General features: G+C 27.2%; 82 protein-coding genes, 3 pseudogenes and 1 riboswitch (2 of these 86 cut by a window edge). Of the genes and pseudogenes, 32 read left to right on the plus strand and 53 right to left on the minus strand.

The features are described from left to right. The 5 genes from rnmV to OMES3154_RS06460 form a co-directional block, all read right to left on the minus strand. Nucleotides 1-984, minus strand: partial view of a ribonuclease M5 gene (gene rnmV, locus OMES3154_RS05565; RefSeq protein ID WP_156683799.1) — the 5' portion only. Its footprint begins 90 nt before the window's first position; 984 of the gene's 1,074 nt are visible here — the first part of the coding sequence; its start codon is at nucleotides 982-984; its stop codon lies beyond the left edge, outside the window. After that, nucleotides 977-2,446, minus strand: a complete 1,470-nt coding sequence (gene pepD / locus OMES3154_RS05570; RefSeq protein ID WP_156683800.1) for a beta-Ala-His dipeptidase — start codon at nucleotides 2,444-2,446, stop codon at nucleotides 977-979. Before pepD (OMES3154_RS05570) ends, rnmV begins: the two co-directional genes overlap by 8 nt. Nucleotides 2,447-2,496: 50 nt before the next feature. Then, nucleotides 2,497-3,813, minus strand: a complete 1,317-nt coding sequence (locus OMES3154_RS05575) for an ATP-binding protein (RefSeq protein WP_197271513.1) — start codon at nucleotides 3,811-3,813, stop codon at nucleotides 2,497-2,499. Nucleotides 3,814-3,900: 87 nt separating this feature from the next. Then, entirely contained in the window at nucleotides 3,901-5,352 is a 1,452-nt protein-coding gene (pepD, locus tag OMES3154_RS05580) for a beta-Ala-His dipeptidase (RefSeq protein WP_156683801.1), read from the minus strand. Between the two features lie 9 nt (nucleotides 5,353-5,361). Then, nucleotides 5,362-5,511, minus strand: coding sequence for a hypothetical protein (locus OMES3154_RS06460; protein ID WP_197271514.1), 150 nt, complete (start codon nucleotides 5,509-5,511; stop codon nucleotides 5,362-5,364). Between the two features lie 181 nt (nucleotides 5,512-5,692). On the opposite strand from OMES3154_RS06460, the gene OMES3154_RS05585 reads away from it, so the two are divergent. Continuing rightward, the gene (locus tag OMES3154_RS05585) at nucleotides 5,693-6,259 is read left to right on the plus strand and encodes an NADPH-dependent FMN reductase (protein ID WP_156683802.1); all 567 of its coding nucleotides are present in this window, start codon (nucleotides 5,693-5,695) and stop codon (nucleotides 6,257-6,259) included. 22 nt (nucleotides 6,260-6,281) lie between these two features. Here OMES3154_RS05585 and spoVG read toward each other — a convergent pair whose 3' ends face one another. The 4 genes from spoVG to OMES3154_RS05605 all read right to left on the minus strand — a co-directional run bounded on the left by spoVG (nucleotide 6,282) and on the right by OMES3154_RS05605 (nucleotide 7,770). Next, a complete protein-coding gene (gene spoVG / locus OMES3154_RS05590) occupies nucleotides 6,282-6,563 on the minus strand; it encodes a septation regulator SpoVG (RefSeq protein ID WP_156683803.1) in 282 nt (93 codons plus the stop codon). Between the two features lie 605 nt (nucleotides 6,564-7,168). After that, entirely contained in the window at nucleotides 7,169-7,324 is a 156-nt protein-coding gene (locus tag OMES3154_RS05595) for a hypothetical protein (RefSeq protein ID WP_156683804.1), read from the minus strand. Between the two features lie 48 nt (nucleotides 7,325-7,372). After that, nucleotides 7,373-7,597 carry a hypothetical protein gene (locus OMES3154_RS05600; protein WP_156683805.1) on the minus strand — a complete coding sequence of 75 codons (225 nt, stop codon included), beginning with the start codon at nucleotides 7,595-7,597 and terminating at the stop codon, nucleotides 7,373-7,375. A gap of 5 nt (nucleotides 7,598-7,602) precedes the next feature. After that, nucleotides 7,603-7,770, minus strand: a complete 168-nt coding sequence (locus tag OMES3154_RS05605; protein ID WP_156683806.1) for a helix-turn-helix domain-containing protein — start codon at nucleotides 7,768-7,770, stop codon at nucleotides 7,603-7,605. Nucleotides 7,771-7,836: 66 nt separating this feature from the next. Here OMES3154_RS05605 and OMES3154_RS06465 point away from each other — a divergent pair, with 66 nt between their 5' ends. From OMES3154_RS06465 to OMES3154_RS05625, 4 genes and pseudogenes are all read left to right on the plus strand, one after another. Beyond that, nucleotides 7,837-8,100 (plus strand): hypothetical protein, encoded by a 264-nt coding sequence (locus OMES3154_RS06465; RefSeq protein WP_197271516.1) that lies wholly within the window; start codon nucleotides 7,837-7,839, stop codon nucleotides 8,098-8,100. Further along, a pseudogene (gene istB / locus OMES3154_RS06660) lies at nucleotides 8,087-8,834 on the plus strand (IS21-like element helper ATPase IstB). The gene OMES3154_RS06465 and the pseudogene istB (OMES3154_RS06660) overlap by 14 nt, the downstream one beginning before the upstream one ends. 284 nt (nucleotides 8,835-9,118) lie before the next feature. Beyond that, nucleotides 9,119-9,673 carry an Abi family protein gene (locus OMES3154_RS05620; RefSeq protein ID WP_197271517.1) on the plus strand — a complete coding sequence of 185 codons (555 nt, stop codon included), beginning with the start codon at nucleotides 9,119-9,121 and terminating at the stop codon, nucleotides 9,671-9,673. A 438-nt stretch (nucleotides 9,674-10,111) separates the two neighbouring features. Next, nucleotides 10,112-11,149: a site-specific integrase gene (locus OMES3154_RS05625; protein ID WP_156683809.1), complete on the plus strand. Its 1,038-nt coding sequence runs from the start codon at nucleotides 10,112-10,114 to the stop codon at nucleotides 11,147-11,149. 93 nt (nucleotides 11,150-11,242) lie between these two features. On the opposite strand, the gene OMES3154_RS05630 is transcribed toward OMES3154_RS05625, so the two are convergent. The 3 genes from OMES3154_RS05630 to tyrS are packed head-to-tail and all read right to left on the minus strand — an operon-like array spanning nucleotide 11,243 to nucleotide 14,127. After that, the gene (locus tag OMES3154_RS05630; RefSeq protein WP_156683810.1) at nucleotides 11,243-11,965 is read right to left on the minus strand and encodes a YebC/PmpR family DNA-binding transcriptional regulator; all 723 of its coding nucleotides are present in this window, start codon (nucleotides 11,963-11,965) and stop codon (nucleotides 11,243-11,245) included. A gap of 9 nt (nucleotides 11,966-11,974) precedes the next feature. Further along, entirely contained in the window at nucleotides 11,975-12,904 is a 930-nt protein-coding gene (locus OMES3154_RS05635; RefSeq protein ID WP_156683811.1) for an FAD-dependent oxidoreductase, read from the minus strand. An 11-nt stretch (nucleotides 12,905-12,915) separates the two neighbouring features. Beyond that, a complete protein-coding gene (gene tyrS / locus OMES3154_RS05640) occupies nucleotides 12,916-14,127 on the minus strand; it encodes a tyrosine--tRNA ligase (protein ID WP_156683812.1) in 1,212 nt (403 codons plus the stop codon). A 260-nt stretch (nucleotides 14,128-14,387) separates the two neighbouring features. Here tyrS and OMES3154_RS05645 point away from each other — a divergent pair, with 260 nt between their 5' ends. Genes OMES3154_RS05645 through OMES3154_RS05655 form a run of 3 tightly spaced genes read left to right on the plus strand, consistent with a single transcriptional unit; the run spans nucleotide 14,388 to nucleotide 16,657 of the window. Next, nucleotides 14,388-15,575, plus strand: coding sequence for an AAA family ATPase (locus tag OMES3154_RS05645; RefSeq protein ID WP_156683813.1), 1,188 nt, complete (start codon nucleotides 14,388-14,390; stop codon nucleotides 15,573-15,575). Next, on the plus strand, nucleotides 15,575-16,108 hold the full coding sequence (locus tag OMES3154_RS05650) for a hypothetical protein (protein WP_156683814.1): 534 nt from the start codon (nucleotides 15,575-15,577) through the stop codon (nucleotides 16,106-16,108). Before OMES3154_RS05645 ends, OMES3154_RS05650 begins: the two co-directional genes overlap by 1 nt. Nucleotides 16,109-16,129: 21 nt before the next feature. Further along, nucleotides 16,130-16,657, plus strand: a complete 528-nt coding sequence (locus OMES3154_RS05655; protein WP_156683815.1) for a hypothetical protein — start codon at nucleotides 16,130-16,132, stop codon at nucleotides 16,655-16,657. A gap of 19 nt (nucleotides 16,658-16,676) precedes the next feature. Here the strand turns inward: OMES3154_RS05655 and rsgA are convergent, their stop codons facing one another. The 11 genes from rsgA to OMES3154_RS05715 are packed head-to-tail and all read right to left on the minus strand — an operon-like array spanning nucleotide 16,677 to nucleotide 26,225. Beyond that, complete coding sequence (gene rsgA, locus OMES3154_RS05660) at nucleotides 16,677-17,552, minus strand: ribosome small subunit-dependent GTPase A (RefSeq protein ID WP_156683816.1); 876 nt, start codon at nucleotides 17,550-17,552, stop codon at nucleotides 16,677-16,679. Further along, nucleotides 17,545-18,381, minus strand: coding sequence for a PASTA domain-containing protein (locus OMES3154_RS05665; protein ID WP_156683817.1), 837 nt, complete (start codon nucleotides 18,379-18,381; stop codon nucleotides 17,545-17,547). Before OMES3154_RS05665 ends, rsgA begins: the two co-directional genes overlap by 8 nt. Beyond that, a complete protein-coding gene (prfB, locus tag OMES3154_RS05670) occupies nucleotides 18,381-19,472 on the minus strand; it encodes a peptide chain release factor 2 (protein WP_156683818.1) in 1,092 nt (363 codons plus the stop codon). The genes OMES3154_RS05665 and prfB overlap by 1 nt, the downstream gene beginning before the upstream one ends. Further along, complete coding sequence (locus OMES3154_RS05675) at nucleotides 19,459-19,788, minus strand: AzlD domain-containing protein (protein WP_156683819.1); 330 nt, start codon at nucleotides 19,786-19,788, stop codon at nucleotides 19,459-19,461. The genes prfB and OMES3154_RS05675 overlap by 14 nt, the downstream gene beginning before the upstream one ends. Further along, on the minus strand, nucleotides 19,778-20,713 hold the full coding sequence (locus tag OMES3154_RS05680; RefSeq protein ID WP_156683820.1) for an alpha/beta hydrolase fold domain-containing protein: 936 nt from the start codon (nucleotides 20,711-20,713) through the stop codon (nucleotides 19,778-19,780). Before OMES3154_RS05680 ends, OMES3154_RS05675 begins: the two co-directional genes overlap by 11 nt. Nucleotides 20,714-20,722: 9 nt before the next feature. Next, nucleotides 20,723-21,787 carry a M24 family metallopeptidase gene (locus OMES3154_RS05685; RefSeq protein WP_156683821.1) on the minus strand — a complete coding sequence of 355 codons (1,065 nt, stop codon included), beginning with the start codon at nucleotides 21,785-21,787 and terminating at the stop codon, nucleotides 20,723-20,725. A gap of 41 nt (nucleotides 21,788-21,828) precedes the next feature. Further along, nucleotides 21,829-22,536: a hypothetical protein gene (locus OMES3154_RS05690; RefSeq protein WP_156683822.1), complete on the minus strand. Its 708-nt coding sequence runs from the start codon at nucleotides 22,534-22,536 to the stop codon at nucleotides 21,829-21,831. A gap of 60 nt (nucleotides 22,537-22,596) precedes the next feature. Beyond that, nucleotides 22,597-23,529 (minus strand): L-lactate dehydrogenase, encoded by a 933-nt coding sequence (locus OMES3154_RS05695; RefSeq protein ID WP_156683823.1) that lies wholly within the window; start codon nucleotides 23,527-23,529, stop codon nucleotides 22,597-22,599. Nucleotides 23,530-23,579: 50 nt separating this feature from the next. Further along, the gene (locus OMES3154_RS06470; protein ID WP_197271518.1) at nucleotides 23,580-24,731 is read right to left on the minus strand and encodes a Maf family nucleotide pyrophosphatase; all 1,152 of its coding nucleotides are present in this window, start codon (nucleotides 24,729-24,731) and stop codon (nucleotides 23,580-23,582) included. Next, complete coding sequence (locus OMES3154_RS05710) at nucleotides 24,731-25,321, minus strand: DUF4125 family protein (RefSeq protein WP_156683824.1); 591 nt, start codon at nucleotides 25,319-25,321, stop codon at nucleotides 24,731-24,733. Before OMES3154_RS05710 ends, OMES3154_RS06470 begins: the two co-directional genes overlap by 1 nt. 1 nt (nucleotide 25,322) lies before the next feature. Continuing rightward, on the minus strand, nucleotides 25,323-26,225 hold the full coding sequence (locus OMES3154_RS05715; RefSeq protein WP_156683825.1) for a DUF4037 domain-containing protein: 903 nt from the start codon (nucleotides 26,223-26,225) through the stop codon (nucleotides 25,323-25,325). Nucleotides 26,226-26,341: 116 nt separating this feature from the next. Between OMES3154_RS05715 and OMES3154_RS06475 the strand changes: the two genes are divergently transcribed. The 7 genes from OMES3154_RS06475 to OMES3154_RS05745 all read left to right on the plus strand — a co-directional run bounded on the left by OMES3154_RS06475 (nucleotide 26,342) and on the right by OMES3154_RS05745 (nucleotide 31,235). Next, complete coding sequence (locus tag OMES3154_RS06475; protein WP_197271519.1) at nucleotides 26,342-26,596, plus strand: hypothetical protein; 255 nt, start codon at nucleotides 26,342-26,344, stop codon at nucleotides 26,594-26,596. 13 nt (nucleotides 26,597-26,609) lie between these two features. Beyond that, a complete protein-coding gene (locus OMES3154_RS06480) occupies nucleotides 26,610-26,921 on the plus strand; it encodes a putative DNA binding domain-containing protein (protein WP_197271520.1) in 312 nt (103 codons plus the stop codon). Nucleotides 26,922-27,111: 190 nt separating this feature from the next. Continuing rightward, nucleotides 27,112-27,327 (plus strand): heavy-metal-associated domain-containing protein, encoded by a 216-nt coding sequence (locus tag OMES3154_RS05725; RefSeq protein WP_197271521.1) that lies wholly within the window; start codon nucleotides 27,112-27,114, stop codon nucleotides 27,325-27,327. A gap of 1 nt (nucleotide 27,328) precedes the next feature. Further along, nucleotides 27,329-27,919: an RNase H1/viroplasmin domain-containing protein gene (locus OMES3154_RS05730; RefSeq protein ID WP_156683827.1), complete on the plus strand. Its 591-nt coding sequence runs from the start codon at nucleotides 27,329-27,331 to the stop codon at nucleotides 27,917-27,919. A gap of 7 nt (nucleotides 27,920-27,926) precedes the next feature. Further along, complete coding sequence (gene rho / locus OMES3154_RS05735) at nucleotides 27,927-29,159, plus strand: transcription termination factor Rho (RefSeq protein ID WP_156683828.1); 1,233 nt, start codon at nucleotides 27,927-27,929, stop codon at nucleotides 29,157-29,159. Nucleotides 29,160-29,173: 14 nt separating this feature from the next. Further along, the gene (locus OMES3154_RS05740; RefSeq protein ID WP_156683829.1) at nucleotides 29,174-30,337 is read left to right on the plus strand and encodes an MFS transporter; all 1,164 of its coding nucleotides are present in this window, start codon (nucleotides 29,174-29,176) and stop codon (nucleotides 30,335-30,337) included. 1 nt (nucleotide 30,338) lies between these two features. Then, nucleotides 30,339-31,235, plus strand: a complete 897-nt coding sequence (locus OMES3154_RS05745) for a DMT family transporter (protein WP_156683830.1) — start codon at nucleotides 30,339-30,341, stop codon at nucleotides 31,233-31,235. 35 nt (nucleotides 31,236-31,270) lie between these two features. On the opposite strand, the gene OMES3154_RS05750 is transcribed toward OMES3154_RS05745, so the two are convergent. Continuing rightward, a complete protein-coding gene (locus OMES3154_RS05750; RefSeq protein ID WP_156683831.1) occupies nucleotides 31,271-32,911 on the minus strand; it encodes a YhgE/Pip domain-containing protein in 1,641 nt (546 codons plus the stop codon). Beyond that, complete coding sequence (locus OMES3154_RS05755; protein WP_156683832.1) at nucleotides 32,901-33,782, minus strand: Fic family protein; 882 nt, start codon at nucleotides 33,780-33,782, stop codon at nucleotides 32,901-32,903. The genes OMES3154_RS05750 and OMES3154_RS05755 overlap by 11 nt, the downstream gene beginning before the upstream one ends. Nucleotides 33,783-33,928: 146 nt before the next feature. Here OMES3154_RS05755 and OMES3154_RS05760 point away from each other — a divergent pair, with 146 nt between their 5' ends. Next, complete coding sequence (locus OMES3154_RS05760) at nucleotides 33,929-34,639, plus strand: nitroreductase family protein (RefSeq protein WP_156683833.1); 711 nt, start codon at nucleotides 33,929-33,931, stop codon at nucleotides 34,637-34,639. A 68-nt stretch (nucleotides 34,640-34,707) separates the two neighbouring features. On the opposite strand, the gene OMES3154_RS05765 is transcribed toward OMES3154_RS05760, so the two are convergent. The 8 genes from OMES3154_RS05765 to vapD all read right to left on the minus strand — a co-directional run bounded on the left by OMES3154_RS05765 (nucleotide 34,708) and on the right by vapD (nucleotide 61,357). Further along, a complete protein-coding gene (locus tag OMES3154_RS05765) occupies nucleotides 34,708-51,903 on the minus strand; it encodes a YadA-like family protein (RefSeq protein ID WP_156683834.1) in 17,196 nt (5,731 codons plus the stop codon). 332 nt (nucleotides 51,904-52,235) lie between these two features. Then, entirely contained in the window at nucleotides 52,236-54,998 is a 2,763-nt protein-coding gene (gene pulA, locus OMES3154_RS05770) for a type I pullulanase (protein WP_156683835.1), read from the minus strand. A 96-nt stretch (nucleotides 54,999-55,094) separates the two neighbouring features. Further along, nucleotides 55,095-55,838, minus strand: coding sequence for a TRM11 family SAM-dependent methyltransferase (locus tag OMES3154_RS05775; RefSeq protein ID WP_156683836.1), 744 nt, complete (start codon nucleotides 55,836-55,838; stop codon nucleotides 55,095-55,097). Beyond that, a complete protein-coding gene (locus OMES3154_RS05780) occupies nucleotides 55,838-56,698 on the minus strand; it encodes a type II restriction endonuclease (RefSeq protein ID WP_156683837.1) in 861 nt (286 codons plus the stop codon). The genes OMES3154_RS05775 and OMES3154_RS05780 overlap by 1 nt, the downstream gene beginning before the upstream one ends. Nucleotides 56,699-56,707: 9 nt before the next feature. Further along, entirely contained in the window at nucleotides 56,708-57,613 is a 906-nt protein-coding gene (locus tag OMES3154_RS05785; RefSeq protein ID WP_156683838.1) for a DNA adenine methylase, read from the minus strand. 113 nt (nucleotides 57,614-57,726) lie between these two features. Beyond that, a complete protein-coding gene (locus tag OMES3154_RS05790; protein ID WP_197271522.1) occupies nucleotides 57,727-59,061 on the minus strand; it encodes an NCS2 family permease in 1,335 nt (444 codons plus the stop codon). Between the two features lie 63 nt (nucleotides 59,062-59,124). Next, entirely contained in the window at nucleotides 59,125-60,462 is a 1,338-nt protein-coding gene (locus OMES3154_RS05795; RefSeq protein ID WP_197271523.1) for an NCS2 family permease, read from the minus strand. A gap of 53 nt (nucleotides 60,463-60,515) precedes the next feature. Further along, a riboswitch (purine riboswitch) is annotated at nucleotides 60,516-60,617 on the minus strand. A gap of 455 nt (nucleotides 60,618-61,072) precedes the next feature. Next, complete coding sequence (gene vapD / locus OMES3154_RS05800) at nucleotides 61,073-61,357, minus strand: endoribonuclease VapD (RefSeq protein WP_156683841.1); 285 nt, start codon at nucleotides 61,355-61,357, stop codon at nucleotides 61,073-61,075. A 287-nt stretch (nucleotides 61,358-61,644) separates the two neighbouring features. Here vapD and OMES3154_RS05805 point away from each other — a divergent pair, with 287 nt between their 5' ends. The 7 genes and pseudogenes from OMES3154_RS05805 (at nucleotide 61,645) to OMES3154_RS05835 (ending at nucleotide 71,044) form a co-directional block, all read left to right on the plus strand. Then, entirely contained in the window at nucleotides 61,645-62,310 is a 666-nt protein-coding gene (locus OMES3154_RS05805; protein WP_156683842.1) for a glycosyltransferase, read from the plus strand. After that, nucleotides 62,310-65,702: pseudogene (gene smc, locus OMES3154_RS05810) on the plus strand (chromosome segregation protein SMC); the annotation flags it as partial. The gene OMES3154_RS05805 and the pseudogene smc, both read left to right, overlap by 1 nt. Before the next feature lie 50 nt (nucleotides 65,703-65,752). Beyond that, nucleotides 65,753-66,901, plus strand: a complete 1,149-nt coding sequence (locus OMES3154_RS05815) for a L,D-transpeptidase family protein (protein ID WP_156683844.1) — start codon at nucleotides 65,753-65,755, stop codon at nucleotides 66,899-66,901. A 48-nt stretch (nucleotides 66,902-66,949) separates the two neighbouring features. Next, on the plus strand, nucleotides 66,950-68,677 hold the full coding sequence (locus OMES3154_RS05820; protein WP_156683845.1) for a phospho-sugar mutase: 1,728 nt from the start codon (nucleotides 66,950-66,952) through the stop codon (nucleotides 68,675-68,677). A gap of 9 nt (nucleotides 68,678-68,686) precedes the next feature. Next, entirely contained in the window at nucleotides 68,687-69,400 is a 714-nt protein-coding gene (locus OMES3154_RS05825) for an META domain-containing protein (RefSeq protein ID WP_197271525.1), read from the plus strand. 1 nt (nucleotide 69,401) lies between these two features. After that, on the plus strand, nucleotides 69,402-69,671 hold the full coding sequence (locus OMES3154_RS05830) for an ACT domain-containing protein (protein WP_156683847.1): 270 nt from the start codon (nucleotides 69,402-69,404) through the stop codon (nucleotides 69,669-69,671). Nucleotides 69,672-69,679: 8 nt separating this feature from the next. Then, nucleotides 69,680-71,044: a PFL family protein gene (locus OMES3154_RS05835; protein ID WP_156683848.1), complete on the plus strand. Its 1,365-nt coding sequence runs from the start codon at nucleotides 69,680-69,682 to the stop codon at nucleotides 71,042-71,044. 30 nt (nucleotides 71,045-71,074) lie between these two features. Here the strand turns inward: OMES3154_RS05835 and OMES3154_RS05840 are convergent, their stop codons facing one another. The 16 genes from OMES3154_RS05840 to OMES3154_RS05910 form a co-directional block, all read right to left on the minus strand. Next, nucleotides 71,075-75,148 carry a hypothetical protein gene (locus OMES3154_RS05840; protein ID WP_156683849.1) on the minus strand — a complete coding sequence of 1,358 codons (4,074 nt, stop codon included), beginning with the start codon at nucleotides 75,146-75,148 and terminating at the stop codon, nucleotides 71,075-71,077. Beyond that, complete coding sequence (locus tag OMES3154_RS05845; protein WP_156683850.1) at nucleotides 75,132-75,587, minus strand: MarR family transcriptional regulator; 456 nt, start codon at nucleotides 75,585-75,587, stop codon at nucleotides 75,132-75,134. Before OMES3154_RS05845 ends, OMES3154_RS05840 begins: the two co-directional genes overlap by 17 nt. Nucleotides 75,588-75,685: 98 nt before the next feature. Then, nucleotides 75,686-76,567 (minus strand): hypothetical protein, encoded by an 882-nt coding sequence (locus OMES3154_RS05850; protein WP_156683851.1) that lies wholly within the window; start codon nucleotides 76,565-76,567, stop codon nucleotides 75,686-75,688. Further along, the gene (locus OMES3154_RS05855) at nucleotides 76,560-77,111 is read right to left on the minus strand and encodes a hypothetical protein (protein WP_156683852.1); all 552 of its coding nucleotides are present in this window, start codon (nucleotides 77,109-77,111) and stop codon (nucleotides 76,560-76,562) included. Before OMES3154_RS05855 ends, OMES3154_RS05850 begins: the two co-directional genes overlap by 8 nt. Next, nucleotides 77,104-79,086, minus strand: a complete 1,983-nt coding sequence (locus tag OMES3154_RS05860; protein WP_197271526.1) for a S16 family serine protease — start codon at nucleotides 79,084-79,086, stop codon at nucleotides 77,104-77,106. Before OMES3154_RS05860 ends, OMES3154_RS05855 begins: the two co-directional genes overlap by 8 nt. A 177-nt stretch (nucleotides 79,087-79,263) precedes the next feature. Then, nucleotides 79,264-95,256, minus strand: coding sequence for an OmpA family protein (locus OMES3154_RS05865; RefSeq protein ID WP_156683854.1), 15,993 nt, complete (start codon nucleotides 95,254-95,256; stop codon nucleotides 79,264-79,266). Beyond that, nucleotides 95,249-95,791: a hypothetical protein gene (locus tag OMES3154_RS05870; protein ID WP_156683855.1), complete on the minus strand. Its 543-nt coding sequence runs from the start codon at nucleotides 95,789-95,791 to the stop codon at nucleotides 95,249-95,251. Before OMES3154_RS05870 ends, OMES3154_RS05865 begins: the two co-directional genes overlap by 8 nt. A gap of 2 nt (nucleotides 95,792-95,793) precedes the next feature. Beyond that, nucleotides 95,794-97,239, minus strand: a complete 1,446-nt coding sequence (locus tag OMES3154_RS05875) for a class I SAM-dependent methyltransferase (RefSeq protein WP_156683856.1) — start codon at nucleotides 97,237-97,239, stop codon at nucleotides 95,794-95,796. Nucleotides 97,240-97,242: 3 nt separating this feature from the next. Continuing rightward, complete coding sequence (locus OMES3154_RS05880) at nucleotides 97,243-97,518, minus strand: helix-turn-helix domain-containing protein (RefSeq protein WP_156683857.1); 276 nt, start codon at nucleotides 97,516-97,518, stop codon at nucleotides 97,243-97,245. Between the two features lie 283 nt (nucleotides 97,519-97,801). Then, the gene (locus OMES3154_RS06485; protein WP_197271527.1) at nucleotides 97,802-97,978 is read right to left on the minus strand and encodes a YbaK/EbsC family protein; all 177 of its coding nucleotides are present in this window, start codon (nucleotides 97,976-97,978) and stop codon (nucleotides 97,802-97,804) included. Beyond that, on the minus strand, nucleotides 97,965-98,177 hold the full coding sequence (locus OMES3154_RS06490; RefSeq protein ID WP_197271528.1) for a YbaK/EbsC family protein: 213 nt from the start codon (nucleotides 98,175-98,177) through the stop codon (nucleotides 97,965-97,967). The genes OMES3154_RS06485 and OMES3154_RS06490 overlap by 14 nt, the downstream gene beginning before the upstream one ends. A gap of 71 nt (nucleotides 98,178-98,248) precedes the next feature. Further along, nucleotides 98,249-99,268, minus strand: coding sequence for an Abi family protein (locus tag OMES3154_RS05890; protein WP_156683858.1), 1,020 nt, complete (start codon nucleotides 99,266-99,268; stop codon nucleotides 98,249-98,251). Between the two features lie 261 nt (nucleotides 99,269-99,529). After that, on the minus strand, nucleotides 99,530-100,006 hold the full coding sequence (locus tag OMES3154_RS05895) for a YbaK/EbsC family protein (RefSeq protein WP_156683859.1): 477 nt from the start codon (nucleotides 100,004-100,006) through the stop codon (nucleotides 99,530-99,532). Nucleotides 100,007-100,014: 8 nt separating this feature from the next. Next, nucleotides 100,015-100,605 (minus strand): ABC transporter ATP-binding protein, encoded by a 591-nt coding sequence (locus OMES3154_RS05900; RefSeq protein ID WP_156683860.1) that lies wholly within the window; start codon nucleotides 100,603-100,605, stop codon nucleotides 100,015-100,017. After that, entirely contained in the window at nucleotides 100,595-102,118 is a 1,524-nt protein-coding gene (locus OMES3154_RS05905; RefSeq protein WP_156683861.1) for an ABC transporter permease, read from the minus strand. The genes OMES3154_RS05900 and OMES3154_RS05905 overlap by 11 nt, the downstream gene beginning before the upstream one ends. Then, a complete protein-coding gene (locus OMES3154_RS05910; protein ID WP_156683862.1) occupies nucleotides 102,109-103,122 on the minus strand; it encodes an extracellular solute-binding protein in 1,014 nt (337 codons plus the stop codon). Before OMES3154_RS05910 ends, OMES3154_RS05905 begins: the two co-directional genes overlap by 10 nt. A gap of 157 nt (nucleotides 103,123-103,279) precedes the next feature. On the opposite strand from OMES3154_RS05910, the gene OMES3154_RS05915 reads away from it, so the two are divergent. Next, nucleotides 103,280-104,938, plus strand: coding sequence for an AAA family ATPase (locus tag OMES3154_RS05915; protein WP_156683863.1), 1,659 nt, complete (start codon nucleotides 103,280-103,282; stop codon nucleotides 104,936-104,938). Nucleotides 104,939-105,147: 209 nt separating this feature from the next. Here OMES3154_RS05915 and OMES3154_RS05920 read toward each other — a convergent pair whose 3' ends face one another. Then, nucleotides 105,148-106,875 carry an IS1634 family transposase gene (locus tag OMES3154_RS05920; RefSeq protein ID WP_156682836.1) on the minus strand — a complete coding sequence of 576 codons (1,728 nt, stop codon included), beginning with the start codon at nucleotides 106,873-106,875 and terminating at the stop codon, nucleotides 105,148-105,150. A gap of 141 nt (nucleotides 106,876-107,016) precedes the next feature. On the opposite strand from OMES3154_RS05920, the gene OMES3154_RS05925 reads away from it, so the two are divergent. Next, complete coding sequence (locus OMES3154_RS05925) at nucleotides 107,017-107,220, plus strand: hypothetical protein (protein ID WP_156683864.1); 204 nt, start codon at nucleotides 107,017-107,019, stop codon at nucleotides 107,218-107,220. A gap of 151 nt (nucleotides 107,221-107,371) precedes the next feature. Here the strand turns inward: OMES3154_RS05925 and istB (OMES3154_RS05930) are convergent, their stop codons facing one another. Genes istB (OMES3154_RS05930) through OMES3154_RS05940 form a run of 3 tightly spaced genes read right to left on the minus strand, consistent with a single transcriptional unit; the run spans nucleotide 107,372 to nucleotide 109,346 of the window. Beyond that, nucleotides 107,372-108,133, minus strand: coding sequence for an IS21-like element helper ATPase IstB (gene istB, locus OMES3154_RS05930; protein WP_269432402.1), 762 nt, complete (start codon nucleotides 108,131-108,133; stop codon nucleotides 107,372-107,374). Next, nucleotides 108,121-109,125 carry a DDE-type integrase/transposase/recombinase gene (locus OMES3154_RS05935; RefSeq protein WP_156683865.1) on the minus strand — a complete coding sequence of 335 codons (1,005 nt, stop codon included), beginning with the start codon at nucleotides 109,123-109,125 and terminating at the stop codon, nucleotides 108,121-108,123. The genes istB (OMES3154_RS05930) and OMES3154_RS05935 overlap by 13 nt, the downstream gene beginning before the upstream one ends. Before the next feature lie 47 nt (nucleotides 109,126-109,172). Continuing rightward, the gene (locus OMES3154_RS05940; RefSeq protein ID WP_156683866.1) at nucleotides 109,173-109,346 is read right to left on the minus strand and encodes a hypothetical protein; all 174 of its coding nucleotides are present in this window, start codon (nucleotides 109,344-109,346) and stop codon (nucleotides 109,173-109,175) included. Between the two features lie 310 nt (nucleotides 109,347-109,656). On the opposite strand from OMES3154_RS05940, the gene OMES3154_RS05945 reads away from it, so the two are divergent. The 7 genes and pseudogenes from OMES3154_RS05945 to OMES3154_RS05975 form a co-directional block, all read left to right on the plus strand. Then, nucleotides 109,657-109,836 (plus strand): transposon-encoded TnpW family protein, encoded by a 180-nt coding sequence (locus OMES3154_RS05945; protein ID WP_006001240.1) that lies wholly within the window; start codon nucleotides 109,657-109,659, stop codon nucleotides 109,834-109,836. Between the two features lie 28 nt (nucleotides 109,837-109,864). Then, nucleotides 109,865-110,200, plus strand: a pseudogene (locus OMES3154_RS05950) (DNA topoisomerase); the annotation flags it as partial. Between the two features lie 83 nt (nucleotides 110,201-110,283). Continuing rightward, complete coding sequence (locus OMES3154_RS05955) at nucleotides 110,284-111,087, plus strand: KilA-N domain-containing protein (protein ID WP_156683867.1); 804 nt, start codon at nucleotides 110,284-110,286, stop codon at nucleotides 111,085-111,087. Between the two features lie 97 nt (nucleotides 111,088-111,184). Continuing rightward, a complete protein-coding gene (istA, locus tag OMES3154_RS05960; RefSeq protein WP_156683045.1) occupies nucleotides 111,185-112,456 on the plus strand; it encodes an IS21 family transposase in 1,272 nt (423 codons plus the stop codon). Next, nucleotides 112,443-113,204 (plus strand): IS21-like element helper ATPase IstB, encoded by a 762-nt coding sequence (gene istB / locus OMES3154_RS05965; RefSeq protein ID WP_156683868.1) that lies wholly within the window; start codon nucleotides 112,443-112,445, stop codon nucleotides 113,202-113,204. The genes istA and istB (OMES3154_RS05965) overlap by 14 nt, the downstream gene beginning before the upstream one ends. A 155-nt stretch (nucleotides 113,205-113,359) precedes the next feature. Continuing rightward, entirely contained in the window at nucleotides 113,360-114,364 is a 1,005-nt protein-coding gene (locus tag OMES3154_RS05970; protein WP_407938970.1) for a 2,3-butanediol dehydrogenase, read from the plus strand. A gap of 145 nt (nucleotides 114,365-114,509) precedes the next feature. After that, a protein-coding gene (locus OMES3154_RS05975; protein WP_156683870.1) for an elongation factor G crosses the window boundary here: on the plus strand, nucleotides 114,510-115,343 show its start. It continues 1,137 nt past the right edge of the window; 834 of the gene's 1,971 nt are visible here — the first part of the coding sequence; it begins with the start codon at nucleotides 114,510-114,512; the stop codon falls past the right edge of the window.

Consider the following 115,343-nt stretch of genomic DNA (forward strand, 5'->3'; position numbering starts at 1 on the left):
CTCTAATCTATCTAAATCAAAGCTTTTAGCCTCTAAATTAAGATATGTTTTATAGTTTTTAATATCAGCTATCTCATTTGTAAATACATAATCTACTTTTATATCATACTTATCTAGGTACATATTGACTCTTTTAGCCCAATCAAACCAACCATTTGGATATGGCTTTATACCATCTTCATTTATTTCATAAACAAAGATATTCTTATACCCTCTTAGCTCTTCTTTAACACAATTTATTCTATCTTTTATACTCATTTTTTTTCTTAAACTAGATTCCATAAAAAGCTTTTCATCTCTAGTAGTTTCAGAACAAACAAAAACATATAGATTTTTGCAATATTTACTCGCATTTTTAATAAAGTTTACGTGTCCTTTGTGTACTGGATAAAATTTACCAAAAATACAAGCATTTTTTTCCTTTACATCTAAATACTTTTCTACATATTCTAAGGCTTTATTAAAATCATTTTTTGTAATATTTATCGCATTTAATTTTTTTAGTAGTGTCTTTGCATTTGAGTAAGATATATTTAGCTTATCTCCTAGTATTTCTCTTCTTAATTTAGAGTCAGGTGAGGAAACTAAATTATTATCTATTAAATCTTTTAAGCTAAATACATCTTTTATATCATTTTTCTCTTTATTTTCTCTAATATTTTTAAAAATTTCAATAAGATCAGAATCACTCATATTTTCAATTCCAACATTATTATTTCTTGTTGCTTTTTTTCTACTAGCATATAGATTTATTACATTTTCTATTTTACTATTTATCTTATTTCTAATTTTCACTCCAGCTGCATCAGGATCTGTTAATAAATATATCTTAGTATTTTGACTTAATTTTTTTAAATAATCTATTTTCTTGTTATTAGCCCCAGTCATACCGTGCAATACAAAAATATTTGCTTTTACTACACGGTTTAGAGCTACCATATCATCTTTACCTTCAACAACTAAAATTCCATCTAAATTAATCAATTTTGTATCCTTCTAATATTTTAATTAAATATTCCCATGTATTTTTTACTGCTTCTAAACTCATTTTTTCATCTGGTGTATGTGGATTTTTAATATCAGGCCCTATTGAGATAATATCTAAATCTGCGTTCTTTTCTGCGAATATTCCACATTCTAGACCAGCATGTATTGCTAGTATTCTAGGTTCATATCCATTTTGTTCAAAGAAAACTTTTTTAAAGTATTCTCTTACTTTAGATTCTTCTTTGTATTCCCAAGGAGCAGCAAAATCTAATATTTCACCTTTAGCCTTATTATTTTTTGCATAGTCTAATAAGTAATCTACAACATATCTTTGTTCTTCAGTTTTAGAACTTCTTACTAAACTGTTAAAATAGAATTCTTTTTTGTCTTCTAGTTCACGAGTTTCAAGTATTCCTAAATTTGTTGAAGTTTGTATAAGTCCTTCTATTTCATTTGATTTTCTAATAACTCCTGTTGGATGATTTACTATATATGCTAATAAATCTTTTGTATCTTTTGTAGATAAATATGAATAATTTTCATTTTTAATTTCTCTAACTTCTAATTTAATATTTTCTAATTTTTCACTTTCAACATATCTAAATGCAATGCTATCTTTAAATAAGTCTAAGGCCTTTTTAATTTCAGAAAAACTAGCTTCTGATACAAATTTAGCACTTGCTTCACGAGGTATAGTGTTGTTTTTGCTACCTCCGTTTATACTAATTAATTTTAGTTCTTTCATATATGATAATTTAAATAAAAGGTTAGCTAAGAAATTATTAGCATTTGCTGTATTTTCATGTATATCAGCACCACTATGTCCTCCTAATAAACCAGTTAATTCTACTTCATATATATTTGATATATCTGATTTATTAGAAGTTATAACATACGAACTAGAAACAGCACTACAACCAGCGCTACTTACATAAATGCTTCCGTATTCTTCGCTATCTATATTTACTAATATTTTAGATTCTAATTTGTTAACATCAAAGTTTTCAGCACCAGACATTGATACTTCTTCATCTGTTGTTAAAAGTATTTCTAATGCTGGATGTTTTATTGTATCACTTTCTAAAATTGATAAACATATTGCAACTGATATACCATTATCAGCTCCTAATGTAGTACCACGTGCTTTAATATATCCATCTTCTACATATATATTAATTGGACTATTACAAAAATCAAACTCTACATCTTTATTCTTGTCACAAACCATGTCCATATGACCTTGTAAGCAAATTGACTCATATTTTTCATATCCTTCACTTGCTTTTTTTCTTATTAATATATTATTGCTTTCATCTTGATATACAAATAGATTGTGCTTTTTAGCAAAATCTACTAAGTAATCACTAATTGCTTTTTCATTTCCTGAACATCTTGGTATTTTTGATATTTCAGTAAAATAATGAAAGACTCTTTCTGGATAATAGTTTTCTAAATTCATAATATTTCCCCCTTATATTCCCTTAAATTTATCTACTAATTTTTGTATTTTTATTCTCTTAATGCTGTTATTGGAATTACATATACACCATCATCTCTTAAATATGCTGCACTTGTTAAACCACAAATAACACATAAAATTGCAGGTGCTTTTTTTCCTTCTTTTTCCATAATTGAACTAAACTTAATTAAATCACTTGCTGCTTTATCTATCTTATCAGTCCCTAGTTTAATTTCAAATGCTCCAAATCTACCATCTGGAAGTTCTATAATAGCGTCTATTTCGTTTCCTTTTTCATCCCTATAGTGAAATAGGTTAGCATTATTATAGTTTGCGTATATTTTTAAGTCATGAGAACAAAGTGATTCAAATAAAAAGCCAAATGTATTTAAATCATTAAATAACATTTCTTTAGTAGCTCCTAGTGCTGCAACTGCTAATGATGGATCTACAAAATGTCTTTTTGGTGATTTTAAAATTCTTCTAGTTAATCTTAATTTTGTATTAAAAGATGGTTGATCGTCTAGAATAAAAAGCCTATTGAAAATATTCAAATAATCACTAATTGTGCTAGGATCTATTAATTCGTCATCTATATTTTCTATATCTTTTCTTAAAGTGGTATTACTGACAATAGTGCTCTCGTTTCTTCCTAATGAATGTAATAAGGCCCATACTTTTTTCACATCCCTTTTTACACCATCCACAGCAAACATATCATCATCAACTACTGTTTTTAGATATTCTCTAGCTGTATTACCCCACATTTTTTTATTTAGATTAGCATCATCAGGCCAGCCGCCTCTAACAACAAATGAAATTAAATCATCAAGCTTAACTTCACCAGTTAAACAAGGTTTAAATTTACCTGAAAATAGCTCATTTAAAGATACATGTCCAGAAGAATCCCCAATTTCAAATAAAGACATAGTACTCATTCTTATCTTACCAATACGACCTGTTCCACTGTGCATAATTCCTTTATGATTAGGAGTAGATGACACCGTTAGAATAAACTTTCCCTTGCCTTGATTTTTATCAACTTCAAAACGAACAGCATCCCAAAGTTCTGGTACTTCTTGCCATTCATCTATTAAATGTGGTCTTTCTCCCTCTAAAACAAAACTAGGGTCTATTTTGGCTAATGTTCTATTTTGAAAATTATTCTTTGGATCTCCCATAAAAATAACACTATTAGATCTACTAAGCCCTGTCCATGTTTTTCCACAAAACTTTGGACCTTCAATACTCACTGCACCAAATGACTCTATATATTCATCTAGTTGCTTCTCAACAAGCCTTTTTCTATATCCAACCGGTTTTTTAATACTATCACCTCTACTTTCTTTAAACACTAGTCTAAACATATTGATTTTATTGACTTTATTTTTCTATTCCGTGTTTTTCACCATTTTCATTCCGTGTTTTTCATTTTCGCCTACCGCGCCTAACACTTACTTAACTATATTATAGTTTTCTAATGCACTTACTAAATAAACATAAGTTTGTTCAACTGCTTCTATACTCATTTTTTCACTTGGTGTATGTGGATTTTTAATATCTGGCCCTATTGATATTATATCTAACTTATCATTTTTTTCTGCAAATAGTCCTGTTTCAAGTCCTGCATGCATTTTTAATATTCTTGGCTTATATCCTACTTGATTTTCAAATATTTGAGAGAAGTAATCCCTTATTTCTGATTTTTCCTTATATTCCCAAGGATTATATGATTTTTTAACAATTGCATCAAACCCAAATGATTTGGCATATTCTTTTATACATTCTGCTACGTAGTCCTGATACTCTATTTTTAAACTTCTTATTGCATTATGTGTATTAATTAGCTTTTTACCGTTAATTTCTTCTGTATAAACTATACCCATATTAGATGAGCTTTCTACCAAGTCTTTAGAGTTATCACTCATTTTTAAAACTCCATTAGGCATATTCATTAAATAGTTTAAAAGATTTTTACTATCTTCTTTATTTAACATTAATGTATATTCTATATCTTTTAGTTTAGAAATACTCATTAATATATTTTTTTCTGCCTTTATATATCTATATCTTAAACTATCTAAAAATACATTTAGTAATTTTTCTAATTCCTTATACTCCATATCTGTGCTAAATACTATTTTTGCACTTCTTGGTATTGTATTATCTTTTGTACCACCATTAAAATCAAGTATATTTACTTCTGCTACATTTGCTAATTTCAACATTAATTCTGCTAAAAGCATACTTGCATTAGCTGTATTTAGATGAATATCTACACCACTGTGCCCTCCAAATAGTCCATCAATTTTAACTTCATATACATCTTTTTCTATTTTTTGTGCATTGAAAGTTTTACTACTTTTAACCATGCTAGATCCTGCACTACTTACATAAATACAACCATATTCTTCACTATCAATATTTACTAGTATATTTGATTCTAAGTTAGTTATATCAAATCCTTTTGCTCCTACCATTCCTACTTCTTCATCTGTAGTAAGCAGTATTTCAAGATCTGGATGCTTTATTTTATCACTTTCTAAAATAGCCATACAAATTGCAACTGATATTCCATTATCAGCTCCTAGTGTAGTACCATTTGCAGTTAAATACCCGTCTTGTATGATAATTTCAATAGGGTCTTTTTTAAAATCAAAAACCTTATTTTCGTCTTTTTCACATACCATATCCATATGACCTTGTAAGCATATACTTTTATACTTTTCATATCCTTTAGTTGCTTTTTTTCTTATTAAAACATTGTAGTACTCATCTTGTATTACTTCTAATCCATGCACTTTTGCAAAATTTACTAAATAATTACTTATTCCTTTTTCATTACCAGATCCTCTTGGTATTTTTGATATTTCATAAAAATGGTGAAAAACTCTACTTGTATCCATGTTACACTCCTATAATATATTTTCTAATAATTCTTCTAATTCTCTTCTCTCGTCTTGTGTTAAATCTATATTTTTCTTTAATTTTTTCAGTAAATGTGAATCACTTCCAACAAGACTTCTATCTAATATTTTTATTACTAATGATTTATAAAATTCCATAAAACTCCTTTTTTTCTTTATATTATTTTACAACAAATACTCTTTTTAGTCCACTATTTAAAACAAAGTTAGTCTATTTTAAAAATTAAATACATTTTATCTCGAATTAGATACATTTTGATTGATATATTTTAGTTTAAAGTGGTATAATGGGTTATAACAAAAAGAAAGAAGTGATATTATGAAAAAGAAAGTAAGCGTAATAGTAGGAAGCTTAAGAAATAAGTCAGTTGCTCGTAAAATAGCAAAAAATATATTAAAAATGTTCCCTGAAAACTATGATGTTAATATAGTTGAAATTAGAGATTTACCTCTATATGACTGTGATTATGATGATCCAAATGAAACTGAAAAAGTTTTACCAGCTATATATACTTCATTTAGAAATGAAATTAAGAGTTCTGATGCTGTTTTCTTCGTAACTGCTGAAAACAACAGATTAGTTCCTGCATCAATTAAAAATGCAATAGATATTTGTTCTAAACCAAATAATGATGTTGCATTCAAAGGTAAACCAGTAGGAATTGTAAGTCATTCAATAGGTAAATTAGGTGGATTTAGTGCAAATAAATCATTACAATTAGCATTATCATACTTCAATCCTCAATATGTTGGACAACCTGAAGCATTTATTGGAAACTCTCACTCTTTATTTGATGGAGATAGTGAAGAAATAAATAACGAAGGAACAAAAGCATTCTTACAAGATTATGTAAATAGATTTGTTGAATTAGTAAATAAACAATAAAAAAAGCCAGATGGCTTTTTTTTTATTCTTCTACTACATTACTTTTTTCAGCTTCATATTTTTCTAAAATATGTTTAGTTATTTCTTCTCTAAATTCTGGTTTTATTGGGTGTACAATGTCTTTAAATTCATTGTTAGCTATTCTTTTTGAAGGCATTGCAATGAATAATCCATTTTGCCCTTCTATTATTTTCAATCCATGAATAACAAAACATTCATCAAATGTTATATCCACATAAGCTCTTAATTTAAAATCTCCCTCTTTTTGACTAATTAGTTTAATTCTAGTATCAGTAATTACCATCAGTGTTCCCCTTTTCTATAGTTATGTTAATATAGTGTACCCCATTATCTAAAAAAAGCAAATTTAATTGTGAAAATTTGTACTTTAAAGTTTGATATGCAACACTTTGGGATTTTCTAATTGTTATTTTTTATTATTTGGTTTATAATTATTTAGAGGTTGTATTTAATGGTAATAAAACAACTTCATCACAATTATATGCCCTTAATGATAGTTTTGATAGTAAAGTTTCACTATAAGTTTCAATAAACATCTCATTAGGGGTTTTATTATTGTATGCTTTTTTCTTTAAGCTAAACTTACACCTTTTTTATATACTTTTCTTAATAATCTATGAATATTCTCTATAAATGGTTTTTGTGTTGGTGTTCCTGCATCGCAGTAAAATATTTTCGTTCTATTTTTAAGAGTTTTCTTGCTAATTTCTATTTCATTAAATTTTAAAAACTCAGATCCCCTATTACTCCAAATAGCTTTTTAAACATATAATACCCTATCTTATTTTCAATATCATATAATACCCTTATTATTTCATATGGTGTTAAAAACTGGATTCTTGGAATAAATATCCATTACTCCCTAAAGGTCCACATACTAAATCCATTTCAACTATATTTAAGTTCTTGCCTTAAAAACTCTAATCTTTTCTTATATTCTATTTTATCTTTACTTAAATTAGTTGCTCTAGTCTTTATTTTCTTTTTAGTATATTTAACAATACCTTTACTTATCCAGTCATATATTGTTTGAATAGATACCATGTCATCTTTATATATTTCTTTTAATGATATATGTATGTGTGAGATAGGTTATCCTAAATTTAACAGTTTTTGTATATCTTTTTTTAACTCTATTTGTACTACTTCATTTTTAATTTTAGAATTACTTTCTGATTTTAACTTAAGATAACTATTATCTGCTTGTTCTACATTGTATATTACATAGTGATAGTAGCAATGATTATTTATATATCTAGGACATCCATTGCAGACATTTGGGCTTTTAGTTAGCAATTCACATGGATGTTTCCTCATTATCTCTATAATTTAATTCTATTCTTTTTAATTTCCCTTGATACTGTTGAAGGATTAACATTTAATAATCTTGCTATTTCTCTAATACCAGTATTTTCTCTTAATCTAATTTCTATTTCTATTCTATCTTTTAATTTCACTTTTACCCTTTCTTGAATACCAAAGTGTTGCATATCAACTTTAAAAAAGGGTGTTGCATATCAACTTTAATAATATCAAATTTTTATTGTTTAGAACACTTGAATTTATTAAGTTCTAGCGAATTATCAAAAAAAATAGGTTTAAAATTTTTATCAAAATCTCTAAACCTATTGATTTTACTGATGTTTGTCATGTTTTTTATGTGTTGCATATCAAACTTTAACATGCACGAAATTTCAACAAAAGTATTAAATATTAAAGATTCACACGATTTAAAATATGATAAAAATTTGTCACCTAAAACAGAAGACAATAGTATAATTCTTGAAGAAATGGAGAATATTAAATATGATAACGATTAATGATGTTTTAGAAAAATTAAAATACTTAAAATTAAATTCAGCATACAACCATTTAAAAGAATTAAATCTAGCAAGCGAAATAAGCCAAGAAGAGCTTAATGGGATAAATAAGGTGATAAGTAATGAAGTTGAAGCTAAAGAGCAAAATAATAGGTTATACAACGTGAAAGTAGCAGCATTTCCTTTTGTAAAAACAATAGAGGATTATGACTTTAGATTTCAGCCCTCAATAAAGGAAGAAAATATAAAGAATATAATTAATTCTGGATTCTATGAAGAAGCTAGCAATATACTCTTCATAGGCAATCCAGGAACAGGGAAAACACATTTATCTATAGCTATAGGGTATGAGGTAGCAATTAAAAGAAATAGTGTATATTTCATTAATTAATCTATTACTAAAAGCATATCAAGAAGGATTATTAGAAAAGAAAATAAGGCACTATTTTAAATATAAATTACTAATAATAGATGAGATTGGTTTTAACGAAATATCACCATTAGAAGCAAAATTATTCTTTCAATTAATAGATTTAAGATATGAAAAAAGATCAACTATTATTACAAGTAATATTAGTTTTGAAAAATGGGCAGAAATATTAGGGAAAGACGAAATGATAACTAAAGCAATATTAGATAGATTATTGCACCATTCATATTTATTTAATATTACAGGACCATCATATAGAATAAAAGATAAATTGAAAATTAAACATAAAAGTGGGGAATTTTAAATTGACATTTATAATATTACATAAATTAAGTAATAAATAAGTGAGACAAAACAGAAAAATATAGGTACACAGGGATACATTTATATATTTTTTAGGTGTTTTTATATACATTCAAAACAAGAATATTTGACAATTTTACAAAAATGGGGTAATATATTGTTGATATCAAACCCCTTGCAGTGTCTTAAATGATACAAGACTAAGGTCTACGCAAGGCTTTTTTTATACTCAGGAGGTAGTTTATGGAGAATTTTCCATTTAAAACATTTTAAGAACAAATAGACTTGTTAGAATCAAGAGGATTAATTATAGACGATAGAGAAAAAGCTATTAGAACATTAAGTTTTATAAATTATTATAAAATAAAGGAATGCTCTTTCATATATTTTAACACATCAACCCAAAAATATAGTTCTAACACAACATTTAATGATATATTACAAAGATTTTATGAAAATAAAAATTTAAGAATAGATTTATTAAGATTAACTGAAAAAGTTGAACTTTCATTAAAAACTAAAGTTTCATATATATTAGGAAGAAAATATGGGGCTACTGGCTATCTAAACTTTAAAAATTGGGCAAATAAAAATGAATACGATAAACACTATATTGAATGTAAAGAAAATGATTTTAAAAATAGAATTGTCAAAAATTTCAACAAAAGTAAAAATCAATTAATTAAAACTTTTAAAAATTATAATGATGTCCCAATTTGGCTAATAGTTGATATACTAACATTTGGAGAAATTTTAGATATTTTTAAATTAATGTTAGAATCAGAACAAAATGAAATATCAAAAGATTTTTCCTTAAAAACTAAAGAATTTATTTCGTAGTTAGAAGCTATAAATTTAATTAGAAATTTATCGGCTCACAATTCAAATATAATAGACATAAAACTGAATACACGACCTAAAATATTAGATGAGTTTAAAGATAAACTTTACTATATAAAAAATAAACCTAGTGATAGAATAGCTAGAGATATACTCATATTAGAATATTTAACATATACTATTAATTAATCCTAAATTCCCAGGTGGAGCCATAAAGAAAAGATTAAAAAAATTCTGCCCAAATAAAAGCGATCAAGAAGCTCAATTATACGGATTTAAAAATTATAAAATAATTGAAAATTTAAAAATATAAAAAAAAAAATAAATAACTAAAAAAGCAGTCAATCGGCAATTCTGTACTGCTTTTAAAATCCAAATTATAAACTGCTATAAGCAGCAGTTTTTTGATACCAAAATTATAGCACGAAAGGAGAAAAAATGCCAATATATAAGTATAAAAATTCTAAAGGAGATACCTTATATCGTGTAGTATATTTAGTTAATACACCTAAAGGAAGTAAATGGACTTCTAAAATGGATTTAAGAACTTTAAAAGAAGCTAAATTATTTGAAGCAAATGAAATAGCAAAAAAAGATTATACTGCAGATATGTTTCTATCTGATATAATAGTTGAGTTTTTAAAAGATAGAAAAATTAGAGTCCAGGAATCTACATATAGAAGATATACTCACTATTGTAATTCAATTTTAAAAATATTTGGTGATAAAAAATTAAAAGATTATTCCTATCAGTATTTTCATAAGTTACTAACAAACATAGGTAAAGAATCACATAAAAGAGTAAATTCAAATATAAAAGTATTAAAACAAATAAATAAATTTGCTTATAGATGCTTTGAAATACAAAATAAGAATATCACAAGATTAGAGTATTTTAAAAATGTTAGAGTAGATAAAGAATACAATATTTGGACTCTTGAAGAGTTTAACACCTTTGTTGATGTAATTCCTGATAAATTTATTAATTACAAAATATACTTTAGCATTTTATTTTACGGAGGTTTAAGAAGAGGTGAAGCACTAGCACTTCAAGTAAAAGATATATCAAGATATAAAATAAATGTAGATAAGAATTTAGGACAAAGAGACCATTTAATTTCAACCCCTAAAACCAGAAATAGTATAAGAGTTATAACTATGCCTAAAGATTTAATAAATACTATATTAGCATTTATAGATAAACAACAACTAACTGAAAATAATTTTTTGTTTTCATTTTCATATAGTAATGTCGTAAACTGTTTAAGAAAATATACTAAAATGTGTAATCTACCAAAAATAACTCCACATGATTTAAGACATTCTCATGCTTCAATATTGTTTGAAAATAATATGCCAACAGCAGCAATAAGTAAAAGATTAGGGCATAGCAATATATCAATAACTTTAGATGTCTATACTCACCTAACTAAAAAAAGTAATGATAAGTTAAATTCATTTATTTTAGAGTTATAACTTATCATTAAAAAAATTATATTTTTGTTAGATTTTTATTAGGTTATTTTAAAGTAAAAATCAACACCCATCAAAGTGTTGATTTTATTATATCTATTCAAAACTTCCAACATAGTTATGGTGTACTTTTTGTACATCATCATCGTCTTCTAATTTATCTATTAGTTTCATTAATTTTTCTTTATCTTCATCTGCTAAAGTTTCTACTTCTATTGAAGGTACATATTCTATATCAGCTTCAATAAACTCATAAGATTTTGCTTTTAATGCATCTTTTACTGAATCAAAAGCATCTAATGGAGTTGTAATATAGAAACTATCATCGTAAGTTACCATGTCTTCCATACCAGCTTCTAATGCTATATCCATTATTTCATCTTCATTAGTTTTATCTGTTTTTTCAATTTCTATAACACCTTTTCTATCAAACATGTATGAAACTGAACCAGAAACTCCTAAGTTTCCACCTAATTTATCAAAAGCATTTTTAACATTAGCAACTGATCTATTTTTATTATCTGTTAATGTTTCAACTATTATAGCTACTCCACCTGGTCCATATCCTTCATAGTTTATGCTTGTAAATGCATCAGCTTCACCATTTCCAGCACCTTTTTGTATAGCTCTTTTAATATTGTCGTTAGGCATATTTACTGCTTTTGCTTTTTCTAATGCGTGTTTTAAGTTAACATTATATTCAGGATCTGCTCCATCTCTTGCTGCAACTGTAATTAATCTTACAACCTTAGTAAAAGCTGCTGCTCTTCTTTTATCTTGTGCATCTTTACGACCTGCAATAGTTCCGTGTCTTCCCATTATTTCCCCCTATTTATCCTCAAAATTTAATACATAATTAAAAGCACTTAGTGCTGCTTTTGCTGCATCTCCTATAGATATTACAATTTGCTTAAATGCTGCATCTGTAACATCTCCTGCTGCGAATATTCCGTCTACATTAGTTCTTGAATATTTATCAATTTTTATTTCACCTATATTATTAGTTTCAACTAAATCTTTAAATGAATCTGTATTAGGTACTACTCCTATTTCTATAAATACAGCATCTGTATTTAAAGTTTTTAGAGTATTTGTTTTTACATCTTTGTATTCTATACTTGTAACAAACTGCTCACCTTTTACCTCATTTAAAGCAGCATTAGTTATTACCTTTATTTTATCTATATTAGCAATTTTTTCTTGTAATATATTATCAGCTTTTAAGCTATCTGATATTTCAAGTAAAGTTATACTTTTTACTATATTAGATAAATCAATAGCAGCTTCTACTCCAGAGTTTCCTCCACCAACTACTACAACATCTAAATTTCTATAAAATGGTCCATCACAAGTAGCGCAATAGTGTACACCTTTATTAGCATATTCTCCTTCACCTTTTACACCTAATTTTTTATGTCTAGCTCCTGATGTTATTATTACTGATTTTGCTCTAAATTCCTTATCATCAGTCTTTATTATCTTGTATTTTCCATCTAATTCTATTTTATTAACCATATGACCAAAATACTTATCCACATCATATTCTGATAAATGTTTTTCTAAACTTAATGTAAAATCATATCCTGTTGTTTTAGGTATCCCTATTATATTTTCTATGTCTTTTGTTGTAGTAACCTGACCACCAACTATGTCAGCTATCATTAAAACAGATAAACCTTTTCTTACTGTATAAATAGCTGAGCTAACTCCTGCTGGACCTGCTCCTATTATTACAACATCGTATATTTTGTTTTCCATTTTTTCCCTCTTTATTTTTTTATTCTTACTATATTTTTCTTTCCAGCTTTTATAACTAAACCGTCTTCTAGTTTTAATACATGGCTTATATCTTTTATAGCTTCATCATTTACTTTAAATCCACCTTGTGTTATTACTCTTCTAGCTTCGCTTGTTGATTTATAGAAGTTTAAGTGAGTTACTAATAAGTCAATTATTGAAACTTCATCAAGTGAAATACTTACTTCTGGTAATTCTACATCAAGATTTTTTTTAGAAAATACGTTCTCAAAATATTCTCTAGCTTCTAATGCTTCTTTTTCACTGTAGTAAATCTTTATTAATTCCATTGCAAGTTTTTTCTTAGCTTCCATTGGGTGCATATTTTTCTTTATTTCTTCTATTTCATCTATTGGTATATCTGTTATTTGTTCATAGTATACAAACATTAAATCATCTGATATAGACATAATCTTACCAAACATATCATTTGGAGTATCTTTAACTCCTATATAGTTTCCAAGTGATTTACTCATTTTTTCTACACCATCTAATCCAACTAATATAGGCATTAACATACATATTTGAGGTTCTTTATCAAAGTCTTTTAATAAGTCACGCCCTCTTAATATGTTAAATTTTTGTTCTGTTGCTCCTAATTCCACATCAGCATTTAACTCAACAGAATCATAACCTTGTAATATAGGGTACATGAATTCAATTAAAGATACAGGTTTTCCTGCTTCTAATCTTTTTGAAAAATCTTCACGAGCTACCATTTGAGATACAGTAAATTTAGATAAAAGATTAAGTACATCAGTTAAGTTTAATGATTCTAACCATTCATGATTATATCTAACTGTTAATTTATCGATGTCTAATATTAATTTTAATTGATCTAAGTATGTTTTTATATTTTTCTCTATTACATCCATTCCAAGCATTTTTCTTGTTTCAGATTTTCCTGTTGGATCACCTATTCTTGCAGTAAATGTTCCAATTAAAAATATTGGTTCATGTCCTAAATCTTGAAATTGTTTTAATTTTCTTAATGGAACTGCATGCCCTATATGTAAATCCGATCCTGTTGGATCTATTCCAAATTTAACTTTTAATGGAGTATTAGTTTTAATACTTTTTCTTAATTTTTCTTTAAATTCAGCTTCATTTATTATTTCTTCACAGCCTCTTTTTAGTATATTATATTGTCTTAATACTTCTTTTTCTAATTCTTTTTCTTCCATTTTTAACTCCTAACATAGTATTTTATTTTACTATATATATTAAATTTTTTCAATATTTTCACTTATATGCTATTTTAACACATTTTTTTAATTTTTTCCATTGTATTGTACTTTAAAGTTTGATAAAGAGCATATAATAAGATTAAGAATCTAAACATTTTTGCTTTCTAAGCTAACTACACAAAATACGTAAATAAACATTGAAATATGTGTATTTATGTGGTAAAATTGTGTTGAAATACAAAAAAGGAGGAGTTTATATGAAAATATTAAAAATCACAGCAAATAACCTACCTTTATTTAACAGAGAAATTAATATTGATTTTATAACAGAATCTAGGGTTAGTTCTGATGAAAAACATGAACTAATTAATATTTTTAAAAATTTTTATTTAAATAAAGTTATAGCTTTTACTGGACTTAATGCTTCTGGTAAAACTAAAATGCTAAATATCATAAACTTCATAATAAATATGGTAAATGCTAAATATATAAATAGAGATAACATTTCTAATATCGAATCAAATATACTAAATTTAAAATTAGGCGAAGAAACTAACTTTAAAACTTACTTATTTGTAGATAACTATAATAATGAAGAGGTAATAGTAGAACTAAACACAACTATATCTACAAGAGAAGATGTCACTGGATTTAGAACTGAATACTTTATAAAAGATGAAACTTTAAAAATTAAAAAAGCAAAGAGTGTTACATCAAAAAATGATCTATTTGATTTTTCTAATAAAGTAATAGAAACTATAGAAAGAACAGCCGAATCAATAGATACCGTGAGCATAATACATCTACTATACCAAAGAAAAAATGTAAAAAAGATTTTTTGGGCAAATACATTACTTCACACTAACTTTAATTTTATGAATACAAGTGCAGTAATTCCAGCAGAGCTAATAAAATTATTAGACCCTAGCATAGAAAATGTCGAAGTATCTAAAAATACTACAAAGGTAAAATTCATCAATCAAGAAACCGAAATAACTACTGATGACTATTTTGAATTACAAAACATTTTATCTTCTGGAACTATAAAAGGTATAAATATTTTTATGAGAGCAATTCAAGCTATTTCTAATGGAGGAATTTTAATAATTGATGAACTAGAAAACCACTTTAATAGACAAATAATACTTTACTTCATAAATTTATTTAAAGATAGAACTATTAATACAAAGGGAGCAATTTTAGTTTACTCTACACATTACGTAGAATTATTAGATTATATAGATAGAAATGATGCTATTTATATTCTTAACAAGAATAAAAATATTAATCTATTTAAATTATCTAACGAATTAAAAAGAAAAGATATAAAAAAAAGCGAACAAATTATAAAAGGAATGATTTCTAATACTTCATTAGAGTATTCTATAGCAAATGAATTAAAGCAAAAAATAAAGCACATAATAAAAGAAGGTATAAATAATTAATGGACTATAATGCAATAATATGTGAAGGTGCAGCTGAAGAAGCAATAATTGAAATATTATTAGAGCATAGTGCTTTAATAATAAAAAATGATGATTATTTAATAAATAGATCGCCTATCAGATGTAGAAGTGCAAATAACTTTCTTGAAAATTACTTAAATTTTAAATTCAATTCAAAAGTAAAAATATATAGAATCCTTGATTCAAAAAATGAAAATTTTAATATCAGTAATAGAAACAAGAAAATTTATGGCTCTAGAATTGAGGTTAAAAATATAATTACTTCTCCTGAAATAGAAATGCTAATTATACTTTCTGAAAATAAATTTGATGATTATAATAAACATCATCTAAAACCAAGCGAATATTGTAAGCAGATATTAAAAATAAGTTCTGTGAAGGATTATGATTTTGTAAAAGAATATTTTAATGACGTAAATAAATTATTAAATGCAATAAAATTATATAAACAAAAGAAAAATGTAAAATACCAAACTCTATTTGATTTATTAGAAGATGAATATAAAATATAAGTTTAATAAAAGGAGTGTTTTATGAAAAAAGAAATGTTTATTTCAACTATATTACTTGCAATTAGCATAGTATTAGCAATTTTAGGCTATATTCTATTTGCCACAACAAGTTTTTTTACTACTATTTTAGTTATTTTTATTTTACTATTACCTACAATATTTGATTTCATATTAGAGATAGAATATCATAGATTAAAAATTAAATTTAACTACATTATATTAAATTACAATTATTTATACACAACCGTAATTTTGTATCTCTTATCACTAATTTTATACATATTAAATTTTATAGAAATAAATATTATATTTTTTAGTATAGCTTCTATTAGTTTTATAGTTGCAAACAGTATTAAATCTTATTACAAATTAAAATACACTAAGGAAATTTTAATATATAAGTCAAATACAATACTTAAAAATGAAGTGAAAAAGTCTAATATAGACAAAGATAATTTAACTTTAACTATAGATTTAAAGGATAAAAGTTTAGATATTAAATTTAAAAATTTTGAAGATTTAAAAAAAATTTATTTTATACTTAACTAAAAAGGGGCTTAGTTTTTAGCTAAATCCCTTTATTTTCCACAAGTGTTTTATAGAATTCATATCTATCTTTATCAATTTCACCTTCACTAACTTTAAATTTTATAATGCAAGATGGTTCTTTTATATGAAGACAATCTCTAAATTTACATAATGATAAATAGTTTTTAAATTCAGGAAACCAAGTCATAATTTCTTTTTTATCAGTGTAATCTGGAATAGCAACAGCACTGTACCCTGGTGTATCGTATATCTTTATCTTATTTTTTTCTAAATATCTTGTATTTATTGTCGTATTTTTACCTTTTTTAGTTTTTTTACTAATTTCTCCAACTTCCAGTTCCTCAATATCTAGTAACTTATTAACTAAAATTGATTTACCGACTCCTGATACCCCTGATAGTACAATGTTTTTATTTTCTATATACTCTTTTAATTTATCTATTCCTATATTTTTCTTAATACTAATAGCTATAACTTTTATATGTTTTAATTTTTGTGATAGCAGTTTTAGGATATCTTCTAATTCTTTATCATCTACTAAATCAATTTTATTTAATATTAAAATTGTATTTATATTCTCCCTGTCTACCCATAAAAGATTTTTGTATAGGTTTATAATATCAAAATCAGGATCTTTTATTGAACATACAAAAGCAACATAATCAACATTGGAAATTAAAGGTCTTAGTAGAAGATTATTTCTTTTTTCTATACCTATTATTACATTATCCTCTACATCTATTTGTACAATATCTCCTATCACACAATTTAGTTTGTCATTAGTCTTTTTTAATGTTCCTCTTAATTTCACTGTAAATTTGTTATTATTATCATCAACAGCTTCATAAAATCCTTGTATCTTTTCTATTATTTTAGCTTTTACTATATTACTCATTATTTTCTAAGGCCCTTTTTATTAAATTATCTATACTCTCGTCTGATTTTTCACTTTTTTTTAAAGACTCTTCTAATTCTTTATCTTTTTTGCTTATACTTATATATATTTTAAGTCTACTATTTCTGTCTATTTCTCTATTTGGCATAGGATCTGTTCTTATTACCATATTTTCGGGGTAATTTTTATCATAAAGCCCTATAATATCAATATTCCCTATATTATATTTCTTTATTATATCTTTTGCTTTTGATATATCATAACCTATGATATTAGGCATATTATTTAGTTTTTTTAGTTGTCTTGATGAAACTAGAATAGAAATACTTTCTCCATATTTTATTAGATCCCCATATTTAGGATATGTTGATAACACGGTATTTTCTTCTATTTCAGAAGCTTTATAGTCTATTCTTTTAATATTTATTTTCTTTTCGTCTAATATACTTCTTGCTTCATCCAAATTAAGTCCGTAAATATTAGGAATTTTATCACCTTTTTCATTATTTATATACACTTTTATTGCTCTATTTATTTTGACTTTTGTATTTGCTTGAGGAAATTGCTTATATATTATGTCATACGGTACTTCATTTGATCTTGACGATATTATATTATACCCAAGATGACTTTCTTCTAATATTTTTTTAGCCTGACTTTCGTTTAAACTAACTATATTAGGAACATAAACTAATTTTTCATTAAAAAAATAGAATCTAAAAATTAAAAACGAATAGTATATTACAGCTAAAAATAGTATTAGGTTTAATAAACTTAATAATATATTTTTCTTATTATTTTTTTTCTTACTTTTCTTTTTCGTCTTCATTATTCTCCTAAACTTTTAAACTTTAAAAACGCGTTAATAAAGTCATCTATATATCCATCTAAAACTTTTTCTACATTTGCAGCTTCATACTTTGTTCTATGATCTTTTACTAGTTTATATGGTTGCATAACATATGATCTGATTTGTGATCCCCACTCATTTTTAAGCTCTTCACCTTTAATTTCACTTATCTCATTCTCTTTTTTCTCTAGTTCTAATTCAAATAGCTTTGCCTTTAAAACCTTCATTGCAGACTCTTTATTTTTCAGTTGTGATCTTTCATTTTGACAAGTAACAACAATATTAGTTGGTATATGTGTAATTCTTACAGCTGAATCTGTTGTATTTACATGTTGCCCTCCAGCTCCACTTGCTCTATATGTATCTATTTTTAAATCTGACATCACTAAATTTATTTCAACATCATCAGAAATTTCTGGTATTACATTAACTGCTGCAAACGAAGTATGACGTCTTTTATTAGAATCGAAAGGTGAAATTCTAACTAATCTATGTACTCCTTTTTCACAAGATAAAAGTCCATAAGCATATTCTCCACTAATATTTAAAGTAATGGATTTAATTCCTGCTTCTTCGCCCTCTAATATATCTAAAACTTCTAACTTAAACTTATTTTTAGCTGAATATCTTTCATACATTCTATACAACATATTAGCCCAATCACAAGCTTCTGTTCCACCAGCTCCACTATTTATTGTAACTATTGCATTATTTTTATCATATGCTCCATTTAATAGAACCTTATTACTAAATTCATTTGTAATTTCTACAAATTCCTCATATGTATTTTCTAAATCTTTTATTGAATCAGTATCTCCAGATGCTATAAATTCTAATAAGACTTCAATATTATTATACATTAAGTTAATATTTTCTACATCAGAAATATATTTTTTTAAAGTATTTAATTCATCTATTATTTTTAAATTATCATCTCTTTTAAAAAAATCTGCATCGAGCATTAATTTTTCAATTTGTTTTATTTTTTCTATTTTATCATCTACGCAAAATTTATCTTTTAAATTTTCATAAATATTAGTAACTTCTTTTTTTATCTCAAAAGATTCCAAAATACATCCCCCTTAAAATTAAGATTAAAATAACTGAACCTATTGCAATGTGCGCTAGACTTAATTTTTTTATTGTCATAATTATTACTACAAACATTGCAAAAATACTAAGTCCTATATCAAATAAACTAGTTCCCATTGCTGTAAATATTTCAGGAAATACTAGTACACTTATTATTGAAATTGGAAGTATTTCAAAAAAAGTTTCTACATACTCATTTTCATCATTAACTTTTATATATACAGGTAGTATTCTAAATAGCATTGTAATAATGCCTACAACTACTATTAATATATATACATCTTTATTCGCCAATTTTATCCCTACTTATTTTTATATTTTCTATTGTTAGATCTAGTGCCTTTTTAACTTCTTCTACATATCCTAAAAGTTCCATAAATCCATGTGGCATACCTTCAAATACATAAGATTTTACACCAAATTTTTCTATAAACTCATCAATTTCTAAATTACAATAATCATACTGTGCTTTTATTATCATCATACTAGGCAGTTTTGAAAAATCTTTTTCTGTCATTAAATTAAAGTTATACTCTTTTGTATTTTTATTTGTACCTTTTTTTACATAGAATTTTTCTATAAATGGAAAAAGAGATCTTAAAAACTTTATATTTATCTTAGCATAATGACTATCTTCATCTAAATTATACTTTGAAATACTCCAATTTTCCAGTTTAGATAATGACATACATGGATAATACATAGTTAAAAAACTTATTAGTTTTTTATCTAATACATCTTCTTGTACCACGTTCATAGATATATGTGCTCCTGCACTATCTCCTGCTATACTAAATATATTATTTTCATATTTTTTTGCATATTGTTTTATAACTGAATAAACTAATCTAGATGTATCTGGAAACTTCATTTCTGGTGCTAATGGATATTCCATATTAATTACTCTAATATTTGCATATTTTGCAATATATTTACAAATATATTCGTAAACTATAGCACTTCCACCATAAAATCCACCGCCATGAAGGTAGAATAAGGTATAATTTGAATCAGTATTATCATTATATATATATGATTTAAATCCATCAACATAATCAATTTTAATATCAACATCACTTGCTAAATCAAGTCCTCTATACCCTATCATAGATCTCATTTTACCTAGATTTACACCATCTATTATTAACTCTTCGCCTAAATTAAATTCATCATCTTTTCTATTTCTTAATGCATTTATGACTTCTTTTTTTATATCCATTTTTTCCCTTTATTTTTCTGTTTTAGTTAGAACCATATATCCATCTTTAGTAACTACTATATCATCTTCTATACGAACTCCAGCAATTCCTGGCTTATATATCCCTGGTTCTATTGTAAATACCATATTTTCTTCTAATAAATCAGATGTAGCACTTGATACATCTGGATATTCATGTACTTCTAAACCTAAACCATGTCCTAGTCTATGGTTAAAATACTCACCGTAACCTTCTTTTTCTATAATATCTCTAGCTATTTTATCTAAATAACTAAAACTAACTCCTGGTTTTACATGTTTTATTGCTTCTTCATTAGCTCTTTTTACAATTTCATATATTTTTTCAGCTTCTTTTTCAGGTGTTCCAAAAAATATTGTTCTAGTTTCATCACTTGCATAACCTTCATACCAAACACCTAAGTCAAATAAGGCAAGATCCCCTTTTCTTAGCTTAGTTTCTCCACTTTCTCCATGCGGATTTGCTGCGTTTTTACCAAATAAGACAATGGTATCAAATGACATATTAACAGCATATCTTTTTTTCATTTCAAATTCAATTATACTTTTTAATTCAATTTCTGTAATACCTTCTTTTAAATTTTCACGAGCTATTAAAATAGCTTCATCTGCTAGATTTGCTGCCTTTTTTAATTTTTCTATTTCATCATTTGATTTATATTTTCTCATATCTATTATATGTGAACTAATACTTTCTACATGAGAAACATTAAATTCAAAGCTAATTCTCTCTAACCAATCAACTGTCATATAGTCTTTTTCTATTGCTATTTTTTCTAAATTACCAGTTTTATTTTGTAATTTTCTAAATCCATTTTCAGTATCTAAATATGATACTAATTCAAGCTCTACTTTTAACTTTGCCTTTGCACTTTCGTATTCCATTGCAGGCACTAACATTGCTAGACTGTCTTTTTTTATTACTAAAGCTAATAATCTTTCATGTGGATCACAGTTAAAATTAGTTAAATAGTATATGTTTGTAGGCTTTGTTATGATAGCTGAATCTAAATTATTTTTTACTAAGTATTCTCTTATCTTATTTATCTTATCCATAATACTCCTTTTATTTAAAAAGGGGCAAAGCCCCTTATTTTTTATTTTCCTAATATATATCCAAAGTTAACACTTATTGGCATTATATGTTGTCCTCTTAATTTTTTACCTTCTAATTCTTTACTTATATTTCCTTCCCATAGCTGTTTATTTTCATATCCTATTCTTGCACCTATTTTAATCCTATTACTTACCTTAGTTCCTAAAGTAAGTCCTACTCCTGATTCTACTCCTTTTGATAGTACTTTAGTAGTAGCTTCGCTAGAATTATCATATTTCAACGATTTTAAATAAGCTATTCCTTTAACTATACCATCAATTCCTATATATATTACTTCTGAATTTGGTATTCTAAAGTTTAAATCCATTTCTACTCCAGCACCACCTTCAAGACCATATACACCAGTTGCCCCAGATGCTGAATTATAATTATCCACATTTAATTGTGCTCCTAAATTTATACTAGGTCCCATTGTTACTGAAAATACATTACTAACTGGTACTGTCCATTCAGGTCTATATGCAACTGAAATAGCACTGTATTCATTCCAATGCACTACCTTATTATCATTTGAATCTACTTTTTCACCCTCAAAAGACTTTATTTGATTTTTTTTATCAAATCTCATACCCATAATTGTAACTGAACCTTCTAATCTATGTCTAGGTCCTACTGTATCTAATGCGAATGTATTCATACTAGCTAAAATAAAACCTACAACAGTTCCTATTATTAACTTTTTTTTCATATTTTTTCTCCTTTTTTAATTAACTAAGTAAATTATACTATTTTTAACAGTATATTGCAACTACTTAAAATCTATTTTACTAATAACATCTTTTAAGACTTTTTTAGACTTAGCTAGTTGTTCTACTTCAAGTTCATTAAATTCTGGACAAACTTTCATAATTTGTCCTGTTCTACCTACTATATTAGGTACAGAATAGTAAATATCTTCTATTGGATTATATGTAGATATAGTTAGTATAGTTTTTTCATCTCTTAGTATTGCTTCAACTATTCTTCTAACAGCTAAACCTATTGCATAGTTTGTGTATCCTTTTTTTCTTATAATTTCATAAGCTGAATGTTTTACTGCTTCTGTTACTGTTTTTTTAAGTTCATCTAACTCAACATTTTCTCTTTTTGCATATTCATCTATTGATAAAGGCCCTATGCTAAGTGCACTCCATACTGGAAATTCACTATCACCATGTTCTCCTATTATATATCCATGAATAGATCTTGCATCTATATCAAATATTCTAGCCAGATTATATTGCAGCCTACTTGTATCTAAAACTGTTCCACTTCCTATTACTCTATTTGCAGGGAAGCCACTTAACTTATATGTTATATATGTTAATATATCTACCGGATTTGATACTACTAAAAGTATTGCATTAGGAGAGTATCTAACTATTTGAGGTATCATAGTTTTGAATATAGATAGGTTTTTATTTATTAAATCCAATCTAGTTTCACCATCTTTTTGACCTACTCCTGCTGTAATTATTACTATATCAGAATCTTTTGTATCTTTATAGTCTCCTGCTGTTATTTCAGTAGCTTTTAAAAATGCAGCACCATGAGCTATATCTAATGCTTCTCCTTGTGCTTTTTCTTTGTTTATGTCCACTAATACAATATTTGAAGCTAATCCACTTTCAGAAACTGCTAATGTTGTAGCAGATCCTACAAATCCTGCTCCTATTATTGAAACTTTATTCGCTCTTTTCATTATTCTATACTCCATTTCCTTAATTGATTATAGATTTTACACCAAAATTTTTATTTTATCAATCTGAAAATGCTTGTTGATATTTCTTTTACTATATCCAAATCATGAGATATGAATATAAAGGTAGTGGCATATTCTTTATTAAAGTAAAGTATTAAATCAAGTATTTTTTGCTGTGTCGTAAGATCTAATGCTGATGTAGGCTCATCTGCTATTATCAGTTTTGGTCTTAATATCATAGCCTCTCCTACTACTACTCTTTGCCTTTGCCCTCCTGATAAATCTTTTGGATATTTATACTTATATTCACTTAATTCTAGTATATCTAGCATTTCATTTACTTTTTTTTCTATATCTTTTTCTTTATTTACAATTAAAGGCTCACTTAATAGCTCATATATGTTCATAGTTTCATCTAGTGAACTATATGGATCTTGAAATATCATTTGAATATCTCTTATTTTTCTTTCTTTTAAGTCTTTTTTATCGAATAGAATTTCACCTTCATCATATTTAGTAATTCCTATTATTATTTTACCAATAGTAGATTTTCCTATCCCAGATTTACCTATAACTGAAAATATTTCACCTTTTGATACTTTAAAACTTATATTCTCAAATATTACTTCCTTATCATATACTTTTTTTAAATTTTTAACTTCTAAAATTGTATAGTCTAGTTTATCTAATTCTTCTTTTAACTTTTCAATAGGTAATCCTACTACATTGTAATATGAACCATCATATGATTTAACAAAATTGCTATCTTGTATTCCATAAGAACCTGCTTTATCTAATGGATTCATATTTTCCACATAATCTACTATTTCGTTTTCGCTTAAATCTCTAAACTCTATATCGGTTCTATCATAAAATGTTTTTATAGTTTTCCCTTTTTTTATACTAACTCCTGTTAATACATAATGCTTTTTCCCAGATAACATCTTTAAAGTATTTATAGCCTCCAACTTATCTTTTGGCTTACCTAGTATCTTATTATCAAATACAACCACAGTATCTGCTGCTATACATGTGTCATCTATATCTACTGCTAATACCTTCATTTTAGATAGTTTTTTTACAAATTTAACTGGATTTTCCTCATCTATATTCTCATCTATATCAGGGACTACAATTTTAAAATCCTTTATTATTTTTTTTAAAAGTTCTTCTCTTCTTTTAGAGGCTGACATCAGTATCATTATAGACTTCCTTCTAGCGTATCTAAATCTTTTAAGCCTTTTTTAGCTATAATATCTGAGTATATTTTTTCTACCAAGTTAAAATCTAAAGTTTTAATGTATTCTAAATATATCAAGTTGGTTGTATATGAATACGACTTGTGTTCTCCAATTAGGTATGCTCTAGCTGGTGCTACATCATCTATGTCAATTTGTCTTACAAATTTACTAATTTTTGGATATTTACTATGAAACTCTTTCTCCCAATTCATAACAATTTCTTCAATTTTAGATATTACTTTATTCTTTCTTTCATCTTCTTCTGGTAGATACATCTTGATTTTATCAAACTCATCTTTATGAGTATATTCCATCATATATGCATACTTTTCAAATAAAGGGTTTGTATTTGAAATTCTAGCATTATGCAAATCTTTTAAATAGCTATAGCAAACATTTCTACTTAAATTTTCCCATTGGCTTGATCTTGTTATTAAAAATTCATTTTTATTATCCTGACAATTTGCTCTTCCTCCAACATTATTTAGGTTTGTAAATAGCTCCCATTCAATATCTAAAATTTCTTTTATTATTCTATCTTTATCATCCATTTTAATCCCTCCAACAGCCAAGACTTTTTATACTTTCATCTTTTATTCTACTTTGAATAACATCACCATAATATCCAATAAAATCTGCTATTCTTATTACCACATCTTCTTCTTCTAATTTATCTATAATATCACTTGATATTTTATCCATAGTATTAATCTTATCGTTTGTAGATAAGCTATTATCAACTAAGCTATTTATTAAATCATACGCTTTTTTATCAATCTCTAATAGCATTTTATGATGCCATTTATAGTATGGTGCATATCTTTTATGAATTAAAAAATACATTTCTATTGAGTTTTGAATAAATATTGATAAGGCTTCATAAGCTGCAACATTTTCATGTCTTTTAACCATTCTTTCATAGTTAACATATGAACTATTTATCTGCATACATCTTGTTGCCATCATATTAAATCTAATATCTCTTGGATAAAATTTAACTTTTTCTCTTAATTTAGTAAGGCTACCATCGGTATCATAAAAAACTTCACCATTTGTAAAAGAAGATAATAAGTACTGTGGAATATTTCTATACTCTATATCAGAATTAGGACCACTTTCACTTCCTAAAAAACTAAATACATATTCAGAAATATCAAGTACACCTCTTCTATTTTTTCCCCATACAGTTTCATCTAATAACTTATACCCCATAAAAGTCTTATCTAAATTATTTATTATTTCATTAAATTTTTCTTTATATTTAACATAGTTTTCATGAGATAAAAGAATAACTGGCATAGCACTAAAATCATGATCTTGTGATATATTATCATCATAACCATAACATTCTGAACCATAACCAAATAGACCACAAGCATATGGTATATTTAATTCATCAAACTTGCTTTTTAATACCTCGTTATAGAATTTACGAGATAACTCCATTCCTTTCATTTTTCCTCCAAATTTATTTTCTTACTTTCCAATACCCACTACGATTTGAACCTATTCTTTCTATAATATTTTTCTTTTATTTACAATGTTTTTATACAATTATTATACCATATTTAGTGATATATATAAATAAATTTGGAATTATTTGTACTTTAAAGATGGTTTCATATACAATAAGAGAAGATAGTAAAATAGAACACAAAATTATATACAACTATCCACTTACAGCATTTGAAGAACTTGCAACCAATGCTATTTTACATAAAGAATATGATACACCTGAATACGTGGGTATTTATGTATACAAGGATAGAATATCCTTTGTAAACCATAACAGACCACTTCCACCAATTACAATAGAATCATTATAAAGAACTCAAGGATATGTTTTTTTCACTTAATTTAATAGAATCTTATGGTTCAGGAATAAGACGTGCAAAAGATGCTTTGATTAAAAATGGTTCTCCTAATCTTAAATTCTACCCAGACAATGAAAAAGATAATTATACAAATGCTGTTATGAGTATCAATGCTGAATTTCTAAAAGAATTTAATGGTAGCACTGCCCAAGAAACTACTCAAAAGATGAAAACAGAAAATTATATAGAGGATATAATTATAAATATGATGATAATTAACCCAAATATTTCAGCAAGAGAGAAAGAGAAGGTTCTAAAAAATATGGTAAATGGATAGTGATAAACTAAAATACATAATTTAAAGGTGTTAAGAGTAAAATCTAAACACCTTTATTGGTATTTAAAATTTATTGTGTGAATCACACAATAAAAATTTACTTTTTAAACATCATTTATGCCACAAGCAACTAGAAATTTTAGGTTTTCTATGCTACTATTAGGTATGTATTGTGAAGGAGGAAATAAAAGTGAAATCAAAAATATTAACTATACCTGCTATTAAATGTAATAGCTGTGTTGAAAAAATTACAAATGTCTTATACTCGTTTCCTGAAGTAGAGGAAATTTCAGTAGATTTAGATGAAAAAACAGTAGAAGTTATTTTATCAACTGATATTTCAGATAATGAATTAAAAGGGATTATAAAATCTGCTGGTTCTTACGAAGTTACGGAAATTAAATAATATGGTTTATGCTCTATATTTAATCGATGAGAATAAAAAATATATATTTGATAATTGGTTGGAATGCAGTAATAATATTAAGGGTAAAAAGGCTAGGTACAAAAAATTTAAAAATGAAATGGAAGCTAAAAAATGGTTAGATGAAGGTGCAAATTATGAAACTTATACTAAGCTTGATTCTGATGCTATTTATTTTGATGCAGGTACTGGACGTGGTATAGGGGTTGAAGTAAGAGTAACTAATCATTTAGGTGCTTCTATTTTAAATGAAATAATGCCAAAAGAAAAAATAAATGAATTTGGCAACTACTTACTAGCACCTAATAGAACAAATAACTTTGGGGAATTGTGTGGCCTTTTTATTGCACTAAAGTATGCAAAAAAATATAAGGTAAAAAAAATATATGGTGACAGTGAATTAGTTATTAAATACTGGTCAAAAAGAATATATAACGAGAAAAATTTAGAAAAAGATACAATTAAGCTAATCATTCAAGTTAGCGATATGTATAGTGAATTTATACAAAATGGTGGAGAGCTAAAAAAAATATCAGGAGATATTAATCCTAGTGATTTAGGTTTTCACAAATAGGAGAGAAATGGAAGAATTATTAAAGCTAAGCTCTACAAAATTAAAAGAATTAGCTAAAGAATACGAAATAGATGGTTATAAGCAGATGGTAAAATCTGATTTAATAAATAATATATGTGTTAAAATGGCACAAGACGAAGGTAAAATATATACCTTTGGTAGACTTGATATACTGCCAAATGGTTATGGTTTTATTCGTGATAGTGATATAGGGTCTGATGTATATGTATCAGCATCTCAAGTTAAAAAACTAGGTTTAAGACAAGATGATATCATATGTGGAGAAGTAAGAGTCCCTATTGGTACAGAGAAAAATTATGGTTTAATTAAAATTGAGTTTATAAACTCAGATAGTATTTTAAAAGCTTTAAATAGACCTGTATTTGATGACTTAATACCTACTTACCCAAATAAAAGATTAAATTTAGGTGAAGGTAGCATAAGCTCTAGAATAATAGATTTAATATCTCCTATAGGTTTAGGTCAAAGAGCATTAATTGTAGCACCACCTAAAGCTGGTAAAACAACTTTATTAATCTCTTTAGCTAACGATATTATTAAATACAATAAAGAAATTGAACTTTGGATACTACTAATAGATGAAAGACCGGAAGAAGTTACAGATATTAAAGATAATGTAAAAGAAGCTGAAGTTTATTCGGCTACTTTTGATGAAGATCCTACAGTACATATTAATGTAACTGAAAAAGTTTTAGAGCAAGCAAAAAGAGAAGTTGAAAAAGGTAAAAATATAGTAATACTTATGGATTCTATAACAAGACTAGCTAGATCATATAACGTGGTACTTCCTAGTAGTGGTAAGATAATATCAGGTGGTATAGATCCAAAAGCACTATACATGCCAAAAAAATTCTTTGGTTCTGCTAGAAATATTAAAAATGGTGGAAGTCTTACCATAATATCAACTGCTTTAATAGAAACTGGAAGCAAAATGGACGAGGTAATATTTGAAGAATTTAAAGGTACCGGTAATATGGAAATAATATTAGATAGAAGCTTACAACAGCTAAGACTATTTCCTGCTATAGACGTTAATAGAAGTGGTACTAGAAAAGAAGAACTATTATACACTAAAAAAGAACTAGAAGATATTTGGAAATTAAGAAGAAAATTAGCAAAATGTAATGATGCTGAAGCAATTAAATACTTACTTGATTTAATTAAACAATTTGAATCAAACGAGGAATTAATAGAAAATATTAAATATGAGCTAATATAGGGAGTGATACATAAGTGCCAAAAACTTTTAATTTTTTATTATTGCAAGCAGCATATTTTTCACTGTTTTGCACTTCTTACGTTTTTTTAAACCCAGCACTTGCTGAGAGAAATTTTACTATATCTGAGATTGGATTTATACTTACTTTCTCAGCTTTTTTATCGATAATTTTTCAACCAATGGTTGCAAAATTAATAAACTATTTTAAAATTGTTACAAATAAAAAAGTTCTAATATCTTTTATGCTAATTTCTATAATAGCAACTATAGTATCTAGTTTATCAACTAGTTTGTACACTGTCACTGTAATGACTATTATATTAATAAGTTCACTATTAACTGCACAAACCTTTGTTTATACCTTCATATTTGAATATATAAATAGTGGGGTAGATATTAACTTTGGATTAACTCGTGGAGGAGGATCAGTTGCTTTTGCAATAACTTCTTTACTAGTTGGAATTATAGCTAAAAATTATGGCTTTTCTTTTATATCCATAGTAAATATATTCTTAGAATTATTAGTTCTGTTTATACTATTATCATTTAAAGAGCTTAAGGTACAAAATATACAAAAAGATGAAAAAGTAAAAAACACAAATTTTAATGAATTTAGAAAAAAATATAGAAAGTTTTTATTCTTTTTAGTTGGTGTATTTTTAATACTTGCAACACATAACGCTTTTTCAGCGTTTTTAATAAATATCGCCAAAGAGGTTAATAGAACTTCGTCATTTGTTGGATTTTCATTTTTCTTAGCAGCAATGCTAGAACTTCCAGTAATGTCGTATTTTAACTATTTTAGAAAAAAATATACTAACTATGTTTTAATATACATAGCAGTTATTAGTTTTACTGTAAAAGCTATTACTCTTTTAATAGGTCTTGTTTTAAAAGATTCTAATATTATTCTTTTATCTCAATTTATGCAAATGTTTGGATTTGCAGTTTATCTTCCTGCATCTGTATTTTATGTAAATAGAATAATGGATGATAAAGATAAAATAATAGGGCAAGCATATTTAGGAGTTGCAGGAACATTAGGTTCTATATTTTCAGGCTATGTAGGAGCTAAATTAATAGAATCCTTTGGAACTACATACATGGTTTTATCTTTTACTCTAATATCACTAATCGGGACAATAATTATTATTATGAATTTAGAAAAGGAGCACTAAAATGAGTAAAAACTTATTTTTAAAAGGTATTATACTATGTGTAATTAGTGCAATTTTTTGGGCTGTCGGGGGTAATTTTACTCAATATATATTTATTCATTCTAATTTTAATTTTATATCTCTAACATCAATTAGAATGCTAGTATCTGGATTAGCACTAACAATAATAGCAATTTTATCAAATGGATTAAGTCCATTAAAAGAAATGATGAAAAATAAGAAGATAATAGTTTCGCTTTTAATTTATGCAATATTTGCACAAGTTGGACTTCAAGTTCCATTTTTTGCAACAATAAAGTATAGTAGTGCTGCATTTGCAACACTAATCGGAACATTTGCACCTGTTGTAGTAATATTTTACTATGCTATCACAAATAGAAAATTGCCTAGAAAATTAGAAATGTTTTTAATTCTAGTTATGCTACTTGGAATCTTTTTTGTAATAACTAGTGGTAATATTCGTGCAATAGTAGTTGATATTAGAGCTGTCATTTGGGGATTTATATCTTGCTTTGCTTACTCATTTTATTTAATTTATGCTAAAGTATTTGAAAAATACCCTAGCTCATTTATAGTAGGAATTACTATGATACTAGGCGGACTATTTTTAACTCCCTTTACAGACTTTAATATGATAGCAGAAAATATATTGAAAAAAGATATCCTAGTATTTTTCATATTATTGATTATAATTGGAACTATAATTCCATTTAACTCTTTTTTAGAAGCAACAAAACATATAGGAGCAAAAATAGCTTCAATACTAAGTGTATTAGAACCTATTAGCTCGCTATTTATTACAATATTTATCTTCAATGAAAAATTTACAATAATACAACTAATAGGTGCAATACTTGTAATTATTGCAGTTATTATCTTAAGTTCTATTGAGGATTAAAAAAGACTGTTACAAATTGTACAGCCTTTTTTATTTTATACTTTATTTTTATTCTTTAATTTAGCAACTACAAATATTAATATAGAAAATAATATGAATAGCTCAGAAAGAGTTGCAAAATTAGGTATGAAAAATTGTGCATCAAAACCTGCAAAAGCTTCTTTAAATAGACTTACTGAATATTTCATAGGTATAAAAGGGAAAATATCTATAAAAAGTTTTGGAGCAGTTTCTATAGGGAATGTTCCAGCGCTTGCTGATATTTGTATAATTAATAAAATTATAGTTAAAAATTTTCCTATGTCATCAAATGAAATGATGAAAAAGTATACCATACTAAAGAATGCTAAATCGCTAATTATCATACTAGCTAATAATATAGGAAAACTTAAGTTTGAAAAATTAAAATTTACAGTTACAAGTGCTGATAAAATAAATGATTGAATTAATACTAAGCCTAAATAAAGACCATATTGTTTTATCTTATTTTTGTAATTTCTATCAAATATACCAAATCTATCTTTTGCATCGTAATACATGACTACTATTATAACTAAAGAACCTACCCATAAAGATATAGACATAAAGTAGGCAGCAAAAACTGTACCATAATTATCAACATTATCTATATCAACTATTTTAAGAGAAACAGAATTTTCAACAAAATCATTTAAGTTTTTAAGTTCTTTTAGTTTTTTATTAGCTTCCTTACTAGAGTGATTTACAGCTAAATGAGCTTCTCTAATACCATTATCTAATTTTTTAGAATAGTCTTTAAATTGTGTTAGAGCATTTTTTATAAGGGCTGATGACGAACTTAGTTTTTCACTTCCTGAGTTTAGTTTATCTATACCTTCTTTTAGTTTGATTCCACCTTCATTTATTTGATTTTTAACATTATCTGTTTTAACTTTTTTAGCACCATTATATAGTTTTTTGAAATTAGAACTTATTTTAAGTAAAGGGAAACGATCTCCAAGACTCACTACACCTTCAGATATTTTATCTAAACCATCTACAGCTTTATCTACTCCATTTCTATATTTATCATATCCCGTATCTAAAGTTTTAAGACCATTATCTAACGAATTTACTCCCTTGTCAAATTCTTCATACTTTCCACTTAAAGTTTTAATACCTTCATGTATTTTACTTGACCCATCATTTATTTTACCAAGTCCTACATTTAACTTTGATACTTTATTAGCTGAGTCCTCTATACCTTCATTTAATTTTTTTACTACTTTAGCCCCAACTTTTTCTTTTATACTATGCTGTATTTCTATAGCAACTTTTTCATATATTTGAGAAGCTATAAAATTATACTTTTTATTTGAATGGTAAACTATTTCAGTCTTATTCAAATGTTCTAAATCATAAGTAAAGTTTTCAGGTATGCTTATACTTGCATAATATTTTCTATCTTTAACGCCTTTATTCGCTTCCTCTATACTATCAAGAAATTTAATATCCATTATATTACTATCAACTATCTTATCAACTATATCTTTTCCAACTTCACCTTTATCTAAATTTACTAAAGCTACTGGAATGTTTTTCATATTGCTATAAGGATCCCAAAATGCCTTTAGAAAAAATAGCACATAAAAAAATGGTATTATCATTATAACTGCTGTTATAACTATAGGTTTAATATATTTTTTATTAATTTTCATCTTTATTATCACCTCTTAATATATATTTTGTAGTTTTTCCTACTCCAACTTTTTTAATCTTATTATTTTCTTGTAGATTTTTTAAAGCTCTTTCTATAGTTCTTTGACTAATATCAGGACAAAGTTGTATTATATCTTCTTTAGATACAGGCTTTATTTGCTTTATTATTTGCCTTAAAACCTTTTCAGAAGAAGATAGATTATCCTTAGCTATATCTAAAAATTTGTTATTTACTATATCATAAGCCTTATAAATTAAATCTAAAAAGAAATTTATAAATTCTTTACTATCACTTTTTTTAATACTTTTTTTATACTCTTCTTTATTTTCTTCAATTAAATATGAAATACTTATATATTTTCCTATAAAAAATCCATTTTTAAATAAAAGTAGTAGAATTATAAGCCTAGCTATTCTTGCATTTCCATCTTTAAAAGCTTCTGCTTTAATAAATCTAAATAGTATTTCAGGTATATATATTAAGGGATTATTTTCCCCCTTTATACTAAATTCATAATATTTAAAAATATCCTCTATATTTTTAATTTCCAGGTCATTATAAGAAAAAATCATATTATGTAATTTAATTAAAGTGTCTTTATTAAACGGTATATTATCATAGTCAGACATTATATACTCTAGTGCTAAGCTATAGCCCATTACCTCTTTTTCATTAGTATTTTTAGGGACAATAGATTCTTCCATAAGTCCTTTTAACCTGTTATTTAAAATACGATAATTTGCTTTTGTACTTTGTATTTTTGTCATTTTAGCCATTCTATCAAGAATATTTAAGTACATAGATGCATAAAGCTCTTGTCGCCCTTTTAATTCGTATATTAAACATAATTTATTTATTTCATTATTCATATAAGCTCCTTTTTAATTTACTTAGCCATTTTACACCTTTTGGCTGATAAAAACAATAAAAATATTTAAAAATTGACAATTTTTTTTAAGGGTATATTATTCTACATAAAAGAAAGCTTTAGAAATTGTGAAAGGAAATATATAAGATGGTACTTGAATTATTAGAAAAAAGAAGCTCAGTTAGAAAGTTCACTGAAACTAAAATTTCAAACGAAATAAAAGAAAAGTTAGAGAAGGCATTTATCCTTTCTCCTACAGCACAAGGAATGCAATCATGCTCTGTTATAGAAATAACAAGTAAAGAAATGAAAGAAAAACTTTCTGAAATTGCAGGACAAGCATATATTAGAGATGTTAGTTTAATATATATATTTATAGTAGACCACTATAAATATATGAGTATAAAAGATGAAAAGATTAAAAGTCTAGGGATAAATTATCTAATTAGTGGTCATATAGATGCAGTTATAGCTGCACACTCTATGTATTTAACTGCTGAAGATTTAGGTCTTTCGGGATTTTACTCAACATTTATAGTAAAAGATACTAATAAAATAGTAAATTTATTAAAATTGCCTAAATTTACTTATCCTGTAATGGGTTTATGCTTAGGTTATAAAAATGAAGAGCCTATGAAAAAGCCTAGACTAGATAAAAAATATAGAATATTTAGCAATCATTATAAAATTTACGAAAATTATGAAGAAGAGTTTAAAGACTATGATGAAAAATTAAATGAATATATAGATTTAAGAAATCCAAGTAAGACTATAGGGAAATTTACAGATATTATAAAATCTCAAAAAATCTTTAAAGATAATAAGGAAGAAATAAGAAAACAAGGTTTTGAAATTTAAAAAAACATGCACCTAAACTTTTCACATTTTTGTGTCTAGTTTATTGGTACATGTTCTTTTTTTTATTTTTATCTGTATTCGTCAAAATTATTTACAAGAATTTCAACTCTTCTTAATTTACCTGGTTTACCATCTGTTATTTCATTAAATGCACGAGATATTATATTAACCTTAATATCTTTTCTCATTCCTAATTTATATAACATATTTCTTGCATGAATAGCACGTCTTAATCCTAAATCTAAGTTATATGATTCTGTGTAAGCTCTATCTGTATATCCTATTATTTCTATAACTCCACTTGTATCTGTATTATTTACTAATTCAACAACTTCTTTTAATTTAGCAATTTGATGTGGTCTAATATTATGTTTATCTAATATGAACTCATCTATTGTAAATTTAGTTGATTTACGTGTTTGAATAGCATTTAATTTCTTTTCAAGCTCTTTATTCTTAGCTGCTAATTCATTTAATTTGTCTAGTATTTCATCTTTTATCATATCTTTTCTACCTAAAGATACATTAATACCAGCATTTACACCAATATTACCTTTTGATAATGATACACTTGCCTTATACACGATAGAATTTGTTCTGTTTTGTCCAGATATTCCAACTGCCACTGCCGCTGTATTTTTATAGTATCCAAATCCTGCTCCTATACCGAACTTCTTATCATATGTTACTTGTGGTATACCTGCCATAGCCATAGATGAAGCTGTTCCTGCATAAGTTTCATTTAGTTGTGAAACTGTAGCAACATCATTAGGTGCTTTACCTGGAGCAACATTACTAATTACATTTCCACCATTGTTAAGTCCATTATTTGTTAATGATACTTCGTTTACTGGGTTATTATTCTTTGTTTCAGTAATAGTTATTCCTTCTGGAGATACTTTTGTAGTACTGTTTTCAGATTTTAATGTAATATTCTTAAATTCTGGACTTTCACTAATTCCTATTTCAACTTTTGAATTTCCATCAGTATCTTGTGTTAATTTAGTTATTACATTAGATCCAATATATTTTACTGCATTATCTCCATCACCTTCTGTTATTTCACTAGCTGCTTTTACTATCTCAATAGTTGATCCTAAAGTATGAAGTTTCTTATTATTATCTGATTTATTCTCACTTCCTAAATTAGCTCCAAATGTTAATCCTGCATTATTTATCGCATCTACTACATCTTTAGTTGTTGCTACTCTATTGTCATTTATACCTTTGTCATATATTTCTTTTTCTGCAGCTTCTAATGTTTTTAATGCTTCTTTTAATGCTTTTTCTTTTTCTAATTTATCTTGGTCGCTAGCTCCTTCTAATGCTGTTTTAGCATTTTCTAATGCATCTTTAGCTTTTTTTAATTTATCTTTCTTTCCTTTTAATTCAGCAATTTCTGCTTGATTAATTGGATTAGTATTATCTAACTTAGCTATTTTCTTATCTATCTCTTTATTTAAGCTTTCAACTATTTCATTATGGTCAACTTTTGCTTTTCCATTTTCTGATGTTATTGAACCTTTATCTATTGAGTATTTAATAACTGAAGTTTTTCCATCTTCACTTTCAACAGATACTTTTGTTCCATCTCCATCTACAAAGTTTATTGTATCATATGGTCTTACAAAGTCTACTGCGTTTCCATTTCCTTGTAAGTTAAATCCTGCATTTAGTACATCATTTACTGTTGCTGCATTGTTCCCTATTTTCTTAATAGTTTCAGCATCTGGTTTAGATACATTATTAGCTTCTTTTAATTTAGCTAATTTTTCATCATTAGCTCCAAGCGCTGTTTCTTCTATATTTCCATCATTATCAAGTTTATAGAATCCATCTTCTTTTTGAACATATTTTTCGCCATCAACTTCATATACTGGGAATCCATCTTTTGTTTCTACTACCTTCTTACCTTTTTCACTTGTTGCATCTAAATTACTTGATACATTTGATACTACTTGTGGTGTATCTCCTTTGGCTTTTATTTGTATATTATTAGTTGCAACTTCTATTTTATTTAAGTCTGTACTATTTCCAGGAATTTCTTCTCCATTATTTTTTATTGAACCATTTTCATCTATTTCTTTGTATTTGTCTCCATCTTTTACATATTTTTTATTATCTTTTGTAAATATTGGTTTACCATCTTTTGTTACTTCGTAGAATTTATCTCCTTCTTTAACAACATCTTTATTATCTTTTGTAACATATTTAAACGGACTATTATTAGTTATATTATTTTCTGTTTCTTTTAATTGTCCTACATTTGCTGCATCTGTTGGCTCTTTACCTTCTGCTACTCCTTTTATTACTACATTAGTATCTGTTGTTTGTCCTGGTGTAGTAGTTCCTGGCTCTTTTGATAATGTTAATGTTCCATCTTCTCCTGGTGTTAATTTTACTATAGAATTAGTATTAGTTGTATCTGTTTGACCTTTTGGTTTTTGTAATTCTAACCCTTCAAATTTTGGTGTTTTCTTTAATCCTATTTCTATTTTTGAATTTCCATCAGTATCTTGTGTTAATTTAGTTATTAAATTAGATCCAATATATTTTACTGCATTATCTCCATCACCTTCTGTTATTTCACTAGCTGCTTTTACTATCTCAACAGTTGATCCTAATTTGTGAAGTTTCTTTCTATCATCAGTATTCTTATTAGCACTATCTAAATTAGCTCCAAATGTTAATCCTGCATTATTTATCGCATCTACTACATCTTTAGTTGTTGCTACTCTATTGTCATTTATACCTTTGTCATATATTTCTTTTTCTGCAGCTTCTAATGTTTTTAATGCTTCTTTTAATGCTTTTTCTTTTTCTAATTTATCTTGGTCGCTAGCTCCTTCTAATGCTGTTTTAGCATTTTCTAATGCATCTTTAGCTTTTTTTAATTTATCTTTCTTTCCTTTTAATTCAGCAATTTCTGCTTGATTAATTGGATTAGTATTATCTAACTTAGCTATTTTCTTATCTATCTCTTTATTTAAGCTTTCAACTATTTCATTATGGTCAACTTTTGCTTTTCCATTTTCTGATGTTATTGAACCTTTATCTATTGAGTATTTAATAACTGAAGTTTTTCCATCTTCACTTTCAACAGATACTTTTGTTCCATCTCCATCTACAAAGTTTATTGTATCATATGGTCTTACAAAGTCTACTGCGTTTCCATTTCCTTGTAAGTTAAATCCTGCATTTAGTACATCATTTACTGTTGCTGCATTGTTCCCTATTTTCTTAATAGTTTCAGCATCTGGTTTAGATACATTATTAGCTTCTTTTAATTTAGCTAATTTTTCATCATTAGCTCCAAGCGCTGTTTCTTCTATATTTCCATCATTATCAAGTTTATAGAATCCATCTTCTTTTTGAACATATTTTTCGCCATCAACTTCATATACTGGGAATCCATCTTTTGTTTCTACTACCTTCTTACCTTTTTCACTTGTTGCATCTAAATTACTTGATACATTTGATACTACTTGTGGTGTATCTCCTTTGGCTTTTATTTGTATATTATTAGTTGCAACTTCTATTTTATTTAAGTCTGTACTATTTCCAGGAATTTCTTCTCCATTATTTTTTATTGAACCATTTTCATCTATTTCTTTGTATTTGTCTCCATCTTTTACATATTTTTTATTATCTTTTGTAAATATTGGTTTACCATCTTTTGTTACTTCGTAGAATTTATCTCCTTCTTTAACAACATCTTTATTATCTTTTGTAACATATTTAAACGGACTATTATTAGTTATATTATTTTCTGTTTCTTTTAATTGTCCTACATTTGCTGCATCTGTTGGCTCTTTACCTTCTGCTACTCCTTTTATTACTACATTAGTATCTGTTGTTTGTCCTGGTGTAGTAGTTCCTGGCTCTTTTGATAATGTTAATGTTCCATCTTCTCCTGGTGTTAATTTTACTATAGAATTAGTATTAGTTGTATCTGTTTGACCTTTTGGTTTTTGTAATTCTAACCCTTCAAATTTTGGTGTTTTCTTTAATCCTATTTCTATTTTTGAATTTCCATCAGTATCTTGTGTTAATTTAGTTATTAAATTAGATCCAATATATTTTACTGCATTATCTCCATCACCTTCTGTTATTTCACTAGCTGCTTTTACTATCTCAACAGTTGATCCTAATTTGTGAAGTTTCTTTCTATCATCAGTATTCTTATTAGCACTATCTAAATTAGCTCCAAATGTTAATCCTGCATTATTTATCGCATCTACTACATCTTTAGTTGTTGCTACTCTATTGTCATTTATACCTTTGTCATATATTTCTTTTTCTGCAGCTTCTAATGTTTTTAATGCTTCTTTTAATGCTTTTTCTTTTTCTAATTTATCTTGGTCGCTAGCTCCTTCTAATGCTGTTTTAGCATTTTCTAATGCATCTTTAGCTTTTTTTAATTTATCTTTCTTTCCTTTTAATTCAGCAATTTCTGCTTGATTAATTGGATTAGTATTATCTAACTTAGCTATTTTCTTATCTATCTCTTTATTTAAGCTTTCAACTATTTCATTATGGTCAACTTTTGCTTTTCCATTTTCTGATGTTATTGAACCTTTATCTATTGAGTATTTAATAACTGAAGTTTTTCCATCTTCACTTTCAACAGATACTTTTGTTCCATCTCCATCTACAAAGTTTATTGTATCATATGGTCTTACAAAGTCTACTGCGTTTCCATTTCCTTGTAAGTTAAATCCTGCATTTAGTACATCATTTACTGTTGCTGCATTGTTCCCTATTTTCTTAATAGTTTCAGCATCTGGTTTAGATACATTATTAGCTTCTTTTAATTTAGCTAATTTTTCATCATTAGCTCCAAGCGCTGTTTCTTCTATATTTCCATCATTATCAAGTTTATAGAATCCATCTTCTTTTTGAACATATTTTTCGCCATCAACTTCATATACTGGGAATCCATCTTTTGTTTCTACTACCTTCTTACCTTTTTCACTTGTTGCATCTAAATTACTTGATACATTTGATACTACTTGTGGTGTATCTCCTTTGGCTTTTATTTGTATATTATTAGTTGCAACTTCTATTTTATTTAAGTCTGTACTATTTCCAGGAATTTCTTCTCCATTATTTTTTATTGAACCATTTTCATCTATTTCTTTGTATTTGTCTCCATCTTTTACATATTTTTTATTATCTTTTGTAAATATTGGTTTACCATCTTTTGTTACTTCGTAGAATTTATCTCCTTCTTTAACAACATCTTTATTATCTTTTGTAACATATTTAAACGGACTATTATTAGTTATATTATTTTCTGTTTCTTTTAATTGTCCTACATTTGCTGCATCTGTTGGCTCTTTACCTTCTGCTACTCCTTTTATTACTACATTAGTATCTGTTGTTTGTCCTGGTGTAGTAGTTCCTGGCTCTTTTGATAATGTTAATGTTCCATCTTCTCCTGGTGTTAATTTTACTATAGAATTAGTATTAGTTGTATCTGTTTGACCTTTTGGTTTTTGTAATTCTAACCCTTCAAATTTTGGTGTTTTCTTTAATCCTATTTCTATTTTTGAATTTCCATCAGTATCTTGTGTTAATTTAGTTATTAAATTAGATCCAATATATTTTACTGCATTATCTCCATCACCTTCTGTTATTTCACTAGCTGCTTTTACTATCTCAACAGTTGATCCTAATTTGTGAAGTTTCTTTCTATCATCAGTATTCTTATTAGCACTATCTAAATTAGCTCCAAATGTTAATCCTGCATTATTTATCGCATCTACTACATCTTTAGTTGTTGCTACTCTATTGTCATTTATACCTTTGTCATATATTTCTTTTTCTGCAGCTTCTAATGTTTTTAATGCTTCTTTTAATGCTTTTTCTTTTTCTAATTTATCTTGGTCGCTAGCTCCTTCTAATGCTGTTTTAGCATTTTCTAATGCATCTTTAGCTTTTTTTAATTTATCTTTCTTTCCTTTTAATTCAGCAATTTCTGCTTGATTAATTGGATTAGTATTATCTAACTTAGCTATTTTCTTATCTATCTCTTTATTTAAGCTTTCAACTATTTCATTATGGTCAACTTTTGCTTTTCCATTTTCTGATGTTATTGAACCTTTATCTATTGAGTATTTAATAACTGAAGTTTTTCCATCTTCACTTTCAACAGATACTTTTGTTCCATCTCCATCTACAAAGTTTATTGTATCATATGGTCTTACAAAGTCTACTGCGTTTCCATTTCCTTGTAAGTTAAATCCTGCATTTAGTACATCATTTACTGTTGCTGCATTGTTCCCTATTTTCTTAATAGTTTCAGCATCTGGTTTAGATACATTATTAGCTTCTTTTAATTTAGCTAATTTTTCATCATTAGCTCCAAGCGCTGTTTCTTCTATATTTCCATCATTATCAAGTTTATAGAATCCATCTTCTTTTTGAACATATTTTTCGCCATCAACTTCATATACTGGGAATCCATCTTTTGTTTCTACTACCTTCTTACCTTTTTCACTTGTTGCATCTAAATTACTTGATACATTTGATACTACTTGTGGTGTATCTCCTTTGGCTTTTATTTGTATATTATTAGTTGCAACTTCTATTTTATTTAAGTCTGTACTATTTCCAGGAATTTCTTCTCCATTATTTTTTATTGAACCATTTTCATCTATTTCTTTGTATTTGTCTCCATCTTTTACATATTTTTTATTATCTTTTGTAAATATTGGTTTACCATCTTTTGTTACTTCGTAGAATTTATCTCCTTCTTTAACAACATCTTTATTATCTTTTGTAACATATTTAAACGGACTATTATTAGTTATATTATTTTCTGTTTCTTTTAATTGTCCTACATTTGCTGCATCTGTTGGCTCTTTACCTTCTGCTACTCCTTTTATTACTACATTAGTATCTGTTGTTTGTCCTGGTGTAGTAGTTCCTGGCTCTTTTGATAATGTTAATGTTCCATCTTCTCCTGGTGTTAATTTTACTATAGAATTAGTATTAGTTGTATCTGTTTGACCTTTTGGTTTTTGTAATTCTAACCCTTCAAATTTTGGTGTTTTCTTTAATCCTATTTCTATTTTTGAATTTCCATCAGTATCTTGTGTTAATTTAGTTATTAAATTAGATCCAATATATTTTACTGCATTATCTCCATCACCTTCTGTTATTTCACTAGCTGCTTTTACTATCTCAACAGTTGATCCTAATTTGTGAAGTTTCTTTCTATCATCAGTATTCTTATTAGCACTATCTAAATTAGCTCCAAATGTTAATCCTGCATTATTTATCGCATCTACTACATCTTTAGTTGTTGCTACTCTATTGTCATTTATACCTTTGTCATATATTTCTTTTTCTGCAGCTTCTAATGTTTTTAATGCTTCTTTTAATGCTTTTTCTTTTTCTAATTTATCTTGGTCGCTAGCTCCTTCTAATGCTGTTTTAGCATTTTCTAATGCATCTTTAGCTTTTTTTAATTTATCTTTCTTTCCTTTTAATTCAGCAATTTCTGCTTGATTAATTGGATTAGTATTATCTAACTTAGCTATTTTCTTATCTATCTCTTTATTTAAGCTTTCAACTATTTCATTATGGTCAACTTTTGCTTTTCCATTTTCTGATGTTATTGAACCTTTATCTATTGAGTATTTAATAACTGAAGTTTTTCCATCTTCACTTTCAACAGATACTTTTGTTCCATCTCCATCTACAAAGTTTATTGTATCATATGGTCTTACAAAGTCTACTGCGTTTCCATTTCCTTGTAAGTTAAATCCTGCATTTAGTACATCATTTACTGTTGCTGCATTGTTCCCTATTTTCTTAATAGTTTCAGCATCTGGTTTAGATACATTATTAGCTTCTTTTAATTTAGCTAATTTTTCATCATTAGCTCCAAGCGCTGTTTCTTCTATATTTCCATCATTATCAAGTTTATAGAATCCATCTTCTTTTTGAACATATTTTTCGCCATCAACTTCATATACTGGGAATCCATCTTTTGTTTCTACTACCTTCTTACCTTTTTCACTTGTTGCATCTAAATTACTTGATACATTTGATACTACTTGTGGTGTATCTCCTTTGGCTTTTATTTGTATATTATTAGTTGCAACTTCTATTTTATTTAAGTCTGTACTATTTCCAGGAATTTCTTCTCCATTATTTTTTATTGAACCATTTTCATCTATTTCTTTGTATTTGTCTCCATCTTTTACATATTTTTTATTATCTTTTGTAAATATTGGTTTACCATCTTTTGTTACTTCGTAGAATTTATCTCCTTCTTTAACAACATCTTTATTATCTTTTGTAACATATTTAAACGGACTATTATTAGTTATATTATTTTCTGTTTCTTTTAATTGTCCTACATTTGCTGCATCTGTTGGCTCTTTACCTTCTGCTACTCCTTTTATTACTACATTAGTATCTGTTGTTTGTCCTGGTGTAGTAGTTCCTGGCTCTTTTGATAATGTTAATGTTCCATCTTCTCCTGGTGTTAATTTTACTATAGAATTAGTATTAGTTGTATCTGTTTGACCTTTTGGTTTTTGTAATTCTAACCCTTCAAATTTTGGTGTTTTCTTTAATCCTATTTCTATTTTTGAATTTCCATCAGTATCTTGTGTTAATTTAGTTATTAAATTAGATCCAATATATTTTACTGCATTATCTCCATCACCTTCTGTTATTTCACTAGCTGCTTTTACTATCTCAACAGTTGATCCTAATTTGTGAAGTTTCTTTCTATCATCAGTATTCTTATTAGCACTATCTAAATTAGCTCCAAATGTTAATCCTGCATTATTTATCGCATCTACTACATCTTTAGTTGTTGCTACTCTATTGTCATTTATACCTTTGTCATATATTTCTTTTTCTGCAGCTTCTAATGTTTTTAATGCTTCTTTTAATGCTTTTTCTTTTTCTAATTTATCTTGGTCGCTAGCTCCTTCTAATGCTGTTTTAGCATTTTCTAATGCATCTTTAGCTTTTTTTAATTTATCTTTCTTTCCTTTTAATTCAGCAATTTCTGCTTGATTAATTGGATTAGTATTATCTAACTTAGCTATTTTCTTATCTATCTCTTTATTTAAGCTTTCAACTATTTCATTATGGTCAACTTTTGCTTTTCCATTTTCTGATGTTATTGAACCTTTATCTATTGAGTATTTAATAACTGAAGTTTTTCCATCTTCACTTTCAACAGATACTTTTGTTCCATCTCCATCTACAAAGTTTATTGTATCATATGGTCTTACAAAGTCTACTGCGTTTCCATTTCCTTGTAAGTTAAATCCTGCATTTAGTACATCATTTACTGTTGCTGCATTGTTCCCTATTTTCTTAATAGTTTCAGCATCTGGTTTAGATACATTATTAGCTTCTTTTAATTTAGCTAATTTTTCATCATTAGCTCCAAGCGCTGTTTCTTCTATATTTCCATCATTATCAAGTTTATAGAATCCATCTTCTTTTTGAACATATTTTTCGCCATCAACTTCATATACTGGGAATCCATCTTTTGTTTCTACTACCTTCTTACCTTTTTCACTTGTTGCATCTAAATTACTTGATACATTTGATACTACTTGTGGTGTATCTCCTTTGGCTTTTATTTGTATATTATTAGTTGCAACTTCTATTTTATTTAAGTCTGTACTATTTCCAGGAATTTCTTCTCCATTATTTTTTATTGAACCATTTTCATCTATTTCTTTGTATTTGTCTCCATCTTTTACATATTTTTTATTATCTTTTGTAAATATTGGTTTACCATCTTTTGTTACTTCGTAGAATTTATCTCCTTCTTTAACAACATCTTTATTATCTTTTGTAACATATTTAAACGGACTATTATTAGTTATATTATTTTCTGTTTCTTTTAATTGTCCTACATTTGCTGCATCTGTTGGCTCTTTACCTTCTGCTACTCCTTTTATTACTACATTAGTATCTGTTGTTTGTCCTGGTGTAGTAGTTCCTGGCTCTTTTGATAATGTTAATGTTCCATCTTCTCCTGGTGTTAATTTTACTATAGAATTAGTATTAGTTGTATCTGTTTGACCTTTTGGTTTTTGTAATTCTAACCCTTCAAATTTTGGTGTTTTCTTTAATCCTATTTCTATTTTTGAATTTCCATCAGTATCTTGTGTTAATTTAGTTATTAAATTAGATCCAATATATTTTACTGCATTATCTCCATCACCTTCTGTTATTTCACTAGCTGCTTTTACTATCTCAACAGTTGATCCTAATTTGTGAAGTTTCTTTCTATCATCAGTATTCTTATTAGCACTATCTAAATTAGCTCCAAATGTTAATCCTGCATTATTTATCGCATCTACTACATCTTTAGTTGTTGCTACTCTATTGTCATTTATACCTTTGTCATATATTTCTTTTTCTGCAGCTTCTAATGTTTTTAATGCTTCTTTTAATGCTTTTTCTTTTTCTAATTTATCTTGGTCGCTAGCTCCTTCTAATGCTGTTTTAGCATTTTCTAATGCATCTTTAGCTTTTTTTAATTTATCTTTCTTTCCTTTTAATTCAGCAATTTCTGCTTGATTAATTGGATTAGTATTATCTAACTTAGCTATTTTCTTATCTATCTCTTTATTTAAGCTTTCAACTATTTCATTATGGTCAACTTTTGCTTTTCCATTTTCTGATGTTATTGAACCTTTATCTATTGAGTATTTAATAACTGAAGTTTTTCCATCTTCACTTTCAACAGATACTTTTGTTCCATCTCCATCTACAAAGTTTATTGTATCATATGGTCTTACAAAGTCTACTGCGTTTCCATTTCCTTGTAAGTTAAATCCTGCATTTAGTACATCATTTACTGTTGCTGCATTGTTCCCTATTTTCTTAATAGTTTCAGCATCTGGTTTAGATACATTATTAGCTTCTTTTAATTTAGCTAATTTTTCATCATTAGCTCCAAGCGCTGTTTCTTCTATATTTCCATCATTATCAAGTTTATAGAATCCATCTTCTTTTTGAACATATTTTTCGCCATCAACTTCATATACTGGGAATCCATCTTTTGTTTCTACTACCTTCTTACCTTTTTCACTTGTTGCATCTAAATTACTTGATACATTTGATACTACTTGTGGTGTATCTCCTTTGGCTTTTATTTGTATATTATTAGTTGCAACTTCTATTTTATTTAAGTCTGTACTATTTCCAGGAATTTCTTCTCCATTATTTTTTATTGAACCATTTTCATCTATTTCTTTGTATTTGTCTCCATCTTTTACATATTTTTTATTATCTTTTGTAAATATTGGTTTACCATCTTTTGTTACTTCGTAGAATTTATCTCCTTCTTTAACAACATCTTTATTATCTTTTGTAACATATTTAAACGGACTATTATTAGTTATATTATTTTCTGTTTCTTTTAATTGTCCTACATTTGCTGCATCTGTTGGCTCTTTACCTTCTGCTACTCCTTTTATTACTACATTAGTATCTGTTGTTTGTCCTGGTGTAGTAGTTCCTGGCTCTTTTGATAATGTTAATGTTCCATCTTCTCCTGGTGTTAATTTTACTATAGAATTAGTATTAGTTGTATCTGTTTGACCTTTTGGTTTTTGTAATTCTAACCCTTCAAATTTTGGTGTTTTCTTTAATCCTATTTCTATTTTTGAATTTCCATCAGTATCTTGTGTTAATTTAGTTATTAAATTAGATCCAATATATTTTACTGCATTATCTCCATCACCTTCTGTTATTTCACTAGCTGCTTTTACTATCTCAACAGTTGATCCTAATTTGTGAAGTTTCTTTCTATCATCAGTATTCTTATTAGCACTATCTAAATTAGCTCCAAATGTTAATCCTGCATTATTTATCGCATCTACTACATCTTTAGTTGTTGCTACTCTATTGTCATTTATACCTTTGTCATATATTTCTTTTTCTGCAGCTTCTAATGTTTTTAATGCTTCTTTTAATGCTTTTTCTTTTTCTAATTTATCTTGGTCGCTAGCTCCTTCTAATGCTGTTTTAGCATTTTCTAATGCATCTTTAGCTTTTTTTAATTTATCTTTCTTTCCTTTTAATTCAGCAATTTCTGCTTGATTAATTGGATTAGTATTATCTAACTTAGCTATTTTCTTATCTATCTCTTTATTTAAGCTTTCAACTATTTCATTATGGTCAACTTTTGCTTTTCCATTTTCTGATGTTATTGAACCTTTATCTATTGAGTATTTAATAACTGAAGTTTTTCCATCTTCACTTTCAACAGATACTTTTGTTCCATCTCCATCTACAAAGTTTATTGTATCATATGGTCTTACAAAGTCTACTGCGTTTCCATTTCCTTGTAAGTTAAATCCTGCATTTAGTACATCATTTACTGTTGCTGCATTGTTCCCTATTTTCTTAATAGTTTCAGCATCTGGTTTAGATACATTATTAGCTTCTTTTAATTTAGCTAATTTTTCATCATTAGCTCCAAGCGCTGTTTCTTCTATATTTCCATCATTATCAAGTTTATAGAATCCATCTTCTTTTTGAACATATTTTTCGCCATCAACTTCATATACTGGGAATCCATCTTTTGTTTCTACTACCTTCTTACCTTTTTCACTTGTTGCATCTAAATTACTTGATACATTTGATACTACTTGTGGTGTATCTCCTTTGGCTTTTATTTGTATATTATTAGTTGCAACTTCTATTTTATTTAAGTCTGTACTATTTCCAGGAATTTCTTCTCCATTATTTTTTATTGAACCATTTTCATCTATTTCTTTGTATTTGTCTCCATCTTTTACATATTTTTTATTATCTTTTGTAAATATTGGTTTACCATCTTTTGTTACTTCGTAGAATTTATCTCCTTCTTTAACAACATCTTTATTATCTTTTGTAACATATTTAAACGGACTATTATTAGTTATATTATTTTCTGTTTCTTTTAATTGTCCTACATTTGCTGCATCTGTTGGCTCTTTACCTTCTGCTACTCCTTTTATTACTACATTAGTATCTGTTGTTTGTCCTGGTGTAGTAGTTCCTGGCTCTTTTGATAATGTTAATGTTCCATCTTCTCCTGGTGTTAATTTTACTATAGAATTAGTATTAGTTGTATCTGTTTGACCTTTTGGTTTTTGTAATTCTAACCCTTCAAATTTTGGTGTTTTCTTTAATCCTATTTCTATTTTTGAATTTCCATCAGTATCTTGTGTTAATTTAGTTATTAAATTAGATCCAATATATTTTACTGCATTATCTCCATCACCTTCTGTTATTTCACTAGCTGCTTTTACTATCTCAACAGTTGATCCTAATTTGTGAAGTTTCTTTCTATCATCAGTATTCTTATTAGCACTATCTAAATTAGCTCCAAATGTTAATCCTGCATTATTTATCGCATCTACTACATCTTTAGTTGTTGCTACTCTATTGTCATTTATACCTTTGTCATATATTTCTTTTTCTGCAGCTTCTAATGTTTTTAATGCTTCTTTTAATGCTTTTTCTTTTTCTAATTTATCTTGGTCGCTAGCTCCTTCTAATGCTGTTTTAGCATTTTCTAATGCATCTTTAGCTTTTTTTAATTTATCTTTCTTTCCTTTTAATTCAGCAATTTCTGCTTGATTAATTGGATTAGTATTATCTAACTTAGCTATTTTCTTATCTATCTCTTTATTTAAGCTTTCAACTATTTCATTATGGTCAACTTTTGCTTTTCCATTTTCTGATGTTATTGAACCTTTATCTATTGAGTATTTAATAACTGAAGTTTTTCCATCTTCACTTTCAACAGATACTTTTGTTCCATCTCCATCTACAAAGTTTATTGTATCATATGGTCTTACAAAGTCTACTGCGTTTCCATTTCCTTGTAAGTTAAATCCTGCATTTAGTACATCATTTACTGTTGCTGCATTGTTCCCTATTTTCTTAATAGTTTCAGCATCTGGTTTAGATACATTATTAGCTTCTTTTAATTTAGCTAATTTTTCATCATTAGCTCCAAGCGCTGTTTCTTCTATATTTCCATCATTATCAAGTTTATAGAATCCATCTTCTTTTTGAACATATTTTTCGCCATCAACTTCATATACTGGGAATCCATCTTTTGTTTCTACTACCTTCTTACCTTTTTCACTTGTTGCATCTAAATTACTTGATACATTTGATACTACTTGTGGTGTATCTCCTTTGGCTACAATTCTAACATTTTCAGCTGGTTGTACAACTTGTCCATTTTTATCTTTGTACACTCTTTCAGCATCATTCCAAATAGCATCATTTATTTTTTCGTCATATAGTTTACCATCTAGTCCTTTTTGTAAATTTAAAACATTTCCTTGAGGATCTTGATATTCTAACGGTGTTGAACTTGTAATATCTTTTTTAACATCTATAAATAATGAATTTAATTGTGATCCATTAACTGCATCTGTACTTTCTGCTGTAATTGCCCCTGGTGCTACATTTTTTAATTGTCTTTCTTCTCCAACTTTACCAAAACTTACGTATTGCCCAGCATCTTTTACTTGTCCAGCAAATCCACCATATTTAATTTTTAATCCATTTGGTAATGTAACTGAAGCTTCCTTAACAGTTTCAACTGGAGTTGTTGCTCCAAATGTCTTTTTAACACCATTTTCATCTTCAAGCGTTACAACACCCGAAGCTGAGTTCCCTATAATTACCGCATTTCTAGTAAATGTAAAGTCTTTTATATTATTTCCTAAAAGTATAGTACCTTTACCTGAATAAATTTCATTACTTACAGCATCTTTATCTAGTATTATACTTTCTAAAAATTCTTTGTTTTTATTCATTTCTGCAGTTAATTTATTCTTAGTTTCTTCATTAGTTTCTCTATTTATAATTTGTGTTCTTTCATCAATGTAGTGAGTTATTTTCTCCGAATTTATTTTATATTTATCCGGACCTTCAGCAACTAGCTCAAAAAATCCTTTTTCAGTTTTACTTGCTGTTGATGCAGCATCTTTAGCTACTGATCCTATCCCTAAAACTATAGCATTTTCTGCACCAGATATAGAGTTTGTCCCTATTGCAACAGAACTTTTACCTGTTGCTTGAGCTCCACTACCTACTGCAATTGTATTATTTGCACTAGCAACTGTATTAGATCCAAAAGTTATTGAGTTTTCTCCATTAGCCTCTGCTTTAAATCCTACTGCTGTTGAGTTTGCTCCAGCTGCTTTAGTAAATGCACCTAATGCCATACTACCTTCTGTTTTAGCGTGAGCATTAGTACCTATAGCAACTGCGTCATCAGCTTCAGCATGAGCTCCTAATTGGTCTGCTCTTTTACTCATACCTATTGCAATTGATCTTTTCCCTTCAGCAACAGCTCCTGGAACTTTAGAATTTCTACTTCCCCCAATAGCTATCGCTTGATCGTCTAACGCTCTTGCTAGTGTACCTAAAGCAATAGTATCACTTACATAAGGATATTTTTTTTCTAATTTTAATGCCTTAACTTGTTCTTCAGTTAATTTTTTTGCACCTTTTTTCTTAGTCCAGTATTCATGTGTTTTGTAGTATTCTATCTCATATTCCATTTTTACTTCATAATTTTCATATTGCTTTATTACTTCTCTTTTATTAACTATTGAATCAGGATTTTTTTCTGCCTCGAAATATAAAGGCATTATATATCCATCTAAAATTTTTTTAAATTCGTTCTTATATTTATCATCTACTTTTACATTTTCATTATCCTTTTTATAATAAAGAACATCATAATCACCTAAAAAATAATAAACATCTTTTTTAAGTAAAGTTTTTTCATTTCCTTTGTACTTTAAATAATACTTAGGTACATATGCTTTTACATAATTCTCTCCATTATATCTTATTTTTTCCTCAACTATTCTTGAGAAACGTCTTTTGTTGTTTGGGTTTTTTTCGTATTTACTATTGTAAAGCCATTTGAATAATAATTCACGACCTAATCTTCCTTCAGTCGCATCCCCCTTCATTTCTTTTTCAGAAATTTTATCTAATTTTTCATTAAGTGAATTATTCTCAATTTTTAATTTAGGATTATACCAGCCATTATATGTACCATCAGCATATATAGTTTTATTATTAAAATAATCAACATTTGCTTCATAGTAATCATCGCCTTCTCTTATATAGTGTGTTTCAGCAGAATCAGTTTTTGCATTATATGGATTTTTTTTATAGTTAGCTTTTTCTTCTTTGTTAGCTTTTTCTTCTTTTTTCACTACATACTTATTTTCTTCAGCTAATGCTGTATCAGCAACAAAGTTATTTCCAAATATTACATTTCTGTTACCATAAGTCTTTATACCAACATAGGTTGGATAAATACCATATTCAGTTTTATATCCATTGTCTTTTGCTTTTGTAATTTTATCTTTTTTAGATGAAAACTCATCAGTTACATAAAAATCATCATTAGACGGGGTCTTACCTAATCCATTTTTTCTAAATGGTTTTGTTGAATCTCCAATAATAATATTTTGTGTTCCAACTAGACCTGCTGCAGTATCTGATCCTATAAATACATTTCCTTCTCCAACTGAATTTATACCTGCTCTTGATCCAACTATAGTTGAGTTTACACCTTCCCCTCCATATGAAGGGTTTCTAGAATTTAATCCAGCTTGTACTCCAATATATACACTTCCATGTTGTCTTTCATCTTGCCCAAATCCAGCTTGATACCCTATTGAAATGATTTCATCCCCTTTAGCTTGTGCATAGTTTCCAATAGCAATACTATTAAGATCATGTTTTCCACCTGCATATGCATTTTTAAGAGGAGTATCATTTTTATGCTTTTTTATAAATTCCTCAAATTCTGTTTTCTCAGAAGAACTAAATTCCTTTTCTACATTCCCATTAGCATCTAATTTTTCAACACTCTCTCTAGTGTCAAACTCTAATAGAAATAATATTCTTTTCAATACTTCTTCATTTGGTATTGGTATATATCCGTCTTTTAACTTATCATCATTTTTATCCACACTCTCTTCACCTCGTGAAGTGAAAATAAGCTTATTACCTTCCCATTTATAAGCTAAAATATATTCATTCCTTTTACTTACAGTTAAATTTTCTATTACTGTATTTACTGCCGTTTGTTCTGCTGTTGGTGGATCAGCTAACGCTAAACCACCAAACCCTAACATCATAAATGATATTAATGCTTTTTTAGTTATCTTTACTTTTCCTTTTAATACTGTTTTTAGGCTTTTCGCCACTAAGTTTATATCGTTATTTTTCATAACTACCCCCCCCGTTTTTTAAACTAGTCAAATAAGTTATTAGGTTTTTATACAAAATAGAGCTGTACCGAAAATAGACCATTGTTACTAATTCTAAAAAAAATAAAATATTCTTTTTAGAATCAATGGTTTTATTGCTTTTCTTATATAAAAACTTAATAATTTATTCAACTATACATTACAGTTCATATATTATAATTCACATTAGGACAAAAAAAGTCCTAATTAACCTTACTTCTATTATATTCCTAAATTTTGCAATTGTCAAATTTTTGCTACATTTTTGAACAAGTACCACTAGATTAAGAGGTACTTGTTCACTATTTGAAATTTTATTCATTTTCTTTTTCTAAAACTAAGCTAGATAGTTTAGATACATTTACCTTATTATCTTTTATCTCTATTTTTTCAATTCCTTTAGAGTTTGCCTTGTAATCTTTTACTAACACCTTATACTTACCATTTTCAATCTCTACTTCTATATCTTCTTCATTTGCGTTATATATTACATAATATGTCTTATTACCATCACTTAATTTATACACTATTACATTATCTTTTTTTACTATTACATTTAATTTTTCTAATATTTCTTCATAGTTATCTAAATTAAATAACTTATTTTCTTTTCTTATTTTTATTAACTCTTTTACATATTCAATATTTTCTTTATTTTCATATGCTCTTTTATAGTCTATCATATTTATTTCATCACTTGACTTATATGAGTTTTCATCACCTTTTTTAGTTCTTAAAAATTCTTGTCCTGAATGTATAAATGGTGTTCCATTAGATAGTAGTATTATAGTTGTTGCTAGTTTATGTCTTTTATTTATTGTAGCTTCATCATCTTCTATGTTTGTTCTTTTTAATTGGTCATATAAAGTGAGATTGTCGTGAGCTTCTACATACTGAATTACTTGACTAGGTTTTACATACGTTCTAATTCCATATCCACCTTGTATGTTTTTAACTAAATACTCTTCAGTATCTTTTTTACCATTTACAAAGCCTTTACCTATATTACCAAATGTAGAACCTTTTACTGTATCTCTCATATCATCACTGAAAAATGCAATATTTTCTAATTTATTAGCATTATTTTGAGTAGCTCTTAGATTTTCATCTAAAGTACCCATATTCCAACCTTCACCAAGTATTACTATATTAGGATTTATTTTTTTTAGTTCCTTATATACTTCGTTCATAGTATCTATATCTAATATACCCATTAAATCAAATCTAAATCCGTCTAATTTATACATATTAGCTAAATATTTCACACTATCAACTATATATTTTCTAACCATTTTATGTTCACTTGCTATATCATTTCCAACTCCAGTACCATTTGTATATTTACCATCCTTAGTTAATCTAAAATAGTATCCTGGAACTATCTTATTAAATGCGTGTAAATTAGCGTCAAATACATGGTTATACACAACATCCATTATTACACCTATGTTATTATCATGCATAGTTTTAACAAATTTTTGAAGTTCTAGTATTCTGCTTGTCTTACTTACCGGATCTATCGAAAAACTTCCTTCTATAACATTGTAGTTTACTGGATCATATCCCCAGTTATATTTTTTAAACTGGTCTAATTCGTCAACTGAGTTTGTACTAAAATCATACATTGGCATTACTTGAACATATGTAACTCCTAAGTCTTTAATGTAATCTAGTCCCACTTTCATTTTAGAATCATATGTTCTATTCTTCTCAGTTAATCCTAAAAACTTCCCTTTATTAACTACATCAGTATCTTTTTGACTCGTCATATCTCTAATACTTAATTCATAGATTATCTTAGTATCATTAGTTACAAAATCAGAGTCTAATTCTTTTACATTTACTACAACAGAATGTGTACTATTTACAGTACTTGCTATAGCATAAGGATCTTGTGTAAGATTTGTTTTATCATTAAAGTTTACTTCATACATGTATTCTAAATTTTCATTATCCCCATTTAAAGTATATTCATAAACCCCTTTATCTAATAACTTCATTTCATATTTAGTTTCACTATCATCTTTATATGTTACTAAATTAACTGATTTTGCAGTCGGTGCCCAGACTCTAAATATGGTTTTGTCTTTGTCATATATGTTACCTAATTTTGTATTAGTATAAAACATATCATCAAACTCTTTTGATTTTACAACACCTGATTTTTTTAGCGATACTTTTTCAAAGTTTTTAATACTTAGTACAAAGTCTGAATTTAAATCAAAATTATCATGAAATGTTAATCTGTATTTGTTAGCTTCATTAATTACTTCTACACTTTTTACTGGCATTTCATATTCTAAAACTGTTTCATAAACTAAAATATTTTTTTTCATTTTATTTAGGTTAACACCTTTATTCATAGTAATTACAACAGTATTTAAACTATCTATAATAGCATCAAGTATTTCTGCTGGCTTATTTGCTACCTCTTTATCATGGTAGACTTCACTGTCTCCTTCATTTAAATAAACTTTAGCAAATCCACTATTATCAAATTTTGTTATCTTGTTATTGTATATCAGCCTATTATGGTCATCTAAGATTTTAAAATCTATTTCTTTTAGATTTTCTCCTTCTTTTCTAATAAACACACTTGATCCAAAAGATCTATTTTTTCTTAGCTTATACTCTTTATTATCCACTATTACCTTATATCCTCTATATGAATTTTGGTCATTTTTAAAATTAATAACCGCATCTAATCTATTAAAAGCTTTTGGTCTTTCATCTGGGTTATATTCATAAATATTTTCATCTTTACCTAGTAAATATACTTCTGTATCTTTTGATTTTGTATCAATGAATCTATCAAAATCTATATCTTTTTTCCACTCATCTGTTCTTACAATTATACCTACCTTATCTACATCATCATTTAAGCTAATATTTGCAATATCTCCGAACTTATCTTTTTCACTAAATTCATATACTGACCCACTCTTATTTTCTTCCCATATCCACAAATTCCATTTTTCATCTTCTAATTTTTTATAATGTACTTTTAAGCTTTTATCTGCTAGAGATATAAAAGCTAAGGTTATAAAAAAAGAAGTTATTAAACTTTTTCTTTTCATTAATTCCTCCTGTAACCGTTTACATATATTCTATTTTACCCTGTTTTTTTTATTTGTCAAAGGCATATAACAAAAATAATGTTACATGCCTTTTTATTATTTTCTAAATATAAATAGATACTCATGGGCTAATAATAGAAAATTATATTTCACACTATTAGTTTTCCAAAATCCTGTTGCCCTGCAGTTATGTTGTTCTTTTATTATAATTTCTTTTGTTTTAAAGCCTTCTTCTTCAAATATTTTCATAACATCAAAACTCATAGGTACTACATTACCATTTTTTCTTGTATCCCCCATTAAAATTGCACAAAACTTATTTTTTTTTAATACTCTATAACATTCTTTTGCAACTACTCTCATCTCTTCTAAAAAATCTTTAACTTTTAGACAAGATAAATCATTTTCTAATTCTTCACTATACTTTATTATATCTGCGTATGGTGGATGTGTACAAATCAGATCAATACTTTCATTTTTTATAAAGTTTAAATCTCTTGCATCAGCTTTTTTAATATAAACTTTACCTGAGTTTTCCCACTCAAAATCTATCTTTTCTCTACATCTTTTTAAAGATTCTTCGTTTATATCAACACCAATTATATTTCTTCTAAGTAGTTTAGCTTCGACTAATGTTGTTCCACCACCTGCAAACTGGTCTAATATTAAATCATTTTCTTCTGAATATCTAAGTATTATATTTCTTGGAATATATGGAGACCAATTCCCACGCCATTTAGCATCATGGGTCGCCCATTTTCCCCTATCAGGAAATGACCAAACCGTATTCATCTCTAACTCAAAGTTATCTGGTTCCCATTTTTTTATATTTTTTTTCATCAAATAAACACCTTTTCAATTATTCCATCTTTTATATCATTAATATTGTAAATATGTTCCATCACATCAAAGGTTTCTTCTAAATTATTTTTAGCATTTAACCACCCTTTACCATCTGTAAACCACACAAATGTAATTCCTTTTATTTCCTCTACCTCCATCGCGATAGTCTTATAGCTTCTAGCCGTTTCATTTAATTTAGAACCTTTAGAATTATAAAAATTAGTTTCTATAATATAAATTTGATTTTGTGTCTTAATTACAAAGTCAAATCTTTTTTCCATCTTACCTTTATTTGAAATTTTTGATAAATCAACTTTCCATTTTTTTTGTATTTCTTTTATATACATTTCTTTAAAATATGATTCATCTTTTATAAACCCTGCTTTTTTTATATATTTTTCAACTAAATTTTCCATCAAGTGTCCACCACGATTTTTTCTTCCATTTGAATCAAGACCCGTTTCTACACCCATAACATAGTCAATCAAATTACTTACTAATCTTTTTTCAAGAAGTTCAAACAATCCAATTTTTCCCATAAAATCGGCATACTTTTCTATACTATAATTATTTTTTTTAAATGAATAAATGTATTCTTCTTCATCTTCTAAAATCTTAATTTCTTTTAGTCTTATAGCTATTAGAATGGGTATGCATTTTAATACCTCTGGATATTTATTAATTAATTTTATAAAATCTTCTCTAATATTTGTAGACGCTACTAAAGAATTGAGTATATTAAGTTCAACTTTAATACCATCAACATTTCTATATACCTTATGAAAATCTACATAGTAATCATATGATGCTATATTATCTTTAAAATTAGTAAACCATTCATTAAATTCTCTTTTCATTTTTCTCCTTTAAAATCTATTTGTAATTAAAAGTTCACTTAGTTCCCCTCTTTTATTACCATTTGAATTTATTCTTCTATTGGTTTTCACTCTATGTATATTAAATTCTTTATATAGTTCATCAAAAAAGTTATCATCTTCACTTGTATTTTTAGGGTCTGAATTACTTAGTACACATATAGCTCCTTTATCGCTAAGTTTTTTAAAATAGTTAGCTAAGTTTATTTGCTCGTTATCATCAAACATGTCTTTAGCATAAGAAACAAAGCTAGAACTTTCACTTATAGGTCTATATGGTGGATCAAAATATACAAAAGTATTTTTATCTACAAAATCTATAGACTCATCATATTTTTTATTAAATATTTGAACTTTTTGTAACTTATTTGAAACCACTCTTAAATTTTTATCATCACATATTCTTGGATTTTTATATCTCCCCATAGGAACATTAAAAAGACCACTTTTATTGACCCTATATAATCCATTAAAGCATGTTCTATTTAGAAATATAAATAGAGCTGAACCATAGATAATATCATCAATTTCTTTTAAAATATACTTATTAAATTCGTCTCTTTTTTCATAATAATATTTTTTTCTTTCTTCTTCGCTAGATAAAATATACACATCTTGAATTTTTTTCAAAATTAAAATTAAATCTTCTACATTATTTTTTATAGTTTTATATAAATTAATAAGCTCTTCATTTATATCGCTTATATACACTTCTTTTATATCATAGTTTGAGAGTATATCAAATAATACAGCACCTCCACCTACAAAAGGCTCACAATATTTATATATTTCATTACCTAACTCATCTGGATAATATTTTTTTATATCCCCAACCAAAGAAGATTTACCTCCAGCCCATTTTATAAATGGTTTTGCTTCATTTTCAAAATTTTTCATTTATCCTCCAATATTTAGCACATTCACAATATAATTATACAGTATTTAAAGTAAAATATAAATGATAATTTAGTAAATAAAAAAGTGCCTCACACATAGACACTTCTTATTTTCTACATTGTTACAAAATATAATATGAATAAAATAAATAGTAGCCACAATGATATATTAATCTTTTTATACTCATTTTTAGCTATCATTGTTATTACATAAATGATAAGTCCTGCTGCTAATCCATTTACTATTGAATACGTTAATATCATTATTATTATAGTCACAAATCCACTTGAAGCAGATGTAAAATCATGCCAATCAATACTAGATAGCTGTGTTGCCATAAGTATTCCAACCACTACTAAGGCAGGCGCTACTACTGGATCTATAAATTTACCATCTACATTAATACTAGCAACAACTTTTAATAAAGGTGCAAAAAATGTTGCAAATATGAAAAATATTCCAGTAAACACTGAAGTTAATCCTGTTCTACCTCCAGCTGCTACTCCACTTCCTGATTCAATATAGCTTGTAACATTTGAAGTACCTAAGACTGCTCCTGTTATTGTACCTAGCGCATCTGAGTAAAACATTTTATCCATATTGTAGTCTTTTCCAGCATGTCTTTCTATCTTATTTGTAACTGCTATTAGTGTTCCTGCAGTATCAAAAAAATCTACAAATAGCATAGTAAATATTACTACTATACTTTCTGGTTTTGTTATTATACTTTTTAATCCTTGTATGAATGCTCCAACTAATGATGTATCAATTTTAACATCTATAACACTTGTAGGTAGCTGTGGCATATTATTTATCCCAAGCATTCCTAAAACTATACCTACTATAGCTGTTATTACAATCCCAATAAATACACCAGCTTTATACTCTTTTGTAAGTAAAATTACAGTTATAATAAGTCCAAATATAGCTAGAATAACTGTTGGATTTTTAAAATTCCCTATACCAACTAAAGTCGCATCATTTCTAACTATTACACCCATTTTAACAAGACCAATGAAGGCTATAAAAAATCCTATAGCTGCTCCTATTGATTGTTTTAAACTTTCAGGTATTGCTTCTATTATTTTCTTTCTTAGTCCTAATAATGAAATTATTAAAAATATAACACCTGATACAAAAACCATAGCTAATCCTTCGTATGGTGTATATCCAAGTGTAAATACTACTGTGTATGTAAAAAAGGCATTTAATCCTATTCCAGATGCTAGTGCTATTGGAGCATTCGCATATAGGCCCATAAATATACAAGCAACTGCTGCTGATATTGTTATTGCAAAAAATACAGCACGACTTTCAAGGCCTGATTCGCTTAAAATTGAAACATTTACAGTTAATATATATGCCATTGTTAAAAATGTTGTAAGCCCTGCAAAAAACTCACCTTTTATTGTTGTTTCATGTTCTTTTAATTTAAAAAATTTTTCCATAATTCTCCTTTGTATATCAAAAAATGCATAACAATTAAGCTATGCATTTTTCCTATTTTCTAACTAAAATGCAGAAAAGTGCAGTATAAATATTACAAATAATATCCAGATTGCTGGTTTTATTTCTTTTATTTCTTTTTTTACTACCTTAGTTATTACATAAACTATAAATCCTGCAGCAATTCCGTTTGCTATTGAATATGTTAATATCATTACTATTATTGTTACAAATCCACTTGAAGCCGCTGTAAAGTCATGCCAATCAACACTTGATAATTGAGTTGCCATAAGTATTCCAACTACTACTAATGCTGGTGCTACTATTGGATCTAAGAATACTCCATCTGCTACCATTATGCTTGATACTATTTGTAATAATGGTGCAAAGAATGTTGCTAATAAGAATAATACTCCTGTTACAACTGCTGTTAATCCTGTTCTACCACCTGCTGCTACTCCACTTCCTGATTCAATATAGCTTGTAACATTAGATGTTCCTAAAACTGAACCTGTAATTGTTCCTATTGCATCTGAATAGAACATTTTATCCATGTTATAGTCCTTACCAGAATGTTGTTCTATTTTATCGGTAACAGCTATTAATGTACCAGCTGTATCGAAAAAGTCAACGAATAACATAGTAAATATTACTACTATACTCTCTGGTTTTGTTACTATACTTTTTAGTCCTTGTATGAATGCTCCAACTAATGATGTATCTATATTTGCATCTACTATTCTTGTAGGTAATTGTGGCATATTAGATACTCCTAACATTCCTAAAACCACACCAATTACTGCTGTTAATAAGATACCGATAAATACACCTGCTTTGAAGTCTAAGCTTAGTAAAACTATTGTAATAAATAGTCCTAATAATCCTAATAATACTGTTGGGTGTTTAATATTCCCTAAACCAACTAATGTTGCAGGATTATCAACTATTACTCCCATTTTTACAAGCCCTATAAAGGCTATGAAAAATCCAATTGCAGCTCCTATTGATTTTTTCAAGCTTGCAGGAATACTGTCTACTATTTTCTTTCTTAATCCTAGTAGAGAAATAATTAAAAATATTACTCCTGATACAAATACCATTGCTAGTGCTTCTTGATAAGTATAGTTTAATGTTAATACTACTGTAAATGTGAAAAACGCATTTAATCCCATTCCAGAAGCTAATGCTATTGGGGCATTTGCATATAGTCCCATAAATATACACGCTACTGCTGCTGATATACTAGTTGCAAAAAATACAGCTGTACTAGGCAATCCTGCTATACTTAAAATTGATACGTTTACAGCTAAAATATATGCCATAGTTAAAAATGTTGTAATCCCTGCAAAAACCTCTGTTTTTACATTTGTACCGTGTTCTTGAAGTTTAAAAAACTTTTCCATGATTCCTCCTCATTCCTGTTCCGCATTATTTTTGAAAATAAAAAAAGCTGTAAAGAGATTTTTTATCTCTTAGTAGTACAGATATTTACGGCATCTGTGTAGAAACTCTTTCACCATATTAGAAAGATTATACGGAACAACCTACCCGTATTCTAGCAACTTACCAAAAAAATTGCAATCTTTTTTTATTGCTTTGTACTTTAAAGTTTGATATATAGCACTCTGAGATTTTTTATTGTTATTTAGAAGTTGTATTAGTTGGTAATAAAACAACTTATATGCCCTTAATGATAGTTTGGATAGTAATGTTTCAATAAACATATCATTAGGGGTTTTATTATTATACGCTTTTTTAGAGTTTTCTTGCTAATTTATATTTCATTGTCCGCTATTTATTGATATTATCTCTTATCTAAGAGTTATTACTAAGGCTTAACAATATATTACTGTTTTATTTTCTTATTTCCTTAATACGCGATTTTTACTAACCAATCATATTAAACCAATTTAATCTCAATAGTACTACCTTCAAATTTTTGCCAGTAAAGTGCAAATATTTATTAATTAAAAAGGAGATTTATTTCACTCTCCTAATTACATAATTCTTTAATTAATTTCTTACTATATCTGTGAAGTCAGACCAATCTTCAACTTTAAAAGCTCTTATATATCTTACAGAATTTTTAAACCACTCTATACTTTTTAATTTTGTTATTGCTTTATATACTTCAGCTAATGAATTTTTATCTGTATCACTCATATATAAACTTCCTTGAGTCCACTTGAAACCTAAATCTTCTAATTCTTGTCTAACATCGTCATAAGCTTTATTATAAGGTTCTCCATAATGTTTTTTTAAATCTTCAATTTTTAAATCAAATGCTATTGCATACATTACTTTTTTACCTCCTTTTTAATTTCATACCTAATCATAATACATTTCTAATAATTTTTCAATTATCACTCTATGTTTTGTACTTTAAAGTGTAATATATAACACTCTGGGATTTTTATTGTTATCTCTGAATTATCCTTAACTTTATTGATTAATTGGTATCATTTTCTATTCGATTGGTATCATTATTGGTATCATTTTCAATTCAACCACATCTTCCTCATATTATTCTTTAAATTAAGTGTAATTTTTGGTATAATAAAAGAAAAACAAGAGGTGATGATATAATGAAAATTTCACTAATTCTAGCAATAGAAGATGAAGATATTTCAGATGTTTTAAAAACTTTAAAAAATCAAACAGTAAAATCATTTGAACTTCTAGTTATTTCAAATAAAAATAATAGTGTGACAGAAAATTTAATAAATATGTATAATAGGTTTTATGATATAAGGTATATTGTGGCGAGTAATAAAGCTAGTGTAAATGACTTAAAAAATATCGCATTAGCTTATGTTAATTATGATATTATTTCATTTTTAAATAGTAAAACCACTTATTCAATAAATGTAGTTGAAACTTGTATAAGTACCCTATATGGTAAAAGTAAAACAATTTTAGTTTTAAATGACGATGATAGTGAATTTAAGAAAAAATTAAATAGACGAAATATATTTGATATAGTTAATAGTGATAACTACTTTGTTAATTTTGAAAAAAATGATATTTATCTTTTAAAAAATAATTATGAAAAAAGGGCTAATGATATAGAATATATTTCAAACTTAATAAAAGATGGATTTACAGCATACTTATACAAAAATGCTAAAATATATTCTGATAATTCTTACGACAAAGAAATATTGGACTTAATGAGAAAAGAAATTATTTCTAACAATAATATCTTGCTTACATCAAAGTATATTAAAAAAATATTTAAAGGGGTAAAATAGTGTATTTAAAAGGGCTATATATAAATGGGTTTAAATCTTTTTCAGGTAAAAACTATATAGAATTTAATAAAGGAATAACAGGAATTGTAGGTCCTAATGGTAGTGGTAAAAGTAATATACTAGATGCTGTTTTATGGGTTTTAGGAGAACAAAGCTACAAGCAAATAAGGGCAAAAGAAAGTGCTGATGTAATTTTTTCTGGTGGGAAAAATAAAAAGGCAAGATCAAGCGCTACTGTTTCTCTTATTGTAAATAATGAAGATAGATACCTAAACATAGATACAGATGAGGTAAGTATTACAAGAACTATAACAAGAGATGGTGAATCTACTTATCAAATTAATAATAATAAATGTCGTCTAAAAGATATTAGCGACCTATTTTTAGATACAGGAATAGGAAAGCAGGCTTATTCTGTAATTGGTCAAGGTAAGGTCGAGAAAATAATAGGATCATCTGCAACTGATTTAAGAAATATAATAGACGAAGCTGCTGGAATTAAAAAAGCTAAATCTGAAAAAGAAAATTCATTAAAAAAGCTTAAAAATGTAGAAGATGAGATTGAAAAAATAGAGCTTGTTGAAAAAACAATACTAGAGCATTTAGATAAATTAGAAGAACAGGCTAAAAAAGCTAAGGTATATAAAAGCTACACTACAGAAATTAACACTTTAAAATATATGAGTTCTAGCTATTTAGTTGAAAATAGCATAAAAGAAAATGAGATATTAACAGCTAAAAAAAGTGATTTAGAAACTAGTATAGCTAAACTTAATCAAGACCTTTTAGAAAATGAAAATGAATCTAATAAAAATGAAAAAAGAAAAAATGAAATAGAATTAGAACTAGATAATATTTTCTCACAAAATAAAGAAAATGATGATAAGTTAAAAGAACTAAAAGAAAGTGAGAAAACGTATTCTAATAATCTTTCTAACTTTATTACAGATACAAAAATAAAGGAAGAAAAAATAAAGGGACTAAGTAGTAGTTTAGATGAATTAAAAGTCAGTTTAGATGCTAAAAAAGAAATTAAATTAAATTTAGAAAATGAATTAAAACTACTAGAAAAAGAAATAAATACTTTAAATGACTTAAACGAAAAAAGAATTGAACTTAAAAATAGTTTAAATAATTCTTTAGCTATTGCTAATGAAAATTACCAAAATTTAGAAGTAGATAAAATAAAATTAAAAAGTCAAAATAGTGATTTAGAAAAAAGAATAACACTTGCAAATAATAAGCTAAATATAATAACTAAAGAATTAGAAGTAGCAAATAAAAACTTAGAAAATCTTTTAAATAACAATGAATTTAATGACTTAAATACTTTAGTTAGTAAAAATTCTAATAAGAAATTAGAATTAGAAAAACTTGAAAATATAAATAATAAAAATATGGCTTCTTATCAAGAAATTAAATTAGAATATAACTCTATTAAAAATTCACTAGATAACCTAAGTCAAATGAATAAAGCAATACAGTATGTAATAAATCAAAGTAAAAATGACAATGATGTATTAGCTCCATTTATAACACTAATAGATATTCCTAGTAAGTATCAATTAGCAGCTTCACTAGTAGCAGCATATGCTTTTAATGATATAATCGTTAAAAACGATTATACTGCTAATAAGTATATTAAACTACTTAAGGAAAACAAGGTTGGGTCAACTTCATTTTTAGCTTTAAATAAAATTAAAACAAAAAAACTTACATTTGAAAAATTTGAAAACGCAATATATCTAAGAGATGTAGTTAAAAGTACTAATTCTAATAAAGATGTAGATGAGGTTATAAACTATGTTTTTTCTAATAGTTTAGTAGTTGATAAATTAGAAGATGGATTAAAGATTAAAAACTTTTACGATAAAATTGTAAGTTTAGATGGAGATTTAATATCTAGTAGTGGTAGAATAACAGGTGGTTATGTAAATAAAAAAATTGATGAAACCTTAATAAAAAAAGATCGTTTAAATTTTTTATCTGATAAAAAAGAAAAATTAGAGTTAGAAATTAAAACATCTTCTTTAGAAATTTCTAAACTAAAAGATGAAATTTTAGAAAATAACAAGATTATAGCAAATCTTAAAGAAAAGTTTGATGACTTTAATAGAGCTAAAAACTCATATAATCGTGAAATTGAAACATACAGATTTGAAATTGATGAAAACCAAGATTTCATAGATAAAAGCAAAAAAGATATTTTAAGTAATAATCAAATACTAGATAGAATTGATGAAAAAATATTAGAAAATGCTAATAATAAAGAAGAAGTGACTATTAAATTAGAAAACTTAAATAAAGAAGAGTCACATACTGATAAATTAAATGAAATGAATATTAAAAAAGCTGTACTAGATGAAAAATTATCCTCTATTAACTTGTCTTACTTGGAGAATAATAATAAGTATATAAGTATAAAAGAAGAATTTGATAGTATACAAAATTTCTTAGAAAATAAAGAGAGTATATATCATTCTATAGAAGAAAATATAAATAAAATATCTACTTTAATAAATAATATTTTAAATGAAAATTCTTCTTCTCAAGAAAAAATAAAACTTTTAACTAATGAAAACTCTAAATTATCAAAAGAACATTCAAACCTACTTGAAATAAAAAATGAATTAAATTTATCTTTATTTGATAAAAATAATAGAGTTGCTAAATTAGTTGAAGATATAGAGAAAAATAATTTAGTTATAGAAGAAAATAATATAATTTTAGGCGGACTTGAAGAAATAAAAGAAGAAATACTATCTAATATGAATTATTCTGTAATAGATAGTGATGCTACACTTAGATTAACTCAAAAAAAGATTTCCGTTAATGAAAAAAGTAGATCTAATTTAGGGGATATCAATTTAAGTAGTATTGAAGAATATAAAAATGAAAAAGAAAAATACGATAAACTAACTAATGATAAATTTGATTTAAATAGAAGTCGTAATCAAATAATGACTTTAATATCTGAAATTGATGAAGAAATAATAAATAAATTTAATATTTCAATTGAAAATATTTCTAATAACTTTAAGTATATGTGCTTTGAACTTTTACATAAAGCAAGTGGACAAATTAAAGTATTAGATGAGCTAGATCCAATAAATACAGGTCTTAGTTTAAGTGTTAAGTATAAAAATAAACCAGAACAAAGTCTAACTTTATTATCTGGAGGAGAAAAATCTATGTTAGCAGTCGCCTTTATAATGGCAATATTCATGTATAAACCTAGTCCATTTACATTCTTTGATGAGGTTGAAGCAGCACTAGATGAAGCTAATACAAAAAAATTAATTGAACTTTTAAAAAAATTCAATTCTTCTCAATTTATGTTAATTACACATAATAAGGAAACAATGAAAGGAGCAGACAGACTATACGGTGTTACTATGAAAAAAGATGTAGGAGAATCCCTTATAGTATCTGTTGATATATAATGAAAAAAATAATATTTTTAATTTATTTAGTTATAAGTTTTCTGTCCTTTTCAGATGAAACTCTTATAACTTATAAAAACTATGATAAACCAAATTTAAAAAGAGATACTCTATTAGCTAAAGAATTTTCAACTAATTTTGATAATTTTGTATATGTTAAATATAATTCAAATGTTAGAGCCCAAACTAATAGAGAATCTGATATAGTTACAAAATTAGTTAATGGTAGTAAAGTAGAAGCATTGTCACTTGTACTTACTGATGATAATAGAACTTGGTTTAAAATAAAAGATAACAATGAAAATATTGGTTATTTAGATGCTAGTTTAGCTATAAAAAGAGAATTTAATTATGAAAAGGCTATAGAACTATCTGAAAAAGTTAATGACTTTATAAAAAAATACAAATGGAAAATTAAAATTATATCTAAATTTAAACCACTAGATAACACAATTTTAAATGAAGAAGATATACTAGGTAATTTTGCAAACCAAAGTGTTACTGTTTATACAGATGAAGCTAAATCAAATCTATATAACCTACCAGATAGGGCAATGTTTACAATAATAGGCGAGAATGATGAATACTATCTAATTAAATCACCTTACTATGACGAAACTTTATATATGCCTAAATCTAACAAAGAATATTTTTTAAATTCTGGTTTAGGAAAAAACGTAAATAAATTCATTTTCATAGACAAGGATTCTCAAACAGAAATTGCCTTAGAATTAGGTGAAAATAATACATTTAATTTAATTACAAGTTCTTTTGTTACAACTGGAATAAATAGTAAATATGGTTTTGAAACTCCAACTGGTATGTTTTTAGTAGCTATAACAAAACCTAAAATGTTCTATTTCAAAGATGGTTCTACTGAAGAAATAAATGGTGAGGCAAAATTTGCAATAAGATTTTCTGGTGGTGCATATATACATGGTATACCTAGCCTATACGAACCAGAGGAAAATATAAATGAAAGAATTGAAATAACTAAAAGTTTAATTGGTTCTTTTGGAATATCTCATAAATGTGTTAGAAACTATGATGAGGTTGTATCTGAACTATATAATTGGGTTGGATATAAAAAAATATTAGACGGTAATTTAAGAATTCCTAAAGAAAATACCATAGTAATTGTTGAATAATTAAGGTATTGACAGTATAATATATTAGGAAAATAAGGAGGAAATATAATGGACTATAAAAAAAATTATGAAAATTGGTTAAATTATGAAAATTTAGATGAAGAATTAAGAAAGGATTTACTTTCAATAAAAGATGATGAAAAAGAAATTAATGATAGATTTTATCAAGAATTAGAATTTGGTACAGCAGGACTTCGTGGTAAATTAGGAGCAGGTACAAATAGAATGAACTACTTAGTTATAGCAAGAGCTACTCGTGCATTAGCTGAGGTTATTCTTGATGTAGGAAAAGAAGCTAGAGAAAAAGGAATTGTATTTGCATATGATTGTAGAATAATGTCTACTGAATTTGCAAAAGAAGCTGCTTTAATTATGGCTAGTGCTGGTATTAAAACTTATTTATTTGAAGATTTAAGACCTACTCCAGAATTATCATTTGCAGTTAGATACTTATCTTGTATATCAGGGGTTAACATTACAGCTTCACACAATCCAAAAGAATATAATGGGTATAAAGTATATTGGGAAGAAGGATCTCAAATAAAAGATGATATAGCAAGTAAAGTTTTAGCTAAAATGAAAAACATCTCATACTTTAAAGACTATAAGAGCTTAACATATGAACAAGCTATAGAAAGTGGAATGTTAGAAATAGTTGGAGAAAAAATAGATAGAGCATACTATGAAAAAGTTAAACAGGAATCATTAAGAGATGAATCTGAATTAGATAAGAGTGTAAAAATTGTATACACTCCACTACATGGAGCAGGTAATGTTGGAGTTCGTACGATGTTAGCTGAAACAAACTATAAAAATGTTTTTGTTGTTGAAGAAGAAGAAAAACCAAATGGACACTTCCCTACAACACCTTATCCAAATCCAGAGTTTCCAGTTGTATTTGAATATGCAAATAGATTAGCTAAAAAAGTATCGGCTGATATAATAATAGCAACAGATCCTGATGCTGACAGACTAGCAATAGAAGTAGTACATAAAGGTGAAATTATACCAATAAATGGAAACCAAGCTGGAGTACTAATAATAAATTATGTATTATCAACATTAAGCGAAAAAGGTAAAATGCCTAAAAACCCAGCTATAGTAAAATCTATAGTAACAGGAGATATGGGGACTGCTATTTGTAAAAAATATGGTGTAGAAATGATAGATGTTTTAACTGGATTTAAAAACATTTGTGCTCTTTCTAATAGATGGGAAAAAACAAAAGAAAAAACTTATGTAATGGGATACGAAGAAAGTGTTGGATATAATGTTGGGACATTTGTAAGAGATAAAGATGGTGTAACTGCTGCTATGTTATTTAGTGAAATGGCTGCATACTATAAAAAACAAGGTCTTACTTTAATAGATGTATTAGAAAACCTATTTAAAGAAGTTGGATATTATAGTGAAAAAGGTGTTTCTATTGTACTAGAAGGTATTGAAGGACAAGAAAGAATAGCTCGTATGATGGTAGAATTTAGAAATAAATTCCCTAGAACAATTAAAGACTCTAAAGCTATTCAAACTATTGATTACAAGACACAAGAAAAAACTAATTTAGAAAATAATGAAGTTAGTCTTATTGATATGGAAAAAACAAATGCATTTAGAGTTAATTATGATGATGAAAGTTGGTATACTCTAAGACCAAGTGGAACTGAACCTAAGATTAAACTTTATACATACGTTAAAGCAAGTACAAAAGAAGAATCTATTAGTAAACTAGAAGAATTCCAAAAAGTTGTTTTAGAAGTAATACATTCAATAAAATAGGTGATTAAATTGAAAAAAATTTTTAAATCTTTTTTACTTCTTTTACTCTTTACAAGCTGTTATAGAATAAATGAAATAAACGAAAGATTATTACTTCATAGAATACAATATGATAATTCTACAAAAGATACTCTAGAAAATAATGTAACCTTAGAGTTTGAAAATAACCGTGCTTTTGGTAAGTCTTTTGTTAATATTTATTCAACAAATTATTTTCTTGGAAATATAAGTTCAATTGATTTTAAGGATTTATCTTCAACAAGAATGGCAGGAAGTCCTTATGAAAATGAACTAGAAAGTAAATTTTTCTCAATATTAAGAGGAAATAGAAGATTCAGAAGAACTAACAAAAACGAATTTGAAATATATAACGATAAAAATGAAATACTTAGTTTTATTAACATAACTAATAAGACTGACTTAGATAAAAGAACTTTTGTACTTGAATCTGATAAAAGATTTTCTATTTCATTTGAGGAAGATAATGTTTATGGTACTTTACCAGTAAATTCATATTTTGGTAGATATACAATTAAAAATAATATAATACAATTAAAAGATATAGCAACTACATTAATGGCTTCTAATGACTTAGATATGAAAATGGAAAATATCTATTTAGAATATTTAAATAAGCCATATGTTGTTAGTCTATACAAAGATAAATTGATAATATTTGATAACAACAAAACTTATTTATTTATTGAAAAGAAGGATAACTAATATGGAAAAAGCAATAATTACAACAATGGGAGAAGATAAAGTAGGTATAGTATACAATGTATCTAAAATACTTTATGAAAATAATGTTAATATCATAGATATTTCACAAAAAGTTTTTACAGATAATATATTTTCTATGATAATGTTAGTTCAGCTAAACGATAATATTGACATAGCTACTCTTAGAGAAAAATTTACTAAGTTAGATATTTTAAATGTTAAAGTTTTCATTCAAGGTACAGAATTATTTAAATCAATGTATGAACTATAGGAGGACTAATGTTTTTTTCAAATGAAGAGATTATAGATACTATAAATATGATAACAATGTACAATTTTGATATTAGAACAGTTACTTTAGGTATTAGTCTTTTAGATTGTATGGGGCCAGATGCTAATATTGTTGCAGATAAAATCTATAAAAAAATTACAGAAAAAGGTAAAGATTTAGTAAAAGTTGCTGAAATGGTAAGTAAAAAATATGATATCCCTATAGTAAATAAAAGAATATCTGTAACCCCAATAGCTATAGTTGCATCTAGCTGTGATATAGAAGATTATACAATATTTGCAAAAGCTTTGGATAAGGCAGCAGTTGAGCTTGGAATTGATTTTATAGGTGGATTTAGTGCTTTAGTTGATAAGGGAATGACTCTTAGTGATAAAAGGTTAATTAACTCTATTCCTAAAGCAATTTCTTCTACAAATAGAGTATGCTCATCTGTAAATGTAGGTTCTACTAAAGCTGGTATAAATCTTGACGCAATAAAACTTATGGGAAAAACTGTAAAAGAATTAGCTAATCTAACACCAGATCAAGATGGACTAGCTGCAGCTAAATTTGTAGTATTTACAAATGCAGTTCCAGATAATCCATTCATGGCAGGAGCTTTTCACGGTATAGAAAATGCTGACACTGTATTAAGTGTTGGTGTTAGTGGACCTGGAGTTATGAGATCTGCTTTAGCTAAAATACCAAAAGATGCTAGCATTGAAAAAATAACTGATGAAATTAAAAAAGTTAGCTTTAAGATAACTAGAGTTGGAGATTTAATAGGTAGAGAGGTTGCAAGTGAGCTTGGAGTTAAATTTGGAATAATTGATTTATCATTAGCTCCTACTCCTGCTATTGGAGATAGTGTTGGTAATGTATTAGAAGAATTTGGACTTGAATCTGTTGGTGCTTATGGAACTACATTTGCTTTAGCTTTACTAAATGACGCTGTTAAAAAAGGTGGACTTATGGCAGCTAGTAGTGTTGGTGGATTAAGTGGTGCTTTTATTCCGGTCAGTGAAGATCATGCCATGATAGAAGCTACACAAAAAGACTATTTAAACCTTGAAAAACTAGAAGCAATGACAGCTGTTTGCTCAGTTGGACTTGATATGATAGCAATTCCTGGAGATACAAAAGAATCTGTTATATCTGGAATTATTGCTGATGAAATGGCAATTGGTATGATAAACTGTAAAACAACTGCTGTTAGAATTATACCTGTTCCTAATAAAAAAGAAGGGGAAATTGCTAACTTTGGTGGCTTACTTGGATATGCAAAAATAATGAGAGTAAATAACTTAGATTGTAGTGTTCTTATAAATAGAGGTGGTTTTGCACCAGCTCCACTACATTCATTAAAAAATTAAAAACTACACACTATAAAGTGTGTAGCTTTTTTATAAGTTATATCCTAAATCTAATATTACTTTAAATTTCTTTGATTCTTTTTCATTATCATATGCTAATCTAAATGGAACCTCTACTTTTAAATCCATAGTTATATCTTTTAATATTTTTCTTGAAAGTCCTATACTTGGAACTAATTCATTTTTAATATCATATCTTGAACTACCGTACAATCTATTATTTTCTAAATAAATATTACCTATACTTGTTCTTTTAACATTCAATCTATGTGCTAAACCTAGATTTATAATAGATTTTGAATTTGCAGTAAACTTCATTTTATATGATAAGTCTGTATTCAAATTAACATTAAGTATTTTTGATGTTAGTTTATTTTCTATTATCTTTTCTTCTTTTGTGATTTCAGTACTTATATTTGGCTTATCTTCTTCTTTTGGAAATTCTTTTATATTATAAAAACGACTCCAGCATAGATCATTCTTACAATAATACTTTTTTTTATTTATATCTTTTTCTTCCCAAATTTTTTGTACTTCCTCATGTATTTGTTTATTAGTTTTTCCTAGTCCAATTATTCCATTTTCTTTTATTTTTTTATCTTTGTCTGTAATTAATGCATAAAGTTCTTGGGTTTTTATTTTAGTTGTTGTTGTTTTATCTACAACTTTATCAGTAATATTTGTTGTTGTGTAATCTATTTTTAAATTAGATTTAATATTAAATCCAAGTTTTTTGCTATAGTTAAATCCTGCATCTAAATCATATTTTTTTAACACTAGCTTTTTACCTTTGATTTCTTTTTCTTGTTTTTCTTCTAAAGTCTCTTTTGTCTTTTTAACTACAAATACTCTTCCCATTTCAAATACTCTTCCCATTTCATCTTTTTTCTTATAATTTGAAATAAGATAATTGTTCTTTTTTATTTTCTCTTGTAGGTCTTCATCACTAACTACTGTAGTCTTAAACGTTGGGTCTTCCTTATCATCATTTTCTTTTTGATTAAAACTTATAGCACTTAAATTTAAGTGATATTTGAAGTTTCCATCTTCTTTTTCTAGGTCAAAAAATGGTGTAGCATTATATTTAGTTTCACTAGGTTTAAAGTCATATTTATCTAACATTTCTTTTATTACTACATATTCTGGATTTACTCCATTTTCATTTTGATTTCTATTTTTTAGAATATATAGTGTTGGTTCTTTAATTTCCTTTTTAAAATAGTTTTCAGTAACATAAATTGGCTTTTGCATACCGAAGAATGATTCTTTACTAGATATACCAAATTTTACACTATGCAGTTTATCTTTATATTTAAGTTCTATCATTGGTTTTATAGGTATATTTAATACTATTGGATTTAATTTTAAATCATAACTTAATTTGTTATTTACTCCATCTGCATTAAATGATATGAAGTCAGCATCTAAGTTTACTCCATATTTAAATAGTTCATCTAATTTAGAAGTTAATGTTAAATACCCACTATGCTTATATTTAACTTTAAGGTTTTTTATACTATTTATTACATCTTTATCATTTAATATATATCTTACACCTGTTCTATATACTAAATTAAATCCTGAAAAACGATTTTTTTCAAATGCTATTGGTGTTTTTATTTCATTTGTAATTACAAAATTGTCATCATAGCTTGTAGTAAGCTTTATATTAGGTTCTAATATATTATATACATTTGTTAATGTATTTTTACTAGGTTCTTTTTTCTCTTTTTTTACATAATCGCTAGCATCTACATCTCTTGGTTTCTTTTCTATTTTCTTTTTTTTATTATACGCAATTGCTTTATTTACAAGATTTAATTCTGTTTCTTTATTAACATCTATTGAATTTCCGTCTAGTCCTATTGGATTATTATTTTTATCTCTTACAGCAACATCTTCAGAATATTTTTCACCATTTATTACTATTTTTGGATTACTTACTATATCAAATTCTCCTAAATGTCTTAATCCTAGTTCTAGTCTATTTCTTTTAGTTAATTTTAAATCAAATAAAGCTTTTTGGTCTACTAAAAAACTGTGCATTGAGTATTCAAAGTGCGTATCTCTATCTTTTCTATCAAATTTATTAAATGAATATGTATAGCCTAAGTCGTTTTCATATACAAAACGATGCTTTTTATTTATGAATACTTGCCCTATTAAATCTAAATTTACTGAATTTAATTTTTTTGAATAATTATATTTTTCATGAGATATATCAAACCCATCATTTAATAAAAATTGTAAATTTGTACCAAAGTTTTTACCGTTATACCCCATTTTTATATTATATATCAAATTATTTTCCCTTGTTTTTCTAACGAGATCTTCTACCTCTTTTATCTCTATTTTTATCTTTTTCTCTAATTCAGTTTCATTTCTTTCTTTTTCACTTCTATGGAAGTATATTGATCTAATCAAATTAAATGTTTGATCCTCATATGGATTTTCTAATGCTTTTTTTAATCCACCTAGATTACTTACTAAGTTTGTTATAGCTGGTACTTTCCCAAGATAATCCCATATACCTTCACTTTCTTTTGTTAGTTTTTCTATGCTATCCACAATTTTTGAATAACTAGATTTCTTATATATTGGCATCAAATATTCATTTGATCTATCCACTATATAGAACCACTTATTTTCTAAATAATAACCTTCTTTTTTATATTTGTTTTTATCATTCTTATCATCAATTAGATTTTTTTTACTTTTAGTTATTGCAACACCATCTTTATATAGAACAGGGTCTGGTAAATTACCTGAGTATAAGTCATTTACATCAGAAACCTTTGGAAGTGCATCTAATACTTTTTTAAATTTAAAATCTCTTAAAGTTAAATCTGAAAATTCTTTAGGTAAATTATCTACTTCTTTCCATAGCCCTATACTTGATTCTTTTCTATCGTATGACATTCCTAAATCATCATATACTCTTTTCGCTACATTATTTATTAAGATTTCTCCCTCGTCCATATATTTGCCAGGAAAATTAGAAATTAATTTTGTTATATTTCCAAGTGAAAACTTTTCTAATATATTAGTAAATACTCTTATACTCTTATACTTATCCTTATTCTCACCATTTAATTCTTTATAAACATTTTGCATTATTAGTTTATGTGGTCCCCTACCATATAGAGATCCACTAGGTCTATTTAAAAGTACATTAGTACCTGCATATCCACTAACTTTTGCGTTTTGTAGATCAACTTCACTTAACTTTTCTAAGTCATCAATTGTTATTTTTTCTTTCTTTACTATATTATCTTTTCTTTCCCAGTTTTTAAAGTATTCCACTTTCTTATACCCTGGGGCAATATATTTTAAATCTAATAATTCTTTTCTTAAATCAAAATTTTCATTGCTTTCACCTAATCTAATACCAGGTGAAAATGAAAAATAGAAGTTATTTTTCTTAAATTCTGCTATAGGAGATATCATGAAATGTCTATCTACTCCACTAACATTTAGCTTTGGTCTTATACTTTCTTTCGGTATAGGATCTAATGTCACATTATATCTTATACTTTCTTTATCTAGTTCTTTTTCTTTATCTACTGTATCTATTTTATACTTGTATATTGAGTTTCCTTCTAAATACCCATGTATATCACCATATACATACTTATTTTTACTACTTACACCTAATTTTATCTTATCAAATTTATTACTTCCATCATATTTATAGTTATTATTTTGTAAATTAGCATACATAGCTAATCCTAATTTATCACTACTTAATTTAAAATCTAGATTACTTTGAATTTTTACTGATGTTGATAAATATTTAAGTGTTAAGTAAAAATCTCTTAATCTTCCATCTATTTTAGGTTTATATATTGTTTCCGTATTGCTACTTGTATCACTATTTTCAGTATTACCATTTTTATACGAATAATCTTCTGTTTTACTTGGTAATACTAATTTTAAAACTTCTGGCAAATAAAAAATTTCATTCGCTATATCATCTACACCAAATGAAGTTTTCGTAGAAAACTCTACCTCAGCTTTTAATCTACTTTCATTCTTATTTTCTTCTGCTAATGCCACTGATGCTAATAAACAAAATGAAAATATTAGACTATATTTTTTTGTCATTTTTCTCCTTATTTAAGCTAAAGCCTTTTTTCTGCATTTTCTCTATTGATTCAACAAAAGACTTCGCATTTTTCAATCCTATTATATCTATTATTTCTCTTATTATCCTTATTGACTCTCTATGTACTTTTAAAAAGTCCTCCTTATTATTTTCAACTAAACTTATATATGATAATCTACCATCCCCTTCTACTTTCTTATCTTCTACAAGATTTTTTTTCTTTAAAGATTTAATTATTCTATTTAGTAATGATTTGTTTATCTTAGTTTTATCTATAATATCCTTTAATGAAATTGCCTTTTCACCTTTTTCATATTCATCATACACAAAAAGTAAAACTATACTTTCATTATATGTAAGATTTTTAGTTATTTTATTCTTACTTATTACTCCAGTTAAATATATCCAAGACTTTAACATGCTATCTTCTAAATTCATACTCCCTCCCTAAAGTTTACATTGCAAACAATTATACCATGCTAATATTTTTATTGTCAAACTTTGTTTATTTATCAAAAAATTGCAAAAAGCTTTCACTATTTGCAATCCTTATTTTTATTTAATACACTTTTTAATAAATCTATACTTTTATTAGTCTTTTCTTTATTTTTCATTATATTTTCAAAATATATCTCATATGGATTAGAACCTTTAATGATTTCACTTCCATCAATTATTTTTTTCAATTCTTCTATATCAATAGTCCTTAAATCATTATCTAGCTTTTTATATACTATACTCTCATTGTTAGCTTTTTTTGAATTAAAACTAACAATTATTTTATCCTCAACTTCTTGCAGGGCAATAACTTTTTTAAAGTCATCTTCTTCAAAAAAATCTTTTATTTTATCTTTAGTTGAGATTATTGTGCATAATTTAGTCCATTTAATTTTTTTAAGTACTTCTGCCTTATCGCTTATTAAGTAGTCGTATTTGAAATCTTTTTCTCCAATTTTATATGCTGTATTCCACAAAGCCATTGGATAATTTTTTTCACTTGTTCCAAAATATGAATACGAATAAACACTAAATTCATCTTTTCTAGTTCTATTAAACATTGCAAAAAACACATTATTTAAAAGATTATATATATCCTCATCCATGTAGTTTATATCTACATATATTTCTTTAGGCTTATACCTATCTAAAATACTTTTACAATGATAAATAAAAGGATCCATAGAAAAGGTATTTTTAAAAAATTCTAAGCTGTAATACTTTGATTTTTTCCCATTTAAAATATCATTTAACTTATTAAAGCTCTCAAATATGTCCTCATTTTCTTCAGAAATATCTAAATCTAAATCTTCTAAATGTCTTTCTTTTGCGATATTTTTAAAAGGTTCTTTTTTAGTTGCATTATATAAGGAGAAGAAATCTTTTTCTATATCGTTATATATTTTTTTTGCATTACTCATCAAACATCACCTCAATTATCGTTTTATTAACATATTCATTTCTTGATTCTAGATATCTTTTTATGTTTTCTTTCTCATTCTCAAAGTTATGTATTAAGTCTTCAACTAAAGAAAATACTTTTTTGTCTTCAATTTTATCTAAAACCACTGCAAGTTTTTCTTTGATAATTTCTGATAAAACTTTCATAGAAAGATCTTCTTTTTCTTTTTTTACTTTATCTACTAATATTTCTAGTAATATCTTTACTAATTTTGCATACTTTATTTCTTTTAATCTTAATATATAGAAGTTATTAAAAGGGTAATGTTTTTCTTCTTGATTTATATATCCTTTTTCAACTAGATATACAGAAAAATTAAATCTATGTATTAAAATATCATTATTTTTTAATTCATACTTTTCATTTATATTTTTCTTAACTTTTACTTCCTGTATAATTAGCTCACTACCCATTTTTGTCATATACATTTTAGCTATATCGCCAACATTTACTCTTAATTCTGGGACAGAAAATATTTCAAAATCTATTTTAGTACTATCCATCTATGTTCCCCTCCTTTGCAAACATTAAGTTATAGACTTGCATAAAGTCTTTAACTAAATGTATTTTTATATCTTTTTTTATTTTTGGGCTTATTAGCTCTATTTCATCCCTATTTTCATAAGGAATTATAAACTCTTTTATCCCACTTTCGTAGCTTCCTTCTATTTTAATGTTTGTTCCTCCTACAGCTAAAACTTCTCCAATTATAGAGATTTCACCTGTCATGGCAATATTTTGTTTTAGAGCTACATTTTTATACATTGATATTAAAAGAGTTGTTATAGCTATACCTCCAGAAGGCCCATCTTTTTTAGCTGCTGCATTTTTAAAGTGTATATGTATATCATTTTCTTTAATATTTTTTTCATTAATTCCAAACTCTTTTGCTTTTGATTTTATATATGAAATAGCCACAGCATTGCTTTCTCTAAGAACTTCACCAACATTCCCAGAAACTTTTAGGCTGCCATTACCTTTATACATTACTGCTTCCATAACCGAAGCACAGCCTTTTTTTGAAGAACTTATAGACATACCAACTACACTAGCTTTTTTTGGCTTATTTATATCAGTGATTTTAGGGCTTTCATATTTAGCTTTACCTAAAACCTTAGAAACATAATCCACATCAATTATATTTCTATTAATATTATGTAATTTTTTTTGTAATTTAATATCACTGATTATTGTTTCTATTTTTTGAGTGGCTTCTCTTATTCCTGATTCAAAACAATAGTTTTTAATAATTTGTTCTATAGCTTCTAAAGTTATTTCAACTTTAGAATCCAGGTTAGCTTTTTTTAAATGTTTTGGTAGAACATAATTTTTAATTATATTTATTTTTTCATCAAGGCTGTATGATTTAATATCTATTATTTCAAGTCTGCTTTTTAAATAATCTGGTATTAAATCCTTATTATTACCTGTTACTATAAATAAGGCATTAGAAATATCATAAGGTATATTTAAAAACTCATCCCTGAAATTTTTATTTAGAACAGGATCTAATATTTCTGATATTATTCCCATGCAAGCTTGATCTATTTTATCTATTTCATCTAATAATATTATAGGGGCTTTTTTGTTGCATTTCAAGAATATATTTAATATTTCTCCTGGATGTGAATCTTTGTATGTAGAGTCAGAACCTTTTAGATATAGTGCATTTTTGCAAGCACCTAAAGATATTGTGTATACAGGTCTATTTAAAGCTTTACCTATAGAATCTACTATAGAACTCTTTCCAACACCAGGTTCACCAATTAAGCATATATTTTTGTTGCTATTACTTGCAATATATCTTAATATGTTTGTTTTTAATTCTTCCATACCATAGTGACTTTCATCTAGTATTTTTTTTGCCGCCATTATATCTTCTCTACTTTTTTCTTCTGGAGCATATTCTTCCCAGTTTAGGTTTTTAATATATGAAAGTCTTTTTTTATCATTTTGTTCTGTACTACTTATTGTTCTAAGAACTTCTTCATAAAGTTCTTTTTTCTCTTCTTTAAATTTAGAAAAGTATTCTGGGAATGCAAGGATTTCAAAATCCTCTCTTTTGTTTAATTTTAATTTTCTTAAATCAGATAAATTAAGTTTAATATCATCTAATCCTCCCATTTTTTCAACGCTTACTACACCCTTTTCGTTGATTTCACAAATATACGATAAAAAATAGCAACTATTATCGCTTACCTTTGAATACATAAATGCATAACCTGTTTTTTTATTTTTACTTAAAGTAATAATGTGGTCACATATATCTTCTTTTCTTAATTTTTTTCTTTTTGAATAAGGAATCATAGCATATTTTTTTTCTAATTCTAATACGTCTTGAGAAATAAATTCTTCAACATCTAAATCATTTTCTATCATATCTTCGTAAATGAATTCACCAAAAAACTCTATTTCTTTACCACATAATTCGACATCAACATATTTCGCTTCTTTTTTTAAATTAACTACTCTAATCATAAACTTATTTCCCCTTTCATTTCTTATGCACATATTATATATTTTTTTGTTTATTTGTCAACAATTATTTTTGCATTTATTTTTCAAATTATTTTGTTTTTACAAAAACATAAAGAAAGTTGTTTAAAATAGAGGGTAAAAAAATAGAGGGATATTTTAATCCACTCTATTTTTTAGTTATTTATTCATATTATCGTATTCATTTATTAAGATTTCAACTCTTCTTTGATTTGAGTAATTACCTTCAACCATTTCATTGTATCCACCTGATTTTAATACGATATTTACATCATCAGATATTCCTAACTTGATTAAAGCATTTCTAGCAGCTTTTGCTCTTTTCATACCTAAATCCATGTTATACCCTTCTTTATAGCTAATATCTGTGTAACCTATAATAACTATAGTTTTGTCTTTAAATTCTTTGTTTATTACTTCAACAATTTCTTTTAATTTAGCAATTTGTGCCTTTGTAATATTAGCACTATCTAATACAAAGTTATCAATTACATAACGTAATCTTCTATTTTGGCTAACCATTTGTCTTAATTCAGAATTTTCAGACTCAAGTTTGTTTAATCTATTTATTAGATCTTTACTTACTTGTTTTTCATCTTTTATTGCTCCTAATGATATATTAACTCCTGCTGAAACTCCAACTTCAGATTTTGTTCCAAGTGAAACACTTGCTTTATATACAACATTTCTACCTCTATTTTGACCTGAAATTCCAACCGCTATTGCTGATTCTCCTTTATAGTATCCAAATCCAGCACCTATACCAAATAGTTTGTCATAAGTTACTTGAGGTATTCCTGCTGCAGCATAAGCTCCTGCAATTCCACCCGCTAATTCTTTTTTAGCTCCGTCTACTACATTAGATATATTATTAACCTTTTTATCAACATAGTTTTTATTAACTGCTTGTGTTCCATCATTAGAACCTTCATCTATATCTTTTAATCCAGTTATTACCCCTAAAGGTTTATCATTAATAAGATCTTTTGCAAATTCTATTTTTGGAGCAGCCTTATCATTAGTTATTTCTATTGTCTTAGTTGTACCATCACCAAGTGATATGTTGTTAGGTGATATTGTTACCGACTTAGAACCATCTTGAACAGTAACTTCTTTAAATTCTGGATTTTCTTTTAATCCTATTTCTACTTGTCCTGTTCCATTTTCGTATTTATAGCTAGTAACTAAGTTATTTCCTACATACTTAATGCTTGCATCATTATCAGTAGATTTAATTAATTCGCCGTCTGCTTCTTTAAATACTGTTGTACTTCCTAAATATTGAGTAGAGGTTGTATCTCCTTCTGTTGCTCTAATATTAAATCCTTCATTTAATTTAGCTCTATTTTCGTTAACAGCATTTAATAAATTCTCTGGTCCTTTACTTTGTTGACCATTTGATTTTATTAATTCTTCAAAAATAGGCTTAGAAAATTCATTATTTGTTACAGTTAATCCTAATGCATCCCCTAATTTTTTAATTTGACTACCATTTATTGCATCTTTTGAATCATTTGAAATTGTACCATCTGCTACATTTCCTAGTACTTCTGGTTTAGTTGTTTCTCCATCTTGGTCTACTAATGACAATCTAATATCTTTAGCTTCTTTTGCTTTTGATAGATTATTTTGTTCATTAGATTTTTCAATCAATACATTTTTAGTAGGAATTCCAGTTTCCTTATTTTCTTCTCCCGTTGTATTAGTATCTACATTATATTTGTATACTTTAGTATCTTTAGTATCTCCAACTTTAATTACATATTTAACATTATCTTTTTCAACAATTAAGTCTCCATCTTTTGTTACTACTGATTTATCATAGAACTTACCGTCATTAGCTTTTACTACTCTATTACCTTTTGCATCTGTATATACTACTGGTCCTGATTCTCCTCTTCTTAATGCATTTACTTTATCATTTACATTAACTCCATTTAAACCATCTTTTCCTGTAATACCATCAGTACCATTTCTTCCATCTTCTCCGTCTTTAGATGAATCTCCTAATTTATCAGCTAATTTATCTAATTGACCTTTATTTACTGCATCATTAGCATCTACTCCATCTGCTATTCCTTTTAATTTAACATTAGAATTTGTTACATCTCCTGTTAATGGTGTTGATGTCTTACCAAATGTTACTTCTCCATCTCCTATAGATATTTTAGTTGTTTCAGTTTTTGTAATTGAACCTTGTGCATCTTTTGTTACCTTTGCATTTTCTAATGATGTAATATTCTTTAAGTTTGATGCTAGTTTTATTTCAAGTCCTTCTTTAGCCTTATTAGCTTCAACTTTAATATTATTTGCTGCTGTATTTTCTGCTACAGTTCCTTCACCTTTAATAGTTAATTTGCTTCCTAATACTCTATGAACTTCACCAGAATTTCCTTCAAAGTCTAATCCTGCTATTGATAATGCTTGTAAATCTCTTACTGTTGCTACTGAATTTAGTTTTTGTTTATCTTCATCTTTTGCATCAGTTAGTTTTAATATTCCCTTTTCCCCAGTAATAGCACCTTGTGCTGCTGTTATAGCTTCTCTAGATGCTAGATCATCTGTTTGATTTTCTCCTTCTCCAGTTTTCTTATTATACTTACTTGCTATTGTAGAATCATTATTAAATGTTCCATCAGTTTGTTTAACTGGTGTAGTAACTATTGAACTTCCAACATTTCCTAACACTTCTGGATTAGTTGTTTCTCCATCTTGAGCTACTAATGACAATCTTACATCAGTTACTATAGTAGGTTTTTGAGCCTTATTATATCCTATTTCTACATTAGATTTTTCAACTTTTTCCCCTAAAGTTCTATCATCATTAACTTTGTAATATTCATTTCCAACTTTTGCATATTTTTCATTACCAACAGTTACTATAACTTCACCTGTTTTTGTAACTTTTTCTGGTGTATAGAAATTGCCATCATTTGCTTTTACTACTCTATTCCCAGAATTATCAGTATATACTACTGGTCCTGCTTCTCCTCTTCTTAATGCGTTTACTTTATCATTTACATTAACTCCGTTTAAGCCATCTTTTCCTGCTGCTCCTTTTTTACCATCTTGTCCATTTTCACCATTTCTTCCATCTGTTTTATCATTAGATGTATCTCCTAGTTTTTTAGCAATATTATCAACATAGTTCTTATTAACTGCTGATGATCCATCTGCATTAGCATCAAGATCTTTTAATCCTGTTATTATTCCAGTGCCATTTATTCCATTCTTAGCAAAATCTATTGTTGGAGAATTGCCATCTGTTCCTGCTGTTATACTTATTTTAGATGTGCCATCTGTTCCATTTACAGTTATTCCTGATTTATCTATTTTTGTTGATTTTTTATCAGAATTTTTTCCAGTAGCATTAGGATCTCCAAACGTTAAATCTTTCGCTGTTAATGTGGCTTTATTTCCATCTTTATCTTTTAATGTTGTTCCACCTAATTTATATTCTGCTGTTTCTATTGGTGTTACTGTGCCATTTGCATCAACATTAGCCTTAGTTATTGTTGTTCCATCTACTTCTGTTGATATTGTTGTTTTACTTATTATTTGTCCAGCATCATTTTTTTCTACTTTTTCAAGTTCTACTTTATCTGGTGATAATGTTAATGTCTTACCGTCTTTCGCTATATCTTTAACTGTTATTTCTTTAAATTCAGGTTTTTGTTTAATCCCTATTTCTATCTTACCTTCTGTTACTTGTGTTGCTACATTTGCTGTTGTGTAATCATCAAATGAATTTACACCTTCTTTACCTATAATTGTTAGTGTTTTTCCTAATTTTCTATGAGTTGGTCCATTTACATTTCCTGCAAAATCAAGTCCTGCTGCTGATAGTGCTTGTAAATCTCTTATTGTTGCTGCACTATCTAGTATTTTATCCTCATTTAATTTATTTAACTCCTCTGCTACTTTTTTAGCCTTTGTTTCTCCTACACTTATTTTTGAACCTATTCCTGATGATAGATTTTTTGAGATAAATTTATCTGTTCCTAAAGCACTTCCAACATTTCCTAACACTTCTGGATTAGTTGTTTCTCCATCTTGAGCTACTAATGACAATCTTACATCAGTTACTATAGTAGGTTTTTGAGCCTTATTATATCCTATTTCTACATTAGATTTTTCAACTTTTTCCCCTAAAGTTCTATCATCATTAACTTTGTAATATTCATTTCCAACTTTTGCATATTTTTCATTACCAACAGTTACTATAACTTCACCTGTTTTTGTAACTTTTTCTGGTGTATAGAAATTGCCATCATTTGCTTTTACTACTCTATTCCCAGAATTATCAGTATATACTACTGGTCCTGCTTCTCCTCTTCTTAATGCGTTTACTTTATCATTTACATTAACTCCGTTTAAGCCATCTTTTCCTGCTGCTCCTTTTTCACCATTTCTTCCATCTTCTCCATCTTTAGATGAGTCTCCAGAATTTTTAGCTAATTCATCTAATTGCCCTTTAGTTACTGCTGAATCAGGAGTAGTTCCTGGTTTTAATCCTTCTAGTACTACTTTATCATCTTCTCCAACTTTTGGAGTTTTTGATAATGTTAATGTTCCGTTATTTGGAGTTAGATTTATTGTAGTTGACCCACCATTTTCTTTTAGTTTTAATCCTTCAAATTCTGGTGTCTTTTTAATTCCTATTTCTATCTTACCTTTAGATACCTTTGTTGCTACATTTGATGTTGAATAATCATTAAATGAACTTACACCATTTTCACCTATAATACTTAATGTTTCTCCTAGTTTTCTATGAGTTGGTCCATTTACATTTCCTGCAAAATCAAGTCCTGCTACTGCTACTGCTTGTAGATCTCCTACAGTTACAACTTTATTTAAGTCTTTTTTATTAATTTTTTCATATAACGTATTAATTACACCTTTTGATTTTGTTTCAACAGAATTTTTAACAGAATCTATATCTGATTTAAGATTTTTAGGATCTATATCTGTTCCTAAAGAACTCTTAATATTACCTAGTTCTACTACTGGATTTTCAGTTGTTCCATCTGGATTTACTAGTGTTGCTTTAATATTTTCTACAGCTGCTTTACCTTCTAAAGGATCTCCTTTAGCGTCTACTTCATCTGCTTTATAGTATTTTCCATTATTTGCTTTTACTAGTCTATTTCCTTCTTGGTCTGTATACACTACTATTCCAGCTTCACCATTTCTTATAGCATTTACCTTAGATGTTAAATCTTTTCCATTTAATCCATCTTTTCCAGTTGGTCCAGTTGAACCTGCAGAACCATTAGTTCCGTCTTTTCCATCTCTTCCATCTGAATTTGGTGTTCCTATTTGGTCTGATAAATGTTTTACTGCAGATTCTGTTGCTGCTCTTGTTTCATTTTCTCCTACACCATATTTTTCACTTAATATATTTCTTGCTTCTAGTCCTATAACTTTTCCATTATTATGATGGAATTCTATACTTGGAGTTTCACTTAGTGTACCTGATTTTATTGTTATACTTTCATTAGGTGTACCATCTAATTTTGTACCATTATTTAGTACTATCTTAGCACCTTGTTCTTCTTCGTTATATTTCCCAGCTGCTTTAATTAATATACTATCTGTTGTTTCCTTATTTTCATCATTACTTGATTTTAATAAGATTTGTGATGTTGTTGTTTCATTTGCTCCACTTATTAGTAAATTATCTTTTCCAAAGTTATCTGTTAATGCTAATCCTTCTCTATTTAATGTTGCTTTATTCTTATTACCTGTATCACCAGAATTAGAATTTTCTATTACTAATGAATCTCCTGTTAAACTTGATTTATTTTCATAGTTATCTATAACTGCTCCATCTAATGTATATTTTGCTGAAACTGTATAGTTGTAGTTTTTATTACCTACTTTTTCTACTTTATTTTCAGTTATTCTTATTCCATCTGCTGTTTGAGTTGTTTCTTTATTAACATCTCTTAAACTTATATCACTTGCTGTTAATTTAACTTTCTTACCATCTACTGTCTTAGTTGATAGGCTTGTAATATCTTTTAGTTTATCTGATAATCTAATATTTAAATATGTTCCATTTGAATCTACTCTAATATTACCTGCTGCACTTGTAAATGAATCTTCTATAGTTTTTTCTAAATCTGTTCCTTCACCTTTAATTATTAGTGTTTGTCCTAAAGTCTTATGAACGCCTGTAGAATTTTTATATGTATTCCCTTCAAAGTCTAATCCTGCTATTGATAATGCTTGTAAGTCTCTTAATGTCGATGCTGAATTTAATTTTTGTGTATCTTCTGTATCAGTTAATTGTAATAGTCCTTTTTTATTTGGATTAGTATCACCATTCAATGCTTTTTGAGCCAATTCTATTGCTTGTTCTTTTGGTGATTTTTCATTACCTGTTGCTGCAGTGTTATTATACTTACTTGCTATTGTATTTGTATTATCTGTAACTGGCATATCAACTATTGAACTTCCAATATTTCCTAATACTTCTGGTGTTGTTGTTTCTCCATTATCTGCTACTAATGATAATCTAATTTTACCTGTTTCTTCAGTTGTAAGTGAAGTCGCTGCTGCACCAGTTAATTGTTGACCTTGTTTAACACTATATACTCCATCATTATCTTTATCTTCAAATACTGCTGTATTTGGTTCATAATATCCTTTTGTTTCCCCTTGTTCAACATATATTTTATTCTTAATATCTTCTAGTTTATAGTAGTTTCCATCTCTTCCTTTTACTACTCTATTTCCATCTTTATCTGTATATACTACTGGCCCTGCTTCTCCTCTTCTTAAGGCATTTACTTTATCATTTACATTAACTCCGTTTAAGGCATCTTTCCCTGCAATACCATTTGTACCATTTCTTCCATCTTTTCCATCTTTAGAAGTATTTCCTACTGCATTTGCTAATTTCTTTAATTGAGCAACGTTTACTGCATCTGTATCTTGAGAACCTGCTGCTACACCAATTATTTGTCTAGTTTGTGTTCCATCATTTCCTATTGATAATGCACCTTTTGTTGCCTTCCAAGCAACTTTTGTTTCTTTACTAGCTTCATTTGTTAATGGATCATATCCAATAGAATTTTCAATTAATCTATTAGAAACAGATTCATCCCCTAAAGCTATTCCACCTTCTACTTCAGATACAGCAGAATATCCTATTGCAATAGCTTTTGCTTTTGATACTTGTGAATTTTTACCTATTGCTATAGCATTAGCTCCAAATACTTCTGAATCTGTACCTATTGCTATTGAATCTTTAGAGTCTGTTTGGGCTACTACTTTAGTTTCTGGTGTTAATACAGATCCAGTTTCATCAACAACTCCTGCTGTTTCTTTTTTCTTGTTTATAACTCTAGCACCTTTACCCACAGCAATAGATCCTTCTGCTTGTGCTCCCTTATTATCTGAATTTTTCTTATCTGATTCTGATGCTTCTGGATCAGTTGCATTAACTGAGAAGTATTTTATTTTTTGTCCACTTACAGTCCCTTTTAAGGCTTCTAATTGACTAAAGTTTACCGCATCATTAGCTTTAGTACCATCTGCTATTCCTTTTAATTGCACTGGATTAGTTGAATTACCATTTGATAATGTTAATACCCCATTACTTGGAGTTAAGTTTACTGTAGTAGTTCCTTTATTTTCTTTTAGTTTTAATCCTTCAAATTCTGGTGTCTTTTTAATTCCTATTTCTATCTTACCTTCTGATACCTTTGTTGCTACATTTGCTGTTGAGTAATCATTAAATGAACTTACACCATTTTCACCTATAATACTTAATGTTTCTCCTAGTTTTCTATGAGTTGGTCCATTTACATTTCCTGCAAAATCAAGTCCTGCTACTGCTACTGCTTGTAGATCTCCTACAGTTACAACTTTATTTAAGTCTTTTTTATTAATTTTTTCATATAACGTATTAATTACACCTTTTGATTTTGTTTCAACAGAATTTTTAACAGAATCTATATCTGATTTAAGATTTTTAGGATCTATATCTGTTCCTAAAGAACTCTTAATATTACCTAGTTCTACTACTGGATTTTCAGTTGTTCCATCTGGATTTACTAGTGTTGCTTTAATATTTTCTACAGCTGCTTTACCTTCTAAAGGATCTCCTTTAGCGTCTACTTCATCTGCTTTATAGTATTTTCCATTATTTGCTTTTACTAGTCTATTTCCTTCTTGGTCTGTATACACTACTATTCCAGCTTCACCATTTCTTATAGCATTTACCTTAGATGTTAAATCTTTTCCATTTAATCCATCTTTTCCAGTTGGTCCAGTTGAACCTGCAGAACCATTAGTTCCGTCTTTTCCATCTCTTCCATCTGAATTTGGTGTTCCTATTTGGTCTGATAAATGTTTTACTGCAGATTCTGTTGCTGCTCTTGTTTCATTTTCTCCTACACCATATTTTTCACTTAATATATTTCTTGCTTCTAGTCCTATAACTTTTCCATTATTATGATGGAATTCTATACTTGGAGTTTCACTTAGTGTACCTGATTTTATTGTTATACTTTCATTAGGTGTACCATCTAATTTTGTACCATTATTTAGTACTATCTTAGCACCTTGTTCTTCTTCGTTATATTTCCCAGCTGCTTTAATTAATATACTATCTGTTGTTTCCTTATTTTCATCATTACTTGATTTTAATAAGATTTGTGATGTTGTTGTTTCATTTGCTCCACTTATTAGTAAATTATCTTTTCCAAAGTTATCTGTTAATGCTAATCCTTCTCTATTTAATGTTGCTTTATTCTTATTACCTGTATCACCAGAATTAGAATTTTCTATTACTAATGAATCTCCTGTTAAACTTGATTTATTTTCATAGTTATCTATAACTGCTCCATCTAATGTATATTTTGCTGAAACTGTATAGTTGTAGTTTTTATTACCTACTTTTTCTACTTTATTTTCAGTTATTCTTATTCCATCTGCTGTTTGAGTTGTTTCTTTATTAACATCTCTTAAACTTATATCACTTGCTGTTAATTTAACTTTCTTACCATCTACTGTCTTAGTTGATAGGCTTGTAATATCTTTTAGTTTATCTGATAATCTAATATTTAAATATGTTCCATTTGAATCTACTCTAATATTACCTGCTGCACTTGTAAATGAATCTTCTATAGTTTTTTCTAAATCTGTTCCTTCACCTTTAATTATTAGTGTTTGTCCTAAAGTCTTATGAACGCCTGTAGAATTTTTATATGTATTCCCTTCAAAATCTAATCCTGCTATTGCTACTGCTTGTAAATCTCTTACTGTTGCTGCTGAATTTAATTTTTGTGTATCTTCTGTATCAGTTAATTGTAATAGTCCTTTTTTATTTGGATTAGTATCACCATTCAATGCTTTTTGAGCCAATTCTATTGCTTGTTCTTTTGGTGATTTTTCATTACCTGTTGCTGCAGTGTTATTATACTTACTTGCTATTGTATTTGTATTATCTGTAACTGGCATATCAACTATTGAACTTCCAATATTTCCTAATACTTCTGGTGTTGTTGTTTCTCCATTATCTGCTACTAATGATAATCTTACTGGTGTTTGTTCTGCTAATTTACCTGTTAAATTTGCTCCGTTTTTAACAGTATATATTCCATCACCATCTGTATCTTCCATTGTTTGTTCATTTTTTACATAATATCCTTCTTTTCCTGCTGTAGATACATATACTTTATCTTTTAATTCAGACGGTTTATAGTACTTACCATCTTTCCCTATTACTAGTCTTTCTCCTGCCTCATTTGTATATACTACTGGTCCTGCTGATCCTTCTCTTAGCGCTTGTACCTTATCTAGAATTGATTTTCCATCTAGTCCATCTTTTCCTGCTGGTCCTTTTGAGCCATCTGCTCCTGCTGCTCCATCATTACCATTTAGTCCTAATGTATCTTTAAGCGCGTCTAAAGCTCCTCTAGTTACTGCTGAATCTTTGGCTTTATCATCTTTTAAACCTCTTAATACTACTTTATCTTTATTTTCTTCTTCTCCTGTAGTATCTTTTGGATCTTTTGATAGTGTCAATGTTCCTTTTGCGTCTGGTGTTAGTTTTATTGTTGGTGCATTATTTTCTCCATTATTTAATTCAAGTCCCTTAAATCTTGGTACTTCTTTAAATCCTACTTCTATATTAGTATTTCCATCTGTTTGACTAACTTTTGTTACTAAGTTATCTCCTGCATATGTTCCTACTAATGTCGCTGGTGTTATTGCTGCAGCTGGAACTGTTATTGTAGAACTTGCTCTTACTACTTTTATTGTTGATCCTAATTGATTTGTTACTGGATTATTTTCAACTGCTGTATTAGAAGAAGTTTTATCTATATCTGCTCCTACCTTTAATCCCTTATTTGTAGCTATTGTTAAATCATCTATAGCTCCTTTAAATGTTGTAGGCGCTGCTGTTTTCCCACTTCCATTTACTGCTGTGAATGTTGGTTTTTCTAATTCTCCAGAATTTCCTGTTTTTTCTGGATATCCTAATACATTTTTTTCTATATCATATATTTGTTTTCCATTTATAGCATCTGCTGAATTAGCCTTAATATCTCCTGCTGCTACTCCTTTTATTTTCACTTCAGAGTTTGTTTTCGCTTCTCCTGCTGCTGGTGTTGTTTTACTAAATGTTACTTCTCCATCACCCAATGATATCTTAGTTGTATTAGTATTTGTTTTCTTTTCTAATGAGTCTATATTCTTTAAGTTAGACGCTAGTTTTATTTCTAGTCCATCTTTTGCGCTATTTGCTTCAACTTTAATATTATCTTTAGCTGTAGTAGTTCCTGCTACTGTTCCTTCTCCAGTTATTTTTAATGTTTCTCCTAGTACTCTATGAACTTTTTTAGTATCTCCATCATTACCTGCAAAATCTAATCCTGATATTGCTACTGCTTGTAAATCTCTTACTGTTGCTGCTGAATTTAGTTTTTGTGTGTCTTCAGTTCCATTTGCTCCATCTTTTAATTGTAATAATCCTTTTTTATCTGGAATTCCTGTTTTTCCAGTTAATGCTTCTTTTGCTGAAGTTATCGCACTTTCTTTATCATTAGCACTATTATACTTACTTGCTATTGTATTTGTATTATCTGTAACTGGCATATCAACTATTGAACTTCCAATATTTCCTAATACTTCTGGTGTTGTTGTTTCTCCATTATCTGCTACTAATGATAATCTTACTGGTGTTTGTTCTGCTAATTTACCTGTTAAATTTGCTCCGTTTTTAACAGTATATATTCCATCACCATCTGTATCTTCCATTGTTTGTTCATTTTTTACATAATATCCTTCTTTTCCTGCTGTAGATACATATACTTTATCTTTTAATTCAGACGGTTTATAGTACTTACCATCTTTCCCTATTACTAGTCTTTCTCCTGCCTCATTTGTATATACTACTGGTCCTGCTTCTCCTCTTCTTAAGGCATTTACTTTATCATTTACATTAACTCCGTTTAAGGCATCTTTTCCTGCTGGTCCATTTTCTCCATTTCTTCCATCAGTTCCATCTTTTGATGTGTCTCCTACAGCTTTAGCTAGACTCTTTAATTGTGCGACATTAACAGCATCAGTATCTTGCGATCCTGCTGCTACTCCTGTTATTTGTCTTGTAATACTATCACTGCCTATAGCAAAGTCGCCAGATGTTGCTTTCCAAGCTAATCCAGTTTCTGTACTAACTTTATTTGTTAATGGATCATATCCTGTAGATTTTTCTGTTCTTTGTGATATAGATCCTGAACCTATAGCTACTCCACCATTTACTTTAGATTTTGCTCCATTACCTATTGCTATTGAATTTTCTTCTTCAGAAATTGAATTTAATCCAAGTGCTATAGCATTCTTACTCGTAACTTTTGAACTGTGTCCTAATGCTATTGAATCTTTTCCTGCAACAAATGAATCTGTTCCTATCGCTATTGAATCATCAGAGCTAACTGCTACTTCTTGTTCTGTTGTATTTGTTGCATCAACTGCATTTCCTTCAGTAGGACTACTTACTTTTTCTTTTTTCTTAATAGCAACTTTTGCTCCTTTACCTACAGCTATTGATCCTGCTGCTTCAGCACCTTCATTATCTGAATTTTTCTTATCTTTTTCTGATTCTAATGGGTCAGTTGCTTTTACAGAGAAGTATTTTATTTTTTGTGCATTAACTTTATCTATCAAATTAGTTATATCTGTTGTATTTTTATGTATATTACCTGCGTTATTTGTTATATTAGTTGTATTATTTGTTATATTCTCAGCATTTTTTGTTATATTTGTAGTATTAGATTCCACTTTTTTACTTAAATCATTTAATTCTGAACTTTTAGCTAAACCAGTCTCATCAAATGAAATTTCTATAGTATTATTTTTTGCTATTGTTGTTATTCTTTTCTTAGTAATAGCAGATTCTCCTGTCGTAGTATATCCCGCTCCTGCTCCAACCACTGATAATGTATCATTTTTTAAATTAAGACTTTCTGTGTTTTCATCCCCTTTAAATTTAAGAATTGCATTTCCAGTAACTTTCTTTAATTGTGCAACGTTAACAGCATCAGTGTCATTACGACCTGCTGCTACATTTGTTATTCTTCTTGTTATATTTTCATCTTCATTACCAACTGAGAATTCTCCACCTGTTGGAACCCATACTTTTGCCTTTGATATATCTTTAGCATCATTATTTTCAAAACTATAGAAATTATTTACACTTTGATTAAAACCTGGGTTAATATATGTTCCATCTTTTTGTTTATATGCACTAACACCATTTTTAGCAACTGACGCTTTACCTATTGCTACTGTACCAGCTACAGCTTCTGCACTTTCTCCTATTGCTACTGCAGATTCTCCTGCATTTGTATTTAGACCTATAGCAACACCATTTTTACCAGCTGTTTTTTCATTGTTGTGTGTCCCTATTACTATAGCATCTGAATTACTATCAGCTATTGTAATATGTCTACCAATAGCTACTGCTCCATTTGAAACACTACCTATTTGGTTATCATATCCTAACCCAACAGCCTCATCTGATGCTATAGCTGAACTTTGATAGTTTCTACCATTTTCACCTCTCTTACCAATATATACAGATTTTTGTCCTGTAACTGCAACGTGTGATCCTATTGCAACAGAAAATTGTCCTGATTCATTATCAGTACCACCTGTTACGTGAGATGTATCCCCTTTACCAGTTGAAGCGTAGTGTCCTATAGCAATTGACTGACCTCCTGCTGCTCTTGCTTCTTTTGCACCTGCAAATGATTCTTGTCCACTAGCAAGAGAGTTTACCCCTATTGCTACTGCTTCAGCTCCACCAGAAATTGAACTAACCCCTAATGCTAGTGACCCATTATTCGAAGCAACTGCGTGTGCACCTATTGCTACCGATCCATTTCCTTTAGCACGAGTTCTTACATATCCATTACTGTTTTTAAATTCACTGTCACCTTCTATTTTATAATAATTATCATATACAGTTTTATTAGTTACCTTATTATTATATCCATTAGCATCATCAGACCCTATTGCAATTGCTCCTTCTCCAATAACATCTGTATCATTACCTATTGCTGTAGATTGTTGGTTTAATGCATTTACTCCAGCTCCTATAGCTATTGAAGACTGTACATTTTCAGGAATTAAAATGTTATCAGAATGATCTAATTGACCTTTATCTGTACCTGCAGGGAGGCTGCTATTTTTATAGTATTTACCACCAACTTGTGCTTGTTTTCCTATTGCTATAGATGAATTCCCTTCTGATTTTGCCTTATACCCTATAGCAATAGCATCCTTACCTGTAGCTCCATCATTTTTATAGTTTGTTGTAGTTAATAAATTATTTTCATCATCTGTTTTTGTAAATCGAGCATGCCCAACTGCTTCAGTTACAGCATTACTCATATCTTCATTTTTAAAATTATTTCCTTCTCCGTATACACCATCTTTTATATCTGTATATACTTTTCTTAATTTATTTAAAGTTTCATTACCTGATATATATGCTAATGATTCTAATTCTTGGACTTTTCTATACAATGGTGTTATAGAACTTTGATCTATATTTTCTCCAGCTTTAAATCTTGCCTCAATTTTTATTTGTTTTTGTTTTAAATCAATATATTTATCATAGTTACTTTGTTTTTGTGCAACAGCTAAAACACTTGCAGCTTCTGACCCAGAACTTTTATTTATCGAAATAAAGCTAATAGATTGTCCTTCAGAACCTATTTCTGTATCTAATCTATCTTGTAATGTTTTAAGCTGTGAAACTGTTACAGCATCTGAATCTAAATATCCTGAAGCTAAGTTAGTTATTCTACGCTCTAATCCTTTTTGCCCAACAGAAATAACCCCTACTTGTGAAGACGCAGGAATTGAGTAAGATCCATTAGCAACCCATCCAGGATGTCTTAAATTTTCTTCACCATAATCTGTTATAGATTTATATCCTAATGCTATTGAATTATCCATTGTAACTCTAGAGTCATTCCCTATAGCTATCCCTCTTATATTAGAAACTGTAGATCCACTACCTATACCTATAGAAGAACTTTTTTGTACAGTAACTCCGTATCCTAAAGCTATTAAATTTGTTGCTTTAACACCATCACTATCATTTCCACCAACTCTATTACCTATACCAAGTGAAACAGATCCTGCTCCATAAACCGTACTTCCTGTACCAATTGAAACTGAGTTTTCAGATAAAACTGCTGCTCCAACCCCAATTGCTACAGCGTTTGGAGCTTCTTTACTTACATAAGCTAATGACCCAATACCTACCGAGTTATCTCCTTCAACAGCTGTTGCAGTACCTCCTGCAAATGAGTTACTTCCATTATTGTATACATAATACCCTATAGATGTTGAAAGTTTTCCTTTATTTACAGCTTTTTTTACCTCAATAGATTCTCCATTTTCACCTTTAAATGTCAAATATGGTTTATTATTATCAGGTTTGTTGCTTTTTTCTACTTTCTTAAAATCTAGAGCTCCTTCCATCTCCTTACCTGCTATAATTTCGTTTATCATTTTTTCAACTTTTTTTTCTGGATTACCTTGAGAATCAGGATTTCCTGCTATAATCAATGGATTATTATTAGCATCTGTTAAAGTATTGTTTCCTACAGTTATAGATGAAGTATTTGAAATAATTTCTTCAATGTTATGAATTTTTAAGGCATATTTATTTAGCCTATTTATAAATTTACCTCTTTCTTCGTTTGTTAACATAGCATTAGTTAAAACATTTTGACCAATAGATACTGATCCTTCTCCCGCTGCTATTGCTTGTTGACCTATAGATAATGATCCTACAGATGTAGCTTGAGCTTTATTACCTATAGCTAATGTGTTATCTGCAAAAACACTTGTTTGCTCTCCTATAGCCGTTGCTCCAGCTGCATCAAAATCAACATATGTTCTAAGTCCAACAGCTGTTGATCTATCTGCTAATGCAAATGATAATGTTCCAATACCAGTTGCACCATCTCCATAAGCGGCTGTTCTAGATCCTATGGCTATAGCTCCTTGACCTCTTGCATAAGTTGGAGAATAATTTAATACATCAGGTCTATTAGGGTTTTCTACATAGAGACTTTTAAATTCATTTTTATTTTTTACACCACCTAGATAAGTGCCATTAAGGTTATTTGGATCATCTGCAAATAACTTATATACAGTATTTTTATTTAAATTATCCGTATATTTAGTTTTTATATCATCATTTCCTATTGCAATTGATGAATTTCCTATTGCATAAACATCATTTCCTATAGCAGTTGCTTGGTTCCAAGCTGTAGAATTACTTCCTACTGCTACACCTTGACTACCTTTAACTTTAGCTTTTTGACCTATTGCAACTGCTCTACCTTCTGATGAAATACTAATTTCATCTCCTAACCCTACACTCTTATTTGCAAAGTTATAATCTGCTAATTTTGTTCCACCCCAACCTGCATATAATTTCCCAGTTGAACCAGCTGAATTAGACGATATATACTCCCACCCAAAACTCACCGAACTCATTCCCATAAATCCAGCCATTAAGAATGCTATTATCGTTTTGTCATTTATACTTATTTTCTTTTTAAAAGATCTTTTAAGCCATCTTTTTAATTCTTCTTTATTGAATCTATTCATCTATTTCTCCATTTCCCACAATTATCCCTAAATCTTTGTATAAGCCATTTTGATTTAAACTTAATAGATATGTATTTATATATGCATCTTTTAATTGTCTATCAGTTGCACTAACTTCTATCAGTTTTACATTATTATTTAACTTTTTAAAACTTTCTTTTTCTTTATACTTTTCATAAGATCTATTTTGCATTTTAAATGCTTTACTTTCTTTTTCTAGTAAATATACATATACTCTATTTGCATTTTTTGATAAGTTTTCAATTTTTCCATCTAATATATCAACATCTGGAAATATTAGTATAAAATCATTCCCTTTTAAATTTTGCTTAGATAATTCTATATACTCTAAAACAATATCTGCATCTTTTATATCTGCTACAAATCTTCCGTAGTTATTAAAACTATTATCGATTATAAATTTCTTTATTTCATATCTTCTATTTGTTTCTTCTTTTTCAAAACTTAAGATTCCATTTTCAGAATAAGTAAATATTGAAACTATCAATGTCATAAATACTACTATCTTTCTCATATCTAATCATCTACCTTTTCACAGAAGTTATTACATATTAAAAATGTTCTTACATTATTTATATATTCTAATATTGCTTTCTCTTTATTTTCTGCATTTACTTCTATTTCTTTATCTATTTCCATTTTTAGTATTTCTTCATATATATCTTCTTTTTTGTTTATTCCATCAAACATTAGCATTACCTTGTACTCAAACTTATTCTCTGTTTTAATTGAATGTCCATCAAAGGTTGCAAACATAATAATTGGATTTTCTTCTTCTAAGAAGTATTCTATATATTTTCTGTATACCGGCTTTAATCTTATTTTCTTATCATTGAAAACGTTCACATCTATTTTTTCTGTATATATCATAGAATCGTCATTATATATACTAAGTAGTAATTCTCTATAAACACTATCTTCTTTTCCTAATTCACTTGTACTTAATGTATTTGGAAAATTTTTAATAAGCTTATCGTATGTATCAAACTTTTTGTTTTCACTATCTCTCATTCTAAAATGTAATTCATCTAAATCAACTTTTCTTACATTATTTGATATATTCATATTCTGTATATTTTCACTATGAGTTATTAAACTTATTCTAAATTGTCTATTAAAGTAATAGTCATAGTATTGTTCTTTTATTATTCTATCTCCATTTGCTTCATTTTCTATATTTTCTTGTAACTTAGCATCACTAATTAATGGAAATGATTTAGAATAATTCATATCACTTACATGTGATAACCCATTAGCTTCTAGTTTTTTAGAAAAATCTACTAAATACATTGGTTCATTAAATATTTCAAAGTATTCATGATATAGATAGTAATCATCTTTATTCATTATATCATCTACTCTACTAGCTACTTCTTTTAAGTATGGTGCAGATTTAACAAATTCCATAGCACCTTTTCCATAAGGTAGTTTTTGCATTCCATCTACATCAAGATAACTTGTTCTAAAGTTCATAATATCTTTAATAACTTCAATACTCTTCCATCCTGGATATGTGTTATATGATATTACTGCTGAACCATTTTTATTAAGATGTTTTTTAATAACTTTTAATATTGCATCTTGTACATTTTTAGGTACCCAAGAGTAAACTCCATGGCATATTATATAGTCAAACATACCTAAGTTCTCATCAAAATTAGTTATGTCCATTTCAATTAGTTCTAAGTTTTTTACTCCTAATCTATCTACTAACTCTTTTCCTTTTTTTATTTGTTCTCCTGATAAATCAATACCTACACAGTAAGAATTTTTATTAGCCATTGCAAAAGTTAGTATGTTTCCTCCATAAGAACACCCTATTTCTAATACTCTTGCATTTTCTAGTTTTTTTGTATCAAATCCAAATAATTTCATATTTAATTTTTGTGCATACGGTAATGTTTGATAAAAAGCTTTTGATAAATATCCAACGCTATCATATGAACTCTTAATATCTTCCATATTCTATTTTCCCTCTAATCCAGTTTCAAATATCTCGATGACTCTTAATCCATCATTAGTTATTATGTATTTTGATTTTTTATCTTTATAGTTTTGTATAAAGTTATTTTCTTTTAATTCTTTTATCATTTTATTTACCTTAACTTTTGAAAATGACAAAATATCTGCCATTTCTTGTTGTGATAAAGCTGCATACTCATCCTGCTTAACCTTTATTTGCGAATCATATAGCAACTTTAACAGGTCATATAGATCATTTTTAAATAATTTTAATATCATTTTACACGCTCCTTCTCTAGTGTACTATATTATACCTAATTCAAGTCAAAAAATCAAACAAAAGTGCACCAAGTTGAATTTTTTTATCTTTGATTTATTTATATTTTAGTAATCACCCCCCCCCCGACCTAATTTTAGCCTTGATTTTAAATACTTAGAACTCTTAAGACTTTTTTATTTTGGTATAAAAAAGTATACTGTTTTATAAACTGTTTCATAATATGAATAATTAGTATAAAATACATTTGTAATTTAAAAGGGACGAATTACTCGTCCCCTTTTATTACAAGTCTATATATTCTATATCATGATTATATTTTTTTAAAAATTTTTCAAAATCAGAATACTTAATATTTAGTGTTTTTGTATTTATAAATGGATGCATTCCAATAGTTGTTGTTTTATCAACTGCTATATCTACTATAACTTTAAATACATTGTTAGTATCATACCCCTGCAATACATTTTAAATTCTCTTCAATTACATTAGAACTTGCAAAAGATAATCTTTTTTCATCATGTAATATTACAAAATAGTGATTATTTGTTTTTTTAGCTTTTAAGACTATATTTTTAACTTGTTGTCCTTCTAGCGTAAATAAAAATTCCTTTACTGAAGAAATTGGTTCGTGTTCTAACACCTTATACTCAATTTCCATACTTTTATGTTTTTTTCTCCCATTTTAACTTATATGTTATAGTTAAACAACTAAACATACATCTCATTTCTTTATTTTTGATGATAAATAAAATTTAACTCTATACATTTTAACTTATTAATAAAATCCTTCGGTAAATTATACATGTCCAAATATTTTTCTAAAACCTTTTCATTTTCATATTCAAATAATATTAATATATCATTTATAAATGATTTTATTAATATTTCATCATCTAAAAGAACTAATATTTGAATTATGCAATCATAAAGTCCAGATATACTACTACATCTATTTAAAAAAGTGTCTACAATTTTATTTTTGTAACTTATTCCTTTATATTGATTTAAATCTATTTCCACATTATATACTTTTAAATTATGAGCAATCTTGTTTCTAAATATTCTAATTATTGTAAGAGCATTTTTAAATGATTTTATTTTTTCACTTTCTATATTGTTTTTATTTTTATTTTTTCTATTTCCTAGGAATATAGAATTATCTAGCAGTCTGTAATTAGATATAACATCTAGTTTAATATTCTTATTATGATCCATAAACCAATCAATCGTATTTTTAAAGTGTACTTGTTTAAATAATACCCATGCAGGTATGTGATTATGATTTTCTCTATAATATTTTGTTGGATTATCTTTTGTAGTATTTATAACTGTTAATAGTATATTTAATGTCTTATTATGAAAATTCAATTTTCTTTTATCTATATCTAATCTTCTTTCAAATAACGTTTTATCAAAAAGATATAAATTTTGACTTACATAATTTACATCTATTCTACTCACTGCATATGCAAATCTATGCTTAAAAGTATCCTCTACGTATGTACTATACTTAAATATAATATTCAAAAAACTTTTATCTAATAAATGAATTTTTACTAAATCTGTTAATGTTGTTTGCCCATCATATTTTTCATTTTTCATAAAATAGTCTTTATATCCATTTATAATATTATAGTATGAAAATATACTTAAATATTTAATATCTTTTTTTTCTACTATTAAATTGTATTTACTACTTAATCTTTTTAATTGATCATCAAAAGTTAAAAATGGTTTATCAAACTTCATATTATTAAATCTCCTTTTATAAAACGAAAGGACTAGCAGTTACTAGTCCAGTTCGTAGCCTTTATCCTAAAATCAAGTTCTAGGCTCTTTATCTTCGATACGGCTGTTAAATCTCATATGTGTATACATTATACATAAGATTCACAGGCTCTGTCAAGGAGCTATTGTAATTTGTACTTTTTTTGTACATTGAAATAAAAAAGAACATGCACATGACCTTTCACTTTTATATTAACAAAAACAGCAACAGCCCTACTTTTATTACAAGTCTATATATTCTATATCATGATTATATTTTTTTAAAAATTTTTCAAAATCAGAATACTTAATATTTAGTGTTTTTGTATTTATAAATGGATGCATTCCAATAGTTGTTGTTTTATCAACTGCTTTATCTACTATAACTTTAAATATATTGTTAGTATCATACATAAGCCCAAACGCTGTAATAGCTCCTGCAATACATTTTAAATTCTCTTCAATTACATTAGAACTTGCAAAAGATAATCTTTTTTCACCTAATTTTTCTGCTAAATCAGATAAGTTTATACTTTTTTCATCATGTAATATTACAAAATAGTGATTATTTGTTTTTTTAGCTTTTAAGACTATATTTTTAACTTGTTGTCCTTCTAGCGTAAATAAAAATTCCTTTACTGAAGAAATTGGTTCGTGTTCTAACACCTTATACTCAATTTCCATACTTTTTAAAATTTCATAAATGTTTTTTTCTTCCATATTAACTCCTAAATACTTATTATTTTATCAGCTATTTTTTCATCCTCTTTATTATGACTTACAATTATTGTTGTTATTTCTAACTTTTTTAAAAGATTCATTAAATCTTCTCTTAACCTATTTTGCATATTATTGTCAATAGAACTAAAAGGCTCGTCTAATAAAAGAATTTTGGGATTAGTAGCAAGTGATCTTACTAATGCTACTCTTTGTTTTTGTCCACCTGATAGTTCATTTGGATATGCTTTTTTATACTCTAACATTCCAATTAATTCTAACCAGTAATTAACATCTTTAATCTTAAGACCATATAAAATGTTTTTTTCTACTGTCATATGAGGAAACAGTGAATAATCTTGAAATAAATAGGCCACTTCTTTTTTTTCTATTTTCTCTTTCGTTATATCTTTCCCATCTAGTATAACAGAACCTTTTTTCATATCTAGTATACCACTTATTAGTTTTAATATTGTAGTTTTTCCTATTCCAGATTCACCCTTTATTAGTATTATACCACCTTTTTCTAAACTAAAAGAAAAATTATCTAAAATCTTTTTATTTCCATACGAAAAAGTAACATTATTAAACTCAAAGTACATTTTTTTCCTCCAAATAGTTTTTTATTATTGTGAATACAAAGCAAAATAGGATAATAATTAAACTTGGTATTGCAACATACGAAATATTTTCATCTGCTGAATATTTATCAATTCTAATAGCTAATGTTTCTATTCTACCGTTTATAGCAGCTATTGGTAACTCTTTTGCTATTTCAATAAAAAGCAGTATAAAGCTTGATATTATAGAAGGCAAAAGCATAGGTATATCTATTAAAAATACTGTTTTTAACTTTGATTTTGCTAGTAATAGTGATGAATAATAATAGTTTTTACCAATCTTTGATATATTAGAGCTAATATTCGAGTAAGAAATTACTGAAAACCTAAAAATATATGCAAGTATTAAAGAAGCTCCTAGATTAGTTATATATAGATACTTAGTACTAATTAAGTTATCTAGGGATATAAATAGATTTAATATACTTATAGATACAATAATTCCTGGAATCGCATAGGAAATATAGAAAAGTGTAAAGTATTTTTTTTCATTTAATCTATTTATTTCCAAGACAAATATCGTAAATATTATTATACAAAAACTTGCTACTACAGATATTAAAAAGGTATTTTTACTAAGTTTAAATAAAACTTCATAATCAACTAATTTGTATGTATAAAAAGCCCATCTTAAAAGATATATTAGCGGAAATAAAAAGCTTATTAAAAATATTATTAAAGTAATAATACTAACTAAAATTTCTTCTAATTTACTTATTTTTTTCACTTCATACTCTATCTTACTGTATTCTAGTACATACTTTCTATCTTGTTTTAATATTTTAAATATATATCGTATTAGGATTATGAGGAATAAAACAAGTATAGATGATATAAAGTAAGCACCTGTTAAATCATATGATGTCTTATAAAGCTTATATATCCCTGTACTAAATACTTGTATTCCAAAGAAACTAACTAGACCATATGAGTTTATTGTTTCAATAAATACTAATAATATTGCTAGAATTAAAGATTTTTTTAATAATGGCAAAACTATTTTAAAAAAAGTTTCAAGTCTAGATTTTCCCAGTATATATGATGATAATATAATACTAGCTGGTATTTTTTTTAAATATGATCTAGCAAATATATACACATAAGGATAAAAAGAAATTCCTAGTAAAATTCCTACTACATATATATTTGTAATATCATACGATATATTAAAATGATAATATAGAAATGATGAAAAAAAGTCATAATATATATATCCTAATATGTAACTAGGTATACAAAAAGCTAATATATTTATCTGTTTAAATAACTTACTTAACTTTAACTTGTACATAACTTCATAATATGCTAGAAAGGTCCCTATAATAAGGCTTACAATCATTGCTATTATTACTAATAATAAGGTATTTAATATATACTCTGACATATTATTTTTTAATATATACCAAGATATATCTTTTAAACTCTTAGTTGAGCTTATAAATATATATAGTAAAGGGCTTAAAAATAAGCCCTGTAATAATAAGTTTATTTCCAATTAGCATCCCCTGCTATTCTTGTTGCATTTTCAAGATTTTCTCCTATTTTATCAAAAGGAATATCTGATGCTATAAAGTCTCCCCATGATCTTACTACTTCATTAGGCAATACATTTTTATTTGCTGGATACTCAAAGTTTTTATCAGCTAATATATGTTGAGCCTTTTCGCTAACTAAGAATTTAACAAATTTTAATGCGTTTTCTTTATTTTTAGAATTTTTAACAATCCCTGCTCCACTTATATTTATATGTGCTCCTCCATCTTTTTGATTAGGGAAGAATATCTTTAGTTTATGTGCTGCTTCTACTTTTATAGGGTCAGTATCAGTTAACATTTTACCCATATAATAAGTATTCATTATAGCTATATCAGCTTTTTTTTGCATTACATAAGCTGCTTGTGCTCTATCGTTACCTTTTGGATCACGAGAAAAGTTTTTAACTAAGCCTTTTGCCCATTCTAAAGTATTATCATACCCATTCTTAGCTACTAAAAATGCTATTAAATTTTGATTATATGCACTTTGTGATGATCTTGTAACTATTCTTTTTTCCCATTTTGGATTTACTAAATCTTCATAAGTAGAAAGTTCGTCTTTACTTACTTTTTCTGGGTTATATACCATTACACGTGCTCTATATGTTAGTGATACCCATTTATTATCGCTATCTCTTAAGTTACTTGGTATATTTTCTAATATAGCTTTATCAGTAATTCTATCTAGTATACCTGCTTTTTTTGCTTGATATAAATCTCCTATACCTACCGTTAGTAAAACGTCAGCATCTGTTTTTGTATCTTCTTTTTTTATTCTTTCAATAAGTGGCATAGCATTTTTATTATTTACTTCTACTACTTCTATACCTGTTTCTTTTTTAAATTCATCAAATAAAACCTTGTCTACATCAGCATAGTGTCTTGATGAATAAACTGTTACTTTCTCACCTGCAAAAACTACAAGTGATGATAATAGTGATAATGTCATTAAAAATTTCTTCATTTTTCTCTCCTCTAATTTATTTTGAATATAAAACTATTTTACAGTAAAAGTATTTGTTTTGCAACATAAATAAAAAAATAACAATACTTCTTGTAATAAAATACAAGTCAAAAATATATTTTTATGGTATAATAATTCTAAAAGGGGAGGTAATATTATGGGTATAAACTTTAAAACAAGTTTTAGTATAGAAAAAGTAAAAAAGAATACTTTCTACATAGACAAAACTATGATAATAGATAAGTTAATAGATGAAGATGGCGATAGTAAAACTGAAACTCTACTAGTGTGTAGACCAAGACGATTTGGGAAAACTCTAGCACTAGAAACAATTAAATATTTCTTTGACCCTAATACTAAAGACGCATCAATAGAATTTTTTAAAGATAAAAAAATAGCAAAAACAGAAAAATTTAAATACCTAGGTAGAAGACCTGTAATACATATGAGCTTTGCTAATGATGTATCTGGGAGTTTAGAAACTTTTTATACTAAAATTTATGATAAAATTTATAAACTTTTAAGAGTAGAAAAAATTAGCGCTAAAGATAATTTGTTAATTGAAGATTTAGATGAAATAATTAATAATCCTAAAGATATATCTACACTTGAAAATTCTTTATCAATTTTAATAGAAGCAGTTTATAAAAATACAGGAATAAAACCAATATTATTAATAGATGAATATGATAGTTATGTAATAGATATGCTAGATAATCCTGATTTAGATAAGGTACTAAACTTTTATAGAGCTTTTTTTGGAAAGGCATTAAAGAATAATCCTAACTTACATTTTGCTGTCTTAGTAGGCGTTACCGAACTAACTAAAAATTCTGTATTCTCTGCACTTAATAATGTTAAGATATCTAATATATTAGATTCTGAAGAATTAGGATTTAAAGATTTATTTGGATTTACAGAAGAAGAATTAGATCCATATTTAGAAAAATTGGATTTAATGAGTGAAAAACAAAGATTAAAAGAATTTTATGATGGGTATAATATAGGGAATACAGAGCTATATAACCCAGCTTCAATTACAAGTGCTTTAGAAATACTAAGTGTAAATAAGAAGGGGCATTTAACTAATTATTGGGTATCAACAGGATCAAATAAGATAATTGAACAAATTTTTAAAAACTACTATGTTAGTGATGAGTTAATTCTAGAATTAAATGAACTAATAGCAGGAAATAGTGTAGAAGTAGGTATAGATAAGGAATTTAATATTAAAAATCTAAAAAGTAAAGATGCCTTTTATACTTTCTTACTATATGCAGGTTATTTAACAGTTGATAAGATAATAAATAACGAGATTGTAAGAGTAAGAATACCAAATTCAGAAGTTAAATCTGCCTTAGTAAGTGCTTCTAGAAAATTATTTGATAAACCAGAATACAAGGAATTAAAAGAGTTAAAAGAAGCAGTAGTAGACTTTGATTTAGAAAATATATCAACTACTTTATCTAGCTTATTAAAAAAGGTATATTCGTATGATATTAAAACAAATGAAAATGCGTATAGAACAGCAATAGCATCAGCAATTACCTTAACTGGAGTATATGAAGTAAAATCAAATATTAATGCAGGACTAGGAAGATCTGATCTTGTATTGATACCAAGATATTATGATAAAGATCCAAAGATAATAGAAATGAAAATAGCAAAAAATGCAGAAGAAAGAGATAAAAAACATAAAGAAGCACAAGAGCAAATAAAAGACAGAAAATACCAAGATTACTTTGATAAAGAGGTAAGTCTATATAGTTTAGTTTGTTGTAACTATGATGTTAGTATTAAAAGTTTGGACGAGTAATTCGTCCCCTTTTTATATATCCTGCTTTTTTTCTATACCCTTTATTTTTTCTTGCAACATAATTTTTATGTGGTATACAATAGTAAGAACAATTATTGTAAACTTGAGTTTAGCAGTTTAAATTAAAATAAATAAAGCCTAGCCCTTTAAAAATAAGGGGTCTAGGCATTTTTTCTTTTGTGTAAAAGTCTGGACAATATCAAAATATTTTAAATTTTTTTAATATTTCCTATTAAGCTTCTTAAATCATTTCCATCGTATAATGTGTTATTTATTTTTAAGTTTAATGCTAATTGTATTTCAGCTATGACATTAGTTATTTTACTTATTTGGTAATAATTATTATTTCTTAGTTTATGTAGTTTAAAGTCTAATAAATTTTCTTGTATTTTTTCTATTGAGTATTTTCTTTTCAATAATAATTGTATTATTCTTAAAAATGACAATGCTAGAAAGCCAATTAAAAAATGTCCTTCTATTCTACAATCTTTTTTTAAATAAATATTATCAATATCTAAGTCTGTTTTTAAATGTCTGAATGATTCTTCTATTAAATACTGTTGTCTGTAGTTTTCTATTATTTCATCATCTTTTGTATTTAATTTATTTGTGATTAATAATGAATAACCTGAAGTAGTTTCGTACTTATCTAGTTTTTTCTCATCTAATTTTGCTTTTGCTTCTTTAGTGTCAGTTTTAACAAGTCCTGATGCAATGTTTTTGAATAAGTCTTTAAGTTTTTTTGGCTCTTTTATATACTTTTCAGCATTTTCTAATTCTTCCATTCTAATATGTTTTGAACGTTCATCATATTTCTTTGAGTACATAAATATATATTTTTGAGTTATAGATACTTTTGTGTTTTCTCCTTTAGTGTTTTTAACTGTTAAAGTTATATCTAATGGAATACTGAAGTAGCATCCTTTTAGATTTTCATTTGCTTTCATTATTTTTTCAATTTCAGGTTTAACAATTTTTTCAAATGTAGAATAAACATCTTTATTTACACGAAGAAGACTTTCTTTAAAGATGTAATTATTTTTGCTAAGTAATATCTTAACAATATTATCATTTGATACAAGTCCAGCATCAGCTACAATAGTAGTCTTTTTAATATTGAATTTTTTCTTTTGATCATCTAAAAACTCAACTAAAGTAGAAACATCATTTCTATTTCCACTAAAAAGCTTGTAATTAATAGGTAGACCCTTAGAATCAGTTAAAAGAGCCATTTGTATTGTAGGAAGACCATTCTTAACTTTACTATATCCTGGATTTATCAGTACAGTAGTATCATCTGTATATACAAAGTAATTAGTTAAATCATAATGAGTGCATGATAAATCATAGGGTATTAGTTTTTTTATATTTTTGTTTAAGTTTACAATTAATTCATCTTTATTTTTATTTAATAATTCTAACCCTCTATAAATATCATCTTTAGTTAAACTAAAAACGTCAGCAAGTTTATCTTGATGATTAAAATCAGATAATTTTGAAGAAGGATAAAGTATTCTACAAATTATTGATAGTTGAAGTAGTTTAGTAAGATTAATTTTACTTCTTTGACCTGCAGATATTTTTTTTGATAACTTATCAAATCCAAGTTGGTGATAAATACTTTGAATAATTAAACTACCTATATTTTTTTCTAACTTTTCATCAACTAAAGATAATGAGGATAAATCAGTAAGATTTATTTCTTCGTCAATAAAATCTAAAGATAAGACATTTTTCTTTTTATTAGTGAGTTTTTGAGTTCTATCCTTTTCAAATTCTTCTTTGTAGTATGCTATAGGATCAGCGTGTATTTTTTTTAGTTCTTCAAGTGTACCTAAAAGTTCTCTAACTTTTTTATATTTATTTTTCCCAACTCTAACATTTTCAGTTTTATATAGATAAGTAGCATAAGGTAATTTCCTAATATCAAGATACATGTTCAACACCTCTTTTTTATTTACATTATATCATATTTATTAAATATTGTCTATACTCTTTTTGAAAAAACTTGACAAAAAAAAGCTAATATTTTCATAGCTTACATATCATTTTATGATTTTTAAACTGCTAAACTCCCGTTGATACCAAGATATTATGATAAAGATCCAAAGATAATAGAAATGAAAATAGCAAAAAATGCAGAAGAAAGAGATAAAAAACATAAAGAAGCACAAGAGCAAATAAAAGACAGAAAATACCAAGATTACTTTGATAAAGAGGTAAGTCTATATAGTTTAGTTTGTTGTAACTATGATGTTAGTATTAAAAGTTTGGACGAGTAATTCGTCCCCTTTTTATATATCCTGCTTTTTTTCTATACCCTATATTTTTTCTTGCAACATAATTTTTATGTGGTATACAATAGTAAGAACAATTATTGTAAATGTCAATATAAAAATGAAATGTTTTTAACATTTTTGGCAATATAAAATGTTAATCTTTTACAACGTGATTTTTTAATCTATAAGAGTTTCCTGATATACTTACTACATGAGCATGATGTAGTATTCTATCCAATATTGCACTTGCTAACATTTCGTCTCTAAATATCTCATTCCATTTTGAAAAATGTATATTTGTTGTTATTATTGTGCTTTTTTCTTCATATCTCATATCTATTAATTGGAAAAGCAATTTACTATCTTCTTTATCTATCGGTAAATATCCTACTTCATCTATTATTAATAGTTTATATCTACTATAATTTTTTAATTTCTTTTCCAAAACATTTTCTAACTTAGCTTTCTTTAAATTTTGTATTAAATCATTACATTTGATAAAATATGTTTTTATTCCTTTTTCTGCAGCACTAATACCTATTGATACCGATAAATGAGTTTTACCAACACCACTGTTACCGTAAAAAACAATATTTTCTTTATTTTCAATAAATGCAAGTGATTCAAATTCTAAAAGTTTATTTTTATTTAAATCAGGCTGAAAGTTAAAATCAAAATCAGTTAATCTTTTTTTATGAGGGAAAGCTCCTATTTTAACCATTGTGTCTTTTCTTTTTAAATTAGAGAATTCTATTTGTAAATTTGTTAATTCAAGCATTGAATCAACTATAGATACTTTATTTTCAATTATTTTATCTTGCACAGTTTTAAAGTTTGTTATCATACTATTTAATTTGAGTACTTCAAAATTATTCATAAGTTTTTGATAATTAGTCATATTTATCATTCCTTCCATTTGTTGTTAAACGTATTGTCTTTTATTATTTGTTGATTAAATATATTCAAGTTATTTTTTGCCATTTCCTTTAATTTAGAATCATTTAAAGGTAAATTTGTAGCTTTAGATAAGGCATTTTGATAAAATTCTTGTGAATAATTAAAAATTTTATCAGAAATCAAATGACTTACAAATTTATTTGTGCTATACTTAATTATCAGGTAATTTCCGAATATGGAAACATTACATTTTTTATTAATGTAATTGTTATCAACTGAGTAATTATTGTTTTCGTATTTAATCATACCTGACTTATCAATTATACGCTCAAAATTTTGAGGTAAATATGATTTAAGAAGTTCTTCGTTTAAAGCAGGAAGGGCTTCTTTTTCTTTATTTAAATTTAAAGTTGGCACTTTTTGATAATTAGAATGAAATTTGTAATTTTCTCTAGTTTCTATTTTTTCTATTTGTTTTACTAAAGAATCAAAATCTAAATCACCACTATATGCATAAAGATCATCAAGAACTTTCATTTGCGACTCAACCTTTCCTTTGGTTTGTGGTCTTCTAGCAACGCAAGGTTTAATTTCAAAGCCCATATCTTTAGCAAAAGCACTTAGTTTTGGATTAACTTTACCTTCATTTTTAGAAGTTCTAGCTTCAATCATAATAGCTTTAGCATTATCAAATAGAATTTCTTTAGGTACACAACCTGCTTTTTCAAACATCATAGCAAGGGCTTGTATAACTGATTCAGTAGTTAAATCTGGCATTAGAACGTATAACCTAAATCTTGAGTAAGAGAATAAAAGACATGCAATATATACGCTCATCTCTTTACCATCTATCATTTTAATTTTAACGGATTCTTTGAAATCAAATTGTGCTTGTTGTCCAGGTTCTGTTTCGAACCTAACAACAGCTCTTGAGGAGTATTTATTATTACCGTGTTTAGATATTTTAAAAAGGTCTAAAACATCTTTATTATTATTAACCCAATATTTCATAGTACTTTCTTTAAATGAAGTTTCACATATATTATTTACTACTTCAGTTAATATTCTAATAATTTTACAATTTCACTTTTATATTTATCTATCATAGATGGCTTGCTTCTAGTTTCTTTTAATGGTATATTTTTAATTCTTTTATTTAAAGTATTATAGGATATTTTCAAGTCTCTACAAAGTTTAGCTTTATTTATTTTTACATTATTTATATTAATCACCTCACCTAATTTTATTATTATCTATTTTAATCTCAGTATATACAGTTTTATTAAATTTTCCTTTATACATATTACCTTAACTACTTATTAGTTTATTAAAGTAATATTATACAATATATTTCATTTTTATATTAACAAAATGTTATTAAAACCTTTCACTTTTATATTAACAAAAACATCAAAGTATATCCAAGATAAAAATTAAGCCTTAAAACTCAATTTATCCCTTAAACAAACAAAAACATTTAGAGCGATTAGAAAAGTAAAAATCTAATCGCTTTTTTTTATTGCAGGGAAAGGAGCAATGTAGATGACAGATGAAAAAAGCAAAGCTGAAAATACATTCCATAAAAAGATTGGAAAAACAAATTATAAAGTTACAGTACATTTCAGCGAAACCAGTAATGAAACAATCACAGATAAAATAAACAGGCTCATTCAGAAAGAATGTGAAGATATGAGTTATAAAAAAGATAAAGAAATTTCTTAAATACCCTTGACAAAATGTATCAGAAGATACTCTTTTAAAGGCTATGGAGCTTGCAGGAAATGATGCACTTGAAAAAGGTGTAGAAGTTGAGCGAAAAGGACTTGGAACACCTGCAACAAGAGCAGGGATTATTGAAAATCTTATATACAAAGGCTTTATCGAAAGAGATAAGAAAAACCTGATTGCAACACCGAAAGGAAAAAGTCTGATTGAGATTGTTGCAGATACTTTTAAATCAGCGGAAATGACAGCACAGTGGGAAATGCAGCTATCGGAGATTGCACAGGGGAAAATATCAAAAAAAGAATTTTTAGAGGCAATAGAAAGCGAGATAAATAAGGCAGTTGCAACATATAGCAAGTAAAGCGTGATTTAGTTTGGAGTAGAAAAAAAGCTGAAAAAATGATATAATATGTTAAATTGATTTAATGATTGAGAGGTGAGTTTGTGTCAAAAATAAATGTTGAAGGATCAGAAATTAGCATTATTGCCATAGATAATAAAGATTATATTTCTTTAACGGATATGGTCAGAAATATTGAAAACGGCTCAGCTTTAATAGAGAAATGGCTTAGAAATAAAAACACGATAGAGTTTTTAGGTATCTGGGAGGAGATGTATAATCCCGATTTTAATTCCCCCGAATTCGAGGGAATTAAAAATGAAGCAGGTTTTAATCGTTTTATTTTGTCTGTAAAGCAGTGGGTAGAAAAAACAGGCTCTATTGGTATTGTCGCAAGAGCCGGAAGATATGGCGGAACTTATGCCCACAAAGATATTGCCTTTGAGTTTGCTTCTTGGGTATCACCCTATTTTAAGCTATATTTAATAAAGGAATTTGAACGCTTAAAGGAAGAAGAACAAAAGAAGCTCGGTTGGGATATTAAAAGAAATTTGGCGAAAATCAATTATCGAATTCATACGGATGCCATAAAAAATAATCTTGTTCCGGAAAAACTGCCAAAAGAAAGAATTAACTTTATTTATGCAAGTGAAGCTGATATATTGAATGTAGCTTTGTTTGGAATGACAGCAAAAGAGTGGAGAGAGAAGAATCCGGATTTAAAAGGTAATCTCAGGGATTATGCGGATATATCGCAGTTGGTTTGTCTTTCTAATCTTGAAAATCTGAATGCAGTTTTTATAAATGAGGGAATGAAACAATCTGAAAGGTTGGAAAAATTAAATTCAATTGCTATTGAACAAATGAAGATATTATCTGAAGGCGAAACAGTAAAAAAGTTGAAGTAGAATAAAATATAAATGATAAAATAAGAATACCCAATAATGATAATTTAAGATTCCCCAGTTAGAATAAATTTGATATATTATTCATGAGGTGATATGCATGAATGAAATATATATAAATTCTAACTTAATTAATACACTAGATGATTTAAGAGCTTTATCTAGTATATATTTAAAAGGAGGATTGAAAAATTTGAATATTAGTAAGATAGCAAGAAAGCTAGGACATGATAGAAAAACAATTAGAAAAGCTTTAAAAGGGAACATTCCTAAGACTACAAGAAAAAGAAATAAATATGTTGATTCTTATCGAGATAGAATAATTAAATTATTACAAGATGATAAAAGAAAATTTGAATATTATCAACATATATATAACTACATGGTAAGAGAATATAGCATAGAATGTACTTATGCCACTCTTAAAAACTACATCATTAATGATGAGGAATTAAATAAACTTTTTAATAAAAGAAATAATACAAATAGTTTTACTGAAAGGTTTGAGACAGAAGCAGGTCAACAGGCACAATTTGATTTAAAAGAAAGAATGAAATTAATCGATACAAATGGAAATGAAATGATTGTAAACGTAGCTACCTTAACTTTAGGGTTTAGTAGATACAATGTTAGAAAGATAGTACTAGATACTTCTTATGAGACTGTTATTAATTTCTTAGCTGAAGCATTTGAAGAATTAGAAGGAGTACCTAGTGAATTAGTTATAGATAATATAAAATGCTTAGTTGATAAACCTAGAACTAAAAATAAAGAAGCATTAATAAATCCTAAATTTGAGGAATTTGCTAAAAATTATGGATTTAAAGTAAAACCGTGTATGCCATATAGGCCACAAACAAAAGGTAAAACTGAAACACAAAACAAAGTACCATCACAACTTTACAATTACAATACTGAATATATTGATATTTGCAGTGTTAATGATAAATTAGAAATAATAAATAAAGAGGATAATGAAAAGATTTCTCAAGCAACACATTTGCCACCAGTATTTCTTTTAAAAAGGGAAAAAGAAAAATTACAAAAATTACCAAGTCAAGAAATTAGAAAAGGATATTACATTAAATTAAAAGAAGTTATTGTTAGTAACGAGTCATTAGTATCCTATCTTAACTGTAAATATTCTGTCCCTAAAGAATATATTGGTAAATTAGTAGGAAGAACTATTAAAAACAACAAACTTCTAATTTATTATAACAAAAAAATAATAACATTGCACGAAATTTCAAAAAAAGTATTAAATATTAAAGATTCACACGATTTAAAATATGATAAAAATTTATCACCTAAAACAGAAGACAATAGTATAATTATTGAAGAAATGGAGAATATTAAATATGATAACGATTAATGATGTTTTAGAAAAATTAAAATACTTAAAATTAAATTCAGCATACAACCATTTAAAAGAATTAAATCTAGCAAGCGAAATAAGCCAAGAAGAGCTTAATGGGATAAATAAGGTGATAAGTAATGAAGTTGAAGCTAAAGAGCAAAATAATAGGTTATACAACGTGAAAGTAGCAGCATTTCCTTTTGTAAAAACAATAGAGGATTATGACTTTAGATTTCAGCCCTCAATAAAGGAAGAAAATATAAAGAATATAATTAATTCTGGATTCTATGAAGAAGCTAGCAATATACTCTTCATAGGCAATCCAGGAACAGGGAAAACACATTTATCTATAGCTATAGGGTATGAGGTAGCAATTAAAAGAAATAGTGTATATTTCATTAAATTTAATAAATTAATTAATCTATTACTAAAAGCATATCAAGAAGGATTATTAGAAAAGAAAATAAGGCACTATTTTAAATATAAATTACTAATAATAGATGAGATTGGTTTTAACGAAATATCACCATTAGAAGCAAAATTATTCTTTCAATTAATAGATTTAAGATATGAAAAAAGATCAACTATTATTACAAGTAATATTAGTTTTGAAAAATGGGCAGAAATATTAGGGAAAGACGAAATGATAACTAAAGCAATATTAGATAGATTATTGCACCATTCATATTTATTTAATATTACAGGACCATCATATAGAATAAAAGATAAATTGAAAATTAAACATAAAAGTGAGGAATCTTAAATTTTAAAAAGTGGGGAATTTTAAATTGACATTTATATAAAACTCAAGATGATGGTATTAAGAGGTGATTAGAGTAAAATCTAACCACCTTTTATATTAACAAAAACAGATACTATGGGAATAAAGATATTCGTATAGAAGAAATTGAAGAACAAATATTAGAAAAGGGTACTGTTCGTATTGAAATCGCATTTTGTGGAATTTGCGGAACTGATTTACACGAATATTTAGATGGTCCTATTTTTTGTCCTAAACCAGGTCATCCACATCCAGTATCAAAAGAGGATTCACCTATCACATTAGGCCATGAAATGTCTGGGGTAGTAAGTGAAGTTGGAGAAGGAGTAACAAGTTTAAAAGTCGGAGATCATGTAGTTGTAGAACCATATATACTAGCTGATGATGTTGATACAAGTGAAAGTTCAAACTCATACCATCTTACACCTGGTGTAAACTTTATAGGGTTAGCCGGAAGAGGTGGAGGTCTTTCTGAAAATATAGTTGTTAAAGAAAGATGGGTTCACAAAATACCAGATAGCATACCTTTAGATGAAGCTGCATTATTAGAACCATTATCAGTTGGTGTCCATGGTGTAGATATATCTGGTGTTAAAGAAGGAGAATATGCAATAGTAGGGGGAGCTGGTCCTATTGGAATACTTATTGCTGCTGTCTTAAAATCAAGAGGCGTAAATGTTATAGTAACTGAATTAAGTCCCATAAGAAGAAAATACGGAATAGATGCAGGGGTTGTTGACTATGCATTAAATCCAGCTGAAGTAGATATTGTTGAGGAAGTAATGAAAATAACGAATGGTAAGGGAGCAGATGTAGCTTTTGAGTGTACTTCTGTTGATGTTGTATTAGACACTTTATTAAAAGCCTTAAAACCTCGTGGAAAAGCAGTCATATTATCAATATGGGGACATAATCCTGCGGTTGATATGAATTTAGTTGTATTAAAAGAAATAGAAATACTAGGGTCATTAGCTTATGTAAACACACATAAGAAAACTATTGAACTTTTAGCTAGTGGAAAAGTTAATGTAGCACCATTTATTACCGCAAGAATAAAACTAGATAATCTATTAGAAGAAGGATTTAATACCTTAATCAATAAAAAAGAAACAGCTATAAAAATACTTGTTTCACCAAAATAAAAATTAAAATAAAAAAAATAGACTGTATATAATTGTTAGAAATCTAGCCTATAATAAAATTTAGGTTAGATTTTTATATATATATTAAATTTCATTTTGACTAAGTTGATTTTCAAGATAAAATATATTAATGGAGGCGATATTTATGAGAGTATACGATATTAAAAGTATAAGAAATGTAGCTATTATGGGAGATAGTGGATCAGGAAAGAGTAATTTTATAGAAGGGCTATCTTTTATAGCTGGACAAATAAAAGAACCAGTAAGAGTTGAAAAAGAATATAAGATGAGTAATTCCCTATTTTTAAATGCAGTTGAATATCAAAATATGAAATATAACCTACTAGATATTCCTGGGTATATAGACTTTGTTGGTGAATTAGAATCTGGTTTATCTGCAGCTGCTAGTGCAATTTTAGTTGTTGATGCTACAAGTGATTTAACAATAAGTACAATTTCTAATATGGAAGCACTTGATGAGAAAAAACTACCTCGTTTTATCTTTATTAATAAAGTAGATGATGAAAAGGCAGACTATTTTAAAATTATTCGTAGTTTAAAAGAAAATTTTGGTAAAAGAATTGCGCCATTTCACATTCCTTGGGGAGTTGCAAAAGATTTTAAAGGACATATAAATGTTGTTGATATGTATGCTAGAGTTTTTGATGGAACTAAATGTAATGATCATAAAATGCCAGATGATATTGATGTATCTGAAATTAGAGAAATGTTAAAAGAAGCAGTTGCTGAAACTAGTGAAGAATTACTTGAAAAATACTTTGAAGGTATAGAATTCACAACAGAAGAACTTCACCACGGTCTTAGAAAAGGTGTATTAAATGGTAGTTTAATTCCTGTTATTTGTGGATCAAGCTTAAAAAATATAGGTTTACATACAACATTTGATATAATGAGAGAATACTTACCTAGCCCTAGAGACAATGTAAAAATACACGCAGAAGATAACAAATTTAAAGCA

The organism is Oceanivirga miroungae, assembly GCF_902505095.1.
GTDB lineage: Bacteria > Fusobacteriota > Fusobacteriia > Fusobacteriales > Leptotrichiaceae > Oceanivirga > Oceanivirga miroungae.

Coding starts and splice junctions, on each gene's coding strand:
- OMES3154_RS05775 (WP_156683836.1), bottom strand. CDS start 55,838: ATGAAAAAAAATATAAAAAAATGGGAACCAGATAACTTTGAGTTAGAG.
- OMES3154_RS05855 (WP_156683852.1), bottom strand. CDS start 77,111: ATGGATAGTACTAAAATAGATTTTGAAATATTTTCTGTCCCAGAATTA.
- OMES3154_RS05920 (WP_156682836.1), bottom strand. CDS start 106,875: ATGTATCTTGATATTAGGAAATTACCTTATGCTACTTATCTATATAAA.
- OMES3154_RS05710 (WP_156683824.1), bottom strand. CDS start 25,321: ATGGATGATAAAGATAGAATAATAAAAGAAATTTTAGATATTGAATGG.
- OMES3154_RS06490 (WP_197271528.1), bottom strand. CDS start 98,177: ATGGAAATTGAGTATAAGGTGTTAGAACACGAACCAATTTCTTCAGTA.
- OMES3154_RS05890 (WP_156683858.1), bottom strand. CDS start 99,268: ATGAAGTTTGATAAACCATTTTTAACTTTTGATGATCAATTAAAAAGA.
- pepD (WP_156683801.1), bottom strand. CDS start 5,352: ATGGATACAAGTAGAGTTTTTCACCATTTTTATGAAATATCAAAAATA.
- OMES3154_RS05645 (WP_156683813.1), top strand. CDS start 14,388: ATGAAAATATTAAAAATCACAGCAAATAACCTACCTTTATTTAACAGA.
- rsgA (WP_156683816.1), bottom strand. CDS start 17,552: ATGAGTAATATAGTAAAAGCTAAAATAATAGAAAAGATACAAGGATTT.
- OMES3154_RS05895 (WP_156683859.1), bottom strand. CDS start 100,006: ATGGAAGAAAAAAACATTTATGAAATTTTAAAAAGTATGGAAATTGAG.
- istB (WP_156683868.1), top strand. CDS start 112,443: ATGATAACGATTAATGATGTTTTAGAAAAATTAAAATACTTAAAATTA.
- OMES3154_RS05875 (WP_156683856.1), bottom strand. CDS start 97,239: ATGGAAGATATTAAGAGTTCATATGATAGCGTTGGATATTTATCAAAA.
- OMES3154_RS05860 (WP_197271526.1), bottom strand. CDS start 79,086: ATGATTAGAGTAGTTAATTTAAAAAAAGAAGCGAAATATGTTGATGTC.
- OMES3154_RS06480 (WP_197271520.1), top strand. CDS start 26,610: ATGTTTTTTTCACTTAATTTAATAGAATCTTATGGTTCAGGAATAAGA.
- OMES3154_RS05935 (WP_156683865.1), bottom strand. CDS start 109,125: ATGAAATATTGGGTTAATAATAATAAAGATGTTTTAGACCTTTTTAAA.
- OMES3154_RS05635 (WP_156683811.1), bottom strand. CDS start 12,904: ATGGAAAACAAAATATACGATGTTGTAATAATAGGAGCAGGTCCAGCA.
- OMES3154_RS05655 (WP_156683815.1), top strand. CDS start 16,130: ATGAAAAAAGAAATGTTTATTTCAACTATATTACTTGCAATTAGCATA.
- pulA (WP_156683835.1), bottom strand. CDS start 54,998: ATGAAAAGAAAAAGTTTAATAACTTCTTTTTTTATAACCTTAGCTTTT.
- OMES3154_RS05595 (WP_156683804.1), bottom strand. CDS start 7,324: ATGGTATCTATTCAAACAATATATGACTGGATAAGTAAAGGTATTGTT.
- OMES3154_RS05685 (WP_156683821.1), bottom strand. CDS start 21,787: ATGGATAAGATAAATAAGATAAGAGAATACTTAGTAAAAAATAATTTA.
- OMES3154_RS05840 (WP_156683849.1), bottom strand. CDS start 75,148: ATGACAAAAAAATATAGTCTAATATTTTCATTTTGTTTATTAGCATCA.
- spoVG (WP_156683803.1), bottom strand. CDS start 6,563: ATGGTAATTACTGATACTAGAATTAAACTAATTAGTCAAAAAGAGGGA.
- istB (WP_269432402.1), bottom strand. CDS start 108,133: ATGGAAGGAATGATAAATATGACTAATTATCAAAAACTTATGAATAAT.
- OMES3154_RS05865 (WP_156683854.1), bottom strand. CDS start 95,256: ATGAATAGATTCAATAAAGAAGAATTAAAAAGATGGCTTAAAAGATCT.
- OMES3154_RS05600 (WP_156683805.1), bottom strand. CDS start 7,597: ATGAGGAAACATCCATGTGAATTGCTAACTAAAAGCCCAAATGTCTGC.
- vapD (WP_156683841.1), bottom strand. CDS start 61,357: ATGTATGCAATAGCATTTGATTTAAAAATTGAAGATTTAAAAAAACAT.
- OMES3154_RS05785 (WP_156683838.1), bottom strand. CDS start 57,613: ATGAAAAATTTTGAAAATGAAGCAAAACCATTTATAAAATGGGCTGGA.
- OMES3154_RS05830 (WP_156683847.1), top strand. CDS start 69,402: ATGGAAAAAGCAATAATTACAACAATGGGAGAAGATAAAGTAGGTATA.
- OMES3154_RS05650 (WP_156683814.1), top strand. CDS start 15,575: ATGGACTATAATGCAATAATATGTGAAGGTGCAGCTGAAGAAGCAATA.
- OMES3154_RS05765 (WP_156683834.1), bottom strand. CDS start 51,903: ATGAAAAATAACGATATAAACTTAGTGGCGAAAAGCCTAAAAACAGTA.
- OMES3154_RS05850 (WP_156683851.1), bottom strand. CDS start 76,567: ATGAGTAATGCAAAAAAAATATATAACGATATAGAAAAAGATTTCTTC.
- OMES3154_RS05835 (WP_156683848.1), top strand. CDS start 69,680: ATGTTTTTTTCAAATGAAGAGATTATAGATACTATAAATATGATAACA.
- OMES3154_RS05845 (WP_156683850.1), bottom strand. CDS start 75,587: ATGAATTTAGAAGATAGCATGTTAAAGTCTTGGATATATTTAACTGGA.
- OMES3154_RS05665 (WP_156683817.1), bottom strand. CDS start 18,381: ATGAAGACGAAAAAGAAAAGTAAGAAAAAAAATAATAAGAAAAATATA.
- OMES3154_RS05585 (WP_156683802.1), top strand. CDS start 5,693: ATGAAAAAGAAAGTAAGCGTAATAGTAGGAAGCTTAAGAAATAAGTCA.
- OMES3154_RS05760 (WP_156683833.1), top strand. CDS start 33,929: ATGGTACTTGAATTATTAGAAAAAAGAAGCTCAGTTAGAAAGTTCACT.
- OMES3154_RS06460 (WP_197271514.1), bottom strand. CDS start 5,511: ATGGAATTTTATAAATCATTAGTAATAAAAATATTAGATAGAAGTCTT.
- OMES3154_RS05750 (WP_156683831.1), bottom strand. CDS start 32,911: ATGAAAATTAATAAAAAATATATTAAACCTATAGTTATAACAGCAGTT.
- OMES3154_RS05690 (WP_156683822.1), bottom strand. CDS start 22,536: ATGAAAAAAAAGTTAATAATAGGAACTGTTGTAGGTTTTATTTTAGCT.
- OMES3154_RS05625 (WP_156683809.1), top strand. CDS start 10,112: ATGCCAATATATAAGTATAAAAATTCTAAAGGAGATACCTTATATCGT.
- OMES3154_RS05730 (WP_156683827.1), top strand. CDS start 27,329: ATGGTTTATGCTCTATATTTAATCGATGAGAATAAAAAATATATATTT.
- istA (WP_156683045.1), top strand. CDS start 111,185: ATGAATGAAATATATATAAATTCTAACTTAATTAATACACTAGATGAT.
- OMES3154_RS05575 (WP_197271513.1), bottom strand. CDS start 3,813: ATGTTTAGACTAGTGTTTAAAGAAAGTAGAGGTGATAGTATTAAAAAA.
- pepD (WP_156683800.1), bottom strand. CDS start 2,446: ATGAATTTAGAAAACTATTATCCAGAAAGAGTCTTTCATTATTTTACT.
- OMES3154_RS05820 (WP_156683845.1), top strand. CDS start 66,950: ATGGACTATAAAAAAAATTATGAAAATTGGTTAAATTATGAAAATTTA.
- OMES3154_RS05945 (WP_006001240.1), top strand. CDS start 109,657: ATGACAGATGAAAAAAGCAAAGCTGAAAATACATTCCATAAAAAGATT.
- OMES3154_RS05910 (WP_156683862.1), bottom strand. CDS start 103,122: ATGAAGAAATTTTTAATGACATTATCACTATTATCATCACTTGTAGTT.
- OMES3154_RS05755 (WP_156683832.1), bottom strand. CDS start 33,782: ATGAATAATGAAATAAATAAATTATGTTTAATATACGAATTAAAAGGG.
- tyrS (WP_156683812.1), bottom strand. CDS start 14,127: ATGGAAGAAAAAGAATTAGAAAAAGAAGTATTAAGACAATATAATATA.
- OMES3154_RS05915 (WP_156683863.1), top strand. CDS start 103,280: ATGGGTATAAACTTTAAAACAAGTTTTAGTATAGAAAAAGTAAAAAAG.
- rho (WP_156683828.1), top strand. CDS start 27,927: ATGGAAGAATTATTAAAGCTAAGCTCTACAAAATTAAAAGAATTAGCT.
- OMES3154_RS05605 (WP_156683806.1), bottom strand. CDS start 7,770: ATGCAACACTTTGGTATTCAAGAAAGGGTAAAAGTGAAATTAAAAGAT.
- OMES3154_RS05715 (WP_156683825.1), bottom strand. CDS start 26,225: ATGAAAGGAATGGAGTTATCTCGTAAATTCTATAACGAGGTATTAAAA.
- OMES3154_RS05780 (WP_156683837.1), bottom strand. CDS start 56,698: ATGAAAAGAGAATTTAATGAATGGTTTACTAATTTTAAAGATAATATA.
- OMES3154_RS05795 (WP_197271523.1), bottom strand. CDS start 60,462: ATGGAAAAGTTTTTTAAACTTCAAGAACACGGTACAAATGTAAAAACA.
- OMES3154_RS05630 (WP_156683810.1), bottom strand. CDS start 11,965: ATGGGAAGACACGGAACTATTGCAGGTCGTAAAGATGCACAAGATAAA.
- OMES3154_RS05870 (WP_156683855.1), bottom strand. CDS start 95,791: ATGAGAAAGATAGTAGTATTTATGACATTGATAGTTTCAATATTTACT.
- OMES3154_RS05880 (WP_156683857.1), bottom strand. CDS start 97,518: ATGATATTAAAATTATTTAAAAATGATCTATATGACCTGTTAAAGTTG.
- OMES3154_RS05680 (WP_156683820.1), bottom strand. CDS start 20,713: ATGGATATAAAAAAAGAAGTCATAAATGCATTAAGAAATAGAAAAGAT.
- OMES3154_RS05805 (WP_156683842.1), top strand. CDS start 61,645: ATGAAAATTTCACTAATTCTAGCAATAGAAGATGAAGATATTTCAGAT.
- OMES3154_RS05815 (WP_156683844.1), top strand. CDS start 65,753: ATGAAAAAAATAATATTTTTAATTTATTTAGTTATAAGTTTTCTGTCC.
- OMES3154_RS05695 (WP_156683823.1), bottom strand. CDS start 23,529: ATGAAAAGAGCGAATAAAGTTTCAATAATAGGAGCAGGATTTGTAGGA.
- OMES3154_RS05900 (WP_156683860.1), bottom strand. CDS start 100,605: ATGTACTTTGAGTTTAATAATGTTACTTTTTCGTATGGAAATAAAAAG.
- OMES3154_RS06470 (WP_197271518.1), bottom strand. CDS start 24,731: ATGATACTGATGTCAGCCTCTAAAAGAAGAGAAGAACTTTTAAAAAAA.
- OMES3154_RS05790 (WP_197271522.1), bottom strand. CDS start 59,061: ATGGAAAAATTTTTTAAATTAAAAGAACATGAAACAACAATAAAAGGT.
- OMES3154_RS05745 (WP_156683830.1), top strand. CDS start 30,339: ATGAGTAAAAACTTATTTTTAAAAGGTATTATACTATGTGTAATTAGT.